This is a genomic window from uncultured Shewanella sp. (assembly GCF_947497935.1).
Taxonomy (GTDB): domain Bacteria; phylum Pseudomonadota; class Gammaproteobacteria; order Enterobacterales; family Shewanellaceae; genus Shewanella.
This window is the reverse complement of sequence record NZ_CANMIO010000014.1, coordinates 1-115343: the sequence shown is the minus strand read 5'-3', so window position 1 is coordinate 115343 and position 115343 is coordinate 1. Positions and strand designations below refer to the sequence as shown.

Annotated in this window: 104 protein-coding genes, 1 other RNA gene and 3 pseudogenes; 49 read left to right on the top strand and 59 right to left on the bottom strand. The window is 44.5% G+C overall.

All coding sequences use genetic code 11. The features are described from left to right. Positions 1-29: 29 nt before the first annotated feature. Positions 30-1505 (top strand): sigma-54 dependent transcriptional regulator, encoded by a 1476-nt coding sequence (locus Q1A86_RS15625; RefSeq protein ID WP_299808305.1) that lies wholly within the window; start codon positions 30-32, stop codon positions 1503-1505. Positions 1506-1508: 3 nt separating this feature from the next. Beyond that, complete coding sequence (locus Q1A86_RS15620) at positions 1509-2876, top strand: ATP-binding protein (protein WP_299808302.1); 1368 nt, start codon at positions 1509-1511, stop codon at positions 2874-2876. A gap of 82 nt (positions 2877-2958) precedes the next feature. Here the strand turns inward: Q1A86_RS15620 and Q1A86_RS21210 are convergent, their stop codons facing one another. From Q1A86_RS21210 to Q1A86_RS15610, 3 genes are all read right to left on the bottom strand, one after another. After that, positions 2959-3180 carry a DUF1272 domain-containing protein gene (locus Q1A86_RS21210; protein ID WP_367277925.1) on the bottom strand — a complete coding sequence of 74 codons (222 nt, stop codon included), beginning with the start codon at positions 3178-3180 and terminating at the stop codon, positions 2959-2961. A gap of 87 nt (positions 3181-3267) precedes the next feature. Continuing rightward, positions 3268-3840 (bottom strand): TetR/AcrR family transcriptional regulator, encoded by a 573-nt coding sequence (locus tag Q1A86_RS15615; protein WP_299808299.1) that lies wholly within the window; start codon positions 3838-3840, stop codon positions 3268-3270. A 21-nt stretch (positions 3841-3861) separates the two neighbouring features. Next, positions 3862-5289, bottom strand: a complete 1428-nt coding sequence (locus Q1A86_RS15610) for a coniferyl aldehyde dehydrogenase (protein WP_299808296.1) — start codon at positions 5287-5289, stop codon at positions 3862-3864. Positions 5290-5458: 169 nt separating this feature from the next. Between Q1A86_RS15610 and Q1A86_RS15605 the strand changes: the two genes are divergently transcribed. The 3 genes from Q1A86_RS15605 to Q1A86_RS15595 all read left to right on the top strand — a co-directional run bounded on the left by Q1A86_RS15605 (position 5459) and on the right by Q1A86_RS15595 (position 6942). Then, positions 5459-5839 (top strand): STAS/SEC14 domain-containing protein, encoded by a 381-nt coding sequence (locus tag Q1A86_RS15605; protein WP_299808293.1) that lies wholly within the window; start codon positions 5459-5461, stop codon positions 5837-5839. 103 nt (positions 5840-5942) lie between these two features. After that, positions 5943-6374, top strand: coding sequence for a universal stress protein (locus Q1A86_RS15600; protein WP_299808290.1), 432 nt, complete (start codon positions 5943-5945; stop codon positions 6372-6374). Between the two features lie 124 nt (positions 6375-6498). Then, entirely contained in the window at positions 6499-6942 is a 444-nt protein-coding gene (locus tag Q1A86_RS15595; protein ID WP_299808287.1) for a universal stress protein, read from the top strand. A gap of 145 nt (positions 6943-7087) precedes the next feature. Here the strand turns inward: Q1A86_RS15595 and Q1A86_RS15590 are convergent, their stop codons facing one another. The 3 genes from Q1A86_RS15590 to Q1A86_RS15580 are packed head-to-tail and all read right to left on the bottom strand — an operon-like array spanning position 7088 to position 9823. Continuing rightward, entirely contained in the window at positions 7088-7666 is a 579-nt protein-coding gene (locus tag Q1A86_RS15590) for a DUF924 family protein (RefSeq protein WP_299808284.1), read from the bottom strand. A 2-nt stretch (positions 7667-7668) separates the two neighbouring features. Continuing rightward, positions 7669-9183 (bottom strand): PH domain-containing protein, encoded by a 1515-nt coding sequence (locus Q1A86_RS15585; protein ID WP_299808281.1) that lies wholly within the window; start codon positions 9181-9183, stop codon positions 7669-7671. Next, on the bottom strand, positions 9173-9823 hold the full coding sequence (locus Q1A86_RS15580; RefSeq protein WP_299808278.1) for a PH domain-containing protein: 651 nt from the start codon (positions 9821-9823) through the stop codon (positions 9173-9175). Before Q1A86_RS15580 ends, Q1A86_RS15585 begins: the two co-directional genes overlap by 11 nt. A 208-nt stretch (positions 9824-10031) precedes the next feature. Here Q1A86_RS15580 and Q1A86_RS15575 point away from each other — a divergent pair, with 208 nt between their 5' ends. The 4 genes from Q1A86_RS15575 to torR all read left to right on the top strand — a co-directional run bounded on the left by Q1A86_RS15575 (position 10032) and on the right by torR (position 13255). Then, entirely contained in the window at positions 10032-10328 is a 297-nt protein-coding gene (locus Q1A86_RS15575; protein ID WP_299808275.1) for a winged helix-turn-helix domain-containing protein, read from the top strand. Positions 10329-10472: 144 nt separating this feature from the next. Continuing rightward, a complete protein-coding gene (locus Q1A86_RS15570) occupies positions 10473-11297 on the top strand; it encodes an ion transporter (protein ID WP_299808272.1) in 825 nt (274 codons plus the stop codon). A gap of 250 nt (positions 11298-11547) precedes the next feature. Continuing rightward, complete coding sequence (locus tag Q1A86_RS15565) at positions 11548-12294, top strand: TorF family putative porin (RefSeq protein ID WP_299808269.1); 747 nt, start codon at positions 11548-11550, stop codon at positions 12292-12294. A gap of 250 nt (positions 12295-12544) precedes the next feature. Further along, entirely contained in the window at positions 12545-13255 is a 711-nt protein-coding gene (torR, locus tag Q1A86_RS15560; RefSeq protein ID WP_299808266.1) for a two-component system response regulator TorR, read from the top strand. A 122-nt stretch (positions 13256-13377) separates the two neighbouring features. Here the strand turns inward: torR and torT are convergent, their stop codons facing one another. After that, positions 13378-14442: a TMAO reductase system periplasmic protein TorT gene (gene torT, locus Q1A86_RS15555; RefSeq protein WP_299808263.1), complete on the bottom strand. Its 1065-nt coding sequence runs from the start codon at positions 14440-14442 to the stop codon at positions 13378-13380. Positions 14443-14514: 72 nt separating this feature from the next. Here torT and torS point away from each other — a divergent pair, with 72 nt between their 5' ends. Next, a complete protein-coding gene (gene torS / locus Q1A86_RS15550; RefSeq protein ID WP_299808327.1) occupies positions 14515-17658 on the top strand; it encodes a TMAO reductase system sensor histidine kinase/response regulator TorS in 3144 nt (1047 codons plus the stop codon). 83 nt (positions 17659-17741) lie between these two features. Here torS and torD read toward each other — a convergent pair whose 3' ends face one another. From torD to Q1A86_RS15515, 7 genes are all read right to left on the bottom strand, one after another. Beyond that, a complete protein-coding gene (gene torD, locus Q1A86_RS15545) occupies positions 17742-18407 on the bottom strand; it encodes a molecular chaperone TorD (RefSeq protein WP_299808260.1) in 666 nt (221 codons plus the stop codon). Then, positions 18404-20896, bottom strand: a complete 2493-nt coding sequence (torA, locus tag Q1A86_RS15540) for a trimethylamine-N-oxide reductase TorA (protein ID WP_299808257.1) — start codon at positions 20894-20896, stop codon at positions 18404-18406. Before torA ends, torD begins: the two co-directional genes overlap by 4 nt. Positions 20897-20910: 14 nt before the next feature. Then, positions 20911-22089, bottom strand: coding sequence for a pentaheme c-type cytochrome TorC (torC, locus tag Q1A86_RS15535; protein WP_299808254.1), 1179 nt, complete (start codon positions 22087-22089; stop codon positions 20911-20913). A 40-nt stretch (positions 22090-22129) separates the two neighbouring features. After that, positions 22130-22300, bottom strand: a complete 171-nt coding sequence (locus tag Q1A86_RS15530) for a periplasmic nitrate reductase, NapE protein (RefSeq protein WP_012156555.1) — start codon at positions 22298-22300, stop codon at positions 22130-22132. A 282-nt stretch (positions 22301-22582) separates the two neighbouring features. Beyond that, entirely contained in the window at positions 22583-22972 is a 390-nt protein-coding gene (locus Q1A86_RS15525; RefSeq protein WP_299808244.1) for a DUF2956 domain-containing protein, read from the bottom strand. Positions 22973-23173: 201 nt separating this feature from the next. Then, complete coding sequence (locus Q1A86_RS15520) at positions 23174-23668, bottom strand: YdcF family protein (protein ID WP_299808241.1); 495 nt, start codon at positions 23666-23668, stop codon at positions 23174-23176. 198 nt (positions 23669-23866) lie between these two features. Then, entirely contained in the window at positions 23867-24400 is a 534-nt protein-coding gene (locus Q1A86_RS15515; RefSeq protein ID WP_299808238.1) for a dihydrofolate reductase family protein, read from the bottom strand. A 328-nt stretch (positions 24401-24728) separates the two neighbouring features. Here Q1A86_RS15515 and Q1A86_RS15510 point away from each other — a divergent pair, with 328 nt between their 5' ends. After that, positions 24729-26591, top strand: a complete 1863-nt coding sequence (locus tag Q1A86_RS15510; RefSeq protein WP_299808325.1) for an ABC transporter transmembrane domain-containing protein — start codon at positions 24729-24731, stop codon at positions 26589-26591. Positions 26592-26612: 21 nt separating this feature from the next. Here the strand turns inward: Q1A86_RS15510 and Q1A86_RS15505 are convergent, their stop codons facing one another. After that, positions 26613-27587, bottom strand: a complete 975-nt coding sequence (locus tag Q1A86_RS15505) for a DUF4382 domain-containing protein (protein ID WP_299808235.1) — start codon at positions 27585-27587, stop codon at positions 26613-26615. Positions 27588-27821: 234 nt separating this feature from the next. On the opposite strand from Q1A86_RS15505, the gene Q1A86_RS15500 reads away from it, so the two are divergent. Continuing rightward, a complete protein-coding gene (locus Q1A86_RS15500) occupies positions 27822-28334 on the top strand; it encodes a lipocalin family protein (protein ID WP_299808232.1) in 513 nt (170 codons plus the stop codon). A 143-nt stretch (positions 28335-28477) separates the two neighbouring features. On the opposite strand, the gene Q1A86_RS15495 is transcribed toward Q1A86_RS15500, so the two are convergent. The 4 genes from Q1A86_RS15495 to Q1A86_RS15480 all read right to left on the bottom strand — a co-directional run bounded on the left by Q1A86_RS15495 (position 28478) and on the right by Q1A86_RS15480 (position 34888). Beyond that, the gene (locus tag Q1A86_RS15495; protein ID WP_299808229.1) at positions 28478-30076 is read right to left on the bottom strand and encodes an AMP-binding protein; all 1599 of its coding nucleotides are present in this window, start codon (positions 30074-30076) and stop codon (positions 28478-28480) included. 890 nt (positions 30077-30966) lie between these two features. Next, positions 30967-32433, bottom strand: coding sequence for a cytochrome c oxidase accessory protein CcoG (gene ccoG / locus Q1A86_RS15490; protein ID WP_299808226.1), 1467 nt, complete (start codon positions 32431-32433; stop codon positions 30967-30969). A 323-nt stretch (positions 32434-32756) separates the two neighbouring features. Next, a complete protein-coding gene (locus Q1A86_RS15485; protein WP_299808223.1) occupies positions 32757-34211 on the bottom strand; it encodes a sigma 54-interacting transcriptional regulator in 1455 nt (484 codons plus the stop codon). Positions 34212-34345: 134 nt separating this feature from the next. Beyond that, positions 34346-34888 carry a thioredoxin family protein gene (locus Q1A86_RS15480; protein ID WP_299808220.1) on the bottom strand — a complete coding sequence of 181 codons (543 nt, stop codon included), beginning with the start codon at positions 34886-34888 and terminating at the stop codon, positions 34346-34348. A 292-nt stretch (positions 34889-35180) separates the two neighbouring features. On the opposite strand from Q1A86_RS15480, the gene Q1A86_RS15475 reads away from it, so the two are divergent. Further along, positions 35181-35795, top strand: a complete 615-nt coding sequence (locus Q1A86_RS15475) for a LysE family translocator (RefSeq protein ID WP_299808217.1) — start codon at positions 35181-35183, stop codon at positions 35793-35795. 111 nt (positions 35796-35906) lie between these two features. Here Q1A86_RS15475 and Q1A86_RS15470 read toward each other — a convergent pair whose 3' ends face one another. From Q1A86_RS15470 to Q1A86_RS15460, 3 genes are all read right to left on the bottom strand, one after another. Next, on the bottom strand, positions 35907-36233 hold the full coding sequence (locus Q1A86_RS15470) for a DUF3144 domain-containing protein (RefSeq protein ID WP_299808214.1): 327 nt from the start codon (positions 36231-36233) through the stop codon (positions 35907-35909). A gap of 74 nt (positions 36234-36307) precedes the next feature. Further along, positions 36308-36841 carry a prepilin-type N-terminal cleavage/methylation domain-containing protein gene (locus Q1A86_RS15465; protein ID WP_299808211.1) on the bottom strand — a complete coding sequence of 178 codons (534 nt, stop codon included), beginning with the start codon at positions 36839-36841 and terminating at the stop codon, positions 36308-36310. A 43-nt stretch (positions 36842-36884) separates the two neighbouring features. Then, positions 36885-37436, bottom strand: a complete 552-nt coding sequence (locus Q1A86_RS15460) for a type II secretion system protein (protein WP_299808208.1) — start codon at positions 37434-37436, stop codon at positions 36885-36887. Positions 37437-37691: 255 nt separating this feature from the next. Between Q1A86_RS15460 and ung the strand changes: the two genes are divergently transcribed. Further along, entirely contained in the window at positions 37692-38360 is a 669-nt protein-coding gene (ung, locus tag Q1A86_RS15455; protein ID WP_299808205.1) for a uracil-DNA glycosylase, read from the top strand. 213 nt (positions 38361-38573) lie between these two features. On the opposite strand, the gene Q1A86_RS15450 is transcribed toward ung, so the two are convergent. From Q1A86_RS15450 to Q1A86_RS15430, 5 genes are all read right to left on the bottom strand, one after another. Continuing rightward, positions 38574-39245, bottom strand: coding sequence for a DUF2182 domain-containing protein (locus tag Q1A86_RS15450; RefSeq protein WP_299808202.1), 672 nt, complete (start codon positions 39243-39245; stop codon positions 38574-38576). A 110-nt stretch (positions 39246-39355) separates the two neighbouring features. Further along, positions 39356-39976 carry a DUF1326 domain-containing protein gene (locus Q1A86_RS15445; RefSeq protein WP_299808199.1) on the bottom strand — a complete coding sequence of 207 codons (621 nt, stop codon included), beginning with the start codon at positions 39974-39976 and terminating at the stop codon, positions 39356-39358. A 210-nt stretch (positions 39977-40186) separates the two neighbouring features. After that, the gene (locus Q1A86_RS15440; RefSeq protein ID WP_299808197.1) at positions 40187-40810 is read right to left on the bottom strand and encodes a 5-formyltetrahydrofolate cyclo-ligase; all 624 of its coding nucleotides are present in this window, start codon (positions 40808-40810) and stop codon (positions 40187-40189) included. A 174-nt stretch (positions 40811-40984) separates the two neighbouring features. Beyond that, positions 40985-41707: a Crp/Fnr family transcriptional regulator gene (locus Q1A86_RS15435; protein ID WP_299808194.1), complete on the bottom strand. Its 723-nt coding sequence runs from the start codon at positions 41705-41707 to the stop codon at positions 40985-40987. Between the two features lie 228 nt (positions 41708-41935). Continuing rightward, complete coding sequence (locus Q1A86_RS15430; protein WP_299808191.1) at positions 41936-42220, bottom strand: hypothetical protein; 285 nt, start codon at positions 42218-42220, stop codon at positions 41936-41938. A 342-nt stretch (positions 42221-42562) separates the two neighbouring features. Here Q1A86_RS15430 and Q1A86_RS15425 point away from each other — a divergent pair, with 342 nt between their 5' ends. From Q1A86_RS15425 to Q1A86_RS15410, 4 genes are all read left to right on the top strand, one after another. Then, entirely contained in the window at positions 42563-42892 is a 330-nt protein-coding gene (locus tag Q1A86_RS15425; RefSeq protein ID WP_299808188.1) for a hypothetical protein, read from the top strand. Between the two features lie 278 nt (positions 42893-43170). Next, positions 43171-43557, top strand: a complete 387-nt coding sequence (locus tag Q1A86_RS15420; protein ID WP_299808186.1) for a hypothetical protein — start codon at positions 43171-43173, stop codon at positions 43555-43557. 56 nt (positions 43558-43613) lie between these two features. Beyond that, on the top strand, positions 43614-44486 hold the full coding sequence (locus Q1A86_RS15415; protein ID WP_299808183.1) for a hypothetical protein: 873 nt from the start codon (positions 43614-43616) through the stop codon (positions 44484-44486). A 73-nt stretch (positions 44487-44559) separates the two neighbouring features. Then, entirely contained in the window at positions 44560-44730 is a 171-nt protein-coding gene (locus tag Q1A86_RS15410; protein WP_299808180.1) for a hypothetical protein, read from the top strand. A 106-nt stretch (positions 44731-44836) separates the two neighbouring features. Here Q1A86_RS15410 and Q1A86_RS15405 read toward each other — a convergent pair whose 3' ends face one another. The 5 genes from Q1A86_RS15405 to Q1A86_RS15385 all read right to left on the bottom strand — a co-directional run bounded on the left by Q1A86_RS15405 (position 44837) and on the right by Q1A86_RS15385 (position 52125). Continuing rightward, positions 44837-46729, bottom strand: coding sequence for a hypothetical protein (locus Q1A86_RS15405; RefSeq protein WP_299808178.1), 1893 nt, complete (start codon positions 46727-46729; stop codon positions 44837-44839). A 25-nt stretch (positions 46730-46754) separates the two neighbouring features. Then, positions 46755-49229, bottom strand: coding sequence for a hypothetical protein (locus Q1A86_RS15400; protein WP_299808176.1), 2475 nt, complete (start codon positions 49227-49229; stop codon positions 46755-46757). After that, positions 49222-50682 (bottom strand): glycerophosphodiester phosphodiesterase family protein, encoded by a 1461-nt coding sequence (locus tag Q1A86_RS15395; RefSeq protein ID WP_299808174.1) that lies wholly within the window; start codon positions 50680-50682, stop codon positions 49222-49224. Before Q1A86_RS15395 ends, Q1A86_RS15400 begins: the two co-directional genes overlap by 8 nt. 858 nt (positions 50683-51540) lie before the next feature. Then, positions 51541-51722: non-coding RNA, 6S RNA (gene ssrS / locus Q1A86_RS15390), on the bottom strand. An 82-nt stretch (positions 51723-51804) separates the two neighbouring features. After that, positions 51805-52125 (bottom strand): cell division protein ZapA, encoded by a 321-nt coding sequence (locus Q1A86_RS15385; protein ID WP_299808171.1) that lies wholly within the window; start codon positions 52123-52125, stop codon positions 51805-51807. Between the two features lie 316 nt (positions 52126-52441). Here Q1A86_RS15385 and Q1A86_RS15380 point away from each other — a divergent pair, with 316 nt between their 5' ends. The 11 genes from Q1A86_RS15380 to Q1A86_RS15330 all read left to right on the top strand — a co-directional run bounded on the left by Q1A86_RS15380 (position 52442) and on the right by Q1A86_RS15330 (position 65530). Continuing rightward, a complete protein-coding gene (locus tag Q1A86_RS15380; RefSeq protein WP_299808168.1) occupies positions 52442-53017 on the top strand; it encodes a UPF0149 family protein in 576 nt (191 codons plus the stop codon). Positions 53018-53113: 96 nt separating this feature from the next. After that, positions 53114-54391, top strand: a complete 1278-nt coding sequence (ubiH, locus tag Q1A86_RS15375; protein WP_299808165.1) for a 2-octaprenyl-6-methoxyphenyl hydroxylase — start codon at positions 53114-53116, stop codon at positions 54389-54391. Positions 54392-54512: 121 nt separating this feature from the next. Continuing rightward, the gene (locus Q1A86_RS15370; protein WP_299808162.1) at positions 54513-55733 is read left to right on the top strand and encodes an FAD-dependent monooxygenase; all 1221 of its coding nucleotides are present in this window, start codon (positions 54513-54515) and stop codon (positions 55731-55733) included. Between the two features lie 350 nt (positions 55734-56083). Continuing rightward, positions 56084-57178 carry a glycine cleavage system aminomethyltransferase GcvT gene (gene gcvT / locus Q1A86_RS15365; protein WP_299808159.1) on the top strand — a complete coding sequence of 365 codons (1095 nt, stop codon included), beginning with the start codon at positions 56084-56086 and terminating at the stop codon, positions 57176-57178. 459 nt (positions 57179-57637) lie between these two features. Further along, positions 57638-58027: a glycine cleavage system protein GcvH gene (gene gcvH, locus Q1A86_RS15360; RefSeq protein WP_202722628.1), complete on the top strand. Its 390-nt coding sequence runs from the start codon at positions 57638-57640 to the stop codon at positions 58025-58027. A gap of 246 nt (positions 58028-58273) precedes the next feature. Beyond that, the gene (gene gcvP / locus Q1A86_RS15355) at positions 58274-61162 is read left to right on the top strand and encodes an aminomethyl-transferring glycine dehydrogenase (protein WP_299808152.1); all 2889 of its coding nucleotides are present in this window, start codon (positions 58274-58276) and stop codon (positions 61160-61162) included. Positions 61163-61525: 363 nt separating this feature from the next. Next, entirely contained in the window at positions 61526-61909 is a 384-nt protein-coding gene (locus tag Q1A86_RS15350; protein ID WP_299808149.1) for a hypothetical protein, read from the top strand. 174 nt (positions 61910-62083) lie between these two features. After that, the gene (locus tag Q1A86_RS15345; RefSeq protein ID WP_299808146.1) at positions 62084-62365 is read left to right on the top strand and encodes a hypothetical protein; all 282 of its coding nucleotides are present in this window, start codon (positions 62084-62086) and stop codon (positions 62363-62365) included. 536 nt (positions 62366-62901) lie between these two features. Then, complete coding sequence (locus tag Q1A86_RS15340; RefSeq protein ID WP_299808143.1) at positions 62902-63357, top strand: hypothetical protein; 456 nt, start codon at positions 62902-62904, stop codon at positions 63355-63357. A gap of 136 nt (positions 63358-63493) precedes the next feature. After that, complete coding sequence (locus Q1A86_RS15335; RefSeq protein ID WP_299808140.1) at positions 63494-64939, top strand: AAA family ATPase; 1446 nt, start codon at positions 63494-63496, stop codon at positions 64937-64939. A 12-nt stretch (positions 64940-64951) separates the two neighbouring features. Next, entirely contained in the window at positions 64952-65530 is a 579-nt protein-coding gene (locus tag Q1A86_RS15330; protein ID WP_299808137.1) for a hypothetical protein, read from the top strand. A 486-nt stretch (positions 65531-66016) separates the two neighbouring features. On the opposite strand, the pseudogene Q1A86_RS15325 reads toward Q1A86_RS15330, so the two are convergent. Beyond that, positions 66017-66262: pseudogene (locus Q1A86_RS15325) on the bottom strand (IS110 family transposase); the annotation flags it as partial. 307 nt (positions 66263-66569) lie between these two features. Continuing rightward, positions 66570-67262: a transposase gene (locus tag Q1A86_RS15320; RefSeq protein WP_299808134.1), complete on the bottom strand. Its 693-nt coding sequence runs from the start codon at positions 67260-67262 to the stop codon at positions 66570-66572. A 211-nt stretch (positions 67263-67473) separates the two neighbouring features. Here Q1A86_RS15320 and Q1A86_RS15315 point away from each other — a divergent pair, with 211 nt between their 5' ends. Together Q1A86_RS15315 and Q1A86_RS15310 are read left to right on the top strand one after the other, a co-directional pair. Then, on the top strand, positions 67474-67962 hold the full coding sequence (locus Q1A86_RS15315) for a hypothetical protein (protein ID WP_299808131.1): 489 nt from the start codon (positions 67474-67476) through the stop codon (positions 67960-67962). A gap of 478 nt (positions 67963-68440) precedes the next feature. Next, positions 68441-68884: a hypothetical protein gene (locus Q1A86_RS15310; protein ID WP_299808128.1), complete on the top strand. Its 444-nt coding sequence runs from the start codon at positions 68441-68443 to the stop codon at positions 68882-68884. Between the two features lie 161 nt (positions 68885-69045). Here Q1A86_RS15310 and Q1A86_RS15305 read toward each other — a convergent pair whose 3' ends face one another. Further along, positions 69046-69522 (bottom strand): hypothetical protein, encoded by a 477-nt coding sequence (locus Q1A86_RS15305; RefSeq protein WP_299808125.1) that lies wholly within the window; start codon positions 69520-69522, stop codon positions 69046-69048. A 618-nt stretch (positions 69523-70140) separates the two neighbouring features. Here Q1A86_RS15305 and Q1A86_RS15300 point away from each other — a divergent pair. Continuing rightward, entirely contained in the window at positions 70141-70392 is a 252-nt protein-coding gene (locus Q1A86_RS15300; RefSeq protein WP_299808123.1) for a hypothetical protein, read from the top strand. Between the two features lie 176 nt (positions 70393-70568). On the opposite strand, the gene Q1A86_RS15295 is transcribed toward Q1A86_RS15300, so the two are convergent. After that, on the bottom strand, positions 70569-70907 hold the full coding sequence (locus tag Q1A86_RS15295; RefSeq protein ID WP_299808120.1) for a hypothetical protein: 339 nt from the start codon (positions 70905-70907) through the stop codon (positions 70569-70571). 351 nt (positions 70908-71258) lie between these two features. On the opposite strand from Q1A86_RS15295, the gene Q1A86_RS15290 reads away from it, so the two are divergent. Beyond that, complete coding sequence (locus Q1A86_RS15290) at positions 71259-71393, top strand: hypothetical protein (protein WP_299808117.1); 135 nt, start codon at positions 71259-71261, stop codon at positions 71391-71393. A 150-nt stretch (positions 71394-71543) separates the two neighbouring features. Here Q1A86_RS15290 and Q1A86_RS15285 read toward each other — a convergent pair whose 3' ends face one another. Beyond that, positions 71544-75176, bottom strand: a complete 3633-nt coding sequence (locus Q1A86_RS15285) for an Ig-like domain-containing protein (RefSeq protein WP_299808114.1) — start codon at positions 75174-75176, stop codon at positions 71544-71546. A 541-nt stretch (positions 75177-75717) separates the two neighbouring features. Beyond that, entirely contained in the window at positions 75718-76245 is a 528-nt protein-coding gene (locus tag Q1A86_RS15280; RefSeq protein ID WP_299808111.1) for a hypothetical protein, read from the bottom strand. A gap of 395 nt (positions 76246-76640) precedes the next feature. Here Q1A86_RS15280 and Q1A86_RS15275 point away from each other — a divergent pair, with 395 nt between their 5' ends. Further along, complete coding sequence (locus tag Q1A86_RS15275; RefSeq protein ID WP_299808108.1) at positions 76641-77441, top strand: hypothetical protein; 801 nt, start codon at positions 76641-76643, stop codon at positions 77439-77441. Positions 77442-77513: 72 nt separating this feature from the next. Here the strand turns inward: Q1A86_RS15275 and Q1A86_RS15270 are convergent, their stop codons facing one another. Genes Q1A86_RS15270 through Q1A86_RS15225 form a run of 10 tightly spaced genes read right to left on the bottom strand, consistent with a single transcriptional unit; the run spans position 77514 to position 85662 of the window. Beyond that, complete coding sequence (locus Q1A86_RS15270; protein WP_299808105.1) at positions 77514-79214, bottom strand: Na(+)/H(+) antiporter subunit D; 1701 nt, start codon at positions 79212-79214, stop codon at positions 77514-77516. Beyond that, entirely contained in the window at positions 79201-79572 is a 372-nt protein-coding gene (locus Q1A86_RS15265; protein WP_299808102.1) for a hypothetical protein, read from the bottom strand. Before Q1A86_RS15265 ends, Q1A86_RS15270 begins: the two co-directional genes overlap by 14 nt. Beyond that, the gene (locus Q1A86_RS15260; RefSeq protein ID WP_299808100.1) at positions 79562-81052 is read right to left on the bottom strand and encodes a monovalent cation/H+ antiporter subunit D family protein; all 1491 of its coding nucleotides are present in this window, start codon (positions 81050-81052) and stop codon (positions 79562-79564) included. Before Q1A86_RS15260 ends, Q1A86_RS15265 begins: the two co-directional genes overlap by 11 nt. After that, the gene (locus tag Q1A86_RS15255) at positions 81049-82527 is read right to left on the bottom strand and encodes a monovalent cation/H+ antiporter subunit D family protein (RefSeq protein WP_299808098.1); all 1479 of its coding nucleotides are present in this window, start codon (positions 82525-82527) and stop codon (positions 81049-81051) included. Before Q1A86_RS15255 ends, Q1A86_RS15260 begins: the two co-directional genes overlap by 4 nt. Then, positions 82521-82889 (bottom strand): cation:proton antiporter subunit C, encoded by a 369-nt coding sequence (locus tag Q1A86_RS15250; RefSeq protein WP_299808323.1) that lies wholly within the window; start codon positions 82887-82889, stop codon positions 82521-82523. The genes Q1A86_RS15255 and Q1A86_RS15250 overlap by 7 nt, the downstream gene beginning before the upstream one ends. Beyond that, a complete protein-coding gene (locus Q1A86_RS15245) occupies positions 82889-83956 on the bottom strand; it encodes a Na(+)/H(+) antiporter subunit B (RefSeq protein ID WP_299808321.1) in 1068 nt (355 codons plus the stop codon). The genes Q1A86_RS15250 and Q1A86_RS15245 overlap by 1 nt, the downstream gene beginning before the upstream one ends. A gap of 32 nt (positions 83957-83988) precedes the next feature. Beyond that, a complete protein-coding gene (gene mnhG / locus Q1A86_RS15240; protein WP_299808096.1) occupies positions 83989-84330 on the bottom strand; it encodes a monovalent cation/H(+) antiporter subunit G in 342 nt (113 codons plus the stop codon). Continuing rightward, positions 84327-84623, bottom strand: a complete 297-nt coding sequence (locus Q1A86_RS15235) for a monovalent cation/H+ antiporter complex subunit F (protein ID WP_299808094.1) — start codon at positions 84621-84623, stop codon at positions 84327-84329. The genes mnhG and Q1A86_RS15235 overlap by 4 nt, the downstream gene beginning before the upstream one ends. Then, a complete protein-coding gene (locus Q1A86_RS15230; RefSeq protein ID WP_299808092.1) occupies positions 84617-85204 on the bottom strand; it encodes a Na+/H+ antiporter subunit E in 588 nt (195 codons plus the stop codon). The genes Q1A86_RS15235 and Q1A86_RS15230 overlap by 7 nt, the downstream gene beginning before the upstream one ends. A 26-nt stretch (positions 85205-85230) precedes the next feature. Further along, entirely contained in the window at positions 85231-85662 is a 432-nt protein-coding gene (locus Q1A86_RS15225) for a hypothetical protein (RefSeq protein WP_299808090.1), read from the bottom strand. Positions 85663-86200: 538 nt separating this feature from the next. Between Q1A86_RS15225 and Q1A86_RS15220 the strand changes: the two are divergent. Continuing rightward, positions 86201-86374: pseudogene (locus tag Q1A86_RS15220) on the top strand (IS5/IS1182 family transposase); the annotation flags it as partial. Between the two features lie 175 nt (positions 86375-86549). Here the strand turns inward: Q1A86_RS15220 and Q1A86_RS15215 are convergent. Further along, positions 86550-86984 carry a dCMP deaminase family protein gene (locus Q1A86_RS15215; RefSeq protein WP_299808088.1) on the bottom strand — a complete coding sequence of 145 codons (435 nt, stop codon included), beginning with the start codon at positions 86982-86984 and terminating at the stop codon, positions 86550-86552. A gap of 228 nt (positions 86985-87212) precedes the next feature. On the opposite strand from Q1A86_RS15215, the gene Q1A86_RS15210 reads away from it, so the two are divergent. Both Q1A86_RS15210 and Q1A86_RS15205 read left to right on the top strand, forming a co-directional pair. Continuing rightward, positions 87213-88319: a M20/M25/M40 family metallo-hydrolase gene (locus Q1A86_RS15210; RefSeq protein WP_299808086.1), complete on the top strand. Its 1107-nt coding sequence runs from the start codon at positions 87213-87215 to the stop codon at positions 88317-88319. A gap of 573 nt (positions 88320-88892) precedes the next feature. Further along, complete coding sequence (locus Q1A86_RS15205) at positions 88893-90701, top strand: sulfatase-like hydrolase/transferase (RefSeq protein ID WP_299808084.1); 1809 nt, start codon at positions 88893-88895, stop codon at positions 90699-90701. Here Q1A86_RS15205 and Q1A86_RS15200 read toward each other — a convergent pair. After that, on the bottom strand, positions 90668-92080 hold the full coding sequence (locus Q1A86_RS15200; RefSeq protein WP_299808082.1) for a class I SAM-dependent methyltransferase: 1413 nt from the start codon (positions 92078-92080) through the stop codon (positions 90668-90670). The two genes, Q1A86_RS15205 and Q1A86_RS15200, sit on opposite strands and share 34 nt — an antisense overlap. A gap of 143 nt (positions 92081-92223) precedes the next feature. On the opposite strand from Q1A86_RS15200, the gene Q1A86_RS15195 reads away from it, so the two are divergent. Further along, complete coding sequence (locus tag Q1A86_RS15195) at positions 92224-92490, top strand: hypothetical protein (protein ID WP_299808080.1); 267 nt, start codon at positions 92224-92226, stop codon at positions 92488-92490. Positions 92491-92559: 69 nt separating this feature from the next. Here the strand turns inward: Q1A86_RS15195 and nhaD are convergent, their stop codons facing one another. Both nhaD and Q1A86_RS15185 read right to left on the bottom strand, forming a co-directional pair. Next, positions 92560-93987, bottom strand: a complete 1428-nt coding sequence (gene nhaD / locus Q1A86_RS15190; RefSeq protein ID WP_299808078.1) for a sodium:proton antiporter NhaD — start codon at positions 93985-93987, stop codon at positions 92560-92562. A gap of 380 nt (positions 93988-94367) precedes the next feature. After that, the gene (locus Q1A86_RS15185; protein ID WP_299808076.1) at positions 94368-95606 is read right to left on the bottom strand and encodes an NRAMP family divalent metal transporter; all 1239 of its coding nucleotides are present in this window, start codon (positions 95604-95606) and stop codon (positions 94368-94370) included. A gap of 80 nt (positions 95607-95686) precedes the next feature. On the opposite strand from Q1A86_RS15185, the gene Q1A86_RS15180 reads away from it, so the two are divergent. Beyond that, on the top strand, positions 95687-95866 hold the full coding sequence (locus Q1A86_RS15180) for a hypothetical protein (RefSeq protein WP_299808074.1): 180 nt from the start codon (positions 95687-95689) through the stop codon (positions 95864-95866). 26 nt (positions 95867-95892) lie between these two features. Here the strand turns inward: Q1A86_RS15180 and Q1A86_RS15175 are convergent, their stop codons facing one another. Next, entirely contained in the window at positions 95893-96480 is a 588-nt protein-coding gene (locus Q1A86_RS15175) for a GNAT family N-acetyltransferase (RefSeq protein ID WP_299808072.1), read from the bottom strand. A gap of 266 nt (positions 96481-96746) precedes the next feature. Between Q1A86_RS15175 and Q1A86_RS15170 the strand changes: the two genes are divergently transcribed. Both Q1A86_RS15170 and Q1A86_RS15165 read left to right on the top strand, forming a co-directional pair. Then, complete coding sequence (locus tag Q1A86_RS15170) at positions 96747-96995, top strand: DUF3297 family protein (protein ID WP_299808070.1); 249 nt, start codon at positions 96747-96749, stop codon at positions 96993-96995. A 175-nt stretch (positions 96996-97170) separates the two neighbouring features. Continuing rightward, positions 97171-98115, top strand: a complete 945-nt coding sequence (locus tag Q1A86_RS15165; RefSeq protein ID WP_299808068.1) for a glucosaminidase domain-containing protein — start codon at positions 97171-97173, stop codon at positions 98113-98115. Between the two features lie 168 nt (positions 98116-98283). Here Q1A86_RS15165 and Q1A86_RS15160 read toward each other — a convergent pair whose 3' ends face one another. Further along, positions 98284-99915 carry a methyl-accepting chemotaxis protein gene (locus tag Q1A86_RS15160; protein WP_299808066.1) on the bottom strand — a complete coding sequence of 544 codons (1632 nt, stop codon included), beginning with the start codon at positions 99913-99915 and terminating at the stop codon, positions 98284-98286. A gap of 1120 nt (positions 99916-101035) precedes the next feature. On the opposite strand from Q1A86_RS15160, the gene Q1A86_RS15155 reads away from it, so the two are divergent. Together Q1A86_RS15155 and Q1A86_RS15150 are read left to right on the top strand one after the other, a co-directional pair. Then, positions 101036-102157, top strand: a complete 1122-nt coding sequence (locus Q1A86_RS15155) for a GGDEF domain-containing protein (protein WP_367277924.1) — start codon at positions 101036-101038, stop codon at positions 102155-102157. A gap of 218 nt (positions 102158-102375) precedes the next feature. Continuing rightward, the gene (locus tag Q1A86_RS15150; protein WP_299808062.1) at positions 102376-103461 is read left to right on the top strand and encodes a DUF3083 family protein; all 1086 of its coding nucleotides are present in this window, start codon (positions 102376-102378) and stop codon (positions 103459-103461) included. A 221-nt stretch (positions 103462-103682) separates the two neighbouring features. Here the strand turns inward: Q1A86_RS15150 and Q1A86_RS15145 are convergent, their stop codons facing one another. The 3 genes from Q1A86_RS15145 to Q1A86_RS15135 form a co-directional block, all read right to left on the bottom strand. After that, positions 103683-103892, bottom strand: coding sequence for a hypothetical protein (locus tag Q1A86_RS15145; RefSeq protein ID WP_299808060.1), 210 nt, complete (start codon positions 103890-103892; stop codon positions 103683-103685). Between the two features lie 379 nt (positions 103893-104271). Continuing rightward, on the bottom strand, positions 104272-104481 hold the full coding sequence (locus Q1A86_RS15140; protein ID WP_220758631.1) for a cold-shock protein: 210 nt from the start codon (positions 104479-104481) through the stop codon (positions 104272-104274). Between the two features lie 485 nt (positions 104482-104966). Then, complete coding sequence (locus Q1A86_RS15135) at positions 104967-105155, bottom strand: hypothetical protein (RefSeq protein ID WP_299808057.1); 189 nt, start codon at positions 105153-105155, stop codon at positions 104967-104969. A gap of 537 nt (positions 105156-105692) precedes the next feature. Here Q1A86_RS15135 and Q1A86_RS15130 point away from each other — a divergent pair. After that, entirely contained in the window at positions 105693-106094 is a 402-nt protein-coding gene (locus Q1A86_RS15130; RefSeq protein WP_299808055.1) for a ribosome recycling factor family protein, read from the top strand. A 146-nt stretch (positions 106095-106240) separates the two neighbouring features. On the opposite strand, the gene Q1A86_RS15125 is transcribed toward Q1A86_RS15130, so the two are convergent. Then, positions 106241-106867, bottom strand: coding sequence for a CatB-related O-acetyltransferase (locus Q1A86_RS15125; RefSeq protein WP_299808053.1), 627 nt, complete (start codon positions 106865-106867; stop codon positions 106241-106243). A gap of 529 nt (positions 106868-107396) precedes the next feature. Between Q1A86_RS15125 and Q1A86_RS15120 the strand changes: the two genes are divergently transcribed. The 4 genes from Q1A86_RS15120 (at position 107397) to Q1A86_RS15105 (ending at position 112682) form a co-directional block, all read left to right on the top strand. Then, on the top strand, positions 107397-108572 hold the full coding sequence (locus Q1A86_RS15120; RefSeq protein WP_299808051.1) for an ankyrin repeat domain-containing protein: 1176 nt from the start codon (positions 107397-107399) through the stop codon (positions 108570-108572). Positions 108573-108740: 168 nt separating this feature from the next. Further along, a complete protein-coding gene (locus Q1A86_RS15115; protein ID WP_299808048.1) occupies positions 108741-108971 on the top strand; it encodes a hypothetical protein in 231 nt (76 codons plus the stop codon). Between the two features lie 260 nt (positions 108972-109231). After that, entirely contained in the window at positions 109232-111418 is a 2187-nt protein-coding gene (locus Q1A86_RS15110; protein ID WP_299808046.1) for an OsmC domain/YcaO domain-containing protein, read from the top strand. A 301-nt stretch (positions 111419-111719) separates the two neighbouring features. Continuing rightward, positions 111720-112682: a DMT family transporter gene (locus tag Q1A86_RS15105; protein WP_299808044.1), complete on the top strand. Its 963-nt coding sequence runs from the start codon at positions 111720-111722 to the stop codon at positions 112680-112682. A gap of 705 nt (positions 112683-113387) precedes the next feature. Here Q1A86_RS15105 and gltS read toward each other — a convergent pair. After that, positions 113388-114611, bottom strand: a complete 1224-nt coding sequence (gene gltS, locus Q1A86_RS15100) for a sodium/glutamate symporter (RefSeq protein WP_299808042.1) — start codon at positions 114609-114611, stop codon at positions 113388-113390. 361 nt (positions 114612-114972) lie between these two features. Between gltS and Q1A86_RS15095 the strand changes: the two are divergent. Next, a pseudogene (locus tag Q1A86_RS15095) lies at positions 114973-115343 on the top strand (hypothetical protein); the annotation flags it as partial.

Genomic DNA, 115343 nt, shown 5'->3' with positions numbered 1-115343 from the left:
AAAGAATGAAGAATAAATAATAAGATCTTATGGATACAATTCTAATTGTCGACGATAACCAAGCCGTATGTAACGCGCTGTCTTTAATGCTGGAATTGAATGGTTATCAGACGCTCATCTGCCTATCGCCTGATGTTGCCCTCGAATTAGTGCAACTGCATGACGTGGCGCTGGTGGTACAAGATATGAATTTCACCCAAGACACCACCTCTGGCGAAGAGGGGCGTAGTTTATTTTATGCTTTTCGACAGCTACAGCCTGAGCTACCCATCATATTACTCACAGCATGGACTCAGCTTGAGTTGGCCGTGGAGCTAGTCAAAGAGGGCGCGGCCGATTATATGGGCAAGCCTTGGGATGATGCCAAGTTACTCAACAGCATCTGCAACCTTATTTCACTGCATCGGCTTGCAAAGGATAATGCAAAGCTAAGCCGAGTTGAAAGCCAGCGTATGGTGGCCATTAAAGACGCCGACCTGTGCGGTATCGTCTTTAACAGCGGTGCCATGCAGCGCTGTGTCGACTTAGCGCTTCAGATCGCAAAATCTGATGTGTCGGTATTGATCACCGGCCCTAACGGTGCGGGTAAAGATAAATTAGCCGATATCATTCACGCTAATTCATCTTTAAAGAATCAGCCCTTTATTAAGGTCAATATTGGCGCGCTGCCGATGGACTTGCTTGAAGCCGAGCTGTTTGGCGCCGAAGCAGGCGCTTTTACTGGGGCAACTAAGGCTCGTATTGGCCGTTTCGAAGCTGCCGATGGTGGCACACTGTTTTTAGATGAAATTGGTAACCTGCCGCTTTCTGGGCAGGTCAAATTACTGCGTGTGTTGCAAACCGGTGAGTTCGAGCGCTTAGGTAGTCATCAAACCCGCAGAGTTAATGTAAGAGTGCTCAGTGCCACTAACGCCGATTTAGCACAAGATATTCAAGCGGGGCAGTTTCGTGAGGATCTCTTCTATCGCCTTAATGTGATTGAGCTACCTTTGCCTGCGTTAAATGAACGTAAAGACGATGTCTTGCCGCTGGTTACGCATTTTATCGGTACCGACTTCTCTTTATCCCGTAAAACTCAGCAGGTGCTGCAGGGACATTCTTGGCCTGGTAATGTTCGGGAACTGGAAAATGCCTGTAAACGAGCGGTGATCTTAGCGGCTAATTCAGAGCTAACCGTCGAGGACTTTGGGTTAGAAGGTGCGGCTTCGCCGATTGTTGAGACTGCCATTAGCTCAGTTAAAGCCGCTATCGTTGAAGAATCTGCAGCTTCACAAGTTCAAGCTCAAATAAGCTATTCTCCTATGCAATCTTCGGCGGAGCAAGTTAACAGCGCTGGGGCGAGTAATACTGAGGAGAGGAACACTGACACCCCGCAAGCCGAAAAAGCCAATATTGAGGCGGCGCTCGACCAGCATAATGGCGTGATTGCTCGAGTCGCTAAGGCGTTAGGATTAAGTCGCCAAGCCCTATACCGACGCATGGATAAGTATGGGATTGATAAGTAACTCATGAGTGAGAGTATCGTGGTTTCTCTTAGAGTTAAACTGATTGCTAGTGCAGTTTTGGCTTGCGCAACAGGGTTGTTGTTGGCGTTTACGGGCTTACTTTGGTTTGGCTCATCAGAGGTACAACAAAGCGTTGTTACTGACTATTGGCTGTATTTGTTGCTTTTTACTTCAGCTATTTTGCTGGCGGTTGCGATAAGTTATATCGGCACTCGCAGCCTAGCCTCAAGCCTAATGGCGTTAGAGGTCGGGCTACTTAACTTTAAAGATAATGACTTTAGTGTGAGTATTCCGGTGAGCGGCGATAAACAGTTACAGGCATTAGCCAATCTATTTAATGAATCTGCACAGACGTTACGTAAAGAGCGGCAATATATTTACCAGCGTGAATTGTTGCTCGATAAGGTTATTCAAAGCTCCCCTAACGTGATGCTGCTACTCGATGATAAACAGCGAGTGATTTATGCTAATGATGCTGCAAGGCATCTGTTTCATGATGGACTTAGAATTGAGGGGATGAGTTTAAGCGAGCTGCTTGAAGGGGCATCGCAGGAGCTGGTTAGTGCATTGGAGAACCCCAAGGATGGCTTGTTTTCATTCAGTAGTGACACCGACGGCAATGATGCTGAAACTTGGCACCTGTCCCGGGGGCAATTTCTGTTAAATGGTCAGTTTCACCACTTGGTGCTACTCAAGCAGATGACCCGAGAACTAAATCGTCAAGAGGTGGCGGTATGGAAGAAGGTGATCCGTATTATCAGCCATGAGTTGAATAACTCTGTAGCACCAATAGCCTCTATGGTTAACTCTGGAAGAATGATTACCAAAGAGCTTAACGACCCTAAGCTTAAGCTGATTTTCGATACTATCGAAGATCGCACCAGTCACCTTAGCCAGTTTATCTTCAATTATGCACGCTTTGCTAAATTGCCATTGCCGCAAAAGTTACCGGTCGATTGGCAGTCATTAACTCAGCAATTAAAGCAGCACTATCAATTTGAACTATTAGGTGAACTGCCTAAAATTCAGGTTAGTTTCGACTTGATTCAGATGGAACAAGTATTTCTTAACTTACTGAAAAATGCCCATGAGTCAGGCTCTGAAAGCGATAAGATAAGTCTTGAGATCAGGGAGATAAATCAGGGCGGATCCAACCAAGGGATCTGTATTGAAGTAAAAGATGAAGGCCTAGGTATGTCTGCAGATGTTTTGCAGCAAGCTTTACTGCCTTTCTACTCCACCAAGCAGTCTGGTACAGGTTTAGGCTTGCCTCTTTGCCGCGAGATAATTGAGGCCCACGATGGACGCATTAGCTTACATAATCGGGATGATAAAGGTTTGTGTGTGAGCCTGTGGTTACCTTACGCATAAGCGTGCGCTAGTCTTTAAGCTTTTATATAGAGCTGTAGAGGTGAGTGCCTCTACTGCTCTGATAAGTTGTAGGGGTTAAACGCTAATAGGAGTTAGCTAAGGAGAGGATTTTTAATTTAGCGCTGGGCACCTTAAAGGGTTTAATAAGCCTCGGGGGTCTAAGTACTAGTGCGCCTTGGCACCTGACACAGGTATAGTTCAGTTTTTCACTACAGCTTTGACAGTAGGTGTCTTCGAATGAGCAGATATAAGCAGTATCTTTGCGTGCGAGTGGCGCATGGCAACGCTCGCACTTCGTTTTCATCCTTAACATATTCACTCCTTTGAATAAATTATCCTTAACTTAGTAGCCGCTCTATGCCTTATTCATAAACAGCTACTGGTTAACTAACTAGGCCTTCATTGCATTCCAAAACATCGCAAAACTTGACTGTTTATATGCTTCATCTTTCCATGATTCAGGGTTGTCGAGAAAATATCGTGTCGCCGCCAAATATTGGCCATGACAACTTTCTAGCATTAAGGGTAGCGGATAATCTGCGAGTTCGCCTGCTTTCTGTCCTTGCTGAATTAACTCACCCATAAAGCCTAAAATACTGTTCATTGCTTGTTGTCTCACCTCCGATGCGATCGACGGAGACATAGAGTATTGCTGGAAAAACTCCTGTTTAAGTGGATTCGTTATTGCCCAATTAATAGCGACCAACCACAGGTGTTGAGCATCTTTTTTTAACTCCCCCTTTTGACTGATTTGCGATTTTATCGCATCGGCAAACTCCTGCTTAATGGATATATACAGGTGGTTCATCAAGGCCTCTTTTGAGGCGAAGTGATGAAATAATGTGCCAGTTGCTACTCCAGCTTGTTTGGCAATTGAAGCGGTTGAGGTGGCATAAAAGCCTTGGCTGACAAAAAGCGTCAGCGCTGTGTCTAATATGGCCTGTTTTTTGTCGATACGACTCATCAAATTACTGCCTAGTTGAGGTTAACGTAAGAAAAATTTCATCAATAGGCGCTGAATAAAACCACCATAAGGAGGGTGCACCAGTTTGCCAGTATTGAGATATTTACCACGGCTGAGTACGGTTTTGGCGTGACTAAAAGTTAGGAAGCCTTCCTTACCATGATAGTGTCCCATACCCGATGGGCCTATGCCGCCAAAGGGGGCATCGTCGGCAGCCACATGAAACACGGCTTCGTTAATGCACACGCCGCCAGAATGAGTGTGCTTGAGTACATGCTGCTGAGTGTCTTTATCAAAGCTCATCAGGTAAAGCGCTAGGGGGCGAGGGCGCTGGTTAACGTAACTTATCGCCTCGTCTAGGCTGTTATAAGGGATGATTGGCAGCAGTGGGCCAAAGATTTCCTCTTGCAGCGCTAACATCTCATCACTGGCATTGCTGATAAGTTGGGTTGGCATCTTACGCTTATCGCTATTAATCGCTTCATCATTGGCGCTAATAATGTTGGCACCTTTGCTCTTAGCGTCATCGAGAACCTGCATGATACGGTCGAATTGTCGCTGGTTGATCACACTGCCGTAGTCTTTGTTGTCACTTACTTGGCCATACATGCTGGTGAACTTTTTCTTATAGGCCTGAATAAAGCTGTCGAGCTTGGCGCATGGCACGAGTACATAGTCAGGAGCTACGCAAATTTGCCCCGCGTTTAAACATTTACCGTAGATCATGCGTTCGACTGCGGTATCCATATCAATATCATCGGCCACGATAACTGGCGACTTACCACCAAGCTCCAGAGTCACAGGAGTTAGGTTATCAGCCGCTGCACGCATGACATGGCGACCAACCGTGGTTGAGCCAGTAAAGAGTAAGTGATCAAACGATAGCGCGGAAAACTCGGCAGCAACTTCGGCCTCCCCCTCAACACAAGCCACATGTTTGTCATCAAAGATGCTGCTTAGCATCGCCTTGATGACTTGATTGGTTTCGGGGGTAAATTCTGACAGCTTAATCATGGCGCGATTACCCGCTGCGAGCGCGGTGATCAATGGGCCAATCGACAGCATGATGGGGAAGTTCCACGGCACGATAATCCCAACCACGCCGAGTGGCTGGTAGTGCACTTTAATCTTGGCTGGTGACAAGAGTAGACCCGCATGACGAGAGCTAGGCTTCATCCATTTCTTGAGGTGTTTTAGGCTGTAATTGATGTTGTTAATGCAGGGCATGATATCGGAGATCACGCTGTCATCAATAGAGCGGTTTCCGTAGTCGCGGTTCAGCGCCGACACGAGTTGTTCTTGATAGGTGATTATGGCGGCTTTAAGACTCTTTAGGTGTTCAATTCTGGCGTCATAGCTGGGCGCAGGCTCATTTAAATAGCAGGTGCGCTGTTCGATTAACATTTGCGAGAGTGATTTTGCTGCCTGATGGTCTATGTGCATGTTCATTAACTTAGCTCCAGAATTGGTCTTTAAATAACCGACTGATTAGTCGGTCTGATAATAATGAACTTTTGATTAAAGATCAAATATCAAATTGATTTGTGACCGAGATCAAGTTCAGTAATCGTCAGCACCCTAAAATTAGAGTAGGTACTTAGTTAACTAAGGATTGAAAATGAGCAGCAATGTACATGGAATATCTGTGGGGATAGAGCGCAGTGGCAGCAAGTTTTATATGACCTTTGTTGCTGTTGGTAAGTTAACCCACGAAGATTATGAGTATATGGTTCCCATGCTAGAGTCCGCGATTGCTGGGGTCGAAGACCCTGAGATTAATGTGCTAGCGGATATTAGCGAGTTAGATGGTTGGGAGCTACGCGCCGCCTGGGATGATCTAAAGCTAGGCGTTGCCCATGGCAAGGCGTTTGAGAAGATTGCCATTGTTGGAGAGGGACGGCTTCAAGAGTGGGTGACAAAAATGACGGACTGGTTTACCCCGTACGATGCCAAGTTTTTTGAGAGTAAAAAAGAGGCACGTGAGTGGCTTAATGACTAACCTTATTAGTAAGGAATTAGTATTAGCTTATAGTTTAAGTCTTTGCCATAAAGCGGTATTCACCATGGTGATAGCAAGTGAATAATGTTTGGAGGAAATAGTTATGCGTAGTCGTCAAATCTTATGTCCAACGGATTTTTCAGATACGGCGTCCCATGCACTAAAGTATGCGATTGAAATGGCAAACCTATACCATGTTGGCCTACGTATCGTGCATGTTATCGAGCAGCCTGTGGGAGTGGATAATTATCAAATTCTTACGGTGACTCCTGAAGAGCTTGCCCAGAGTATGGAAGACTCAGCGGCTGAGAATATGAAGAAGCTATTAACTGAACTCAAGAGTGAACTCTCAGTTGAGTCTGTTATTCGTCACGGCAGTGCTGCCGAGCAGATCCTAAAAGAGGCCGAGGGCTCAGAGGCGGGTATGATAGTCATTGCCAGCCATGGCCGCACTGGGCTATCACATTTTTTGCACTCTAACGTTTCTGAAGCGGTCGCAAATCGCGCCGAGTGCCCAGTGCTAGTGGTCAAGTAACCGCTGCTAGTGGGAAGTTAAATGATTTAAATGGCTCAAGTGGCTCAAGTGACTCAAGTGAATGAGCCATCTAGTGAAAGCGAGACTGCAATCAGGTAGAGATAGACTTGGTTGAGGAGAAGTTATGCGTACTCGACAAATTTTATGTCCAACGGATTTTTCATTGACGGCGTCTCATGCACTGAGCTATGCCATCGAGATGGCGAATCTTTATGGTGTGAGCTTACGTTTGGTGCATGTGATGAGTGAGCCTTTTAGTGAGCATCATTACGGCATTGCAGTAGAGTCTGTGGAGCAACTTGATAGACAGATAGAGACTGCAGCAAATGAAAATCTAGAGAAAATAGAGCAGCAGATCCTGCAGGAACTCAATCATGGATTGACGGTGAAAACCGTACTGCGCAAGGGGGATGTCTTAGACGAGATCCTTGAAGAGGCTGAGGTCGGTCAAATTGGTATGATAGTTATCGCCAGTCATGGTCGCAAAGGGATTGCGCACCTACTCAACCCTAATATTGCAGAGACCTTAGCCAATAAAGCCAAGTGCCCTGTGCTAGTGGTTAAATAAGACAGAGCTAATTGGCTGCTTAACAGTATTGGTTATCACTGCACAATAGTCAGGCGAGTAAAGATGTTCGCTATGGCTGTAAAAATGCCAGCCACACTATTTGTGTGGCTGTTTTGCTTTTATATCCAAAGTATAAATGCGGCAGTTAGAAACTCGATCCTGGTTGCTGTAAAAAAGCAATCTCTTCAGCGCTAGACTCGCGGCCTAAGATGCTATTGCGGTGAGGATAACGGCCAAACTGGTCGATAATAGCCTTGTGTCTGATCTCAAAATCTAAATTGCCTTTAGCGGCTTCTCGACTGAAGAGCCTAACCGCCACTTCATGGACTAACGGCGATTCGCTGTGCATATAGGGCATAAATAAAAACGGCACTTGTTTAGCTTTTAGCTCCGCATCGCTATTAAGTGCGACAGCTTCTTGAGCAAGCACCAGTGCGATGGGATCGGCGGCAAAGGCTTTTGGAGTGTCTCGATAAATGTTGCGGGAGAATTGATCTAACACGATGATCTCGGCCAGCCTTCCCTGTGGGGTTGCTCGCCAGTGATAGAGTTCCCCCCGCACAGCTTGTGCTAATAAGCTGGCGTAATCTTGTTTAATGAGGGCATCAAACTCAAGGTCTTTTACCCACCACTGCTTAGGCTCAATTTCTTCAAACCAAAAGTGAATAATCATATCAGGGGTAATTGGCTGCTCTGATGTGTGCTCTGTGGCTAGTCTGTTCATGGCTATATCCAGTTTCGATGATCGTTATGAATAAGCGCGAGGGATCGCTCTGCAATTTTTCGCGCGGCAATGATTGAGATATAAGGCAGTTTTACTGTACCACTGGCGAGGCCAATTTCAAGGTTAGCTAAGCCACTGCGTTTTTGATTGGGTGATTGTGTTATCGAAACATGCTGAACCTTAGTCAGTGCGATAAGCTGCCAGCTGCGCCCAAGTAATCCTGAGTGAAACCAAAGGTTGTCGCCTTCGATCATGTAGCCATATTGGCGGTATCTTAAGTAAATCCCCATGCAAAATAGGCTAGCACCTATCCAGAGTAGCTCGGTAAACAGGTTTATTCCGATAAAGTAGGTGTTAATTGCCGGGACGAGTAGTGGCAGTAGCCCACGACGCCAGAACCAGCCTAGATGAATGTGTTGATATTGCTTGGGGAGCTGAGTCGAGCTAGCTTCAACGCCTTTAAGCTCGGGTAGAAGCCGAATAATATCGTCATGGCTCATGCTGGGAACCAGCATGTTTGTACTGCCTCGCTGCTCGACTTCATGTCCCTGGACCTGTTTAAAGTAGACTGTCCACAGCTTGAGTAAGCGGCCTATTAAGGGTTGGTAGAATTTAATGACCTGTATGCGCTTTATCGCCAATGCATCGTTTTGCTTAGCAATAATCCCACCTGTGCGATGCAGCGTATTGCCGCTGCGGCTAAGTCGGTAAGGAGAGTACTTCAACACGGCTGAGGTGATAGAAAGTAGCGAAAATAGCAGATAGAAACCAACCAGCGCCATAAAGGCGAACATGAGTTGCAGCATCAGGCTGACAGCAATATGGCTGTCGTACCAAGCCATAAATGCTTGCATCAATTGCAGGTTTTCCATCGACTCCCAATCGAGTTGACCGAAGATGGGACCTAAAATGACGGCTAGCCAAATAGCGTTATTTTGATAAAGCCCAAATAGCACCAGCTGTTTAAGGCTCTTACGGCTAATGGTATTAACTTGTTTAGATGTATGTTGGCCTTGTGATGGGTTACTGGAGTGCTCATTTTGCAGAGTATGGGCATCATGTTCTGCCATTAACTGCTTTTTAAGGATGAGAGCATCTTTGTAGGCTAGAGCCGACAGTTCGGCTTCATTTTCTTTAGAGCCTGCGGTTTCGACAACGAGGCGATAGAGCCCCATTGGGCGAAAGTAAAGCGGCTGCTCTAAGCGCACATTTTGAATTTTACTGAAGGGCAACTCATCGGCTTTTTTAAACACAATACCGTGTCTGATATTGAGCTTATCGGTTTCTACTCTAAAACGAAACTTTAGCCACTGCAGTACACTAAAAATAGAGATGAGGCTTACTACAGCTAGGATTGCGATGATGACCCATGGGCTGCTAAAGCCTTGTTGCCAACCAGTATAGACAACTGGAATAAGGGCATAGCCGCTACTCAATAATTGTCTTGTCGTCAGCAGGGTAAAGCTGATAATTGACCAAGCCGATAGCGAAGACCATTGTGAAAATTTATGCGTCATCGTTAGACTTTTCCGAGGTTATGGTCTTGGTGACATCATCGCGTTCTTTCTCTTGCGAAGTTATCTCTAACGGCACTTGCGGATTGGTCTTAGCCGCCTGAGCGAGCAGATGCTGACGCAAGTGTTCAGCAGTGTGCTGCTCTATACCGGGTAATTCTATTTCAGCCGAGCCGCTACCAGCACTGAAGCACTTAATGGTAGATAGATTAAAATGACGTTCAAGCGGACCATGAGACAGACTGACATGTTGTAGTCGCGAATAGGGAAGGGAGATACGTTTAACCCACCAAAAGCCTTTTTGCATGATAAGTTCATGCTCGCATGTTGCGTAAGCCAACGACCTAGCGTGTCGGTCTCTTAAGTAACTGATGGCTCCTAATAACAGCAGTAGGCCTGTCAGTATAGCTAGCAAAAGGGGGAGTTGAAGTTCTCTGGGGAGAACCAAGGCCAGAGACACCCCAATAAACGCGATAATGCCAAGTACTAGGCTTTCACATAGCACTTGGGTGTAATGGCGTTTATCGACAGGCTGGAGAGGCACCAGGTCGAAGCCTTGCCACTCACTCGGTGCAATTAGAGCATGGCAAGCTTGTTCGTTAATAGAGTCAGCATCGTTGCTGATATTTTTGCTGCTATCCATTTCAACTCTCGTCTTTATATTTAAGGCTGTTCATTCAAGGCGGTTTATTCTATTTGACTATATCAGCATGTACGCTTGTATCGCTACTGCAAGACATATTTGGCAACATTTCTGGCTATGGCGAGTCAGCTAACTGAATCACAGTTATTGCTTGTTATTTGTTGTAAATAAAGTAGTTTGTCTGAATCACTCTAAATATAAGAATGTTATGAGCCTAAACCTTACTGCCTCAAAACAGCAAAGCGCTTTTTTTCGAAAGCTCTATATTGCTTACCTAATCGATAGTGAAAGACATAACTTATTGTCACTGCATAAGCAGACTGCAATGCCCCGTCGAACCCTTCAAGATGCGATAGCCGTCTTGGGTGACTTAACGATTGAGTGCGAGTTTGTGCAAGATGGCGAACGCAATAATGCGGGTTTTTACCGGATAAACCATTGGGGGGCAATCAATCGAGATTGGGTTGAGCAGCACCTTGCTCAGATAGAATCTGTTTTGAGTTAGTCATATTTCCCTCCAGCTTTACATCACTTGCCGGGCTTGATTTAACACAAAATTAAGCCTTGTTCATTACACTTCGCGCCCCGATGCACTCACACCATTGAGTGCATGCTTATTTAATTCTCTTTTACCCTAAAGGAGCAAGGTGTGCTTGCGAACGTTTCTGGCCTGCAGTCAAAGCTTAAGTTGATTGACAATAGTAAGGTTTTTCAAGGTTTTGTTATTTTTGTCATCGTGGTGTCGGCGTTATCCATTGGCGCGCATACCTATCATCTTCCAGCGTGGATGGAGCAGAGCTTAGTCGTACTGGATATCGGTATTACGGTATTTTTCGCCATTGAGCTTGTGATCCGTTTTCTTGCCAGTGACGGCCCTAAGCGATTTTTCAGCAACGGCTGGAATGTGTTCGACACCATGATTGTTATTGGTAGCCTCATTCCTGCTGGTGGCTCGGCCATTCTATTAGCCCGTCTGCTGCGGATCTTCAGAGTGCTGCGTTTAGTGTCTATGATCCCTGAGCTAAGAATGCTGGTGAATGCGCTGTTAAAGGCTATCCCCCGAATGGGCTATATCGCTTTGCTGATGTTTGTGATTTTCTATATCTATGGCGCAGTAGGCAGTATGTTCTTTGCCAATGTAAATGACTTTCTCTGGGGAGATGTCTCAGTTGCCATGCTGACCTTGTTTAGGATCTCAACCTTCGAGTCTTGGACATCGATCATGTACGAGACCATGGCTGTATACCCTCTAAGCTGGATCTATTATCTAAGCTTTATCTTTTTAACAGCATTCGTGTTTTTAAATATGATGGTAGGGGCAGTGTTAGATGTGATGACCCAAGAAACTGCCGCCATGAGAGGTGAAGAGGCTGCCGATGATCTAACAGGCAAATCCGCTAGCGCTGCGGATGTCGCCGAGCTGAAAGTACAGATCGAGGAGCTAAAAGCGCTGCTGCTGAGAAAGGCGAGCTAGGTCGTACTTTGTCGTGTGCTATTCATATTTGTTCATAATGTTGGTTTATTAATTCATATTTACTCTCAAGGTTGTTAATAACTTGAGAGTAAGCTTTACCTAAATTTAGATACAAGCTTAGATGAAAACTTAGATTGTAAACTTAGGCGAAAATCTAGATTAGTATTAGCTGATATTGCTAAGCTTAGATTAATCAATTAACCGCCTAGGTTGAGATTTTAGATTGATAACTTAGATCGAAAATATTGGGATGATGATTATGAAATTTACACATGCGATTATGCTTGGAAGTTTAGCAATGGCGAGTATGGGTTCAGCTGTTGCCGCCGATGACAACGAGTTACTCGGTGGTCAAATTAGCGGTAATGTTAAGTTCGCTACCGATTATGTTTTCCGTGGTGAGTCAGAAACCATGGATGGCGATGTGCCAGTGGTTCAAGGCACGCTAGGCTGGGGCAATGATGATGGCTGGTACACAGGTGTATTTGCTTCAAACATCAAGTTTGCCGATCCAAACCTTGAAATCGTCACCGCACCTTATATTGGTAAGGCCGGCGCATTTGGTGACAGCGGCTTTACCTATGATGTTATGGTGTTCTCATATCTTTATCCTGGCGCTTCTTACTCAAACTACACAGAGCTTTGGGTGCGAGTCGCTAAGCAGTTTGGCCAAGCCAATGTTCAGCTTGAAGTCACCCCAACACTAGATGACTGGTTTGGTGTTGATGGTTGGCAAGGCGTGAACTACGCCATTCACCCAAGCTATGATTTCAATAATGGTGTGAAACTATCAGGTTCATTTGGTTATCAAGATCTTGATGGTGAAGGCGCAGAGGGTTGGACTCACTGGAACTTAGGTGTTGAAGCTAACTATGTTGGCCTAACATTCGATCTGCGTTACCACGGAAGTTCAGTCGATGACACTCACTTAGTCTACGGCACACAAACTGAAATCTTCGATGACCGTGTCGTGTTCGGTGTGAGCAAAAGCTTTTAATATCTTGCCTGCTTGATAAGCTGAGCATATGCATTTAAAGCCAACTTAGTATAAGTTGGCTTTTTTGTGTCTGGTTTTGTTTTTTATCTCTTTGACTTTAAATCGGTTTATTACTTGCGTCCGCAACAGCTCGCTTTACGTGCTAACTTGTGTATATTATGTGCCGCGTTTATTACCAATTACATCTTTAGTACGATTGGTAAAGGCAAACACTTTTATAGATAAAAGCGGTTTAGGGTTGAGGTGATATATGGGCTACCGAGTACTGGTTGTTGATGATGAAGCAGTTATCAGGGCTAGGTTAAAAGGGTATTTTGAGAAAGAGGGCTATGAAGTACTCGAAGCTCAAGATGGTGACCAGATGTGGCACGAATTTGATCGCCAACATATCGACTTAGTCATGCTTGATATTAACTTACCCGGCGTTGACGGTTTGAGCCTTGCACGTGAACTGCGAAGCAGAAGTCATGTGGGGATCATTCTAGTGACAGGGCGTGATGAAACCATAGATAAGATTGTTGGCCTAGAGATGGGAGCCGACGATTACGTCACCAAACCTTTCGAACTCAGAGAGTTATTGGTTAGGGTTAAGAACCTACTCTGGCGTATGTCGCTAGTGAAGAAAGCCGTTGCCGATAGTGCCGAGCAAGACGACCCGAATGACAATATCATCGCTTTTAACGACTATATATTAGAGCTCAATAGCCGCCAGCTGAGCCACAATGGCGAGTCAATCAAGCTCACTAAAGCCGAGTTTGAGTTGCTGACTGCATTTTCTTTGCATCCCCAACAGGTACTATCTCGTGAGCGTTTAATGCTGCAAACCAGTCACAGAGATCAGGACGTAAATGATAGAACTATCGACGTGATCATCCGTCGTTTACGTAATAAGTTATCTGCTGATTTGTTTGTCACCGTGCACGGCGAAGGCTACTTGTTTGCGGCTAAAGTGAAAGACTAAAGCTTACTCGTTAGAGCTGTTTTTATATTTTTGCCAACAGGTTGTCGATGTCATTTTCCTTCATTGATGTGCGCAATAAGTTATCCAGCACTTTATTTATAACCGTTAATGGTGAAGGCTACTTAATATGCAGTATTGACCCGATAAATCGGATAATAATCTGCGGGTGGCAAGCTGGTTCTTAGTACATCTTTACTGATATGTTTAGGATAAAGGGTTTTGATTTTTGGGCCTATATCGCCAAATGCTTGAGCCCCCTCTAACTCCCTCACCGTAATGTCGATAGCCAGTTTTCCCTGTAGCACTACCTGATCGTCGTTACTAAACGCCACTTTGCCACGATAGATCCCACGCAAGACTGCAGGAGAGAGATAGCTGCTGATGAGTTTCACTTTATCGGTAAGCTGATATTGCCTCAGTATGCTGACACCCGCTTCGATGGCAACGGCACTACCGAGAATATAATCGGGCGTTTGCTCACTGAGTAAGGCTTCTAGTTCATCTCGATAAAGGTTGCGGTTATTATCGGCGTGATGCACGGCGCTGATGAAGACTAAACTGTCTTTCAGTGCCGCCGACACCCCTTGCTCCACATGGTCACTTCCGCCGAGTTTGTCAGGACCCGTTAATAGCGCAAGAGTAACAGGCTCTTTGGCTTGCTGCTTGATGTACTCTCCCGCCATAAAACCCATCTGGTACCAGTTAACCCCTACGCGGGTATTGACTTTAGGGTGCTTGAGTCGATTGACGAGAGCGATCACAGGTTTAGTGATAGGCGCTTGATAAAAATCTAAAATATCTGGGCGCACACCACCGAGTAAAATGGCATCAAAGCTATGCTTCATGCAGTTATCGAGTTGAGTCAGTTGCTTTTCTTGGCCGTAATAACCACCTGCTTCGAACAGTTCCAGCTTAAGGTTTAACGCTTTAGCTTGCTGTACTAATCCGTAGTTAATACCTGTCCAGTAGGTGTCTTTTAAATGTGGTACTAAGGCGCAAATGCGCCAACTTTTCTTAGCCGAGGTGAGCGGTGTAAGTTGTAAGGGCGTAGTTTGTTGCAAGACTTTTTCGTAGGGAATTCTCTGCTCAAGCGACCAAGATGACGGCGTTGTAGCAGCACTGACAATAGGGCTTAAAAAACTTAAGCCAAAAACGAGTAATATTCGCTGCTGCAAAACTTTAACCATGGATAACGTCTCTATGAATCGAATGAGTAAAGGATTAATATTGTATCAGCTTAACAGATAACAGTGAGTGTATTGTTCTTGCCAAAATCCCCTCTGCCTAAATTATCTCTATCGAGAAAAAGTCTAATTGGTCGTCTTATGCTGGCTTTTGGCTTACTCGCTTTACTCTTGCTACTGCTGGTTAGTTTAGGCAGCGTGAGTTTGCGCTGGGTTCAAGAGGCGGATAAATACTTATACAACAGAGCATTGCCCGCCTCTGAGGCGGCAAGTCAGTTGGCTCTTTCGAGTAATGCTTTGGCTGAGAATGCCGGGCAGTTAGGCCAGACACAAGATGAGGTACAGCGGCAGTTTGTAGGGCGTAAGCTGTCTATTGAAAGTGCAACCATGCTAAGTGCGATTAAAATTCTTAAGGCGCTTGAAGTGAATTTCGACCTGAGTCTTGAGCAGAGTGCTTCTGAGATTATTGTCGACACCTCTGACTTAGGAGAGCTGGTTGGCCAACGTATTCAAGTTGCCTATAGCCTGAAGAAGCAGGGTAAAGACCTAGTTAACGCGGCAAATGAAAGTACCGAACTGTTACTCGCAGAGCTCGCAATCGTCGATTCGGGGATCTTATCTAAACTGAGTTTGGCTTACCCTGATGCGGTGGGAGCTGAGAAAACATCGCAGTTGCTCGATACCCTGATAGAGCAAGACTTAGATACTCAAGAGCGGCTTAATCGAGCACTTAAAATCGTGCATAACATCGCCCTGATGGGACAGATGTTCCAATCTCCCGAGTTAGAGTCTGGTATTTACCCGCTAATGGGCACCCTAGGTGGTCGGGTAACAGCGGCTGCAACCCCGCAAGAGAAGAAAGGGCTGACACATTCCGATCCTCTGGGAATCAATCATTTAGATAGGAGCATAGGGGACTCAGAGAGTCGATACCTTAGCTCTCTCTCGAGTCTGACTCATATTATTCGTGATCCGGATAGAGCCAATACCTTAGCTAAGCAGTTTGCGATATTGCAAACGCTACCCAGTAGCCTCGCCTTGCAGAAAGAGTACACCAAGTATCATCGAGCGCAGGAGTTACAGCTACAAACCATCACAGATAAACTGGATGTGCTCAATGAAGTGGTTGCTAATGCCATGCAGTTACAACGTTTGGAGGCTGATAATGCCAGAAGCGACTATCTCAAGCAGTTAACCTGGTCGAAATTAGGCTTATGGATGACGGGTTTGCTGATGTTTCTGGTGATTTTTGTGGTGGTCTATAAGGTCATCTATAGAGGTATTGCCCTTAAGCTCGATGCCGCGACTAAGGCATTGGCTCAGCTCAGTTTAGGTAATACTGCGGTCACCATCGATACTCAAGGTGATGATGAATTAGCGGCGATGGCCAGTGCGATTAAAGCTTTTAAGCAGAAAACGGATCATAACCAAAAGCTGCAGGCCGAACTGCGAGAAACTGCAGCAGAGCTGTATGAACATAAACAGGCTCTTGAAGCAAAGGTTGAAGCTCGAACATTGGAGCTAGCAGAAGCCAATATTCAGCTCGATAAAGAGGCTAAAGGCCATGTGCTTGCCAGAGATATGGCCGAGCAAGCTAATCAGGCTAAATCGCTTTTCTTAGCGACCATGAGTCATGAGATCCGCACGCCTCTCAATGGGCTTTTAGGCACTTTAACCTTACTTGGACACTCAAAGCTGCCAGCAGCGCAACAGCAGATGTTAGCGCTATCACAATATAGTGGCACGCTATTGCAGACCGTATTGAATGATATCTTAGACTTTTCACGTTTGGAGCAGCGAAAACTGGCCAATGAACCACGAGCGGTGGATATCAATGAGTTGCTGGAACAAGTGGTGGCCATTATGCTCGCCGGTGCAGGGCTTGCTGGTTTAACCCTGAGCTCAAAGCATACCGACTTACCTAAGTGGGTGTATATCGATGGTCCCAAGCTTAGGCAAGTGCTGCTCAATTTGCTGGGTAACGCGATTAAGTTTACTCCTCAAGGTGAGGTGGAGCTTACTGTCGAAGTTAAACATGACTCGCTACAGTTTAAAGTTCAGGATACTGGTGTAGGAATTGATCCTGAGGCGATGAAAAAGCTATTTAAGGCATACAGTAATGAGCCGAGTAAAGGCCGAGACCGTGGTACAGGCTTAGGATTAGCCATCAGTAAGCAGCTTGTTGAGCTAATGAACAGTGATACTAGCGCTTACTGCAATAATCAAAGATTGGCCTCCGATATAGTATTGAGCAATGAAGGCGTCTGGGTAAATAGTGAAGTTGGCAAGGGCAGCTGTTTTGGTTTTAGTTTGCCACTCGTTATTTGTGATAGCCCAGATGTTGAATTGCAAACACAGGCGCAAACTGTTGTATCAAAAAATGTGTTAGTGATTGAAGACAATAAGATTAACGCCATGGTGGCACAGGGCTTTTTGGCGCACTTAGGTCATAGCTCTGTGCTAGCAAAGAGCTGCGAAGCTGCAAGGAAAGCCTATACGGTACAAACTGCTAAGCAGTTCGATGCCGTCATGTTGGATATCCAACTCGGTGATGGTTCGGGTATAGAGCTACTCGCTGAGCTACAAGAGGTGAACAAGCAAGCTGGACATCAAGTCGAAATAGCGGCCTTTACCGCGCAGTTACAGGCCGATGATATGGAGAACTATAAAGAGAAAGGGTTCAACTTAGTCTTGATGAAACCCTTAGATATGCAGGCTTTATCGAGCTGGCTTGGAAACGCCGAACCACGACAAGGTATCGATAGTCAGACTGAAACAGCCTTGAGCCAGAATACTGTCATGAGCCAGAATACTGTCATGAGCCAGAATACGACCATGAGCGAGAAAACAGCCATGAGCAAACAGGCTGCTCTAGATGATAAAACCGCATTACTCGATGAAGGACAGCTAACCCAAGACTTAACGTATTTGGGTTTAGAGACGGTCATCGAGTTGGCTAAGATTTATCAACAAACCAGTGAGACGCACTTTGAAGGCTTGCTCAAAAACGATGCGGATGTTGGTCATATTTTGCATGCCCTAAAAGGCAGTAGCGCGAATATGGGGCTCGCTAGCCTATCAGAGCAATGTAAGTTGCTAGAGAAGTCAGCAATAAGCCCAAGCCAGTACCAAGAAACTGAACATGAATCTCTAAAGGCGTTGTGGCAAGCGTCATTAACTGCCTTGCAGAGTTGGATAGCTGAGCAGCCTAAAGCTTAAGTAGATAAATCTGCAGGCATAAAAAAGGGTGATGAACGTAAGTTCATCACCCTTTTTAAATCTAATTCCTAATCAATGAGGGATTAGTTCAATTCAGACTCAAGCCAGTCGGCATCAGACTTCACCCAAGAGTAGGTGAGGCGAGCCAAAGCTTGGTAGAAGTGACCCGTATCAACCTCAGTCACTTTAGCCACAAAGTTGCCAAGCCAGTTAGCTAAGTTGGCCTTGATAAAGCTGTATTGCTCGGCTTCATCACTATGGGTACAAAGGTGAGCCACATAGGCCAAGATCACTGCAATGTGATCGGCTGGCTCAGGAAACTCACTCTGTACCTGCAGCTGGCTCTGTTTTAAAAATTGAGTCATCTGCTGATGCTGTTCACCAAAGAGTAGAGGCTCTTCGCCTTTCGCTGCTGGCTTGCTATCAAGATACAAGCTGGCATAAGGCGATGCACTGTACTTAGTACCGACCAAGAACAGACCGCAATAATCGGCGGCAAGCTCCAGTAATGCCTTGTCGGTATTAAGCTTGGCAAGCTCGGCTACCAAGATATCGACATCGGCCTTGAAATCGACTTCACTGCTTAGCTGAGCCCAAAAGTGCTTGGCCTGCTCGCTGGTTAAGTCATGTAAGATCTTATGATCAATTTCTTTGGCAAACAGTGACGAAAGTAATTGATAAATAGTGCTTCTAACCTGATGAACAGGATTAACCTCTACAGACTCTGTGTTCACAGCATCTTTAATCATAATGCAATCTCAACCGGGCCGCTAAATGAACTGACTGTTGGTACTTTACCTTGATACTTCTCATAGTCAACAAGGCAGGTATAAGCCGAACAAGCCTGTGCAAGCTTAGAGGTACCAATGTCTAGCGTTAGGGTATTTGGATCACCATAACTACAGATTGCACCGATTTCTGCACCGCCTTCTTTGCTGCCGTCTTTACCTACAGGACCATACCAAGCACCCTCTTGAATACGAATAACCCCTTGTGGGAATTTATCCGATACCACTGCACCAGCGAGTAGCTGACCACGGTCGTTAAACACGCGTACCACATCGCCTGATTTAATGCCGCGTTGCTTAGCATCTTCAGGGTTTAGGTATACAGGCTCGCGTCCATTAACTGTGTAAGTTTCACGGAACTCTTGCGATTCACACATCTGTGAATGCAAACGTTTGTCTGGGTGGCAAGACTGCATCCAAATAGGGTGCTTCTTAGAACCTGGACCACCATGGCTACGTTCTGCTTTTTCCATCCAAGTTGGGTGGCCAGGGCAGTCATCGTACTCGTATTGAGCAATCTTACGGCTGAAGATCTCAATCAAACCCGATGGTGTGCCTAATGGATTGATCTCTGGATCGTCTCTAAATGCTTGATGACGAACCCAAGGCTTACCTTCACCGAAGTAAACGTAACCCGCTTTCCAGAATTCGTCGAATTCAGGCATTTCAAACTTACCAGCGTTTGCCGCTTTACAATCGTTATAAAGCTTCACTAACCAGTCGTGCTCAGTCATACCGCGAGTGTACTCTTTCTCTTTGCCAAGTAATGCGGCAAAGCGAGTGAAGATCTCGAAATCAGATAGACTTTCATATAACGGCTCAACCATCTTTTGCATTGCAAGCAAACCACGGTTTGCATATGCGCCATAAATGTCGATGTCGTTACGTTCAAACGTTGTACAAGCTGGCAACACGATGTCAGAGAAGCGACAAGTCGCTGTCCAGTTCATATCGATTGACACGATGCACTCAAGCTTGTGGAACGCTTTCTTCATACGGTTACGGTCTTGGTGATGGTTCCAAGGGTTGTTACCAGAGAACACCATCATCTTGATATCTGGGTAAGTGACCTTAGAGCCGTTCGAGTCAATGGTTTTACCTGGCTCTAGGATTGAATCAATCCAACGGGCGACAGGAATCGTGTTGCTCGCACCTTTGAAATCAGTACTATCAAAAATAGGCTTCTGGCCATCATCAAGGTTACGAGGGAACGCACCTGGTGCTGCCGCTCCTGAAGATGGTACACCAATACTTGAGTAGTGATGACCATAGCTAATACCGCCACCAGGAAGACCAATTTGACCTATCATGGTTGCCAGTACCGCCGCCATCCAGTATGGCTGCTCACCATGTTGTTGACGCTGAATACACCAGCCCATCAACATCTGAGTACGGTCTTTAGTCATTACCTTAGCAAGGTCGCGGATGATCTCAGGAGAAACGCCTGTGATCTCTGCTGCCCACTCAGGGGTTTTCTCAACGCCGTCAGTTTGGCCCTTAATATAAGGTAAGAACTTATCGAAGCCTAAACTGTAACCTTCGATAAACGCATTATCATGAAGGTTCTTGTCTACCATTTCGTGAGCAATACCTAGCATTAACGCTACGTCGGTTTGCGGATTAATGTAAAGTTGCTCACAACCTAGGTATTGCTGTGTTTTCGTGACGACAGGATCGATGCTGATCACACGAATTTCGCCTTTGGCTACTTTCTCTTTTAGCTGAGCAAGGTAAGCATAAGACTCGTGTGTTTCAGCATTCCAGCCGACTTGTAGGTTCTTGTATGGATCATTCGACCATAAAATAATGGTTTTAGAATGTTCCAGAATTAACGACCAAGAGGTACCTTGAGCGTAAACTTCGGTAGAACCTAAGATGTAAGGCAAAATGGTTTGCCCTGCACCTGTTGAATAGTCACCAATCTTCTTAACGAAGTTACCATGCATGCCTACTGCACGTTGCATGTGGCTGGTGCTTGAGTGCAACTGACCTGTTGCGCGCCAACCTGTTTGCCCTGCGTGTAGTCCTGATGGACCATACTTGGTTTGAATAAGATCAAGCGAATCTTTAAATAGACCTAATGCTTTGTCCCAAGTGACACGTACAAAACGGAAATCACCGCGTTGTGTGGTATCGCTTTGGTGGCCTTTTAATAAAAAGTCTAGGCGCACCATTGGGTAGCGAACACGTGACGGGTTGTAAACTAAGCCCTTAATACCGTTGATCATATCCGTTGGATACATATCGGTATCGAAAGGTTTAACTTCAGAGATTACACCGTTTTTACGCTTCATCTTGAACGCACCAAAGTGCGAACCTGTGGTTAGCCAGCCGTCAGACGCATCTGCACCAGCTGCCGCTAAAGCGTTTAGCGGTGCAAGTACTGATGAACCGCTAAGTACGACATAAGATGTTCCTACTAAGCCTTTTAGAAAGTCTCTTCTGTTCATTACGCTATGTCCTATTAGTGAGCTGACTTATCGAAAGTAGATGAATGCTCTTGTAAATACTTCTGTACCAAAGCTTGGGTATCTTGATCCATGTTGACGAATGCGATCATGCCTTGGAACATACCAGGCCAAGTATTGGCATCGAAATGTGCTTCAGCTGGCTGAGTGTGACATACGCTACATGCTGTGCTGTATGTGCTACGAGCGTAGTCCCAAAGAGGTTGAAGGTCTGTTAGCAAGTAGTCTGTATCAGTCCAGATATCTGCTTCAACACGTTGCCATTTAAGGCCGGTCATTGGATCTTCTTTTTCTTCGAAAGTCTTAATCACACCTTCTTCAAGCGCAGCGTCTTTAGTCAGCTGAGCCGATAAAATGTTTAAGCCAAAGTCGTAGTAGATCACGCGACCAGCACCGATTTTCTTTCTCCAGCCATCGATACCAATTTTGGCGCGATTACCTTTTACTTCTAAGATCTTAACCTTAGTTGCAATATTAAGCGTACCGGCTTCAACGTCAGTTTTGTCATTGAAGAATAGTGGCTTAGTCAATGCAGTGAAGTAAGTTTGACCCACTTGCACACCGCTGACACCGTGGCCAACTTCTGCAATCAACTCAGGAGCGCGAGCGGTACCCATTTCTGGTAGTTTGTGTGCAATACCTTTGTGGCAATCAACACAGCTTTGATCTAGCTCAGCAGCGCGCTTCATCTGCTTAACTGCAAGCTTAGACATGCTGTCCCATTTCATAGAGTCGTATTGGTGACAGTTTTTACAAGCTGCTGACTTATCACGGTCAAAACGTTTCCACTCACGGCTTGCCATTTCAAGACGTTTAGCTTCAAACTTTTCAGGTGTATTAACAGTGTTAAATAACCAGCCGTATACGTCGTGAGAGGCTTCTAGCTTACGGGCAATCTTACGGCCCCAGTCGTGTGGTACGTGACAATCTGGACAGGTTGCACGAACACCTGAATGGTTAGAAAAGTGCACTGTTTGCTGTAGTTCTTTGTATGGAGTGCTTTCCATGCTGTGGCAGCTAATACAGAACTCTTCGGTGTTAGTCGCTTCAAGCGCAGTATGGAAACCGCCCCAGAAGATAATTCCCATTAGGAATGCGGAAAGGCTAACAGCACCTAAAGTTAAGTACTTAGCTGGTTTAGTTAGTGTGCGCCAGATGTTAAGTAACCATCTCATAACGGCATCCTCGTAATAAATTTAAAATTAGTTATTGAAATTAGTGAGACGCAACGCCACTAAATGTAAGTGATATCCAGATGATCAAGCCGTATACGCTTACAAACGTGGCGGCTAATGCTGGGAATAAAATAAAGATGATAAAGCCTAAGGCCTTAAGCTCATCTTTCTTGCTGCTAACCTGTTCTTTCGGGGGACATTGCTCAGTCATGACCGTGTGCTCCAGCTAATCCATATTTTTTGATTAGGGTAAGTATAGTTAGATAATGTGAATAGTGATGAGGGCATCAATGAATGAGATAAGACAACTTATGACAAATTATGAATAGATTTATCATCACCAGCTTAATATCAGCTTATACCAATTTATTAAATGCTAAACAATGAATTGCGAAAATAAAAAAGCACTAACAAGTGACTTGCTAGTGCTTATTCTCGTACTTTTAAACGGATTGATATTGGCTTTGAAAACTCGTCTCTGTAACGAAAAAAATTACTTGGTTAAAATAATATAGGCGATAAAGCCAATCCAGCTTATTGTTAGCAATCCCCATGGCAGATAGGGACTGGCGGCGCGATCTTCAATATTACTATGGTCCTGAGCATCTAATTTTGTTTCACGAGCCTTAGCTCTAGTCTCTTGTTTACGGGCTTTATCTCGCTCTCTAGCTTTGCCTTTCTGCAATTTTTTGTATTCGGCAATGCCTTTTTCAATTCCTTGAGCAATCAGTTTAGTTTGCTCTTTAGTTTGCCCCGGTTTTTGTGTTGATTTAGCGACTTGTAGTGCTTCTGTTTTAGTTTCATCAGAAATCACTTTTTTTGCCGCAGATGGTTTAGAACCAACTTGTTTATTAGTGGTTTTTTTATTGTTTGTTGCTGCCATAAGTCTATGAATGCCTAGCGAAGAATAAACGCACTATATCAGCTCTCCTTTGAGTTGTGCAGTGCGCTTGCGCGAGTGGAGGTACTCTCGCCCTAGAATTGTATTTAGAGTGGGGCTCAGATAGGGGAGTTAGAAAGAGGGAGTTAGAAGAGGGTCTTGTGTAGCAACGGCGTATATCAAGAGCCAGAATAAGAGCAATAATTAAATCTTAGCCAGATTCTCTCGCTCTCTATCCATTACTGAGAGTTCATGCTGGATAAGCTGTTGTAATTGGCTCTCAGAGACCGGGGTTTTTGTGGCTACATAGTGAAAGCTTAAATTGGGGAAAAGGCCACTAAAAATAAGCTTGGCGCGGGGAAGGTGAAACTCCGATGTGACAAGGCAAAGCTCGTCAAATCCATGCTCTTCAATGATGGGCTTTGACAGAGTGGCATCTTCAAATGTAAAGCGGCTAAGGGCAATATTGGTAAATGCGCTTTTAGATATGCCACGGTCAATAAGATACGCTTGGCAATAAAGCGCGTGAGCGGTATTGGTTTGGTTAAAATGCTCGCCAAATCCGCCGGTAAGTAACAGCTTGCTATCAGGCCATTGCTGATATTGCTCGAAAGCGGCTTGGCAGCGAGATAGAGCAATATCAGATAGGTTACCTAGGTTATCATTTGGTGAGCCTAAAACGATGATGACACGATTCATTATTATGCTCGTCTTTGATGAGGTTATTTTGTCTTAAAAACGGCTTAGTGCAAAGCTAGTTAGTATAAGGCTGTTTTACATAAGGTCATCAATCCAGCATCCAGCATCCAGCTTTAACAGGATTAACCTTAAGCGTGATGCTGATTAGCGAAACAACAATATACCAGCAAGCCATTATTATGCTCGTCTTTGATGAGGTTATCTTTGTCTTACAAAGCTGTTTTGCACTAGGCAATCGATTAAGCGCTGTGCTTTGACATGCTTAAATTTAAGTGGCGAAGCGAGCTTACCAAATAGCGGAATACCGTCACCAAGTAATACAGGTATGGTGGTGATAATAACTTCATCAATTAAGTCTTCTTGCAAGAAGCCTTGAATGGTCTTGCCGCCATCGATATAGAGATTTTTGTAGCCTTGGTTATTAAGCTGTTCCACGACTTGTTTAAGTGGACCGTTTATTAAAAATACTTTACCCATCAATGCTTCTGGCAATTCTGTCAGCGTATTACTGAGAACAAAAACAGGCTTAGTGTACGGCCAGTCTATGTCAAAGCTGAGTATAATCTCTAAGGTATTTCGTCCCATAACTAATGCGTCAATTCGCGCCATAAAATCACTAAAGCCAAGATCTGAACCATCTGGATTAGGAATGTCATGTAACCAATCGACCTTACTGTCAGTGTCGGCAATAAAGCCATCAAGGCTAGTCGCAATATAAACAATATTTGCCATAGTAAACTCTCAGTAAGTGCTGTTCATGTTTGGCTATTAACGCCGACAGTGAACTGTGTTTTAGAGGTGTAGAGTGTACTCGAAGTGTTTAAAAAGCGCATTACAGAACCTGTATAAGTATTCTAATACAAATAAATATAGCCCGCCTTTGCGTGGGTTTTGTTATTCTGCTGTTGTTTCCATTTTTACTCTATGGCAATTAGTATTATTTAAGATTAGGGATATTGCATTGAATCAAAACGCTTCTTCTGTTGCCAAAAGCGATAAGAACTCATCGAGCAATCAAGCAGCGGCTAAGGCAAGTGATAGCAAAGTAACGCTTGCTCATGTGAGTCAGCGGGCGGTCTTGCCTTGGATCGGCGCATTTTTAAAACCTTATCGGGCTAAAGTTATCACCGCGATTATCTTTTTATTTATCGGTTCCTTAGCCTGGTTATCGCTTGGGCAAGGCGTGCGTTTGATGGTCGATGAGGGCTTTTTAAAAGATAACGGGTCACGCTTAAATGAGATTATCTTGTTAGTGATAGGCATTACAGCATTGAGTAGCAGTGCTATTTTTTGTCGCTTTTATTTAATGACTTGGCTGGGCGAGCGCGTTAGCGCTGATATTCGTTTAAAAGTGTATGACCATCTACTCAAGCTCTCTCCCGCTTTCTACGCCAAACTTAGAACCGGTGAGGTGATCTCTCGCTTTACTGCGGATTCCACCTTGCTGCAATCGGTTGTTGGTTCAAGCCTGTCGATGGCACTTCGCGCCAGCGTGACCGTAATTGGCGGCATCGTGATGATGGCTATCACCAGCATTAAAATGACAGGCTTAGTCTTGTTAGCCGTCCCTATGGTGCTGGGACCGATTTTCTTCTTTGGCCGTAAGGTGCGTGACTTATCGCGAAAAAGCCAAGATAAAGTGGGCGATTTAGGCGCCTATGTGGATGAAACCTTGCACGAGATCCACACAGTGCAAGCCTACTCCCATGAAGATACTGATAGAGCCCTGTTTAACAACCGCGTCGAAGCGGTAATGGACGCCGCGAAGGGGCGGATTAAGTACCGCTCGATACTCATTTCATTAGTGATGTTTTTAAGTATCTTGGCCATAGCATTAGTGACTTGGGTTGGCGCACACGATGTGATGAGCGGGGCGATTAGCGCCGGTGAACTGTCAGCCTTTATGTTTTACGCGGTCATGGTTGCAGGCTCGGTGGCAACCATCAGTGAAGTGATTGGTGAAATCCAGCGTGCAGCAGGTGCTACTGAGCGCTTAATCGAGCTGATTGAAACCCCAATCGACATCCCCGTTGTAGTAAACCCGCTCCAGTTAACTATGCCCGTTCGCGGTGAGCTAGTGCTTAAAGATGTGCGCTTTAGCTATAGCAATATGAGCGATAGCAGCCCTGAGCGAGTTGAGGGGGATAGCCTTGAGCCAATAAGCAGTCCTGAGCGTGTTGAAAGCAGCCTTGAGCGTTCAGAAGTTAGCCCTGAGCGAGCTTCTAATCACAGCGAAGTTATTCGTGGCCTCAATATTCATATCCAGCCCGGTGAACGTGTCGCTCTCGTTGGCGCTAGCGGCGCAGGTAAGAGTACACTGTTTGAATTGCTACAACGCTTTTATGTGCTTAATAGTGGCTCAATTGAGCTTGATGGCGTCGATATCGCCAAATTGAGCCCGCAAACCTTGCGTCAGCAATATGCTCTGGTGCCGCAAGAGTCGGTGATATTTGCCACTAGCGTATTAGAGAACGTGCGTTATGGTCGTATCGATGCTACTGAGGAAGAGGTGAGGCAGGCCTGCATTGCCGCCAAAGCTGATGAATTTATCTGTGAGTTTACTGACGGGTATCACACCTATTTAGGTGAGCGCGGCGTGCGTTTATCTGGCGGACAAAAGCAGCGTATCGCCATTGCGCGCGCCATTCTTGCCGACAGGCCTATTCTGTTACTCGATGAGGCTACCAGCGCACTCGATGCCGTGAGCGAGCATAAGGTCAAGCAAGCGCTTGATAGTTTAATGGTGGCTAAAACCACGTTAATTATCGCGCACCGCCTCGCTACGGTGATCAATGTAGATCGTATCTTAGTGTTGGATAAGGGGCTGGTAGTGGCAAGCGGCACCCATCAACAACTTATGCAAAGCAGCGAACTCTACCGTGAGTTTGCCAGCTTACAGCTGCTAAGCGACGATGGTGGGTAAGCTATTTCAGGGCGGGTATGTTTACCCATGTCCGCCATGCCCGCCATGTCCATTACCACATTGGTGATTCGTTTGCCGACCACCATCGACAATGCTCACTAAACCTGCTTCTGTAAATAGGCTAAATTGCCCCTGATTTATATCATCTGTGGCGGGATCATCTAAATGTGCTAAACAGCTGTAGCCAATACGATAATCGCCAGCTGGGAGGTATCCCGCAGAGAAAGACCAATTTCCCTGATGGTCTTGATGAATAGGGCTGACAGCAAATGGAGAATGTCTATTATCTGTTCGGGTAGGACTGATGTCTGCCATCTGCTCTAGTTGGTTAACATCGGAGGAATACAGGTAAGCCATATGAGTGAACTGGCTTCCGAGTGGAGCTTTATCCATATGCTTGGTCTCGCAATCGGCAATCCATTGAGGGTCGACCTCTCCTATAAGGTGCCCCATCTCTCGATTATCAATAGAGTAAATTCCTCGATGGTCTAGGTGATATTCACCAGAGGTTAAATGCATAGATTGGTAGAGATTGATCTCCATGGTTATCGACATGGCTTGGTTGTGCTCAATCACAAAGTCATGCAAAGGCAAACGATTTTCTTCTATGTTTAGAGGATGTCGTCCACTATTGTTCTCGATACTACAGCCTGAACTATCAGCTTTATCGGCTAAGATAAAATGAACATCTTTATAATGACCGGCGGCAATAGGTAGGCCATCGACAACCAGATGACTTTCCATCCCTTGGTAGTTGAGTAAGTCGAGATGGTGATTGTTTAGATTGTATTGATGTTGCTTCCCCGAGGGATCTGTCATCACCAGCTTATTGAGCACGAGTTCGACTTTATCAATATGTGCCATAGGGGCATCTGAAATGGCGATATTGAGTGTACCTAGTAAGGGGGCTTCTGGAGGCGATGAAGAGTCAGAACCTCCGCAGCCTAATACAAGTAGTGATATGGCAGTAATGGGCAGAGTAAAGAGGATACGCATGACGATCACCTTATTCTTACAATATGCATTTATACGAATAGTATTGTCTGTTTTTTGTTCAGACGTATTGATCTGACTCAGGTCTAGCGTCTTAATTTCTCTTTTGTGAGAGAACAGGAAATTTTAAATGAATAACTTGGATAATGCCGTTCTCTTTGTTAGGTGAGTATAAGATGAGGTGATCTTTGCTTGTATTTCAAACGTAAATGAAGAGAAATACGCTAGGGAGGCACTATGAAAAAATTACTTTTGCTCTGTTATTTCTTGCTTAGTGGCTGCACGAGTTTGCCAAGTGGCATCGAGCCAGTAACGCAATTTGAGCTACCGCGTTACTTAGGCACTTGGTATGAAATAGCGCGCCTCGATCACAGCTTTGAACGTGGGCTTAGTCAAGTCACTGCGACATACTCGATGAAAGATGATGGCGGCGTTAAGGTGATTAATCGCGGCTTTTCTGAATCGGAGCAAAGCTGGGATGAAGCTGAGGGCAAAGCCTACTTCGTCGATAGCCCAGATATCGGCCATTTGAAAGTGTCATTCTTTGGGCCGTTTTATGGTGCGTATGTGGTGTATGAGTTAGATAAACAAGATTATCAATACGCCTTTATCACCAGTTATAACCGTGATTATCTGTGGCTTTTATCGCGTACCCCCGAGGTGAATGACGCGCTTAAGATGCAGTTTATTGAGCAGGCTAATAAGCTCGGCTTTGCTACTGAGCAGATCATCTGGGTAAAGCAGAGTTAGAGTGAAATATGGAATTAAAAAAGGAGCCTAAGGCTAATGCTGGTAAGTTAAGCTCGGCCTGCTTAGTAAACAAAAGATAAAAACCCAGCATAAACTGGGTTCTTTGCTTTAAAAGTGATAAACCACGAAGCGCTCATTTTCAGCTAGTTGCGTAGCTCGCGCCTTAATATTTTACCGACGGTAGACTTAGGCAAAACATCGACAAACTCGATGATTTTAGGCACTTTATAGGCGGTAAGTTGCTCACGACAATAGCTATCTATTATCGCGATGGCTTGGTCTTTGTCTGCATGACTATCATTGAGCACGACCACGGCTTTCACCGCTTCACCGCTGCGTTCATCGTTAACACCAACCACCGCACATTCTAAAATAGCCTCATGGCTAGATAAGATATCTTCAACCTCATTTGGGTAAACATTAAAGCCGGAGACGATAATCATATCTTTCTTACGGTCGACAATTTTATGGAAACCATCTTCAGTGGCCACCGCAATGTCGCCGGTCTTAAAGAAGCCGGATTTTGTCATCACTTTGTCGGTTTCAGCTTGGTTGTTCCAGTAACCTAACATCACCTGGGGACCAAATACGGCAAGTTCGCCCGTTTCACCAATGGCCACTTCGTTGTCGTCCATATCTAAGATTTTCACTTGGGTAGCAATAACAGGCTTACCGATAGTGCCGAGTTGCTCAAGCCCCGGTGAGTTGAGTGAAACAACGGGGGAAGTTTCCGATAAACCGTAGCCCTCTGAGATAGTACAACCTGTGGTTTGCTGCCAAATCGAAGCCGCAGCTTGAGTTAGTGCGGTACCGCCTGAGATAGTCACTTTTAGGTGACTAAAGTCGAGCGCCTTAAATTCTGGCTGGTGGCACAGGCCAACAAATAGGGTGTTGAGTCCGGCAAAACCGGTAAAGGGATACTTCGAAAGGGTCGAGATAAGCCCTGAGATATCTCTTGGATTAGGAATAAGCACCGAGCAACCACCACGCTCGTAATAGAGTACCAGATTCACCATAAAGGCGTAGATATGGTACACAGGTAGCGGCGCAACGAAGATCTCTTCGCCTTCGACGATACGGCTACCAAGGCGTGACTTAATCTGCATTGCATTGGCAATTAAGTTACCGTGGGTGAGCATAGCGCCTTTCGATAACCCTGTGGTGCCGCCGGTATATTGCAACGCAGCAATTTGGCCGAGCACGCTGATCACCGGCGCGTAGGTCAGCTCTTCTCCTTTTGCTAACACCTCACAAAAAGGCACGGTTGCAAATGGCACTTCTGGTTGCGGTTGCGGTGCAATTAAATCCATCGCATGGGTTGAGATCACCGTCTCAATCTCAGTGCTAGCCACCACTTCGGTTAAGCTCGGCAATAAATCAGACAATACTACTAAGGCCTTGGCACTCGAATCATTGAACTGGTGGATTAGTTCGCGCTGGGTATAGAGTGGATTGGTATTAACCAGCACTAGACCGGCTTTAATCGCGCCATAAGCGGCGATAACAAATTGGGTAATGTTGGGCAGCTGAATCGCAATTCTATCACCTTGAACTAGATTGGTTTCCTGCTGAAGATAAGCGGCAAATTGGCGAGAATAGCGGTTAATTTCATTAAAGCTAGTTTCTTTACCAAGGCATGAATAAGCAGCCTTTTCACCGTAGCGGGCACTGGCAAGTTCAATCAAATCGATGAGTGATGCGTAGCGTGAGAGGTCGAGTGTTGAGTCTGAATCGTATGCCATTGAATTGCCCTTTGATGGTTTACTATTTTTGTGGTGATGCTTACTTTTAAATCAAACAGGCGTTTAGATTAGTGCGATTTTAGCCGAAAGGTCAATGGCCGAAGTTGAAACAAGTTGAAATAAATTGTTTCCAGCTAATTGTATTGAATCGGTGTGTATCAGCTTGTAAGGGTTAGACTTTTTACTCTAAATATCGGAGGCAGAAAGCTGAGATGATTAAAGCTAAGACGGAAAAGCAAAGACGGAAAAGCAAAGAGGAGTCGAACGGCCTGCGGCCTAGGGAACGTGACTGCATCACTCACAGAACGCTGCGCTTACGGAATAGATGGGAAAGCTAAGAAAGGCCCTAGGAAGGGCAAAGAAAGGTCCTAGGTTCTAGGGAAGGCTAAGAAAGGTTCTAGGAAAAGATTAAAGTAAAGACGATTAAAACAGAGACGGTTAAAACAAAGACGATAAAAGCTGAGACGACTTTAGAGCAGTCGAACGGCCTGCGGCCTAGCGAACGTGACTGCGTCACTACAGAACGCTGCGCTTACGGAATAGATGGGAAAGCAAAGAAAGGTCCTAGGAAAAAATTAAAGTAAAGACGGTTAAAACAAAGACGGTTAAAACAAAGACGATAAAAGCTGAGACGATTTTAGAGCAATCGAACAGCCTGCGGCCTAGGGAACGTGACTGCGTCACTACAGAACGCTGCGCTTACGGTACGAGCAAGGGCCTAGGTTCTAGGAAAGGCTGAGACGATACAAGCAAAGACGGAAAAGCAGCTTAAACCGCATTTTTGTAGGTCGGGCTTTAGCCCGTCATTCTTTTGCTTTTCCTAGCAGGGCGGAGCCCGCCCTAGAAGCGCAGCGCTCTCGAAGCGTAGCGCCCTAGAACCTAAAAGAACCCTAAATCGGTGCGAAGAAGCTCGACTCTTGGGAGACTTGTGCATAGTTATGCTGCTCGGCAATGGTAAAGGTGATCTCATTGCGGGCACTAGCGAGTAACTCAGGCGTGGCAGTTACTGTAACGGGGTAATCTAATTGTTCGCCGGGTTTTATTTTTAAGCTCACCTGCCCAACGAGTCGATAACCACTATTGCCCGAGACATAGACCCGATAAAGCCTAGTCTGTTGAGTCTTGTTACGGATCTTAAGAGTGTAACTGTTCTCGATTTTTTCATCATGGGTTTCTCTGTATAGGCTCTGTCTATCTCGGATCACGTTTAGCTCTATATTATTGCGGGTATAGATATCGGCCACTATCACCGTCAACATCAGTAAGGCCGCAACCCCGTAGCCGATAAATTTGTAAGACTCATAAAAGGGTTCTGACTTACCTGATAAAGCGTTTTCACTTGTGTAACCGATAAGATTGCGCTGATAGCCAAACTTGTCCATGGTCTGATTACAGGCATCGACACAGGCGCCACAATCTATACATTCATACTGCAGGCCGTTGCGGATATCGATTCCGGTAGGGCAGACCTCCACACACAAGTTACAGTCGACACAATCTCCCAAGATGGCATTTTCTGTACTTGAGTCCCCAAGGTTTGCACCTAATAAGCTTGCGCTATTGAGAGCTCGGTTACGCTTACGTGGCCCGCGGTTTTCTCCTCGCTTGGCATTATAGGTAACAGTCTTGGTATTGGAGTCGAACATCACAGACTGAAAGCGAGCGTAGGGACAGCAATGAAGGCACATCTGCTCGCGCATCCAGCCGGCGTTTAAGTAGGTGCAGATAGCGAAGAACCACACCCAAGTCGTCACCCAAAAGCTGGCGCTAAAGCTAAAAATATCGATATAGAGTTCACGCGCTGGTATGAAATATGCGATGAAGCCACAACCCGTCAACAGAGCAATCGCGCCCCAGGCGTAGTGCTTTAAGAGTCGTTTCTTGAGTTTGTTAGTATTCCAAGGAGCCTTATCTAAGGCGACACGTTTATTACGGTTACCTTCGATGCGAGTTTCAATCCAGACATAGATAAAGGTCCAGGCGGTCTGAGGACAAAGGTAGCCACACCAGACTCTTCCCCAGAAAACAGTGACAAAGAAGAGTAGAAATGCGGCGGCAATAAATATCCAGGCTAAAATGGTAAAGTCTTGTGGCCAAAGGCTGGTACCAAAGAAGAAAAACTGCTGCTCATTAAGATCAAATAGAATGGCTTGACGCCCCTCATAAGAGATAAATGGCAGCAGAAAGAATAGTGCAACCAGTAGGCTATTCATCCCAGTTCTTATCTTCTGGAAATCCCCTTTCTGCTCACGAATATGGATTTTATGGCTTTGAGGCTGACTTGGCAGAAGGGTTATAGGGATCCGCTGCTCTCTTGCAGGGCTATCTATCGTGTTATTCAGGTTATTTTTTTGCATAAGACTTCTCTACTGGACGCACTCTGTGTTCGCAGTAACTCTGAGCACTGCGTGACGATATCGTTACTCTGGGTCTTTGCAAGCCTTAGGCCAAAAGGTTTGTGTTGTTACTTGTTGATTTTAAATGAGAATGTATAATTGTGGAATTGTGTGGCTCACGACATATCGTGCCTTGGTGATATATCGTGAGCCCTAGACTTGAGCTCTAGGCTAGAGCCCTAGAATCAAGTGCTGGAATCGAGAAGCAGATACGAAAGTCAGACTGTAAGCTTACTCGTTAGGCTAGGCTTTAGTGGAGGCGTCGCTAACCTAGGCCCCAAGCTTTAGACGGGGCGAGATATGACCAATTTATTCATCCGTGAACGTAAGGTACTTGGTGGAAGGCCGAGCAATGCGGCGGCACCGCTTGCTCCAGATATCCGCCATTGGGTCTGCTTGAGTACGTGCAGAATATGTTGGCGTTCCACCTCTTGTAAGGTTTGACTGGTCGCAATGAGTTGATTTTCAACTTGATCGGTAAACTGTAGCTGTGAAAACCCCAGTATTGGCCCCTGGGATAAAATCATCTCCCGCTCCAATACATTCTGCAGCTCACGTACGTTACCCGGCCAATTATGCTGCATAAGTTTGGTCATGCCTTTGTGGCTAACTTGAGTAACCTTCTTACCTAGTTTACGGTTTAAGTCTTGAATTAAGTGGCTGACGAGTTCTGGGATATCGCTTAATCGTAGCCTTAATGGCGGAACCACGATGGGAAACACATTGAGGCGATAATAGAGATCCATACGGAACAGGCCTTGCTCCACTCGCTTAAGCAGATCATGGTGAGTTGCAGTAATGAGTCGAATGTCGACCTTGATGGTTTGGCTACTGCCTACGCGCTCAAATTCTTGCTCTTGGATCACTCGTAGCAGTTTAGACTGGGCTTCTAGGCTGAGCTCTGCGACTTCATCTAGAAACAGCGTACCTTGATGGGCGAGTTCAAAACGACCCTTGCGGCGGCTGGTAGCGCCGGTATAAGCGCCTTTTTCATGGCCAAACAGTTCACTCTCTAATAGTGCACTGGAAAATGCAGCACAGTTTACGCTGATTAAAGGTTTATCGGCACGGTTGCTAAGGCGGTGAAGATTGCGAGCGACTAACTCTTTGCCTGTACCATTTTCACCACTGATCAATACGGTGCTTTCAGTGTTCGATACGAGTTTAATTTGTTGAATAAGCTGATTAATAGGCTGACTGCTGCCCGATATCTCCACATCACCAGCGCGGTCAGCAAGTTCGAGTTGCAGGTATTGATTCTCGAACGAGAGCTTCTCAGATAAGGCTTGAACTTGCTCAAGCGCTTGCCTTAACGAGCGTTCAGTTTGTTTTTGAATACTAATGTCACGAAATATCGCTACTACGCCAATTAATACACCATCTTTGTAAACTGGGGTAGAGGTGTAATGTACAGGAAAACTGGTGCCGTCTTTGCGCCAGAACACTTCATGACTGATCTCGCGGGCGATGCCGTCTTTGAGCGTGTTGTAGATGGGGCAATCATCTTTATGGTAATGGCTACCATCGCTGTGGCTATGGTGATGACAATCATGGATATTCTTGCCAAGTAACTCATGGGATTGCCAGCCTGTCATTCGCTCGGCGGCGGGATTAATAAAAACGGCATTACCTGCTAAATCGAAACCATAAATCCCTTCGCTAACTGCGTTTAGGATCAGTTGGTTCTCGGGCAGAAAATCGTCGTGACTGGTTTTCTTTTCAAGGTTAATGGCAGACATTTTGCGCCCTGTTTATGTAGCAGTTTATCGCTACAGTATACGCAAAATTGATGGGTAAAAAAATAAGGTCACGAAATAACGTGACCTTACTTTTGTGGCGTAATTCGACCATAGGAGGTCTGAATGGTTGGCCTTTAACCTTTAGCTTTTTGTAGTCCTTGTAATACCGACTCCATGGTCAGCTGGGTGGGCAGTATGATGCCATCAGGCGCACCAGGGCCGTAGACTTTATTATAAGGCGTGCCGCCGCGACCTTGAGTTTGCATATAGCCCTCGACAACGGCATTAGGCTCAGTCCAATCCCCTAACATCAAAATGATATTGTCTGCCGCTAAGGCGTTGACGATTTTCTCTCTATGGGTCACGCCAACCTTATTGGCATAACAGATATTGCACCAGTCAGCGGTGACATCAACAAACACTGTGTAACCTTCATCGACAAGCGGCTGGATCTGACTCGGTGTTAAGGTTTGCCAATGCAATTTTTTGTAAGCGTCGTAATCTTCGCCGTAGTTAATAAAGGCAAATACGCTACCGACACATATAGCCATAAAACCAAGTACCACAATCACGCCATTGGGGACGAGCCTACCTTTGATTTTTAGTCCTATAAGCGAGGCAATACTTAAGCAAAGTAGGCCGAAAAAAATCGCAATGCTGATTGAAATCGTGTCCATCAAAACTCCAAAGGGTTATCTAAAGGCTGCTATGTATGTTGCCAACGACGTTCAGTTTTGGCGAGAGCTTACGGCCCACTTTATGTGTGCATTGTCCCAAACTAACACTATTGTGCCCGAGTTAAATGAAAATAACCTGAGTAACGCTTAGCAACTTGAGGACATCATGCCATCGCTTAGCGGCAATTTTTGTTTGCCAGTGATAAAGCGAGTTGGTCAGTATGGGTTTAGATCATGTATATTGTGGCCAATTTCTCCCTAGCCGCAGGCTAGAGTATAAGTAAGGATTATTATGACTTTTAGCGCTTGGCTAGGCTTGCTAGCGATCTGCTGTTTAGGTGCCATGTCTCCAGGGCCGAGTTTGGCAATGGTGGTACGGCACACCCTAGGTGGCGGCAGAGGTAAAGGTATCGTCTGTGCCTGGGCACACTCAATCGGGATTGGGGTTTATGCCTTAGTGACTCTGTTGGGCTTAGCCGTATTATTAAAGCAGGCACCTATGGTGTTTAACGGTATTGCGATTATTGGTGCGCTTTATCTTGCGTATATGGGTGTACAAGCGCTGCGCTCGAAAGGTGGCATGGCAGATAAACTAGCGGCAGGGGAGTCGACAGATGTGATAACTGCGGCTCGAGATGGCTTAGCCATTTCACTGTTCAATCCGAAAATAATGCTATTTTTCTTGGCACTGTTTAGCCAGTTTGTGATGGTAGCTGACAACATGACGGGCAAAGCGCTTATTGTGCTAACGCCTTTGGTTATCGATGGTCTCTGGTACACCCTTATAGCACTGTTGTTGTCTCACTCAGCCGTATTACCCAAATTAAGAGAAAAAGCAGCACTAATTGATAAACTGTCGGGTGTGGTGCTTATTCTGTTGGCAGTGCGAGTACTGGTAACGCTCTAAGTTTGTGGGAATTGGCTCATTACTGACATAAAAAACGCCATCAATAATGATGGCGTTTTTTATGGTATCAGCTTTGTTCAAGCATTAACTTACAGCTTAGTCTCTTAAAGCTTAAGAGTTGAATACCTGTACGGCATCATCTTTAACAGCTTCTGGTTCTGGCTCACGAGATTGCACAGGGTTCTTGATATGGTCTTCAAGGTTGTCATTTAGCATGGCTTTATATTCATCAGTAAACCATTCAAGTGCATTATCTTTTTCGGCTGCAAGATCTGATGACTTCAATGCGGCTTCAAATGCATTGAAGCGAGAGGCTGCGAAACGCATAGCCGTGCCGACCTTGCCGACATCTTGCTCTTTACCCGCGAGTTCGTTTGCCAATGCAATGAATTGATCGGCTAGTTCAAAAATGGTGGTTTCTTTTTTAGCTTCTGACATCTTGCTTCTGCTCTTATTTACCTAGGATAGTGTCTCGATTCTATCTTAAATGAGACATTAATGGATCATTGTTATTAACTATTGGGATCTGAATCGGTAATAACGCTGCCGTTACGGGAGTCATAATAGATAGACATAGTCTGCTCTGGAAGATAAAAGTAACGGCACTGATCTGGGCTAATATAAGTGGCAAAGTACTCAGCACCATCGGTATTTGGATTGCTGGTAACGACTGGAGGCTCTTGCATAACCGTTCGCCATACCGACATACAATCAGCGACGTTATTCAGCCTCGGGCTAGATTCAAAGGGCGGGTAGCTTTGTGATGGAAAGCCCCATTGATTGATATCGAGTTGACCGTTACTGCCATCACCAAACACCGGCATGTTATCGACCGGGCCTGAGGCGCCAAGAGAGGCCCATTTTACATTAGCTAAAGTGATGCCACCTTTAAATGCTGCGCCAGTGGCTTGTACGCTGGCAATTTCGGCATCTTGGCCTAGGTTAATGAACTTAGGTAACGCGATTACGGCTAAGATGGCTAAAACGATGATCACCACAACTATTTCAATGAGGGTAAAACCTGCAGATGTTGTGTTTCTAGTCATTAATTAGTCCGTTATTTAAAATTAGAATCCAAGCTGAACTATTCTAGCTACTTGGATCTGAGTCCACGATAACGCTGCCGTTATTCGAGTTATAGGTAATCGACAGCTTGGTATTGTCGCTGTAATCATAGGTACATACGCCTAGCGCTACATAACGGGCCTTGTAGTCAGTTTCTTCCGTACTGTCGGACTTAGAAATGGTTGGCTCATTATTTTGAAAAAGCACTTCCCACACCGATATGCAGTCTTCAACATTATCAAGCTTAGGCGAGTCTTCATTATCAGTATAGTAATGTTGGGCAGGCCAGCCGTTAGCATTAAAGTCGACGTGAGTATCCGATGAATCGCCGAAAACAGGCAAATTTTCTGCGGGACCATCACCGGCTTTAACTGCCCATACGGCTCTCGCTAAATCGATACCAGACTTAAATGCGCCGCCAGTGGCCTTAACATGAGACACTTGTGCATCTTCAGACAGGCTTAGAAACTTAGGGGCAGCAACAACCGCGAGAATACCTAAAATAATAATCACAACAACGAGTTCGATAAGAGTAAAACCTGATTGCTGTTTAGGTGAGTGGGCTGGAAAGTACATCTATTGCCGTCCAAAGGGGAAAGAGGCGTTATATTAACACTGACAATTTTTAATACCAATTACAAAAAGTTGATATTTGTCGCAGATAATCGCGCCTTGGATGGCGAACTTGTTAGTATTTAGCTCTAAATTGTCGGGTGAGGCGTGGTAGTTCTATAGTAATGCTGATTTTGCTGGTGATTCGTAAACGAGGCGATTGCAAGTGATGTCTCGACCTTTTAAGCTTAGGCAAATTTTATCTCTTCAGGTCATAGCATGACGGCCCATTCTAGCTGGGGTTCTTTTATTAAAGAGCAGCAACAGCAAAGCTATTTTCAATCAGTACAAGAGTTTGTGGCGAGCGAACGTGCCGCTGGCAAAGTGATTTTTCCGCCGGAAAACGAAGTGCTGGCCGCATTTGACTCGACACCACTGAATCAGGTGCGCGTGGTGCTGATAGGGCAAGATCCATATCATGGCTTAGGGCAGGCTCATGGGTTATGTTTCTCGGTTAAACCTGGGGTCAAGACGCCACCATCGCTGGTAAACATGTACAAAGAGCTGGCAACAGATATCGATGGTTTTACTATTCCACAACATGGCAACCTAAGCCGCTGGGCTGAGCAGGGAGTATTGATGCTCAATACCGTGTTAACCGTCGAGCAGGGCAAGGCGCACTCTCATGCTAAAACGGGCTGGGAAACCTTTACTGCCAATGTTCTTGAGTTACTGAATCGACAGACTCAACCGATTATCTTTGTGCTTTGGGGCGCTCACGCCATTAAAAAGGGCAAAGGTATTAATGCGCCGCAGCATCAGATAATCTCAGGGCCACATCCGTCGCCGCTATCGGCTTATCGTGGTTTTTTCGGTTGCCAGCATTTCTCTAAAATTAATGAGAGTTTGCAAGCAAGGGGTGAAGCGCCCATCGACTGGCAGGTATAAGCGGTATCTTATCCAATATAAAAGAGCGCATTGCGCTGATACTGGTAAGTTAAGTCCAAACCTAATTACAAAACTAAGAACCCAGCACAAACTGGGTTCTTTGCTTTAAAAGCGATAAACCACGAAGCGTTAACTTCATACTCTTCATGTTCTTTGTGGTTCATTCTTATCTTTCGACGTTATCGAATTTTATCTGAGTCAGTCCATCCAGAATTAGCCCACCAAGAAGTAGACTCCAAATCCGAGACACGCTAAGCAAATACCCAGGTTTATGGCTTCGGGCCAGCTCACTACCTTCTCCAGCAATACGAGAATGGATAGAGCGAGGATCCAACCTATATGCATCACACCGACGACAAGCAGTAGCGTCATCAATAGCCAGCAGCACCCCACACAATATAATCCATGTTTGAGCCCCATCTTGACTGCACCTAATTTGCCTTCCTGCCATTGGGTCATAAGAAAGTTAAGCGGAGTGCGGCAGTAATTTAAACACTGCTGCTTCAAGGGAGAGATCTGATAGATGCCGATAACAATCAATAAAATACCACTGGCGATATTATTGCTGCTCTTCATCATAGGTGTCATTAACGCCAGTTCATGTAACTGCCACTGAACTAGGGTGATAACTAAACTGAAAAGACTCCATAGCAGTAGATAACCTAATATAAACAGGTTGGATGAGACAAATTCGGCAGATCTCTGCTGGCGTGTACGGTTTATTTTGGCGAACAGCAAAATCATAGGTGTCGCAGAGGGCATCATCATGCCGACCATCATCACGGCCCACATAATAAACACCATAGTTATTTCATAAAGATGCCAGTGAGGCGACATGACCATGGTCATATCAAATAGCATGTAATACCAGCTAAGTCCGGTCAACAACAGGATGCTCAGCCAGGTAACTGGAGAGTGGAGGTTATGAGTAATTTGCGAGAGATTAACCATTGGCTAATCACTTCGCTCACGATAAGCAGATCTGTTATAGGCTACTATCCGTTTGGCCACTGCACATTTGCCTTAGCGGCAAACTTGCCAGCATGGTTAAAGCTTAAGGCATCATGCTTGAGCCACATGGTTTCGGTTGTGCCGATTCGACCATCATTCCAGATAAAGCCGCCGTCAGGAAAACTAATATGCACGTGTTGATTTTCGCCGGTTACCGGGTTCAGTAGCGGCTTTTGCTGGACTTTCATTACCTCATCAACATCGAAAGATGCACTGTCTTCAGTGGTATCCATATTGATATCGACAATAACTGGACCAACGACTGTGGTAAAGGTTGTGGAAAGGGCTTCCAATGGCATGCCGCCTGCGGCGCCTGAAAATATGGTGGCTAAGGCTGTGACCTGCTCCTCACTAGCACTCGAGTCGATAAACAAGATGCACGTTCCGTTACCTTCATGGATGGCGCCGGGCCACTTTAAGGCCAGAACCACTTTTAAACCGTCGAGTTTGATCTGATTTAAATGGCCATGGTTGATCATAAAGCCAAGTAAGGCTTCACAAGAGCCGAAGTCGGGAAAGCCTGCAAATTGACAGCCGCAACCGTGATTACAGTTGCAGGTTTCTATCTGGTGCATATTCAGCGACCAGTTATTATCTGCACTCATGATGCATATCCAAAAGTGGAAGGGTGCTGTTAAGTATAGTCTGGCACGATTGTGGAAGTAGGGCGGGATGCAAGCTAAGTCCAAAACAAGATCCGAGGTGACTTAGATAATTTATAACTTGTTGTTTTTAGGTGGGAGCAGCGCAAAGTATATAGCTGAAAGGCTTAAACAGCAGTCATTTAGTGATAATCAGTCTAATAACGATTAATGCTAAAATTTATAGCAGTGGCTAGGGGTGAAAATAAACGGCAATGGCACATCCCAATGCTCGCAGGGGAGACTATCAACTTGCTGACAATCATGAGCATAGCCTATGGGTAAAGGCTTGCCCTTGTGGTGCCAGTTAGCGAGTGTCCTATCATAGAAACCGCCGCCCATGCCCATGCGATTACCTTGTTTATCGAAGGCCACAAGCGGTGTGATCACCACATCGATCTGATAGGGGAGCAGCATCTGGGTGATATCCAGTTTAGGCTCCCAAATCCCCAAGTGACTCTTCACCAGTTTAGTGCCTCTGTCGTAGCGTAAAAACAGTAAGTTCCCTGCACTGAATGGGTGCAGCCTAGGCAGGTAAATATCAATGCCATTTTGCCAAAGCCCTTCGATTAAAGGCTGGGTATCGAGCTCGCCGTCGTTACTGAGATATAAGGCGACACACTTAACCTTGCGAGAGAGCAGAGTCTTTAGTGTGTGCTTGGCTGCCAATTGCGAGAAAGCGACCTGCTGCTCTTCAGATAACGCTCGTCGTGCTTGGCGAACCTGCAGACGGAGTGCTTTGCGCGTCGCCTGAGTATCTGCTGTAGAAGAAAATGTAGACGGCAGCTGTAGTGGCATAACAAAGACTCTCTTATCAATGATCTAAGCAGTTTAACATATAAAAGAAGTACCTAGGAAAAGCAGGTACTAGATTTTAGGAAGAGCTGAGACGGATAAGCATAGATGAAAGAGCGATATTTATTCTTCTGAGGTTGGGTTTCAGCCCATCAGTCTAAATTATTGAAGCGAGTATTAGTGACCGATGAGTAACCTTGGATCTCGGATACTTAAATCTACGCTATCGAGTTTATGTCCAAGACCTGTGAGATCGGTAAGGTAGATGCAGTTACGCTTTATTTCTACTAACTTTTCCACTTCCAGTTGCTTAATCGCTTCATTGACTCTTTGGCGGGCTATTCCAGTGATTTTGCTTATCTGCTGCTGTGAAATTTTAATTTGAGGGATCTCGCCTAACAGCTTTGGAATATGTGCAGCAAGTTCGATCAGTAGATAGACAATGCGCTTGTCCTTTACCTCGCTCATCATCAGCTGAGATTGCAACCATTTTGCTTTAGCTTCAAAAGATAAAATATGAAACCACTTATAAATTTCGACATTTTCTTGCGCTATACGATGGAGATCGAAATTGCTAAAATGAATTAACTTTACGCTATCGACCTCGGTAATAAAAAACGGTGTGCAGCCAGTATTCTGATTGTCATAATTACCAAACCAATCGCCTTTACCCATCACTATGTTATTGACGGTTTTAAGACTCGGTGTCTGCATACCGATAACCACAGTGCCCTCAAGTATAAAACTCGCGCCTTGATGAGCGATAGCAGAGCCATCCATTTCGCTAGGCTTTAATTGAGTTTTTAGCTGAGCAACAGACATTAATTTGTTAACTAAAGCTGGTGAAAGCTCCGTATCCCAACGCATTACGTCTTTAAGCTTCGAGTCAATCAATGTCATACCTTAGAGTGGTGATTAAGAGGGGAAAGATCAGATTATGACATAGTTAGCCGCAACAAAGTGTCCGCTAGCGGACAAATTTAAAACCGAGAAGGGCGTCAATCTATAGAGCAAAATCGCTATCATAGAGCGATTAGGCCAATATAAGTACAGCCTTATTGTCTATCTACTCCGTCGCAACGTTTGATAAAAAATGAAAGTATTACAGCTATTTATCGTTTAGTTAAATTAGAGCCTATCGGCGAATTTTTTGCATTTTCTCAAAGGTAGAGTCCAGGCCTTTTTCTTCTCTTTCACAAAGGCCTTAATGTAATCGGCACTGACCTTATCTTTGCCAATTTTATCGGCTTTGATTTTGAGTCCCAAGGCTTTCAGTTTATAACTCTTTGTATCTTTGAGTTTTAACGCACAGACCTCATATTTTGCCGCAAATGACGCTGCAATCTTTTCATCTAACTCAGCCGACGTATTAAACGATACGCCAGCAATTAATATTATTACTAATTTTCTCATCTATTTCTCTGCTATCGAGGCCGGTACTGTGGCGGCAGCATGTGATTCGTTACCGTAAAGCTTAAGGAGTATTTAAAGAGAGTTCTGTCCGTTACAGGACAGAAGTCACTATAGAGGAGATGTTTAAATATCGGGGTGAGTGTGAGTCGGGTCAAAATAAACTGAACCCAATTATACTTATGAGTACGCATATGTACATTTTATGTAAACGGTCATGTGCTACTAGATTTGTTGAATGACGTTATCAAAAAAATGGCAGCAGAGGGTTATTCACTAGTTTAGCGGTGAGTTTCACTGAGCCCATTAAGAGTGTTGAGTAGTAATAGTAGGTAGGAATTTAAAATGAAAAAAATGAGTATTATGTTTTTACTTGTTTATGGCTTTAGCTTTTTCTCATTGGCGAATGAGTCTGAATTGATGCAAGGTTACGATTGCGACAGGCTGAATGAGCATCTAGATGATCAGCTCGTTAGCACTCCAGAGTGGAAAATTAGAGTGAGTGTTAGCAACTGGGAAGATCATAAGGGCGTAATGCCGGAAGTAGAGGCGGCAATACCCAATTTTGTTTATCTGCTATGTGAAGAGGAGAGAAACTCTGATCGACTAGTGAAAGATATCGTTTTTGATATTTTAGACCAAGCCGCATATGAAGCACAGATCGTCTCAAATTAAAGATATAAATTGAGTCGATGGAAACAAATACGATTTAACCAAAGTCGAACGGGCTAGGAAAGGCAAAGAAAGCTCCTAGGTTCTTGGAAGAGCAAAGACGGTAAAGCGGCTTTAATCATACTTTTGTAGGTCGGGCTTTAGCCCGTCAAGCTTTTGCTTTTCCTAGCAGGACGAAGTCCGTCCTCGAAGCGAAGCGTCCTAGGTTCTACAACCTTTCATTGAACACTAGTGTGTGCAGTTGTATACTTTGGTGGTTAATTCAGAGTCTAGGGTGAAAAATGATAAATCTATCTAATCAGTTTGCGGGGCGCGTTGGCCTGTTTGAAAACGGCTCTTTTGTTGGCAATGGCATGGTCAATCCGTTAGGAAACAGTATTTCATTTACCGATGCTCACGGCGCTTTTGCTGGGCAAGATATTGATAACGTATTTGGTGGAGTGAATCATTACGACGCCCACGGACAATTTGATGGCTTTACTCGCCCAAACGCTTTTGGTGGTGTCGATAGATACAATGCTAACGGTCAGTTTTCCGGCCACAGCGCTGATACCGCATTGGGTGCCAATAGCTATGATGCCCAAGGTGGCCTAGAGACTGCTTATGTAGGTGATCTCGATGCGGGTGACAACTTGACGGACTCCATTTTGAATTACATCAATAACTAGGCTCCCTCGTCTTTAGCAACTCTCGTCTTTAGCAACTTAGGAAGGAAGGGGCGTTTATGGATCCCATTCAGCAATTAGAAGCCCAAGCATTTACCCTGCTAGATCTACACCTTAAAAATGCGTTAACTCTGTCAGAGTCAGACAATATTAGCCAAATCGTGATTGGCCCACAGTGTTTATGTCAGGCGGTGTGTGAAGCGCTTGGGACTGACATTCACCAATTTATTATGCTTAACGATGAGCAGTTTGAGCAGGGCTATACCTTTGTTGCAGGCATCATAGAAAAAGACCGCAGTTCATTGATTGGTGATGTGAGTGGTATCGTCGGCTCAGTTATCAACCCCATGGGCAAGTTCGTTAGAGATTCAGTCGGCGCGCAATTGGCTGATGATCCTATCTATGTTGACCTGCGCAATATGTACCAAACCTTTGGCATGGATATCGTGCTGGGGATCTTTGCTGAATTACTTAATCGAGGTTACGAGCCGCAACTGTTGATAGCGGCGATGACGACATGGCGTGAGGAGTTAGGCTATGGCGAGGGCTTTGATGCTGAAGTTGAGCGTAACTTGTTAGCGGGAATTGTCTCAGGTAAAAACAACAGTGCAGAGGCGAAGAAAGCTGAAGTAGCAGGCTCTGTGGGAGGCGCATTGGTTGGCGCAAAAGTGGGCGCTGTGATGGGCTCAATCGTTCCGGGGGCCGGCACGATTGTAGGCGCTGCAGCAGGTGCAAGTCTAGGTAAGCATTTTGGCGGCAAGGGGCTGAATAAATGCGGCCAACATGAAGCCGTTAGCGATAAAATCAATGAGGTTAGCGATGCAATCAATGGGGTGAGCGATAGGATTAGTGATGCCACAAGTGATGTGAGCAATGCGGCTAACGCAGCTGTGACGAGTATGAAGGGGAAATTCAATAAGCTTTGGGCATAACTGCAACGAAAACAGTCAAAATAATAGTCACAAAAATAGTGATGTCGATTGATTCAGGTTTTAGAGGTCAACTATGTTAGCAGCAGCACTTTCTCCACTCATTTTAGTGTTCGTACTCTGGTGTAACTTAGGCTATGAACTGCTAACAGGGCAGACTATAGTCTGGTACGAGTGGGTTATCGTTGGCGTAGCCACTGTCGGTTACGCTGGTTATTATCTTTATTTGTTTTTCGCTAAAGACTAATACCATATCGCAGAAATGAAAAAGCAGGCCCAAGTTAACATTGTGCCTGCTTTTTTGTTTTTAGTGCGGGATTAGCACTGACGGTATCTTGTTATGAATTTAGCGCTTAACGCTCCATATTCATCGATTTAAGCAATACAGGGCTATTGTAGTCAGCAACCAAGGTCTTAGCGTTAAGCCAGAAACGTCGGCGGGTTAAGAAATAGCTACACAGCACTGATAGCAAAATAATTTCGACAACATTGTACTGCGTATACATAATTGCTGGCTGCATTATGTCGCTAATCCCTCTCGCGTAGTTCTCTTCTACTGGCACAATACCTAGTGGGCCATTAAGCATAGCAATCACAAACTGAAGACCGACATATAACGCTGCTCCGGCAATTAAACCTATTGGCTTTAAATACCATTTTTTCGGTAATTTAACGCCCATCACCAATAGATATAAGCCTAGAATAATTGCGCCGCCAGCTAAGCCCTCTGCGAAATCGGGACCATAGTACATTGCGGCTTGAGTATTGTAATATAAGCTTAGGAAAATATGAGGCACTAGCAAAGTGATGCCTAATGCCAGAGCGTAGGTTTTGGCTTTACCGATATTTTTCCAATAGAATTTTTTAACCAGTTGATAGCTCACAAAAAAGAAACTTAACGCGAACACGTAATTGGCAAAAGGATGAATGCCAAATAATGCAAATTCGGCACTTAATAGCGCAATAATCCATTGTGGATATTCCATGATCCCCATTCTCATCGTGGCTTCTTCGGCAAAGTGCGGGAATAACAGCGCGATCATTACCGTTAAGGTAAAGAACAGCCAGGTATATTTAACCAGCGAAGCCAGCATTTTAGGAACGATGCCTTTAATACTCTGCTTTTTAAGTTGGCCAATTAAGCTGTCGTAATTGGCACCGACAGCGTCTTTGATATCGGTTGAAACCCAGTTTTCTTCAAGTAATGCAATCTTACTCTTAGTCTCTTTAGCTTCAATAATATCCTTAATCGCAGGTGTCGCCAGTGCGTTGATATCATCACTCTTACTGCCAGCCCCTAGTTGCTGGGCAACTTGCCAAACCGCAGGATCGTAGACTCCGCCAGCATCGTGGGTAAGATTTTGCTTACCTGCAAAGCACATTTTTGTGTCGACTTTATCAATGCTTGCGGTAAATTGCAGCGTTGGCAATACCGCGGTAAAGCCATATATAAAGGTACAACCGTCAAGCTCATCCTTCACATCGATTTCAGTGATATCGTTAACACAGTGAACAACGTTCAGCCCTGTACGTTTAACAAAGTCGTTAGTCCATTCATGGTAATCGCTGCTGGTGTAGAACCACTTGGTACTGCGCTTGGCTTCGCCATCAATGGTGTAGCTATAGTATAAATAACCGCTACCATCACAGGTACCGCAAGTGACATCACCGCTACCACCGCAGCTAGTACAAGTGCGGTTACCGCTGCCATAACAGGTTGAGCAAGTTTCAGTGGTGTAAACCGTACGCTCATTGTAACTGTCGTAGCGACTTACGCTGACTCGGCCGCTGCCACTACAGGATAAACAGTTCAATTTTCCGCTGCCACGACAGCTTCTGCATCTTACACAGCCAGAACCATTACAGGTATTACAAAGATCTTCGCCTACATAGACATCTGGCGCTGAATTTAGATTGGTATTTTTGATTAAGAAGTTTTTTGATACATCCGGTCCGAGGATCTTTAAAAAACGTTCGTTAAACAGTGGATTTCGACCACTAACATATTCTTGAGCGGCTTTATTGGCCTCTTGGCTTGCTCTTGAAGAGCTACCACTGGCAATACCCGATGGGCGTCGACCACCGTGTTTATGGCGGCTTACACCAATTTCGACTCGCCAACCAAAGTTGAACTTTAATTGGGCATCTTTAGGCTGTTCATCGCTGAGGACTACTGGGACATTAACCCCAGTGATTTTTTCACCATTGCTTCGAATAAAGTTTTGAAACTCTTGTAACTTACTCACGTGATACTTCCTATAAAGTCACTGATTAAAACTTAAGGTTAAACTGAGTTTGGTCAGCTTTGAGGTACACCCATTGGCGTACGTCTTGGTAGCCCTGAGCACTGATTTTGATGTCATAGCCACCGGGCGGAAGTTGCATTCCTGACTGATATTTCGGCTTAATATTCATCACCGAAATTCTGGCATTTTCCACGTTGGTATTAATGGTTAATGGCAGGGTTAAGCTAGGTTTAGCAGCGGCGCTTTGTGTGATGACCACTTCATCATGCTCTGGCAGCACCGCTAAATCGAAACGGTTTAATGGCTCACTAATTGCGTGGAAACCTTGAGTCATTTTAAGGGCGTTATCTAGTGATGTACCAATAGGTTGCACAAGTGGTTGGGTGACAAGAAGCCACTTTAATGCGTAGGAAACACTGGCCGAATCGTTCTTCTCCATTTGCTCAAAGAAGTAATTCATCGCCGAGTCATCCATGGTGTATTTATTACCACCAATAGATAAAGGCACCACAAAAATACAGGCTAATAAGGCGATGGTGACAGCCGGTTTGATATAGGGTTTAGTTGCCTTATCTGCGTCATCATCAGCTTTACATTTTGCCTGTTTAGCTTGCACTAACTCCACCAGTTTCATTGGCAATTTAAGTACCGTAAGCAGTACTAATGCCAAGCTTATCGACATTGAAATAGGTGGAATAATGGTTGCTCGTAGCGCCGACTTACCCGTTGCGGCAAAGTTACCGCCATCGGCAAACTCTGCTTGCTGGGCTTCTAATACATTGATGTATTCAGTGGTCTTACGCTGAATATTGGGCTCAATGATCTGCTGCTTAAACTGACGGTTGTTCCAGTCGGCTAAGGTTGGCTTGACGTATAACTCGCCCATACGCTGTTCAATGCGCTGCTGAATTTCATGATGACGTTGGAATTGCTGCCAACTGAGGTTTGGCGACATCTCAGTATTTTTAGCGCGCATATTTTTGCGCCATTCAATATCGGCCTGTTGACGCACTTTGCTAGCAACGGCTTTATCAAAGGTTAAACGGTCGGTAATAGACCAAGTTGTCGGTAAATTTAAGCCCTTTTGTTTAAGCTTTTTATTCACTTTAACGCTAGTAAGTTCGTGCACTCTAAAGGTGTGCAGTGAGTTAATACCTAACGGGTAACCGCCAGACTCTTTTATAAAGTCGGGCTCCATTTTCACCATCAACACGTTCTTATAGTGGTTTACATCATTGGTATATACCATACGGTGATCTTTCAAGCCCGCGTCGCCACCAGTAGCAGCGTCTACCGCTTGCATTGCGGTAAATAGACCAAAGGTCATCACACCCGCAATGATTGAGTTACCGACATTTTCAGAGGTAGAGATCTCTTCACGAATAAGCCAGTCGTCTGCAGGAATATAGGGGATACTTAACTTTTCGATTTCACGGTCATAGTTTGCTTGTAAACGCTCATAACAGCTATTACGACTGTTGCCTTTTCTTTCACGACACTCTTGACGACGTTCGAAATAGTCATACATTTTAGGTGCGATTTTCTGTGCTCTAGATTCAACACGAGCTTCATAGGCGGTTACGCCTTTTTGATACTTCTCCCAACCTTGCTTCACTTGGTTTTGAGTGTCTAGCCAATACTCATCTGAGCGCTCTGGTGCGCTGGCAACAGCTCGGTTGTACTTAGCAGAGCCATCAGCATACTCTTGGTACTTACCGCGCAGGGTTTGGCGGAAGTCGTCGTAATCTTGATAGTGAGTATCAAAGTTAGACATGGCTCTATCACGGACAAATTTTTCCATGATCATGCGTTTTTTCTGCGATAGATCATCAACCAGTTTATCGTCGGCATACACTAAGCCACCAAACACAGATAAAAAGGCTTTTTCGGTGCTGCTATGAGCTGTGTCTGGGTCGTAGTTTATGCCTTCAAACTGAATCGACTTTTCGATTAACGCGCTACGTAACACCTGTGAAATATACGCTTGCTGGCGCTCTGCAGGCGTCGATGCATCAATGATAAATTTATCCACTAACCACTTTTGGCCAAAAAATACAGTAGGCCACACAAGTACCGCAATTAGGCTGAAATAGCCTAAAGCGTGGCCAACCCGTGCCACACGTTTGCCGCTAAGTAGCATATCTGCCAGTAGTAAGGTAACGCCAATACCACTAATGGTTCGGCCAAAGAGTTCTACTGCGCGTAAGTCATCATGGCTAGCGTTACGACCGCCAGCGACATCGGTTAAAGCTGCGTTAAAAATCGCCTCAGGAAACAGGTAAACCACAGAGCAGATGAACATGGTCATCAACCACCAAAATGGTTTTCCGGTAATCGCGATCTGCTGCTCTACTTTTTGCTGTTTTTGTTGTTTGGCAGTGATTGACTGCTGCTTTTTTTGTACTTTTTGCAGCTGTTTTTCTGCTTCCGCCATTTTAGTTTGCGTTGGCGCCGATTTTAATAAACCGGTGGCAAATGGGCTGTGTTTTTTATCAGTCATTGTTGCTACTTGGTAGGGTTAAAATAATGGTTTTGCTATTAGTGGTTTCAATCTGTTCATCAATAATGGTTGGGAAACCATGTGGATTACTTGCGTGAGTCTGCTTGTTTACCTTTTTAGGTTTGGCTTTAGCGCTGGCAATGGCTTTAAGGCCTGAATTTAACGAGATGTAATAGCCTTCTTGTTGATAGCCTAGCATTTCATTAAAGCGGTCAAAGTCAGCATCGCTTGGCAGCGAAGCGATATACCTACCCGAAGCGGTTAGCGGCTGATAGCGCTTTTTAGGCACCGCAGCATTAAACAGCTTTTGGCAGATTTTATAAGGTGTGGTGTCGACAATAACGCCATCCGGTAGCTTGGATTTTGCCAAACGCTTTAGTTGCGACTGATGATAATCGGTGCCGTTAATCGTGTAGGTATACACTTTCATGCCATAACGGTGCGCACTGTTTAGAACGCTAGTGTTTTGCATAAAGCTGCGAATATCTAAGTGCAAGCCAGAGTTTGCGCCAAGCTTATCGTTGAGCATTTTAATGCCTGAAGATGAGGCATAGTTTTTATAGCGCGAGCGATAACGTTTGGTGCCATATTTGCCAGCAAACTCGATACTATTTTGGTTATCTAAGTAGTAGTCATCGTTTTGTGCGCCGCGGCGCAGATCCGCAGTGACTTTATCAACACTGGTTGGGTGGGCTCCTTGAACAAAGCCTAGGTAGACGCGTGGATTGATACCGCGGAGCTTTTCTAGCATTTCAAGATCAGATGCCGAGTAGTAAAAGCCACCCTGACCAATGGTTTGGCGCAACATATTGTCGAGCTCAACTAACTCATGGCCATTAGCTTCAGACTTAATCTCTACGTTTAGCAGTTGATCATAAGAGCGATAAGCGGCAAAGGTGGTAAAGGCCTCATAAGCAGTAATGGGTCGTCTATCCAGCAGTTCATTCGAGCCTTTTTGGCGTAGCTTTAGCTTGGCATATTGCTTAAGGTTCATGCGCTCAAGTTTGTAGCGCTCGCCGGTGTAATAAACCGTTGCGCGGCCGGTCTGGCTATCATGATGGTTAACCCAAGTGCCATCACCTAATTGCATCACGTCGATTTCGACACTGTTGTAGTTATCAAATAGTGCAGATGCGATGGCAAGGTCGCTACTTTCTGGCAAGCGAAAGTCACCACGGTGCGCTGAGATATCCAGCGGACACTGGGCAATAGATACCATTTTGATATGGCCATTATCGCTTAGGTATAAGTTGCGATCGCCCAAGGCTAGCTGAATATCCACCATATCGACCCCATCAACTTTTACATCGAAAGGCAGGTGGCTTAACGCTTGAGGAATAACCTTCGCTGGTGCAGGTGGTGCATCGGGGGTAGATTGACAACCAATAAGAGCGAAAAGAGCAATGAGCAGTACCGCGTAGTAACGGCGAGGGGCTTTTATGTAACTTGCCATAGTCCCGGAATTGTAAGTTATTAATTATGCGAGCTTTATACTCGAAAAGCGTGTTGAAAACAATAATGAACAAAAGCCGTTTTTAGCTAAGCTATTGATTTCGATTAACTTGTAAAAAATTGTAAAACCGTAAATTTTACAGATTGTGATATATGTTTAACAAAAGCCAGCTATTAGGGTCAATAAGGTATAAATACCAATGGCTTAAAAAGTAAACAATATGTTAGCAAGGGCTTAAGAAGAGCAAAGAAGGTAAGAATCGAACGGCCTGCGGCCTAGCGAACGTGACTGCGTCACTACAGAACGCTGCGCTTACGGTATGAGCAAGGGCCTAGGAAGGGCGAAGAAAGGTTCTAGGTACTAGGAAAAGCAAGCTGCAAAGACGATGAAAGCAAAGACGACACAAGCAAAGATGGGGAAGCGGTTTTAATCTTACTTTGAAGGTCGGGCTTTAGCCCGTAAGTCTTTTGATTTTCCTAGCAGGACGAAGTCCGTCCTCGAAGCGCAGCGCCCTAGAATCTTTTTTTAAAGCAGAGACGGTATAGAGTCGAACGGCCTGCGGCCTAGCGAACGTGACTGCGTTACTACAGAACGCTTCGCTTACGGTATGAGCAAGGGCCTAGGAAGGGCAAAGAAAGGTTCTAGGTACTAGGAAAAGCAAGCTGCAAAGACGATGAAAGCAAAGACGGGTAAAGCTGAGACAGGAAAGCCGGAAAAGCAAAGAAAAGACAAAAGTCGTGATTTGTGCTGTTGCTTTTCCTAGCAGGGCTTTAGCCCGTCCTCGAAGCGAAGCGTCCTAGAACCTTCTTTTAAACAAAAAAGCCACCTCTGTCGAGATGGCTTATTGCAAAGATTTAGATGCTCCCCAGAATACCGACCGCTGGTGTAGCCCTTGAACCGTAGGTTCAAGGCGGGTAAATGAATACCTCCTAAGGCTTCTCGGTACGAGCCGAGCTTGCGCAATGTCAGTAAAACATTCACCCTGGGTTTGTAAGTATCGGCACAGGGACATTACCAGCTAGCGAATATCCCAGGGAGCAAAACTTGTGTTCGTAAACCAGTCGGGTGACTTAAATGGGCTTACGATAAAATTGTTAATAGCTGCTTATTAAGCAGGTTCTATTATAACGATGTTTCGTCGGGTTTTGTAGCGCGTTCAACCAACGCATCTTCAAGTGTCGACTGCAGCAAACCGATTTTATTATCCATCTGCCTAATATAATCTTGATTCTTCTGCTGTTCTTCTAACAGCTCATAACCCGTATTTAATGCCGCCATAATGGCAATTTCTTCACGGCTAATGTTATTGGTACGCGCTTTTAGCGAGGTTAACTGCTTTTCGAGGTTATTTGCCACATGCCTAAGCGCAGCTTCTTGTCCTTGAGGACAAGCAATAGAGTAGGTACGACCCATAAGGGTAATTTCAATCGCCTTGCTACTCATCCCGAGAAGAGTCCTTTAACCGTGTACTTGAGCGGACTATATCGGTCTCAATAGCAAAGTGCAACACGATCGGCTCGCAAACTGGCGCAGTTTAGATTAATTGTTGTTTAGATCGCCATTGGCGTATAAACATAAACCAGTTTGTACTAATTAATGTTATTAAGTACTTACTTAACGGATAGTGTACTTTAAACGCGATTGCTGCTTTTGTGGCTAACCCCGCAAACTTTTGCCGACTTTATCGAGCACACTATTGGTCGACACCCCCACTTCTGCTAGCATGAACACAGTATATTTTGTGATTGGATAACACCTTATGGCGAGCCTACCTACATTGAGCATAGATAAGTTACTTGCAGCACTCAACGCCGCTGAAATTGGTCAGCACCCTGTCGAAGTTCACGGCGCACTCGTTGGGCTTATTTGTGGCGGGGTAGAGCAAAGTGCCTCAGGTTGGACTAAACCTCTACTCGAATTAATGAACGACGGCCAACCACTACCGAGTGAGCTGCAAGCGTTAATCGAAGACTTGTATCAAGATGCGGTTACTCGTCTGTCTGACACCGACTTTGGCTTTAGCCCTATGTTGCCCCAAGAGGAAGAGTCACTCTCTAATCGCGTCGAGGCCCTATCACTATGGGTGCAAAGCTTCCTAACGGGCATCGCGATTATCCAGCCTAAGCTCAATCAAGCGTCGATAGATGTGCGTGAAGTCATTCAAGACTTGTCTGAAATAGCCCAAGTGGAGTTTGATGTCGCCGAGGACGAAGAGTCAGAAGCGGCGCTCATTGAGCTAATGGAGTTTACCCGTATGGCTGCACTGATGTGCTACGCCGAGTTCGGTCCAGCGGTTGATGACGACGAGCCCATCGATGTGGGTGTGCTTCACTAAAACTCATACCTAAATACCGCCATCGCAGTCATTCGCAATGGCGGTTTTTGTATCGGCAACACTACCAAGTATTTTTGTTATTGGGTCTATAAACTCATGGCTAATCCTAACGAGCTGGCTGAACAAGCCAGTACCACACAGATTCATGAAGTCGATATCGCGATTGTCGGCGGCGCGATGGCGGGGGCGACCTTAGCCTTAGGCCTAGCAGAGCTTGCAAGACAGCAAGCGAGCATTGGTGACAATGCACCAATTAAAATCGCCCTTATTGAGGCACATAAGCCAAGCTGCGAGCACCCCGGGTTCGATGCCCGCTCAATCGCTATCTCCCATGGCTCTATTTTTGAGTTAAAACAGCTCGGCCTATGGCAGCATCTTGAATCTTTAGCGACGCCAATTAGCAATATTCATGTATCCGATCGCGGCCACTTTGGCATGACCGAGCTTAATAGCGAGTCACTTCATCTACCCTACCTAGGTCAAGTGGTCGAGCTTGAAGCCGTGGGTAACAAGCTGTTTAGTCTGTTAGAAAAAAGCGATATAGCGCTGTACTGCCCGAATAAACTGCAAAGCGTCGAGGCGCGTATAGACTCACAACTGTTGACTCTAGACGATGGTCAGCAGATCTCGGCAAAACTGGTTGTCGCCGCCGACGGGGTTAACTCCAAGGTGCGTCAAGCCTTTAAGCAACCATTAGAACAAGTTGAGTTTGGCCAGAGCGCAATTATCGCCAATATTCACACCGAGCAGCCCCATGACGGTTGGGCCTATGAGCGCTTTACCGAAACAGGCCCATTAGCCTTATTGCCGATGGCTGATAGCAAAGGCGAGTCACGTTTATCTTTAGTGTGGGCGCTAGCCCCCGATGAAGCTGAGCAGTTATTAACGGCGTCCAAGCGTGAATTTATCGACAAACTGCAACAGGCCTTTGGCTACCGAGCGGGGCGATTTGTCGATGTCGGCAATCGCTTTAGCTACCCATTGACCCTGTCCTATATGCCAAGACCTATTTACCATCGCACTGTTTTCCTCGGCAATGCAGCCCAGACGCTGCACCCTATTGCAGGCCAAGGTTTTAACTTAGGCCTAAGGGATGTGGTGTGCCTGATTGAGGCGCTTGAGCAAGTGCTTGCTAACTCAGAGGTGCAGGCTAGTAAGGATGTTGGCTGTAGCGCATTGCTCCATACCTATCTTGAACGTCGCAAGGCCGACAGACAAGGCACCATGAACAATATCGAGTTTTTAGTGCGCGGTTTTTCTAACGAGTATTGGCCGCTGGTGGTCGGGCGTAATCTTGGGCTACGATTACTGTCTTGGTTTCCACCGTTAAAAGCCCCTGTTGCACGCCGCGCAATGGGTTGGAAAAAAGGCTAGCACTACCGCTAGTACAATGGAAAGTACAACCGTAACAGTCACCATTAGCATAGAGCCAGTTAAGGTAAACTAATGGCCGCGTAATTCACGCTATGAGCAGTATTTTGAGTAAGGGTAAAAGATGTTAAGCACACAAACTTATGATGTCGCAATTGTTGGTGGAGGCATGGTTGGCCTCGCAACGGCTATTGGTTTAGCGATGGAAGGCATTAAAGTCGTGGTGATTGATGCGGGTCAGACTCAAGCTGTATCGGGCGCACCTAAGCTTAGGGTTAGCGCCATCAATAAGGCGAGTCAGCAGCTTATTACTAACTTAGGTGCTTGGCCTTACTTGGCTGCAGCAAGAGTGAGTCCTTACCAAAAAATGCAGGTGTGGGACAAAGACAGCCTAGGCAAGATTGATTTCGACGCCCACTCACTGAGCGAAACCCACCTAGGCTCGATTATTGAAAACGATGCCATCGCCTTTGCACTTGCCGAGCGCGCCAGCGAGTTTAGCGAGCTGACTTATATCGAAAATCAGCGCCTTGAGCGTATCGCCTTTGGTGAACGTGAAGCCTGGCTAACCTTAGACAATGGCGACAACTTAAGCGCAGCCTTAGTGGTTGCTGCCGACGGCGCCAACTCTTGGGTACGCGAGCAGTGTAAGATCCCAATGACCTTCTGGGATTATAACCACCACGCGATTGTGGCGACCATTCGCACTGAGCTGCCCCATGGCGATACAGCCAGACAAGTCTTCGATAACGAAGGTCCATTAGCCTTCCTGCCTTTATATGAAAAAAACCTGTGCTCAATTGTCTGGTCAGTATCACCGGAGAAAGCGACCGAGCTACTCGCATTAGATAAGGTGGACTTTGAGCGCGCATTAACCGCCGCCTTCGATGGCCGTTTAGGCATGTGCACCCTAGAGAGTGAGCGTCAGTCCTTCCCACTGCGTATGCGTTACGCCCGCCACTTTGCACGGCCGCGTCTGGTGTTGGCTGGTGACGCGGCGCACACCATTCATCCGCTTGCAGGCCAGGGAGTTAACTTAGGTTTCCTCGATGCCGCCAGCATAGTTGAGGTGGTGAGTGAGCTTAAACAGCAAGGTAAAGACATTGGCGATTATAAATACCTACGGGATCTTGAACGTTGGCGTAAGGCCGAGGCATTAGAGATGATCACTGCGATGGAAGGCTTTAAACGACTCTTCCAAGGCACAAACCCGCTTAAGAAAGCCATCCGCGATCTGGGGCTAAATATCGTCGACAATTTTGCGCCATTGAAAACACTGTTTATTCAACAGGCGCTAGGTAACAAGAGTAATCTGCCTAAGCTGTGTAAACGCAAAGATGATTAACAAATTTCACTCATTAGTTGAATCTAAATAAGCCTTTAATTTCATGGGTTTGTTTTTGTGATTGGTTGGTTTGATGTTTTTGTGTGAAAATTTCACATATTGATAATGAGAAAAACTAATGACAAAACTGTTCGGATTAGAAAATTCTTTTGTATACAAAGTCGTGTCTCAAGGTATAATTTCGCCGCATTTTAATACGACTACATTGATCTGTTGCTAGTCGCTTTACATTCGCAGCTTATATCGGCACCTGTGTGAGTACCCTACAAAGTACGCGATATAAGTACGCTTACACAGTGTAAAGTGATAGTGGCAGTTACAGACTAGAAGACCCCAAAGAAGGGATAGAAATGGCTAACAAAACTGTACTTTTTAACAAGCATCTAGAATCGAACGGCAAAATGGTAGATTTCCATGGTTGGGATATGCCACTTAACTACGGTTCACAAATCGAAGAGCATCACGCGGTTCGTCAAGACGCCGGCATGTTCGACGTTTCTCACATGACAGTAGTCGATGTGATTGGTGATGACGCTTGTGCCTTTTTACGCAAACTGCTAGCCAACGATGTCGCTAAGCTTAAAGTGCCAGGTAAGGCGCTTTATGGCGGTATGCTTGACCACAACGGCGGCGTTATCGACGACCTTATCACTTATTACCTATCAGATACCGAGTACCGTATTGTTGTTAACTCAGCAACACGCGAAAAAGACTTAGCCTGGATCAGCGAGCAAGTTAAAGGTTTCAGCGTCGAAGTGACCGAGCGCCCAGAGCTGGCGATGATCGCCGTTCAAGGCCCTAACGCTAAGGCAAAGGCTGCGACTGTATTTAACGATGCACAAAACGCCGCGATTGAAGGTATGAAGCCATTCTTTGGTGTACAAGCAGACTCACTGTTTATCGCAACCACTGGCTACACAGGCGAAACCGGCTACGAAGTTATCGTGCCTGAAAGTGAAGCCGAAGCCCTATGGCAAGCATTTTTAGATGCAGGCATTCGCCCATGTGGCTTAGGCGCACGTGACACCCTACGTTTAGAAGCGGGTATGAACCTTTACGGCCTAGATATGGACGAAAGCGTTAACCCACTAGCCGCCAACATGGGCTGGACTGTGGCATGGGAGCCAGCGGATCGTGACTTTAACGGTCGCCAAGCGCTAGAGAAGATCAAAGCCGAAGGTACCGACAAGCTAGTGGGCCTCATCATGGACGCTAAAGGCGTAATTCGTCACGGCATGTCAGTATTCTTTACCGACAGCGATGGTGTTGAGCAGCAAGGTACCATCACAAGTGGCACATTCTCGCCTACACTAGGTTACTCAATTGCAATGGCTCGCGTACCACGCAGCATTGGCGAAGTAGCTGAAGTGGAAATGCGTAAGAAGCGTGTACCAGTAAAAGTTATTGCACCGTCGTTTGTACGCAATGGTAAACAAGCATTCTAATTATATTGGTGGGTTTATAGCTATTTGCATCGGCTTCGTTGTCGAAAGTGCTCATTGATACTTATCAACTGCGCGCTTTCTCCTAGAATCCAAAGCAACTATCGGCTAACCCCACCATATAATGGCTAATGAGTTTGAATAGTCAGAAAAAGGTTTGGCGAATATAAAGCTTATTCGCCTTATCAAGATTGCGTTATCTATTGGCCCAGTTGCTGCTCTTAGTTGAGGGATTCGGCCAATAGGGTTAAATTTGTGATTTCAGTTAGCTCTTTATAGAGGCTAAAAGTGGTAGATTTGTGTTGTTGAACAAAATCAATGCTGCAAACGCTAAAAAGTAGATGAAATCGCTGCACTTATGATGTAAAACAGGTGCAAAAATTGATATTAGCCTTATATAGGCAAGTCAGTGTAACGTCTTATTAAATACAGAATTAGAACATCGAATAAGGATTAAGACCAATGAGCAATATCCCAGCTGAACTTAAATATGCTTCTTCTCACGAGTGGATCCGTAAAGAAGAAGACGGTAGCTACACAGTCGGTATCAGTGAGCACGCTCAAGAGCTTTTGGGTGACATGGTGTTCGTTGAGCTTCCAGAAGTGGGCGACGACGTTAGCGCCGGTGAAGACTGCGCAGTAGCAGAGTCTGTAAAAGCAGCATCAGACATCTACGCACCACTATCAGGCGAAGTGATTGCCGTTAACGAAGCATTGGAAGATTCTCCAGAGCTAGTTAACAGCGACGCATTCGGTGACGGTTGGTTCTTCCGCGTAATGCCAACAGACCTTGCTGAACTAGACAACTTGCTTGATGCCGAAGGTTATCAAGCAGTTATCGACGACGAATAAGCGTCGATGACTCACAAAGCCCCAACTCATCGCTGATTGGGGCTTTGTTCGTTATATGGCTTTAAAGCAAAATTAACAGGCAGTTAAGTGAGAATATTTTGGTAAGCGATGTGAACTAAAGTAACCAAACTAACGTAAATAAGCCTGGGCACAAAAGCCAAACAACACAAGCATTCTAAAACTAAAGAGACCGGTAGCACCGCCCCCTACAGGCAGGATACTGGCAAATATGGAACTAGGTTACCCATGACCACAGAAACCCTTACGCAGTTAGAGCAGCACGAATTATTTCTACGCCGCCACATAGGCCCAGGTGCAGACCAGCAGCAAGAGATGCTTAATTTTGTTGGCGCTGAATCGTTAGAAGATTTGACCGCACAAATCGTACCTGGTGCTATTTTATTGAACCGTGATTTAGCGGTTGGCGACTCATGTGGTGAAGCGGAAGGCCTAGCCTATATCCGTAAAATTGCAGACAAAAATAAGGTCTTCAAAAGCTATATAGGTATGGGCTACCACGGTACAGAAGTCCCAAGCGTTATTCAGCGCAACGTACTTGAAAATCCAGGTTGGTACACAGCGTACACGCCATACCAGCCAGAAATTGCTCAAGGTCGTCTTGAAGCCATTCTTAACTTCCAGCAACTGTCTATGGACTTAACCGGTCTTGACCTAGCGTCTTCATCGCTGCTTGATGAAGCAACCGCAGCTGCTGAGGCGATGGCGCTATCTAAGCGTGTTTCTAAAGCTAAAAAAGCCAACATCTACTTTGTGGCAGACGATGTGTTCCCACAAACTATCGACGTGATTAAAACGCGCGCCGAGTGTTTTGGTTTTGAAGTTGTAGTTGGCCCAGCAGAAGAAGCGGTTAACTACGAGCTATTTGGCGCACTGTTTCAGTACACCAATCGCCTGGGTCAAATCGTTGATCACACTGAACTGTTTGCTAAGCTACATGAGAAAAAGGCACTAGTATCCGTTGCAGCCGACATCATGTCGCTCGTGATCCTTAAGTCGCCAGGTTCTATGGGCGCCGACGTCGTATTGGGTAACTCACAGCGCTTTGGTGTTCCGATGGGCTTTGGTGGTCCACACGCAGCGTTCTTTGTGACACGTGACGAGTACAAGCGCTCACTTCCAGGCCGTATTATCGGTGTATCACAAGATACCCGTGGTAACCGCGCACTGCGTATGGCAATGCAAACGCGTGAGCAGCATATCCGCCGCGAAAAAGCTAACTCAAACATCTGTACTGCACAGGTGTTGCTTGCCAACATGGCCTCGTTCTACGCAGTATTTCATGGCCCACAAGGGCTTAAAACTATCGCTGAGCGCATTCACCGTCTAACTGACATCGTGGCTGCGGCACTCACAGCAAAAGGCGTTGAGCTAGTCAATAACACTTGGTTCGACACCCTATCAATTAAAGGCCTTGATGTTGCAGCGGTACAAGCGCGCGCAGTTGCTGCAGGCATAAACCTACGCATCGACAGCGATGGCATTGTCGGTTTAAGTTTGTCTGAAACCACCACTCGCAGCGACGTTGCCGAGCTAATTGACGTTCTTTTAGGTAAAGAGAACGGTTTAGATGTAACGAAACTAGATGAGCAGATCATTGCCAACGGCAGCGTATCAATTCCAGCGGAGCTAGTACGTACCGACGCCATCTTGACTCATCCAACGTTCAATAGTTACCAAAGCGAAACCGAGATGATGCGTTACATGAAGCGTCTCGAGAACAAAGATTTAGCCTTGAACCACTCAATGATTTCACTCGGTTCATGCACCATGAAACTAAACGCAGCCACTGAGATGATGCCAATCACATGGCCTGAGTTTGGTAACATGCACCCATTCTGCCCGCAAGATCAGGCACAAGGTTACGCACAGTTACTGACTGAGCTATCTGAATGGTTAGTGGATATCACCGGCTATGACGCCGTATCACTACAGCCAAACTCTGGCGCACAAGGTGAATACGCGGGTCTGCTAGCGATTAAGCAGTACCATGAGTCTCGTGGCGACGCACACCGAAATATCTGTCTAATTCCGCAGTCGGCGCACGGTACTAACCCTGCATCTGCGCAGCTTGCAGGTATGAAGATAGTGGTTACTGCGTGTGATAAAGCCGGTAACATCGATATGGATGACCTTCGAGCCAAAGCGGCAGAAGTGGCCGACAACCTATCTTGCATCATGGTGACTTACCCGTCGACGCACGGCGTGTATGAAGAAACCATTGGTGAGATCTGTGAAGTCATTCACCAGCACGGCGGTCAGGTTTACCTCGATGGCGCTAACATGAACGCACAGGTAGGCCTAACTTCACCTGGCTTTATCGGCGCAGACGTATCGCACCTTAACCTACACAAGACCTTCGCTATTCCACATGGCGGCGGTGGTCCAGGTATGGGCCCAATCGGTGTTAAAAAGCACCTTGCGCCGTTCCTATCTGGCCACAGCGTGATGAAGCATGGTCTAGAGTCTGACAACAATGGCGCAGTATCATCGGCACCATTTGGCAGCGCTGGTATCCTGCCTATCACTTGGATGTACATCAAGTTACTGGGTAAGAAAGGCCTGCGTCAGTCAACACAAGTGGCACTGCTTAACGCTAACTACATCATGAAGAAGCTGTCTGAGCATTATCCTGTGCTTTATACAGGTCGAAATGACCGTGTGGCGCACGAGTGCATCATCGATCTACGTCCACTTAAAGAGTCATCGGGCGTTACCGAGATGGATATTGCTAAGCGCCTAAACGACTACGGTTTCCATTCGCCAACCATGAGCTTCCCAGTTGCGGGTACCTTGATGATTGAGCCTACAGAATCTGAGTCTAAAGTTGAGCTAGACAGATTCATCGAGGCGATGGCCTCTATCCGCGCAGAAATTGCCAAGGTAGAAGCAGGCGAGTGGCCAGCAGACAACAACCCACTGCACAACGCGCCGCATACCCTCGCCGACATCATGGATCCAGCGTTTGATTCACGTCCTTACAGCCGTGAACAAGCCGTGTTCCCAACTAAAGCGGTTAAGGCGAATAAGTTCTGGCCAACGGTTAATCGTATTGATGATGTGTTTGGTGACCGTAACTTAATGTGTAGTTGCGTACCTGTTAGTGACTACGAGTAATTGCTGCTTGGGCTTGCTACTGCGGCGTTGAATCTCGGCTCCAGTCCTCATTGACTGGAGTCAACTCCGGGCTAGAGCCTTCGGTTCGCCTTGCATTAGCTGCGCCAGCGACGCAATTATGTAAAACGCACCCTCAGTGGTGCGTTTTTTATTGGGATTTTTATGACCTACGGCCACTAAAGTCGTGGCGCTTCGCCCACACCCGACCAAAAGGGGAAAAGCGCTTGTTCCCCTTTTGGCTTCTTTATAAACCATAGCCCCAGCGCCCCGACGAAATTTTCTGAGAAGCGAAAGATTCCGAGGGGAAGTTGGTGTGATCTTTTGGTAAAGTGGCACCCAGTTAATTATGGATGAGTATGCAATATGGATATTTTAGAGCAAAAAATAAAGCCGTTAGATGAGAGTGAGGATCTAGAGGTTATAAAGCAGCAGTTTCAGGTGGATATAAAGCCTGAAAAGAAGATTCATAGATTTCAAGGTGACTTAGATTCAGCGCAAAACGCAGTGAAAATAGGCTCATCTCTTAGCTCTGCAAGCTCAATATTGCACGGATTTTTGTTGATAGTATTGGCGCTGTTTTCAATAAAACTTGGAAAGGAAGGTGCTGACTTTTATGCGGTTATACCGTTGCTTATTGGAGCTGTCGGTATATTGATTTCATGGGCTATCATTTATGCCCTGTTAAGTATCGTGGTAACTAATGCGTTAACAGCAAAACATACTATTTTTCAATCGACAAAGAACTAAACAAACTGAGACATAATTACCCTCAGTTTCAACAGAAGAAATAGAGCTGAAATGACTAAAGCTACAGTGGCTATGCAAGAACAACTTCCGATTACGATTGGCGCCGATAGCGGCTTTTCGAGTTCGCTTAAACCGTTATTGATTGAGCTGGAAATGTGGCTCAACTTTTAAGCCTTGAAAGCCGATTGGTATGGCGATGAAGCCTGTATCTTATCCTTTGATTTTACCTTGGTTAGAACGCTAGAAGAGAAAGGGCTAGATTCTAAGAATCAGAGCTGGATCGTGGAGGAGGGTTACGCTTATTGTTATGACAGCGCGAGCTTAAAGACCACGGCTTTTATTGCCGTTGCTGACTTGCTTGAGGCTGGTGTTGGGATAGAGCAGGCGATTAAGAGGCGGTTGGTGGTGGTTGTTAACTCTATAGGTAAACTGCATGGATTGGTGTGTTTGGCGTGAGTGGTTTTGGTGGTTTGGAATTGAAAAAGCGACCTTTGGGGTCGCTTTTTTGTTGAGACTGGAAAGTTTACTCTGACCCCACTTATTTTGCAGCCGTGAACAAGCCGTGTTCCCAACTAAAGCGGTTAAGGCGAATAAGTTCTGGCCAACGGTTAACCGTATTGATGATGTGTTTGGTGACCGTAACTTAATGTGTAGTTGCGTACCTGTTAGCGACTACGAGTAATTGCTGCTTGGGCTTGCTACTGCGGCGTTGAATCTCGGCTCCAGTCCTCATTGACTGGAGTCAACTCCGGGCTAGAGCCTTCGGTTCGCCTTGCATTAGCTGCGCCAGCGACGTAATTATGGAAACTGTGAGTTTGGTGGTTTCTGGTAGTTAAAGAATTGAAAAAGCGAACCGATTGGTTCGCTTTTTTATTGGGTGCATTTTAAAGACAAATCTAACATCAGGCTGTTGTAAGCTATGGCATTAGCCCGCAGAATCAGCTTAATAGCGCTTAATTTAAACCACTCGATTTAAAGTGACGGAAATACCGATGACCAAGATTGAAAAGCAAGAACAACTCCCGATTACGATTGGTGCCGATAGCGGCTTTTCTAGTTCGCTTAAACCGTTATTGCTTGAGTTGGAAATGTGGATCAACTTTCAGGCGTTAAAGGCAGATTGGTATGGTGATGAAGCCTGTATCTTGGCTTTCGACTTTACCTTGGTTAGGAGCTTGGAAGATAAAGGGCTGGACTCTAGTGAAGAGTGCGCTGCGGCTTCTTGTGATGAGATAAGTGGAAGCGCTGCGGCGTCTAGTAATGAAAAGTGGATAGTCGAGGATGGTTACGCCTATTGTTACGACAGCACTAGCTTAAACACCACGGCTTTTATTGCAGTTGCTGACTTGCTTGAGGCCGGTGTGGGGATAGATCAGGCGATAAAGGGGCGGTTGGTTGGGGTTGTTAACTCTATAGGTAAACTGCATGGATTGGTGTGTTTGGGGTGAGTGTTTTTGTTAGGGAAAAAGTTTACTTTGGCACAATTTGTTCTTGAAGTGCTTTGCTTACCGTCTTGAGCCTTTTATTCTTGAAAAAATTATCATTTTCATTACTATAGCTATACACTGGTAGTAAAGATAATGCATGGAAATTGCTAAAAGTATGAACAATATCGATGTAATAATTAAAAACTTTGGGAAGGTTCAGCATGCTGAATTCAAAGTGAAGCCTTTTACTGTGATCGCAGGAAAGAATGCATCAGGAAAAAGCTATATAACTCGTTCATTATATACTTTTTTTAGCTCCTTCAATAAAGACCATTTGTCTATTGAGGTTGACGCTTCTGTTTTTACTATTAATCGGATTGTATCTAGAATGTATTTCTATTCAGATAATCCAAGTCAAAAAGTTTATGACCATATTAACTTTGTCAAAGATACATTTTCACAATTAGAAAAAAGTGTAGACCTTATTTTTCACCAAAGTACATTGATTTTACAGTTGTCTCAAAAAGATGACCTATATGATGATATTAATAGAGTCAAAAGTGCATGTAATAGCTTGATTGAAGTTATTCAAACATATAAAAAGTATGATGATTTACTTCAATTGTCAAAAAGGATTTTACTTGCCGTTAATAAACTAGAGAAGCTTATGGATAAACCCCATGAATCCCTGGCTTTTGGTTTAGCAAAGCAACTTGAGCAATCGTTGGTAAACAACTTTTTGGTTAGCTCTGTTAGCAAATTGAAAAATAGAGGTGCAAAAGAGACTGATAATGTGAGTTTCTCTTTTGGCAAGGATATTGGTAATGTTTATTTAAAATCAAACTCAATATCGGTTGATTTGAAAGAAAAAGGTGTCGATGAATTTCAAAAAATTGATAATGTTGTATACCTTGAATCTCCAGTATATTGGAAAATTAAAGATGTTTTGGGGAGTTGGGTTGAATCTAGAAATAACCCTTTTCTTAGAAGGCAGTTAAAGCATCAACAAAAAGAACTTAAAAAGATTCCTGATTATATTCTAGATACATTTGCTTTAGCTGATAGTGAAATTGTAGTTGATGAGGTGCATGATTCTCTCGCTTTACTAAAGTCTAAGATTATCCACAGTATTGGGGGCCATGTCCAAATTTCAGATAGCGGAGACATTCAATTTGTTGAGTATGGTGAATCCAATGAGCAACACGTTATTGATTTACACCATACTGCGACAGGAGCTGTTTCTTTAGGAGTAATTGCATTATTGCTTGAGAAAAATGTCATTGTACCTAATAGCGTCTTAATTTTTGATGAGCCAGAAGTGAATCTGCACCCTGCTTGGCAACAGATTATGATAAAAGTGTTATATGAATTAAGTGTTGCTGGAGTCCGGATTGTGTTTGCTAGTCATAGTTTTGATATGATGGAAAGCATTGAAAAGTTGATGGATAGTCATGAAAGAAAAGATATGGATGTTGAAGAGCATTTCTCAATTATTCAACTCGAAGCAGGACAAACCATTAATACAACTGCCCCAGTTTTTAAAAAAATTGATGCTGTTAAGGCTGATTTAGGTAAGCCGTTGTTTGATTTATTTATGGATTAAGGGATTCGGTAAATGGGAGTTGAGCTATCTATTCATCTTGAGGCAATGAATCATGAAATATGTAATAATTCATCAATAATAGAATGTCAAGGTTATCGAGTAGACGGTGATAGAGGTATTAAGGTTGTAGTAGGTTTAGCGGCTAGAAAATCAGTTGATTATTTTTTTGAGCTTAATGGCAGTTGTACTTTTGTTGAGTTCAGTGATTTAGCAAGAGGGCAGGAAGATTTGCTAGGTTTGAAAGAAAAGCTAGATACTATTGAGCCTGCATTTCATCGTAGTAAACTTCAGAAACTTTTAAAAACTGACTCTCGTAGAGAATTAATTGAAAAGTTTAAAGACTCAAAAGATATTTATGCAAAAATACCTACATTTTATAATGAGCCACCTGCTTACTTTATTTGTCCGAAACCTAAGGTTTTCTATATCGTACACGCCCCAATTAGCGAAAAACTATCCGATAGTGAAAAAGCTGAAATAGCAAGGTTTTTAACTACTTTAAAAAGCACGGTTTCTGCTTCTTTAGAAGATGATATTTGTAGCAGAGTCAAACTATTGCTTTTAGAACAGTTTATTGAAGAGATTAAGTAAACAATGGTAACAACCAACCATAGAAACCAACCATAGATACCCATTGTTAATTGCATGTTTGTAAACCAACCATAGACATATATGGACGCTCCCGGTTAGTCAAGACAGTACTTCGCTAACCGAGGCTTTTTGCCTTAGTTTCTGGTTTTCTCTTGGCTCCAGTTTGGTGCTTATTGATTGACTCTTTTCGCTTTAAGCAACGCTTTTAAAAGCGATAGTGCTGACATATATACGGGCTTAACAAGCTCTTGCTTGCGCCCCTGATGAATTTCGTACCTACACACCCAAAAATAGTGAACACCCAGTCGGGTTATTTACCCTTGTCTCACGCGGGTTTATGCAGGATGAGCAGAGTCTTTTCTCATCAATTTGACACTTACCTAGAGGGTGACTATCAAGCGCTCACAACACCCACTCGGGCTCCGTAGTAGCCCTTGTCTAGAACGAGCTTTACTTGATAGTCGATAACATTAAATACCGTTAGTTTCATGCTACAACCTTTGTTTCTAGCCCTTGCTGAGCCTGATACATAGCTTGTTTCCTGAGTAACACCCACATCAACCTTGCGAGCTTATGTGCAGTGGCCACAACCGCTTTGTTAAAGCCTACTCGTTCTTTAAGCTGGTTTATCCATCGGTTAAGCGCATCGTCTTTTTTGTGGGAATGGCAAACAACCGTTCTAGCACCATGTATTAACTGCTTTCGTAAATAGCTGTCACCGCGCTTGGTGATCCCATAAATAAGTGGGGTCAGAGTAAACTTTATGCTGTTGGTTTTGTTGGCCGCCCCATTTTCTGTGGTCTCATGTTTGTGTTTGTTATTTTTTCAATTTCATCTTTAAATATATCATTTCCGATTGCCATGCCTTTGTGGGTTGCTTGTCGAATATCCTCAATCATTTTTGTGTCTAGGTGATGTTTAAACAGCGCTCGATAACTTGTTTGTCGGGCTGTTTTGTTAGAGTTGATAGCGAGGTAGGCTGAAGATAAGTGGGGTCAGAGTAAACTTTATTCTTGGATAAGTGGGGTCAGAGTAAACTTTATTCTGGTTGCTTAGGAGGCCGCCCCATTTTCTGTGGTCTCATGTTTGTGTTTGTTAATTTTTCAATTTCATCTTTAAATTTATCATTTCCGATTGCCATGCCTTTGTGGGTTGCTTGTCGAATATCCTCAATCATTTTTGTGTCTAGGTGATGTTTAAACAGCGCTCGATAACTTGTTTGTCGGGCTGTTTTGTTAGAATTGATAGCGAGGTAGGCTGGGTGAGGTGTGCATAAAGTGGAAGCTTTACCTAGGGCGTTTACTTGGTAACTAGACCATTGATATTTACAAGGATCATCGACCATATTTGCTCTAACTGGATTGAGCTCTATATACCGATATAGTTGCAGTAGATAGTCTTCAGCTTGTACTAAGCAAGACTTATATCGTCCCTCCCATAATGTTCCTGAGCGCTTATAAGTGTAATTAAAGTATCTTACGTACTGTCGCCCAAGGGACTGCATCATTTGGCTAATAGCATTAGTCTCTCGTGGTGTGCAAAGTAGGTGGACATGATTTGTCATAAATACCCAAGCATGGATTTCCACCTGAAATTTCCTGGCGTAGTCCTTTAGCCAGCCAGTATAGGCAATAAAGTCTTGTTCTGAAGTAAAGCAGGCTTGGCGGTTGTTGCCGCGTTGAATGATATGTTGAGGTATGCCTATCGGATTGGCTCTCGGTTTTCTAGGCATGTGCAAGTTCCCTTTGCAATATTCACTATGTTAATGAGTATAGATGATTAGTTTTAGTTTACTCTGACCCCACTTTTACACTGACCCCATGACCCCACTTTTAACTCACCTTTCGTTTTGTTTTCTATAATAAAAATTCTTTTTTTGCGCTTTAACTGCACATTAATGTGAAAATATTTCAAATATAATCTTCACCTTTTACGAGTCAATTATGAAAACAACAAAAATCACGTGGAAACAAGGTGAAGATTTTCTTGAAGGTACAGCAGGGCTGACTGCTTGGCATGATTTTCAAGCCTACGGCAGTGTTGAATTTCTCACCCAAGAAGATCTGGCTATTGCTGATAACATGCAGCAGTGGTTCATCGATAATGAAAAACGCATTTATGCGCTAGTCTGCGATTATGTGAATGATAACTATCAAGAACTGCTTGAAGATTCAGAGTTTCTCGATGTGTTTGACGAAGATTCGGAATCTTATGAAACCCGTGTAGGCGAGATGAGTGAAGCCGATATGCAGGCTGGGGATATCTTTAAGTTAATGCAGCTGTCCGGATTTATTTTACATCACCCAGACAAAAATGCAGTTGGGATGATTTTTGAATGCGCTTGGGACGAAGAACATGGCTTTGGCATTGTGATCCAAGGTGACGAGGTTATCTTGCAAGACGGTGCCCAAGTCGCGTATAGAAGGCTATAGTCCTTCTCAGACAATTCATCTACACACAGTTAATAGACACACAGTTAATAGCAATCGTTAATGACTATAGAGAGCTCTGATTTTTGGTATCTTTATGTCTTCCTTGAGCAGCGTTGATCAGAATTTTTCGCTACGTTTGGCGTACTAGGTAAAAACTGAAATACCCATCGCTACTGCTACCTTATCCTGTGTTGATGCGGTTGAGGCCTTCGGTTTCAGGGACGAAACCGCAGAGCGGTCATATATGACAAAAAGCGAGCCTCAAAAGCATCTACAGATTCGGTTGTTCAGTCACCCCCATGTGATCACGACATTGGACCTCCTATCCAGCAGCTTTCTAGGCATTGAAACCGAAATTGTCTGAGAAGCGAAATATTCTCAACAGAAGTGCTCTTGAGACTGAGTATCCAGCGTCACTTGTTATGGTTGCATTGATAAGGCCTAGCTAGCAAAATCAGTGTTATAACGATAAAGACTGATGACCAAGATATTTATGCAAGAACAACTTCCTATTACAGTTACGGCGGATCGCCGTTTTTCGAGTTCCCTTAAGCCGTTATTGATTGAGCTGGAAATGTGGATCAACTTTCAGGCGCTAAAAGCAGATTGGTATGGCGATGAAGCCTGTATCTTGTCTTTCGATTTTACCTTGGTTAGGAGCTTAGAAGATAAAGGGCCGCAAGAGTGCGCTGCGGCTGCTAAAACGAGAGTTGGAAACGCTGCGGCCGCTAGTAGTAACAAGTGGGAAGTCGAAGAGGGTTATGCCTATTGCTACGACAGCAGTAGCTTAAAGACTCGCGCCTTTATTGCGGTCGCTGACTTGCTGGAAAGCGGAGTAGGTATTGAGCAAGCGATAAAGGCTAGGTTGGTCTGCGTGGCTAATGCTGTTGGGCAAGAGCATGGTCTGTTGCAGCTGAAGTAAAAAGTCTGCCTCGGCATATCTTCTTAAATCAGTTGCTTAACAATATGTCGGCCATTGTTGAATCTAACTAATTTAATGTTTTTGGGTATGCGTCTTTGTCACCATTTAGAATAACATGGCCGCCTAGAGTTAAATCTCTGGGGGATATACACAGCTCAATTTTACTCTGTACTTGACGGATCGAGTGCTATGACAAACAAGCAATCAAAGGTTAATTGACCTATCTCAATATTTGACATGTCGACCATTCCAGAAAGTCGCACTGTTCCAGTTCGGCCCTCAAAACGGCCTGTACCCTGTAAAATTGCATTTTCGTTGCTGGCGGCTCCAGTTATGTGACTTATGGGCTGGCCATCAGGAGTCACTATAGCCTCTGTGACGGGCTGAACGCTTGTGTTCCCTCTGGTGACGAGTGTGCCTTGGGGTAAAGTGAAGTATGTAGTACCAACCAATGAAAGTCCGTCGCCAACGCTGGAGATCATCGACAAGCAGTCGACGGCTTTGCCAATCAAATGACCGTTTTTGCCATTGAGTAGGTCGACTTCGAAACAGGTAGCGTCATCTTCAATACCATCACCGTCAATATCCGGAACCTTAAGTAGCTCCCCATTGCCAGTACCAACCAAGTTTAGGACCATTACATTTCCTCCACCTTGATTTTCAGCTATAGCAGCCGATGAAACACTGATAAAAAAAAATGAAACCAGGGCAATTAAAAATTTTGTATTCATCGTTGTATCCTTAATGAAATAGATTAGATGTGCGATAAAAGCAGCATAAATCGTGCCCTGTTTTAATTAGCTGGTTTTATTCGTTTTACTTTTTATTAATTGAAAAGCCCGCCGAGGGTGAACACATTATCTGTTCAATGTGGACACTTTTGGAGGTAAGTGCGAGAAGTCTGATTAAGAAAAAAACTAAGCAAAGAGGTACATGGACGCTTAGGGGGAGTGAAAACAGGACTTGGCTAACCGAGCATTCTTCGCCTTGATTTTTTAGTTAATCCGACCTCCTTGCCAAAGCAAGAGGCGTGCTTTATAAGCCCTTGAAGGTGCCGTTCAATTTAGAACAAGAGGCTGGCATTTATTAGCCAATCAAATATGAATTTCTCGAATTCCTGCGGTAGCGTAAACAAAAGGCTTATCATCTCACTGCTGATAAAAAGTCAATTGAGATACCTCAATGGCGTTTTTGATTCAGCACTAAATAATCAATTTTGTAATCGCTATTTTACTCATGGGTACTAAGACTAAATAATGCCGTTCAGCAGCTTACACAATGCTTTTTTATCCCAAGTATCGCCAATATTTGTCGTCCTCCTAGGGATGAGCGCGCACTTAGGGCTGATTGATATTGCGCTCGCTTACGTAGGCAAGGTTGTATTGATCATTGCACATTGGTATCTAATTACGTTTGCGGAGTTACAAGCTCGAACTGCCAATCCACAAGGTCTTGGTTCTCGAGTCAATGCCGCCACTGAGGATAAAACTAATGTCATTACCTACTAGTGTCCTTTTTGGCTTGGAGTGGATTGCGATGGTCGCTTTTTACCTTGCCTTAATTTGGACTATGAGCGAATAAATCACTACGGCACTCACGCAACAATCAATACACCCTGAATGGTGCATTGATTTGAGTGGTGCGCTTTAGCGCGGCATGGTTAACTTTAAGAGTGAGCCAGAGCTTAATAGCTCTGGCGAGAAAACATCTGTTTGAGTTGGGCTTCTTCTGCATCGCTAAGCATAGGCTCAGGTGCGACCTGAATGTTAGTTGGGCAGGCTTGTTCATTGTCTAACACTTTATCAAACACCTGAAAATGACTCGCTGAGATTGTCTGATATTGGCAGATAAGCAAGTTCTCATCCGTTTGAGACTTAACCAAATTTGCTGTTACTGCAGTATGTGAGGAGGCGTGAGCGCTGCCGATAGAGATAAACAGGGCCAGCGCGATTGAGGTTACTGTTTTCGCCGATGTTGCTAACAAATTTACTGCGGTTGCTAGCATTGTAGTTAATTGCTTCATCTGTCGCCTCTGCTTAATCATCCTAACTTGATGATTAATATAGCGGCAGTATGCTGTACGGAAACTTAATGGTTTATTATCTAGCCTTACCATCAGCGGACTCTACACTCATGACATTTCCAATTCCATCGTCCAATCAGAAACGTTGACCTGTGTTGCGTACGAGGGGGGCTTAATCGCTATAATCGCGTCAATAACAGACTGATGGAAAAAAACGATGATTGATTCAAATGATGGTTTGAACACCAGTTTATTTCCTAAAGGAACGTTATTTAGCGCTTCGAAGTTAAAACCTATCTGTTCATCGAGAATATTGATGATGTTGTAGAGATCCAGCTTTCTGTTGTTGATATGGAAACGGGTAAAGAAGTAAGAAGCACTATCTATAAAGCTAAGAGCCGTGTCATCCAGTTCTTTGCTGGCACTAGCCCTGAAGACATATTAGAAAGACCAACTCGTGAAGCGGTAGCGTCTTTATACCTATAGTATTTATCAGAGGTGGTTGTGATTTTCTTTTATGAAGTCGCTATTTTCTGCTTGATATAAACGAGCATTGTACTTAAAAGTGGAATGCAGAAAAACCAGTCAGCTTGTACTGACTGGTTTTATTTTTAACTAAAAATGAGTTTTTTAGGCTTATTGCGGAGACAAACCGAGTTGTTCTAGCACTAACTTAAAGTTCTCACGGCGCTCTTTAACGTTATGCACATCACCGGTTGAACAGGTTAAGTCAGGACAACCACGGTTAACGATACCTGACACATCATCAATAAATTGAGTGCCTTTCATGCCACCTTCAACATACTTTTTCAGTTCGTTGTGGTAGTTCCAGTTACCGTATTGGCCGCTTTCATCCGGGTAGGCTTGTACTGACGTTACCCAGTAGAACAGGCCTGCAATCCACTTGATTTCGCGGTTCTCTTCAGAGCTACAAATTAAGCCAGGGTTTGAACAGAAATCGAGTTCGGCATATAGCGGGTTCGCTGGTGGGGCTTCAACCGTTACACCATCAATAGTTTGGCCAACAGTTGCTGGGTCAACGTGTGAACGACCTAAGTAGTGGTTTAGGGTACCGAAGTTTTGGCGACCAGTGGTTTGAATCACCCCACGGCCCCACCAACCACAACCTTCAACGCTTTCTTGGCTGCTGCCGTCCCAGATAAACTTACCTGCTTTTTGGTCGACGTAAGTTTTACACTCGTCACGTTCCCATACTTGCTTAGAGGTATCGACAGAAGTCGGCACATCGTTACAGTGACCGTTGTTGGTCCAGCGACCAACACTGCCGTTAACCAGCAGACCACGTTCTTCAAGTACTGCGTTTGGCGCTGCGAATACAGGCGCTGGCGCACCGTACCACTTGGCATGGGTTAACGCGCTCACTTCCATCTTGTTATCACGCGGACAAGAGTAAGCATGATCTAGACCTGAGTCTGGGTTAACACCGTAATCAGCATATTTTTGCCCAAGCTGACCACAACTCGCTGTCATTGGGTAATCGGCTGGTGCACCGTATTTGATTTCAGACCAGTTATTCTCATCACAAGCATTGTAGCGAATAGTCTCTTGCATACTTTGTGCTAAGAAGGCGGCAATCGCGACTTTTGCGTATTTGATGTTGGTTGCATCATCTGCATTTTCATCAAGTAACCAGAACTTATTACCCGCCACGCCGATGTTATGCATGGCATTTAGGCCATCCATAAAGTCAGCCCACTTATAAACCGTTGACGGTACCCACTGTGATTGTGGTGTTTCGTACAAGAATGCAGTGTTGTTCATGGCATCTTCTGCATTAGCCAGCTCTTGGTTTAATGCTTCGATAATTGTTAGATCGCCGCTATCAGTTGTTTCACCCACATAGTACAAAGGCATTTTTGCCGCTTGATATTGCTCAATTTTGCTGCTCAATTGCTCAGAATCTTGATTAAACAAAATCGCAAATACGTTACTGAATGCGGCTTTACGAAGCTGCGGCTTACTTGTGTGGTTGCCCATAAAGTAGTTTGCCGCTTGCGCTGTTGGGATCTGCGCTAGCATCGCTGGCGTGTTAACAAAGTCAGTGACTTGCTTAACGTACTCTAGCGCGTTATGCCATTGCTCACTTGATAGCGCCAGTGTTGCGGCTGATTTTGTAAAGGCGACAAAGTCGGCTTTGTTTGCTGCGTCAGCTTGGTATAACTCAAGTTTATTGAGTAAGTCTGCAGTAAATACCGACGCTTCATCCCAAACTGATTGACGACCAGAGTGAGTATCGAAAGCAAAATCACCAATGGTTAACGACCAGCCGTAGCTGGCTTGTGGCGCTAGGGTGGCAATAATCAACTGATGCGCTTGCGCCCAACCTTTTAGATCGTTGCTCAGTGCGTTGATATCATCAAGATCAATGCTATTGCCTGTGATATCCATCGCCTTGATTAGCGCATCTTTCACCGCAATAGTGCTAGTTATTAGCGCGTTATCTTGAGTGGTCTTATCAAGCACATCACTGCTGATAATGATTGATGCAGATTCTACCTGTGCAGCTTGCTCCATGATTGCCACAAAGCTGGCTGTTAGCTTGTTAACATCATTCAGATCTGCGCTGTTGCTGGTCTCCATTGTCAATGTTACTGGTGCAACGGTCGATGGGCTTGCTACCACTAAGGTGTTTGGCCAACCTGCCACTTCAAGGCGTACTGGATCCATTGGGTTTGGTAGTGACAATAATGGTGCCGTGCCTGGCTCTGTGCCATCACAATTTAAATGTAGTGCCCATGAGGCATCGCTGCCTGGAAGTGTTTGAGTCCAGTAGATAGCCGAGTAGGCGATATTGTTATGCACCATAATGTCGCCACCTGTTGCATGGTCGCCACGGGTCCAGTCTGGATAAACATTAAATTCAGCACACAGTCCACCCGGTGGGGTCACCGGTGGATCAATTATCTCTTCTTCAATGGTGATGTTTACATTGCTTGTTGCAGTAAGGCCTTCAGCATCAGTAGCGATAGCTTTTAGGATTACGCCGCCTACTTGTGTAGGCTTCCAATCACAGCTAAACACTTGGCTGGTGGCTGCATCGAATGCACAGATTTGCTGGTTATTGGCCTTAACAACCAGTTGGGTTAGGTCATCATCAACATCTGTCGCATTGACTGAAATAGCAACGCTTTCATTGTCAAAGAAGCTTGCACCATTACTTGGGCTAATGAAGTTAACCACAGGCGCAGTGAACTCTTCTTCCGCTTCAACAGTAATGCTGACACTTACGGTTGAAGACAGGCCTTCGGCATCGGTAGCGATGGCTTTTAATGTAACGCTGCCTGCTTGAGTTGGCTGCCAATTACAGGCATAAGTTGCCGCATTGGTTGCATTGAATGAACAAATTTGCGCGTTATTGGCTTTAATGACCAGTTTAGTTAAATCATCATCAACATCGGTGGCATTAACCGAAATCGCTACAGTGTCTATTTCATTAAAGATTGCGCCATTGTTAGGGGCAATGAATCTCACTACTGGCGCAGTAAAATCTTCTTCTGCATTATCTTTTACAGTAACCGCAACAGACTGTTGTTCGATTTTTTGGTTATTTTTATCGAATACAAAGACCTTAACCGTAGCGCTACCCGCTGCAGTAGGTGTCCAGCTTTGTGAATACAAGGTCTGGCTTGGATTAACGGCTTTTTGCGATAGCTTTTGGTTGTTAGCCCAAAACTCGACCTTGGCTGCTAACTCACCATCAACTTTGGCTTGGATCGTTGTTGCAGAATCTTGGCTTAGCACTTGGCCAGCCACTGGCGACAGAATAGCGAGCTCGGTAGGCTCTGGCTCACCCGGCTCGCTTGAACATTCGGTTAATGTCCAAAACCATGAGTCTGCGCTTGGGGTTTCCCATACGCCTGGGTTGTTTTTGGCAATAAAGCATTGGTTAGCATAAGAGACGATATCGCCATTGTTAACCTTGGTTTGACCTGGGATAAAAGCAATGATGTCACCTGGTTCTGGTTCTGGCTCAGGTTCTGGCTCTGGCTCAGGTTCTGGCTCAGGTTCGCCCGAACATACTGCTGTATCCCAAAACCAAGAACCTGCATTTGGCGATTCCCAAACACCTGGGCTGTTTTTGGCGATAAAGCATTCGCCATTAAAAGCAACCATATCGCCATTTTGCACTTTTGTTTCTCCCGGAACAAAAGTGATAACACTCGATGTTAGCGTTGCGTCAGCGGCATATAGGTAGCCACTGAACATCATACTGGTCAATGCGACAGTTATTTTATTTATTTTTATCAAGGTTTAGATCTTCTTTTATTCATTTATCTGTGTAGATAAACGCATTAATTATTCAAGAGATGAGTTATAGATGGGCTGTAAATTGATGAGCTCATAACCAACACACTCTGTTATCGATTAAAAATGAGTTGCCTATAGCGCTAAAAACATGATTAAGGACGCTGGATAAATAGCCATGTGAATAGCTAATATAGGAAACGCATTCCCGGCGAAGATATCAGCTAGATAGCCGTAACACACTCAGTTTTTAACGGCTTAAAGCCCAATAGAATAAATATGCATCAATTACTGGTGGTTCCGTTAAGTTATTGACTTAAGTCGGAAAATTGACTTTTATTTTGGCGTGGAAATGTTGGATGTTATGACTAAACTTGAGCTGGTGTGTTTACTCATGGCTGTATGAAAGGTAGATGTTTATAAAATGCTTAATTAGCTGTGTGGAATTTATAAGCTGTATATATAAACACTTTTTTTGAAAACGCTAATTTAATAAATCATTATGTATTTGAACAAATGAATCACTCTGCGAGCAGGTTTATCGCTAGGACATTTCCTTTTCTATTGTCCAATCTGAGACGTTAATGGCTTTGGCGTAAACAGGAGGTTTAATCGTTTCAATAGCGTTAATAACAGATTGATGAAATAAAACGATGATTGATTCAAATGATGGTTTGAACACCAGTCTATTTCCTAAAGGAACGTTATTTAGCGCTTCGAAGTTAAAACCTATCTGTTCATCGAGAATATTGATGATGTTGTAGCAGTGAAGATAAAGATAATCCTTATCAACTATCTTAGCGGGTACCAGCGAGGTTTGATATAAATTAAGGTCAACTAAAGGCTTGGCGTAGTCCATATCAAATAGCAGTTTAGTGCTTACAGAGATATCAAATACAGCCGCTATGGGCTTAAAGGTTTTCAGGCTTTTGCATTCAAAACTGGCGGGTATGTTTGTTGATATCGCTTGGTCTCTTAGGGTGCCTAACCTGCGACTGTCGTTCATATTGACCACAAAATTGACTTTGGCGTAGTCATTTGAAAAAACATAGTACTCATCTTTCATTGGCATCGTAGATTTATCCAGTGTTCTTATATGCGTCATGGTAAACAAGCGAGAAATCTCTTCTAAGCCTGTATTGCAGAATTTAAACCCTTGATCATTGTTATTACAAGACTTTCCTTCAAATTTGGCACATTCATTAACCCGTCATAGGCATACATCAAAAATGGCAAGACTGTCAGCCTCCCTTGTTCAAAGTAGCAGCGCACCACTCATTTCAGTATCCATATGTGATAGAAGTACAACGGATTAGCAAATTTTGCGATTTAGCTTGCCTATGTTAGTCATGTTCAACATATAATTCGCGTGATTTTCCCTATAAATTTAATTGCTTATGCCTTCTTTGTTGTTTTAGTGGGAAAAGTTCTATGTATTTTTTGGCTACACTTTGGAATTGTGAAAAAATGAAGTATTTACTCCCTTTTATGTTAGGTACAGTCGTGCTAGTTGGTTGTGGTGGCAGTGATAGTAGTGATAATCATGAGTCAGACTCAATCATTGCTGAAACGGTAAAGTGTACTAACTTGGCCGAAGCTGGCTTATGTACTCAAAATATTTATGGGGCTTGGGGGCAGATAGATCTGACATGGGCTACTTGTAATAGCGTGTATTGTTTTGAGGATGGTACAGCGCCTGCAGAAAGCCCTAGTTTGACACGTTGGCGTGAGGGGGAGCTTATCCCTGTTTATTTCCTCAACGCTGAAGACACCCGTTTTACTTACGCAATGAATAAAGCGGAAAGCTTAGTTGGCTATCAGCTATTTGATAGAAAAGGCGTGATCAAGCTGGATATCAGCGACACGAATAACATTGATTACTCAAGCGTCCCTACAGACTGGGGCTTCATTTGGAGCCAAGGTACCACTGCAGGTAATTGCGGTTCGGGCACCGTATCTGTAGGCCCTATGACGACTAACATTGTCAACCATAGTGTTGGACTTGATTACGGTATCATTCAGCCTATAGGCAATACATTTACCTGGATCAATATCGATAGCGGAAGCTTGGACCCAGACCCAAGCTGTACAACCGTTGCTGATAATGAAGTTACCCTTCATGAGCTAGGCCATGCTCTTGGCATGAACAACCACTTCGATGGCTTTGGTAATGGCGGTGCATTTAATCAAAATGCACAGAGGGTATTGCGTACTATCTATAGTAACCCTCCTGGACAGCCTTTTGATGCGTTAAGTATCGCGCAATAAGGTTAAGTGGTCGAATTAGTTAATAGTACTAATTCGACCAAGGTTAACATCTAATTCAGCTCTCAACCTTCCCTAACCAAGAAAGCCAATAAACAGGTATGACGCTAAGATCACAGCGACCCATAACACCATATTGCCAGAAGGGTACGAGCCAGAGAGTAAGCCCCCCAAGCCTTTATGTTTGTTGGCAATAATAGACTGACATAGGCTTAGTTTGCCTTTAATCGCTTGGCGAAGTGCGCCATCAGCCTTCCATATTACCGCAAACACTTTTTGCAGCGTGGCGGGGATCGCGCGGCGATAGAACCAGTCCACATCCAGGTTTGTCGAGGGCAACTCGGGCGGATACATGCCTCTGAGGTTTAACCAAACAAACGCTAGGGCTGAGAACAGCAGTAACTGAGTTTGCGCCAGTACGTGGGTCGCATCGTAAGGGTTGTAACCCGTATCATATGGTAGCAGTGAATAGAGCGCTGCTGGATAGATACCGATAGCAATACACAGGCTTGCGGCGATAAACATGGCGAACAACATATTGCGAGGCGGGTCGCTGGCGCGCAGGCCTGAGTCGTGGGCGAAGAAGGCAAAATAGGGGATCTTGATCCCTGCATGATGAAATACACCTGCAGAGGCGAAGAGTAACATCAACCAGACCCAGTCATGACCCGTTTCAAGCGCGGCAGCCATTACCATCGATTTACTGACAAAGCCGCTAAACAGTGGGAAGGCTGAAATAGAGGCGGCGCCGATAATACACAGTATCGTGGTCTTGGGCATGGATTTATACAAGCCGCCCAGTTCAGAGCCATTGATTCTGCCTGTCATATGTAGCACAGCGCCCATGCTCATAAACAGCAAGCCTTTAAAGATCACATCGTTGAAGGCGTGGGCAATTGCGCCGTTGATTGCCAGTGCGGTACCAATCCCGATCCCAACTACCATAAAGCCCACCTGGTTGATTAGGCTGTAGGCCAGTACTCTGCGAAGATCATTCTCAATCACCGCAAAGAAAATCGGGAAGCAGGTCATGGCGGCGCCAATGTATATCAACAGCTCGGTGCCTGGATAGGCGCGCGCCAGAGCATAAACGGCGACCTTAGTGGTAAATGCACTGAGAATAACGGTACCGGTTGGTGTGGCTTCAGGATAGGCATCGGTAAGCCAAGTGTGGGCGACGGGAAAAGCAGATTTAATGCCAAAGGCGATAAATATTAGCCAGCCTGCAACACCTTCTAGGCCGATATTGTCAAAGGCCAGAGAGCCAGTTTCAGCGGCATAAAATAGTGCGCCTACCAGCAAAATAACCCCAGATAGAACCTGAATGATCAGATAGCGCATGCCTGCATGATAAGCGCGGGTTGTTCTGCGCGCCCAGATTAAAAATACCGAGGTAAAGGCGAGTAGCTCCCAAAATACAAATAGGGTCAGCAGATCGCCGGCAAATACCGCGCCCAGCGCACTACCCGCATAGAGCATCGCTGCTACTTGCTGTACGGTATCTTTGACATGCAGCGAGTAGATAATCGAGATGAATGCGGCGATATGAAATACGTAACCAAACATCAGGCTCAGCTTATCTGCGCGGTAGGGCACTAACTCATAATCTAAAAATGCCAGTTGTAGATGAATGCCTTCAGGTACAGTCCACAGGTGAATGGCACTAATAACAGGAATGGCGACCATTATGGCACCGCGCAGCTTGCCGCGGGTCATTGCCGCAATAAGCCCGCCTATAAAGAACAGAGTAAAGGGCGGTAACTCAAGCATCCACATTGTGATCACCTATATTGTTGTTTTTTGCCTGTTCGGTTTCACCCTTGTGTGGGGGCTCATCTGCAGCATTTTCTATAGTGTTGTCGTCATATCCACGGTCATATTCGCAGTCATAATAGTCTTCTGGGCGCATCAAAAAAGTTCGCATCCACTTTGCAACGAATACCAAGATGACACAGCCAACAAAACCATAGAGGGGGTAAAAAAGTGGCAGGTTTTCCCAGCTATGGTAGACATGGCGATGAATGACAAAATCTAGCGCCACAAGCAGTGCGCAGCAAGCATACAAAATATACAAAACTCTTTTGATATTTTTGGGGTTATCAAACAGGTACTGCTTGTTATTTTTATTGCCCATGGCTGACTCCCGGCACAGTTAAGATAGTCTTTGCCAATTCATAGAGAGGTTGCGGATAAAGAAATAGAATCAAGCAACCTAAGGTGGTGATGGATAGTGCGATTAATGACATAAAAGGTGCTTCGTTGATGGCCTCCTTAGCGGCTGGGTGGCCCTTGCCTGGAAAAAAGGCGTGGTATGGAATAGGCAGCAGATAGGCGATATTGAGTAGTGAACTCACCATCAGCACCATCATAATGACCCAATGTTCAGTTTCCATCGTGCCCATTAACAGGAACCACTTACTCCAAGTTCCACCAGCGGGCGGTACACCAATAATGCTTAGGCTAGCGATAAAAAAGGCCGCCATGGTCACTGGCATAGTAAAGCCGAGGCCGCGCATTTCACTGACTTTCGATTTATGGGTTGCCACCAAAATGGCACCAGCGCAGAAGAATAGAGTGATCTTGCCAAAAGCATGGGTAGCAATGTGCATGGAGCTACCGATAACGCCAGATGAGTTGGCCAGCAGTGCGCCTATGGTGATATAGCCCAGTTGGCTTACCGTCGAGTAAGCGAGTCGCGCTTTTAAGTTATCCTGACGCATCGCCACAATAGAGGCGAGCAGTACCGATGCCGCAGCTAAATAGAGCAGAAATTCAGTCGTTGGTAGAGTTGGTAGTAGTTCGATACCAAAGATAAACACACAGATCTTTAATATGGTAAATACCCCCGCCTTAACCACCGCTACGGCATGTAGCAGGGCGCTCACTGGTGTAGGAGCAACCATCGCGGCAGGTAACCAGCGGTGGAATGGCATGATGGCGGCTTTACCAATACCAAATACAAACAGTACCAGTATGGCGCCGAGCAAGCTGGTATCAACATCTGTGTGAAATACGCCGCCCGGTTTGAAGTCCAAGGTGCCAGCCACAAACCAAGTCAAGACAATCGCCAGTAGGAAGAAGGCGATGGAGGTTCCAAGCAAGATCCCTAAGTATACGCGTCCTCCTTGCTTGGCCTTTTCTGTACCAGCGTGGGTGACTAAAGGGTAGGTTGACAGGGTTAACACTTCATAGAAGATAAACAGGGTAAACAGGTTGGCCGAAAATGCCAGCCCCATCACTGCACTGATGGCTAACGCGAAGCAGAGGTAAAAGCGGGTTTGATTTTCCTCGTGGTGACCACGCATATAGCCGATAGCATAAAGGGTGGTTATGAACCACAGAAAGCTGGCAATTAGGGCAAACAGCATGCCTAAGGGCTCAACCACAAACTCGACGGCTAAGCCAGGTAGAAGCTGCCACCAAAACACCTCAATAGATGCGCCTGCACTAAGCCCTTGATATAGGTTTATCACACAATACATAACGACAAGGCTGATGCTAATCGTTACAGCCTCACGAAGGTTAGGGTGTTTTCCCGTTGCCAAGATTGCCAATGTGGCAAGCAGAGGCAATATAATGGTTAGCTGTAACAACAGCTCCAAAGAGTGATTCATGGGTTAATTCCAAACAAGCTTTGAGAAGCCGCCTGTGCCACTTGCACACTAAGGCGGGTATCGATGCCGAAATAGATATTGGCCAGTACCAGTATCCAAATAGGAGCGAGGAAGGTCCAAGGTGCTTCCTGCACCGCTTCACGACCCGGCAGAGGGGGCTTGAAATAGGCTGTTTCTACGATTCGCCATACATACAGGACTGCCAGTAGTGAGCCGAGCAGTAGCAACACCGCCACTGGCCACATGTCTGCCTCAATCGCGGCAAGTAACAAATACCACTTACTGATAAATCCAACTGTCAGCGGCACACCAATCAAGCTTAATCCGCCAATGACAATGGCTGCCATTGTTAGTGGCATCTGTCGTCCTAGCCCTTGGAACTGACTAAGCTGAACGCTGCCGATGCGGTACATCACCGCACCTAAGGCTAAAAACAGTGCGCTCTTCATTAAGGCGTGATTAAACATGTGCAGCAAGGTGGCCATAAGCCCGGTGCTGGTGTTGATGGCGTAGCCAATAATCATGTAGCCAACCTGAGCGATACTCGAGTAGGCGAAAATATGTTTAACATTGGTTTTATATATTGCCGCGGTAGAAGCGGCGAATATGCCAACCAGTCCGAGCACAATAAATAAGTTCTGTAGCGGCAGGATAGAGAAGGAAAGCTCGATGCCAAATACCGTATAAGTGAAGCGGATCAGTAGGTAAACTGCAACTTTAGTGGCTGTAGCTGCGAGAAAAGCGGTCACTATTGAAGGTGCGTAGCCGTAAGCGTTAGGTAACCACAGGTGCAGTGGAAATAGGGCTAATTTTAAACAGATCCCCACCACCAAAAAGGCAAATGCAGCAAATACGGTGCGTGTTTGGTTGACCTCTGCAAGCCGATTGGCAAGATCCGCCATATTCAGCGTTCCTGTCATCTGGTATAGCAGGCCGATACCGATCAGAATAAAGGTCGCGCCGATAGTTCCCATGATCAGATATTGATAAGCGGCCCAAAGGGCGCGTCTATCTTTACCCAAAGCAATCAGTGCGTAGCCTGACAGCGAGGAGATCTCTAAAAATACGAATACATTAAACACATCCCCTGTGGCGACAATACCGAACATTCCCGTTAATGACAGCAGGTAAAGGCTATAAAACAGGGTGTGACGCTCTCTAGGGAGTTCTTTTTGAATACTGGTTTGCGCTGCAAACAGGACGACCGTGCCTATGGCTGAGATGATCAGCAATAGCAGCGCGTTGAGCTCATCGATACGATATTCGATCCCCCAAGGCGCATCCCAACCCCCAAGTTGATAAGTAATGGTGCCGGCGCTCATTACTTGTTGTAGTAGGAATATGCTGTTTACGAAGGCGAAACCGCTCACCAATAGGGCAAATAGCCACACCAGTTTTGACCGGTTCAGGAACCAGCACAAAGGCGCAGCCATTAGTGGCACAATAACTTGTAAAATAGGCAGATGTGCTAGCACTTTGAACTGTCCTCTGTAAGCTGATCTTGAATTTGGATCTCATCTTCTTCTATAGATCCGTATGACTCTTTGATTCTGATGGCTAATGCGAGTCCTAGCGCGGTCGTTGCGATACCGACCACAATCGCGGTGAGAATAAGCACATGGGGCAGCGGGTTAGAGTAGCGGCTCACCCCTTCGGCCAAGATTGGCGCGCTACCACTATCGACATTGCCCATGCTGATGTAAAAGATAAAAACCGAGGTCTGAAAAATCGTTAAGCCAACCAATTTCTTGATCAGGTTGCCATGGGCGATAACGATATAAAAACCGATCATCATCAGCAAGACTACGATCCAGTAGTTATAGAGTCCGAGTACCATCATGCCCCCTCGCCGTTGTTGTGTTTAATACCGTTAGATTCAGTACTTTTTAGTTCATGACTTTTTTGCTCAGGGCTGTTTAGCTCTGGGCTGTTCTGATTATTGGGGTGTTGTTGTGCTTCTCTGCGGCCGGCAAAGTTGAAAAATATAACGATCATCACCGAGGCGACAGTGCAGCCCACTCCGAGTTCGATAAGCAAAATACCTAGGTGCTGACCGCCAATCGGGTCCTCAGCTAATACGTTGTAATCTAAAAAGTTACCGCCATTAAATAGCGAGAGCACGCCAACACTGGCGTATAGTAAGAGTCCGGTAGCAGCGATCAGTTGGATCAGTGATTGACTAAAGATGTGCCTAGCAGTCTCTAGCCCATATAACATTGCATAGAGGATGATTGCGGCGGCAAAAATTACCCCAGCCTGAAACCCACCTCCAGGGCCAAAATCGCCGTGGAACTGCACGTAGAATGCAAACAATAGGATGATAGGGATCAATGCCTTGCTAACAATTCGCAGTACGATGTGTTCCTCATACATTTGTTCTTTGCTGCTCTCTGCTAAGCTGTTCTCATCTATTTGATATGACTTACGACGTGGCGGCAGTGATAAGAGAGACAAGACTCCAATGCCGGCAGTAAAGATCACAGCAACTTCACCTAAGGTGTCAAATGCTCGGTAGCTCGCCAGCACAGAGGTGACAATATTGGGTACACCGACCTCCTGCATCGAGTCGTTAATGTAACGAGGGGCGACATGTTGATGAATCGGTGCATCGAAACTGCCAAAATAAGGCATATCCATAGTGCCGTAGATCAGCATGCCACCTGTGATCATTACCACCAGTAAAGCTAACAAAGGTTTATGACGCTTAGGCGCCTCGGTGCGGCCTGTCATGGTGATGGCTGCCAGCATCAGTAAACCTGATATGCCTGCGCCTACAGAGGCTTCGGTAAAGGCCACATCGACCGCATCTAGTACAACAAAGAAGCTCGCAGACAGTAAGCCATAGATCCCCGTTAACATCACTACGGCCAACAGATCTTTTGTCCGAACAATGGCGATAGCAATTACGACGAGAAAGCTTAATAGGACGACATCAACTATGGTTTCGATGGCTTGTCCCCTCCCTTATTAGTTGACTCATAAAGCACAGGGTGCAAGTTATTACGTAGAGCCGTTTTGGCCAGAGCATGACTTGCAACAGGGTTGATCAATAGTGTGAACAGTAAAATCATCATCAACTTAAGCAGTACCAGCCCATGTGGATTTTGTAGCATCAGGCCAATGAGGATCATTCCTGCACCTAAGGTGTCGGTAACCCCTACGGCGTGCATACGAGTATAAAAATCAGGGAAGCGTAAGATGCCAATACCGCCGGATAGGCAGAGAAAGCTGCCGAGTAGTAAGCAAAATCCACTCGCGATGTCGAGTAAGAGACTCATTGTTTCCCCTCCTTGGTTGACGCTTGTTCTTGGGGCTGGTGATTGAATTCAACAGAGTCAGAAAATCGCAGTACACCGATAACACTGATAAAGTTGATCAGGGCATACACTAGGGCGATATCCAAAAACTCGGGTCGCCCCATTAAAAAGCCCAGTACCGAGATAAGTAGGACGGTTTTGGTGCCAAACATATTGAACGCTAGGATCCGATCATATAGCGTTGGCCCCACGATGCAGCGAATGATCGCGAGGAGCATGACTACGAGAATTGCGACTGTGGCTGCAGTTAACATCTGTTTTCCAATTCAGTTACCCGGCGATCCATCTTTCCGGCTTTTAAGATATCGATATTTTCCTTGCTCAAGGCATGGATGATGACGCGATCATCGTCTAAGCCCACCGCTACTGTGCCAGGTGTCAAAGTAATGGAGTTGGCATAGATAACCTTGGTGAGATCTGTGCGCTGAGTGGCGTCTATCGTGGCGAGGGTTGGGGAGATACTGCTATTGCCAAGCCAAATGTGTTTGACCACTGAGATATTGGCGATAATGATCTCTTTAGCGAGCCATAACATGTAGCCGGGCATTTTGGTTGAGAGGTGTATTGGTTGAGACTCATGGTCGATTACATTCATCCTGTTTGCAATATATAGCACTAGCAGGATAGAAGCGGCCCCCAGTGACAGCAGGAGTGGGTTGCTGTAATTTGAGTTTATCCACCAAAAGAGCGACAGGGTTAAGCAGAGACTAAGTGCATGGCTCGGCAAAAACCTGTTTTTTTCTTCGGGCGTTAATTTATCGTCATTTAGTCTCATTTTCTCACCGTTACCAATAAGCTTATTGAGTCGGTTAAGGGATGGTTCATGCTGTGCCATTACATTTCACCTGTGGGTTTGGTTGCTTACGAACATGAAGATTCTGCTTCGATGGCATAGAAAATTTGAGTGTGTAGTAATTGCATCGTTTCGATAGGATATGAAAAATGTTCAATGAGGCGCTCTGCTAAGTGCTCAATATTTTCATCCTTAGGCAGGCATAATTGGATCGGTTGCTTCTTTGATGTCAGATTTCCTACTCGAGTTCGATAGGCTCTATCCAGAAATACGCCCGATGCTTCACGCAAGACATAATTTGATTCTGTGGTTAAGGAACCGGCTAAAAAACCCTGAATATAGTAAACACAGGAGTTTGCAGAGAGCTCTTCAGAGGTATTCTTAAGAGACATACAAGATTCAAGCAGCGCTTTCTCCTCATCTGTAGGGGCTGCTGGGCCTGCAAATAACGAAAATGATAAGGTTAATGTTAATAATATTGATAACTGGCTGCACTTCATTAAAACCTCTTATTTTTATGTTGTTTTATTCGAGAGTCATAAATGCATAGCAAGCAAAAATAGTTATAACCCATCGAAAGGTTTTACATGTTAATAACTACTCTACACTGAAACGCAACAGAATGTTCGCCTGCTTGTTCTACTTACTTCTTATCTATCTATACGCTTGATTGCTATCTGCTTATATAGAGGTAATTTATTGAATTACCTCTACTTAGAACTCATATCTTAATGTTAGATATCATCATTTTTTTGTTACTTACAGTTAAGATTAAATGACTAGCTAGTGTAAACTCGGAAATTGCTGCTTAATTGAACGTAAATAGCGAAGTGTTTTTGTATTGCCTTGTTTTTATTGGGTTATTAGCTTGTTGTTAATGGGTGGATGGGGCTGGTGGCGAGATAATTAAGTTTTGATTTATGTTAAGTTAAGCTTGTTTATGGTTTATTTTAAGTTTATTTTAAGCTTTTATTTGGTCTAATTTATAACTCAGGACGGCGTTGTGGCCTAAATCGAAGGAAGCATTTGCTTGAATGGAACTGCCATCAAGGATCGCTATCTGAGGTCGCGATTTATCGGTATAGGCAACTCATCAACCCTAAGTTGAGCTTGGGTGATTATTTTGCACAAATCGGTGAAGTTTTGGCTGTTGTTAAAGCGATGAGCAAAGCCATAGGGCTAGGTTTACCTGCTAGACAGGCAACGGCTTAAACTAGAAAAACCTAGGCATAACGGTATCTCTGTTAGCCATTTATTTTTTAAGGTTGTTTAAACAGCGTGCTAGAAATTAAAAAATTAGCCTGACATAGAACCTTTAACTTCCGCTGAAAGATACTAAAAAGGACGCTATTCAGCGTCCCTTTTAGTATCTTCAATCATCGCCCTATTAGTCGGCTTTCATCCAGTCAACCTTAACCCCGGCTTGGTCGAACATATCTTGGCTTATTTTAATCTTCTCTGCCCAGCGTGATAAAAAATCTGCGCTTGGTTGTGGGCTATGCACTGTGCTCAAACCTGTTTGGATTATCTTGGCGGCGCAGTTAGGGCAGGGAAAGTGAGTCACCCAGATCTCACAGCCGCTAAGATCGCGTTTGGCATAGAGAATAGCGTTCTCTTCGGCATGAAGGGTTTTTAGCAGCTTCATCTCTCGGTTGTCGGTTTCGGCACTATCAGAGATCCCGTGGGGATAGCCATTGAAACCTAATGAGACAATTCGGTTATCTTCGGTGATCACCGCGCCCACTTGTGTGGAGGGGTCTTTACTCCAAGATGCAACGAGCTCGGCCATCTGTAAAAAACGTGTCGCCCATTTTGTCATCATCTCACTGAAACTCCTAAATCGATATTATTGAACAAACTGCTCTAACTAGTAGTTATTCTCTATGCAGAACAATGATAAATCAACATATAACCTATCAACAGGGAATTAAATGGCTCTGAATCAGTGATCACATATTCTTTCTAGCATTTCTTTGATGTAATCCAGAGATGCAGCGGGCTACTAAGGTTTATGATTATTGTTCGTTTCGCAAAAAGAAGTCGCACACAGATGGCAAATATCAATCAAGAAAGGCTCGTTGAACATTTTATCTCGCTAGTGAAAATCGACAGTGAATCAGGCAATGAAAAAGCGGTGGCTGAGGCGCTAACTGAGCAGCTTGGCCAACTGGGCTTTGACGTCACCAAACTAGCTGTACCTGGCGCCATTACCAATGGCTTTAATATATACGGCAAGCTACAAGGTGAGCTTGAAGGCAGCATCGTTTTCAGTAGCCATATGGACACAGTGACGCCTGGGATTGGTATCGAGCCGATCATCGAAGATGGCATCATTCGCTCTAAAGGCGACACCATTCTAGGCGGCGATGATAAATCGGGTATTGCGGCTGTGATGGAGGCGGTTCGCTGCATTCAAGAGCGTGGCCAAGCCCATAAAACCATTGAAGTGGCGTTTACCGTTTTTGAAGAGCGCGGCATGCATGGCGCGAAGAGTTTTGATATCAGCAAGATTGAATCTAAACAGGCGATCGTGCTCGATTCTGGCGGCCCTATCGGCACCATTATAACTACTGCGCCGGGTCAGCAAAGCTTGAAAGTGACGATTAAAGGTAAACCAGCCCACGCAGGGCTTGAGCCTGAAGCTGGCATCAACGCGTTAACGGTGGCTGCAGATGCGATTAGCAAGATGCAGTTAAGCCGAATCGATGATGAAACCACGGCCAATATTGGTGTGGTGCAAGGTGGTCAGGCAACTAATATAGTGATGCCAGAGCTGTATATTGAAGCTGAAGCCCGCTCACTCAATGATGACAAACTAGCAAAGCAAGTGGCGCATATGGTGTCGACTTTTGAGACTGCGGCGCAGCAACACGGTGCTAGCGTTGAGATTGACTCAACTCGCTCTTATAACGCTTATCATATCGCCGATGATGACGCGCACGTGTTAGAGATTAAAGATACTTTTGCTGCAATCGGTATTGATGCTATGACCAAGCCTACGGGCGGTGGGTCAGACGCAAATATCTTTAATGCGAATGGCTTAAAGACGGTTAACTTGTCGACGGGCATGTCGAAAGTGCACACCACCGATGAGTTTATTGCGGTTGCCGATATGCTGGCTATCACTGAGTTCGTTCACTGCTACCTAACGCGCTGATAATTAACAATGGCCAGCTATAGTGGTTGGCCTTTTTTCACTCCAGTCGTATTGATCTATAACGGCTAGCGCCTTCATTTTAGTGTGCTTCCTTGTTTCCTTTGTGCTTAAGGTTTTGTTTTGAGGTGTCAGAATAAACGGGGCTGAGCTTGCCAAGATTCTGTTCAGCATAAATTACTTGGGCATATACCCTTTGTATTCTTGTGTCACTCGCTCTGGGAGGGAAGGGCTGCTTTATGTCGCGGTCTAAATGAAGAGGGGGAGCAATTTTATAACCTTTAGTGACTGAGTTAATTGCCTGTACTGATATAAGCCCGTTTAAATTTAGATGTCCAACTATACTTATTACGGCAGTTTAAATGCTAATACTGATTGCTATAAAAGAGCGCTAGCAAAGAGTCAATCTTGCTGAACCTCTATCACTGCGCGGGAAGGTTGTTCACATTAAGGGATTAAATGATGCAAGGCTATACTAGCAACTTCAGGCTATTGGGTAGCTTGTTAGTGTTAACTGGGTTGAGTTGTTATTTTTATTACTTTATGGAGTGGTTATTCTTCCTCTCTAGACCCTCAATGTTTAGCTATTTGACGTTCACAGAAAACCTCGCTTTACTCTTCACGGCTCCTTTACCACTAATTGCAATGGTTCTACCTGCTGTCAGTGTATTGGGTTTATTATCAGTTTTCTTTAGTGGCATAAAAGGAGTGCCTAAGGTTGTCTCTAACTTGGCTCGCTATGCTATTCCTGCAATGGTTCTGACCTGTACTGCATTTTTAATGTTAGATAATTTCTCCTATACCATGTTTGGTATCGCCTCTCACTCAGCTGCATCATTAGCCTCTCAAGCTTACTATTGGATTATTATTAGCCTCTTTTTTATCTATTTCATGGGAAAACTCGCCCATGCTAGTTTGAATGATGGAGTTATCGGTAAACATTATGGGGCACTGCTTAAATTGATGTTGGTATTGCTCGGCCTTTCATCTTTATGCCTCGCAGTATCTTACAATCAACCTATTTCCACAGTGCTCGGGGTGAGCGCAACAGCAGAGAGAGACAAGCTACCCAATATTATTTTCTTTGGTGCCGATGGGGTGAATAGCAGCAATATGTCTATCTATGGTTATCAGCGGATAACCACACCATTTCTGGACAGTATCGCCCATGAAAGCCTTGTTTATAGAAATCATTGGACTAACTCAGCTAAAACAACGGGCTCTATTGGCTCGCTATTAACGGGTAAGTATCCCACTCGAACTAAGGTTATTTTCAGGCCGGATACCTTTAAAGGGGAAGATATGTTTCAGCATCTTCCTGGGATCTTGAGGGAGCTTGGATATTATAATATTGATATCAGTCTGAGGCATTACATCGACTCGGAAGATCTGAAAATGCGTAATTCATTCGATTACGCTAATCATAGGCAGTTGGATCAGCAAGGCTCAGATCTTAAAAATTTCTTTCTATTGCGCTGGCCTAGCTCGGTGCAGTTTATTGAAGAAAACTGGCAGCGGTTGTTTCAACGTCTGGCACACTTGAGTGGTTATATTTCTATGGTTTATCCACATAAACTCGTTAACCAAGGTGCTAAGGTTCCGCCGCACCTTTCAGATATTGGTCGCATCAATCAATTGAAAGCTCAAATCTTACAGGCTCCAAAACCATTTTTCGCTAACGTACATTTGCTCGGGCCGCACGGGAGCCGATTTGATTATCAAGAGCCTATTTTCACCAAGACGAAGGAACAACCCGAACATTGGATGATTGATCATTATGACAATGCAATCTATCAATGGGATGCATATAGCCGAGAAATATACACACTGTTAGAAGAGTTAGGAGAGCTAGATAACACCCTGCTGATATTCAGCAGCGATCATGGCAAAGGTCATACTGTAAATGAAACTCTGCCCTTGATCATACGTTATCCAAATAAAGAGTATACGGGATCAATAACTCAGGCATCTCAGAGAATGGATATAGCGCCAACCGTTTTATCATACTTAGGAGTCACACCGCCGCAATGGATGGACGGCCATAGCCTGCTATCTCGAGAAGAAGATTCCTATCCAATATTTATCGTTACCTCTTCGAAGCAACAGTTAACCAATGCGGGAGAGTGGAAGGTTGCAGCGAATTTAAAGCCGCCTTTTTACTCTTTGGGGACTATCTCTATGGCCTATTGTGGCATTCTATATTCCATGGATATTAACGATATTCAGCACCCTTTGCTTTCCCAACAAAGAGTGCACTCTAAAGCCGCCACATGTCCTGATGTCGAACTAGAACCTATGCTGGCGTATGGGATGATTGTCACCCACCTCAAAGAGATGGGGTACAATACCGATCAGCTTAATGTAGAGTCTCGCTTAAGGCAGTAAAGAGTTCGAACGCTCTGAGGTACAATGTCCTTACTCATAATAGTAAAACATCCCTGTAAAGCCTGTTCAAAGCCTTCTTCATGATAGTCAGGGAATATATCTTCTCTTGTTGCCAGTAGGTGTTCCACCTGTGAATCACTTTTGGGAACAAACTCGATAATTAAATAATCGGTGACTAGGTTGTGTAGTAAGTGAATAATCTTCTTCAGTGGTACATTGTTGCTTATTGCCAGATGGTGTATCAATGCTAAGGCAATAATCACTTCAAATTTCTCCCTGTCTACAAATGAACTTCGCTCCTCATTACCCCAACCTATCGATGGGGAGGGGTTAAACAGATCCAACACGACAGGTAATACGTTCTTGTCTCCTTCAGCTCTGACTTTAAGGTAGTTTTGCTCAACAGCTAATTCGTCAAAGTCAAAAGAAACGACTCTACGTGAATACTTACTCGCTAAACGGCTAAAGTGACCATTGTTGGCTCCAAGGTCTGCTAAAAGTGAGACGGGCTTGGCGAAACTTTTCAAGTAACCTTCAATAAGCTCTTGTTTACCTAGCATTGAAGCTTGCGTGTAGTTGGTATTTTCATAGTAGTCACTCCACTCAGTATTAGTCGATGGGCATCGTAGTCCTTCAACGTAAGCCTTTAAGCTTTCGATTAGTGCACCAAGTTTGCTGATATCCATTTTCGAGCTCATTTTCTCAACTTGTTGACTACCATTCCCCCCGCTGGCGCTATAACGAGATTGCATTTTCGCATGCAGGTGAATGTGTGACAGGGCATTGAAGCTAAACCAAGTGCGGACTGGCAATAAGCGGCTGGTTAGATCGAGCGGTATACCGTCGATATAGAGTTCTGCCATACGCCCTAAGCGATGATCGCAGTACTTCTTTAGCAGCAATGGAGCTAAAAAGTGTTGGCAAAACTGACGATAAGCGACCCAAGGGCCTTGTCTGTATGGGGCAAATGAGAGAGTGTCGATAAGCACTGGCCTACCTTCGTAAAACTGAATATTAAATGCACTGGCATCTTTGAGGGTAAAGCCAAAATCTAAGGCTAATAGTTGAATGTCTAATGTCAGCTTCGCAGCATCTTGCAGCTGACTGAAACTCCATTCGTATGGATAGGTCAGATAGGGAATAAGCACTGGTTTAATGACTTTATGTACATTATCCCTGCAATGCTCATCGAGGCTCATCTCTTCATGGTCGACGATATAACCTTTTTTAACCAGAGCTTGGTGTAGACCACTTTCAACATAAGCATCAAATTCCTCTTTGTATGAGGAGTTAACCTGTCGATACAAGCTACCTTGCTTACTGAAGATAAAGCCACTGTTATCACGAAAAGAAGCCCTATGTACCTCAATATCATCCATAGAAATAATCCATTAATTAACGAGTTAAAAAATACATAATCTAAGATATCACTATAGCTCATTTACAATTTGCCCAATGGTAAATGCCTAACTATATTCAATAAACCCCCATTCAATCGACTTTCAGAACTGGAGAGTGCGAAATGAAACGCAACCAAATTGGGAAAACGATTATCATCTCAGCCACCTTGGCTATGCTCAGTATGCCTGCCTATGCTTATTTGGACCCGGGAACTGGGAGTATCATTCTTCAGGCTATCATAGCCTCTGTTGTCGTGGGTTTTGCCAGTATCAGACTCTGGTGGGATAAATTTATCGGCCTCTTCAGTTCACGTAAAAATGACAAGAAATTTAACCAGCAAAATAGTGAAAGCGATGAGGTAATAACAGATAAAGAAGGGGAGAGCTAAGTATTCGAAACTTATAAAAAAGCTCGGCCTAGGCCGAGCTTTTTATTGATCTAGACAGTAGGCTAAACCTTAAAATAGCTCACCGTTAAGCAATAGGTGGCAGGCAATACTGGCTGCATAGCCTAAGGCTATCACTGGCATCCACTTTAGGTGACCAAAGAAGGTGTATTTGCCGTGGGCTGCACCCATTAGCGCCACACCAGCGGCTGAGCCGATTGATAACATGCTACCGCCCACACCTGCGGTTAAGGTGACTAATAACCAGTTGCCTAGGCTGAGTTCTGGTTGCATGGTGAGTACCGCAAACATTACCGGAATATTATCCACAATTGCCGATAGCACGCCGACCATGATATTGGCCCAGATTGGATCCCACTGGTTGTACATCACATCTGAAACCATGCCGAGATAACCTAATAAGCTTAGGCCACCCACGCACATTACAACGCCGTAGAAGAACAGTAAGGTGTCCCACTCTGCATGAGAAACACGCTTAAATACGTCAAATGGTACCACAGAGCCTAGGCGCTTCAGGGCAGCTTCATCTTTATTGGCCATTGCAACAGCTTTCTTTTTCTCTAGTGAGCGAGGTAGGGTTTTGCGTAGGAAAAAGCCAAAGAACTGTAGATAGCCTAAACCCATCATCATGCCGATAACTGGTGGGAAGTGGACCAAGGCGTGGAAGCTAACCGCTGTTGCGATAGTCAGAATAAATAGCGCCACAATACGTTTAGCACCACGTTTTAGCTCGACCTTTTCATTGGCACAATTGGGTTTAGTCTTAGGCACGAAGAACGACATTATGATTGCTGGGATAATGTAGTTAACTAGTGATGGAATAAACAGATCGGTAAACTCAACAAAGCTGACTAAACCTGCTTGCCAAACCATCAAGGTAGTGATGTCGCCAAATGGACTAAATGCCCCGCCAGCGTTGGCAGCGACGACAATATTGATACAGGCAATATTGATGAACTTTAAGTTGTCACCCCCCACTTTCATGACTACGGCACACATTAATAGGGCGGTCGTTAGGTTGTCGGCGATAGGTGAAATAACAAAAGAGAGAAAGCCTGTTAGCCAAAATAAGGTGCGGAAATTAAAGCCTTTGCTTACCATCCATGCTTGCAAACCATCAAACAGACGCCTTTCTTCCATGGCGCTGATATAGGTCATTGCCACAAGTAAAAACAGCAATAGCTCAGAGTATTCCAGTAAATTATGCTCTAAGGCCTGTTTAGCCACTTCAATTTGGCCTTGTTGCTGATAAGCAAAACCTATCATTAGCCAGATGATCCCAGCGGCTAATAGTACAGGCTTTGATTTACGTAGCTGTAGGTATTCTTCACCCATCACCAAGCAATATGCTAGAGCAAATATAATTAATGCTGCATAACCTACACCCGATTGTGTTAGATCTAATCCTGCGTCGCTGGCGAAGGCAGGCATTGCGATTCCCCAGGATACTAAAGCTAAGATTAAGTGGCTGACTTTCATGGTATTTCTCGACTCCTTGAGGCGCTAATAGGTGTTTGAGCTATTCATCATTACTTCTAAAAAGATTGGTAATGCGCTGTGTTAATGTTAAGTGTTATTTTTGTTGCGTATTTTAACGTGATTGCAACTAACAATACAGGTGTAATACTTGGTTTCTTGCTAGTACTTTAGTTTAAGAACTAACTAAGTATGCTGGTGGGTAGCGTTTTATGCTAAAGCTTGTATTTAGAGGGTTATATTGACTGGTATTGCTTTGAAATGAAGATTTTAAAAGTGGTGTTGTAGCGAATAAATAGATAGAGGCGCGGTTTAGATTGTCCCGCGCCAGAATTAATCAACTCTTGAAAACTACGCTGTCACTGAGCTGAGCAGTTAAAAGCTTAGCTGCCAATAAACTTAGTGATAAAGTTACCGACGTTACTGAAGCTTGCTATACCCATTCCCATTACAATCACAATACCCATGATCGAAAGGTAAAGCGGGTGCTTGTAATCACCGACAATATCTTTGCGGCGAGTGGCCATAAGCATGAATGCCAGTACTATAGGCAGGATGAGACTATTGATTAAGCCTGCCAACATTAACAATAGGATTGGCATGTCCATCATTACGGTGCCGATGCTGGTGAGGGCGATAAATCCGATGCAGCAGTTTTTCTCGTTGCGCTCAATCACTGGAAATAGCGTCTTGATCAGCGATGTTGCCATATAGGAGTTACCGACAACAGAGGTTATTGATGCAACGAACAGTACCAACCCAAAGATAAAGTAACCAAGGTCGCCTGCGCCTTGTTTAAATGCATCGGCAGCTGGATTATTGCTATCTAAAACACCGCCAGCAGCAATCACGCCAAATACTGCAAGGAAAAGTAAAATGCGGATAACGACAGCAATCGATATTCCCGCCCAAGCAGCAGACTTAATCGCACCAATCTGCTCTTTTCCTTGTAGGCCAATATCCACCAACCTTTGTGCGCCAGTGTAATATCCACCCACTGCGCCGCCTACGATCGTCAAGGTTGGCAGCAGCAAGTTTTCTACGTTCATTGGCATAACCGCAGCGGTTAGGGTTTCACCCATAGGCGGTAGGCTGGTCATGGCGACGTAAGCGATTAAGATAATCATAAACAGGCCCAGGTAGCGCGCCATTTGATCCATTCGCTTTGATGCATTGTGCACCACAAATAGTAAGCACCCGACAACACCTGTGAATAAGGCGCCCCATGTGGTATCCACGCCGGTGAGTACGTTTAAACCTAGTGCCGAACCACTGACGTTACCGAAGTTAAATGCGACGGCTCCCAGTGCCAGCAAAATACCGATAAAGTAACCCGCGCCAGGTGCAATTTTGTTGGCAATGTCTTGAATGCGCAGACCCGATACACCGACTATGCGCCATAGGTTCATCACAATAGCAAAAGTGATAAACATGGAGGCAAAAACGGGGAATGCCATATCTATCTTGTAAATGTTGGTAAAAACAGCTGTTTGCGTTAAAAACCCTGGCCCAACAGATGTTGTCGCCATTAAAAATGCGACACTTAATACCGCTTTGTTTTTCCAAGCGGGAAGGACTGATGTTGTGCTTGATTGGTTTGCAGTTGTGGTTTGCGTGGTCATGCTGTTCTCAAAATGGTTGTCTCTCAATTTATAAAAATAGAGAAACAACTGACCGAGATCAGTTGACGCAAAGCAAAAAGATGAAGATAGGAGGTGCCACGGCGGGCCGCTTTTTGCTGGGGGCGGATATTAATGATTCACTAAAAACAAGTCAACTATTTAGTCATCAAATTCAGATGTTTGTTGAACAGAGTCAAATGGCATACTCAGTTAAGTTGAGCAGCCACCCACTTAGACGCGCAGGTGATGCAGTTGCTTAATGATTTTAAGCAACTGCTCAGTAGCATTACTGCTCATTCAATGCGTTAAAGATTTCAGCTGTCATAAAAATATAATGCTGGGGGATCTCTAAGGGCCCTTTTTGAGTCGGGGATAAGCGCTGTTTGTTGGTGTCAATTTGAAAGCCAAACGCGAGTAGACTTTTAATTGATGGCTGATTGTCTTCAGTCACATAACAGTAAATTTCATCTAGCTGCAAGATGTTAAATCCGACTGTTAATACCTGCTGCTTAATATAACGATTAAGCTTTTTACCTTGATACTCACCAGTGAGCCAGGTGCCGATCTCTGCACGTTTTTCCGCTAAATCAATATTTTTTAGTCGAGTAAAGCCAATGACGTTATGTGTTGAACCGCACCTTATTGTGAATAGTAAGCTATTGGGTTCGCTCAGTACTCTTTTGAGATAACCGTCAAAAGCATCGGTTGTCCCTTTAGGGAATCGTGCAAATCGCCAAATATCAGGGTGCATGCCAATCGCTTTTAGTGCTGCGATATCTTCAGTTATGAGAGGTGATATATAGGCATTCTCATGTTTAAATGAGCTGCACAGAGTTTGAGTTGCAGAAGTGTATTGTTTAAGGTTATTTGCCATAGGAAACGACAGCTGAATTGTGGGTTGAATATTGTTAATTAAGAGGTCCTGATTATAGCAATCGGAAGTGCTTTTTAGCTAATAAACTAGGGCTTGTATTTGAAGATTGATAGATGACACATATTGAACTGAGAATGTCGCTATTAGTCGTCGATAGCTGGCGTATTTAATCTTGCTATGAGAGTTTCTTCACTTGAGCATATGCCGTGTATTGCCTACAATAGCGCACTTTTTATTTACTGCAATTTTTACTATAGGCCAGGATTATGTCAGACACGACAGCACAACCAGCTCTACCAGATCGTCTTTCAGTTAACCCACGTAGCCCACACCACGTGGCTGCAATCTTTGAATTCGATATCGGAATCAAGGTTAACGGCAATGAGCGTTTTGATGTTGAAGAGTACTGCATCAGCGAAGGTTGGGTAAAAGTGCCTTCACACAAGGCATTAGACCGTCGTGGTCAACCGCTGATGATAACTGTAAAAGGTACTGTTGAAGCGTTTTATAAGTAAGAGTTTCCTCTTAGTTAGCTTCTCAACCAAGAGAAAGGTCGCTATATAGCGGCCTTTTTTGTTTTAATAGCCACATAAGCGCTGTCTCAGTCACTTGCCGCAAGCCAGTGTTTACTGTTTGCCTGCTATATATTGTGGCGGTCGCTAGACCCTATCCTTTAATTGGAGAGCTTGAATGTCTTTTACCAAAATAATCCTTAGTATGGTTTTGCTGGTATCTTCCCTTGCCTCGGCTAACCCCACTTCAAGTTTTAACTCAAGCGCAAATGAAACTCAGAGCCTGCCTTTGCCGCTATTGCAGAGCAAGCAAGCTTATCCGCCTGTTGCCGTTAACACCCTGCATTCAGCCAAAGATCTTATCGTTGCATTTGATAAGCAGGGCTACCAGCTTGAAGCTGTTAAAAAGAGCCATATGCTGCCAAGCTACTATGTTGAAAACTTACCTCATGATTTAAATGAGTTGCCTGTTTCGCAAAAAACGTCGGGTTTCATTCGCCTGTTATTGCCGACAATCAAGGCTGTGAATCAGCATATTTTGCTGATTCGAGAGGAATTACAGACACTGTCAGTTAAACCTAAATCCCAGTGGACCGAGGCTGAGAGTCTTTGGCTGCAGCGCTTAGCTGACACTTATTCGGTTAAGTCGGGTACGATAGCTGAGTTACTTTTGCACATAGATATTATTCCTGCGGGGATGGTGCTTGCTCAGGGGATCGATGAGAGTGGCTGGGGCACCAGTTATTTCGCCATAGCGGGTAATAACCTCTATGGAGAACATCTGCCCCATGATGGCGGTAAGTTTTTAACGACGCCAGGCGGTCATGTCAAGGTGGCGGCATTTAATAATCTGTATCAGAGTACCGCCAGCTATATGCATAATCTCAATACAACCTTAGCTTATAAAGAGCTGAGACAATTACGCCAACAATTACGCGAGCAAAAAAAGTTAACTGGCTATGAGCTGGTGCAATCCTTACTGCATTACTCTAGCCGTGGTCAGGCTTATGTAGATAACTTGCGAGCGCTGATTAAGCATCATCACTTAGATGATTTCGATTCTGCGAAATTAAGCAAGGTTGACAGTGCTCGCTACCGCTTTGCCGACGCTGGCAATGACTAGTTTGGTTTAACGGCAATTGCCATAGCCTTGTTTGAGACGGCTAACAAACAAGGCTAAGTCAGCCTCAACTTTTAAGCTGCGACTTTTTGCAGACTGTAACTGTTATACCGGACTCGTTAGTTAATAATCGAGTCCGGATAGCTAAGATTAGTGACTAATCTTGCTAACTTACACCGTGCGGAAACGACGGATAATTTCAGCTAGATTTATGGCCAACTGACTTAATTCGTTGCTTGATTGAGAGACTTGAACGGTTCCCTCACTAACTCGGCAGGCAGCATCGTTAATATTAATAATATTTTGGCTAAGCTCCTCCGTTACCGCTGTTTGCTGTTCGGTGGCACTGGCTACTTGAATTGCCATATCATTTATTTGAGTGATTGCCGCGTTGATATCACCAATGGCATCGCTGGCACATTTTGCCTGCTCAACACTTTGCTTCATCTTATCCCTACTTGAACTCATTACGTTTACGGCTGTTTGTGACCTTTTTTGCAACCGTTCAATGGTTGTTTTAATCTCATGGGCTGAATCTTGAGTGCGGCTGGCTAAGCTTCGCACTTCATCTGCAACGACCGCAAAGCCTCGCCCTTGTTCTCCCGCACGAGCGGCTTCAATCGCGGCATTCAGGGCCAGTAAGTTAGTCTGGTCTGTAATATTGCTGATCACCTCAACGATAACCGATATGGCATCTGTGTCCTGTTGAAGTTGGGTGATCACCTCACTTACCGCAGTGATTTCAGATTCTGACTCATTAATCGCTACCATGGTATCGGCAACGACGTGGCTACCACTATCGGCTGCATTAACGGCCAGTAAGGCCTGCTCTGCGGTTTGGTTTGTATTACGGGCAATTTCTGTAATTGAACTTTGTAACTCAGTCATTGCGGTGGCAACCTGATCCACCTCATGTTGCTGATGTCTCACTCCACTGGCAGATTCCTCTGCAATAGTGCTAACTTCTTCCACCGCAGCGGCTAATTGAATGGAGGCGGCTCCAATTTGAGAAATGATATCCTGCAACTGATTGCGCATCAGCAGTAAAACACCTGCTAATTCGCTAAACTCAAGGCTGTTAAATTTGCTGATATCAATATCGATAGTTAAATCACCATCAGCAATCGCAGATAGGACTGATTTAGTGGCATGCAGAGGTGACAAAATGCGTTTTAATAGGAATACCGCTGAGCTAGACAGTGCAAACATAAAGAGGATGGCAACAATAATCGTACTGCGATTTAGGGCTGTCATTGCATCATCGGCCGCACTTTTAGCGGCTTTAACTTTTGCTGCCTGCTTCTCCATTAATAGGAAAATACCTTGCTCTACATTGTTATAAATATGCCAGGCATCCATTGAACTTAGCATTTGACCCGCAGCGGCAGCACCTTGAGAGGTGTCACTTTGTAAAAAGTTATGATGTAAACGGCTAAACTCGGCTAGTGGTGTCTTGAGTTGATTTATCTGGGTTAGGGTATCAGCGCTAACGATCTCATTAGATCTGACCACAATATCATTAATATCGACAACCTGTTGATTCAAGTACTCCCTTGACTCTTCACTAATAGGAGAGGCCTGTACTCGACGCAAGCTATATCCTAGCTGTTCTCGACGTAATCCCGAAACTTTATTAAGTAATTGGGAAATTAGTTCACTAGTTTGGTTTTCATGTTCAAGAGTATATATTTGCGCTTCCAATTGCTTGCTGTGGTATTTGATAAGACCAAGAGATAGAGCAAATATCAATAATAGGCTACTAAAAAGAGTGATAAATAGTTGCTTGATGGAAAGTTTAGACATAGTGAAATCGTTATTGCCAGTGCTTAGGTATTAAATTGGTGGAAATATTATCAGTTTGTTGGATATAAACTGTGACCAACTGATGATTATTACTTTGTGAAAATTTTTTTTGGTTAATTAAGCTTGTCGTAAACTAGTTTTTAACTTGGTTGTAAGCTGTGAGCTTTAAGGTTTTTTAATGTTTATGTTTTGAAACTAATATGTTTAAGCTTTGCACTTGGTTTTTATGTATTGATTTTTGTGTTTGCTGTTATTTTTGGTGTAGTGTGTTTTTATTGCTGGGAAGTGGCTTTTTGCTTGGCGTACAATGTGCGCGTTGGTTTAAGTTGTTGTAGTCAGCTGTGTTTTTCTTGGTTGGTATTCTTTTGTCTACCTATTGTATATGGTGGCTTTATCTATGTTTCAGCCGGTATATAGCAAGGGAGATTGCTAGTGCAGAATGTTGATTGAATATTGGGACGAACATAGATGGGGTAATATTTGTGAATATTCAAATTGATTAGGAAGAAGAACTGTTCCGATAATGAGATAATGACCCTTATGTTTGGATAGTTTTTTAGAATGACTTTAATCCTGTATCTATATTTAATCCCATTCTTAATGTTAGTGAATTATCCTTTATATTAATGGTGAAGCTTAGTAAGGAAAAGATACATGTAGTTGTTTTGGTAAAAACGGTAACGCTAATTTACTACTACTTGTATTTGTAATTAAACCTTAATTGTTGGACTCTATTTAACAGGTGTCATCGCAAAAAAAAGTCTGGTTTAGCCTGTTCTTGTGCCGTTGGCGTCCATTATATATAGAAAGATTTTTGTCTGGAGTCGAAACGCCTTCTCGCTTAGAGATGATTACAATGCTGTCATTGCTAAAAAAGGCCATAGCTTTAAGTGATATTGCTGGTTGTCGGCTTTATCTTATGGAAATATTGTCGACTTACTAAGTCTGAGTATTGCCTGTATGAAGTTATCACCCTTTAACTTTCCCTATGGCTCACTCGCTCTGCTGTTGCAGAGTTAAGTGTTTCATTAGATTCATATTGAGGTTTGTTTTGTCCGTTTTTTACCATAGTTGTCGGTTTTTCTTTATTCCTCTTTTTCTCACCGCTCTTGCTGTAGCTTTGCGTCACGTATACCAAACAAGTTTACAAGACTGGCAGGGGATTATTGAGCAACTTCCCTTTTGGTTGCTGCCCGCAGGAATTGCGATTTCGTTGCAATTTAATCGCAGTCGATTGGCGTATCTAGCGCTATTGATGTTGGCCTATTACCTTAGCTCAAGAGGGTTGTTATTTGACGTAACAGAGTCTAATTCCTATTCAAACCAGCTCTTACTTGGCGGAACGTTTACTCTTGCCGGATTCGCGTTTATTAAAGATAGGGGGCTGCTGTCTCCCCATAGCATAGTGAGAGTCGTTGGTGTCTTACTGAGCTTTGCGGCCGCATTTGCTTGGGTCTGGGCGAATAATCAATTTAAGTTTCAGCTCGATGGCTACCTTGGAGATGCATTGAGTATGGAGCTGCGGATCACTGCGCCTATCTATCTCTGTTCGGTGCTTGTGTTGATACGCGGCGCCTGGCAGGCGAATTTAGTTAATACTTCCATCTTTATTACCTTAGCGTTTTGGCTAGCGCACTTTGTTTATCCGGGCTCAGTGCCGCTGTCTATTTCAATGACGATACTCGCTACAATTTATATTTTAACGGTGCTGACCGATTCTTATTTTTTAGCTTATCGTGATGAGCTGACAGGTTTGGCTTCACGTCGCGCCCTGTTTAACTTAGTGCTTTCTTTAGGCCGCAAATACAGTGTGGCGATGCTGGATATCGACCATTTTAAGAAGTTTAACGACACCTATGGACATGATGTTGGCGATCAGGTGCTGAAATTAGTCGCCAGTAAAATCGGAGGCGTTCGCGGTGGTGGTAAAGCCTTCCGTTATGGTGGTGAGGAGTTCACCATTATCTTTCCCCGCAAAGATATACCATCGACGTTGGATTACCTTGAAGAGGTGCGTCAGGCGATTGAGGAATACGATATCGTGCTGAGAAATGATAAGCGCAAGAGTCAGTCCAAAGCGACCCGTGGTAAGACTCAACATAAAGCTAAAACTGTGAGTGTCACCATCTCTATTGGTGTTGCTGAGCACCAAAGTAGCGAAACCTTTGAACAAACTATGAAGCGTTCCGATCAAGCGTTATATAAAGCGAAGAAGAAGGGCCGTAATCAAGTTTGCAGCTAATAAGAGGCTAAATTGGTAGTCTTATTTGAGATTGTCGATAGATTGCTTTTACTCCTAAATAGTGCGCTTTGTGTATCGATTTTAAGTAATAAATCAGATTCGAAGCGTACTATGTTTCTAATTGGTAAAAAATGTGGTCTATCGTAGTATTTTCGTCAGAATTTATCGCTACTATTGGCAGCAAGCTACATATGGTTAACTAATTACAAGGAGTACTTATGTCTATTAGCCATCAGCAAAAAGTGTACATTCCCAAGAGCGTTCGAGCCAATCAGTACATCACGGCGGAAATTAAAGTAACGGATGCTTTATTGGCCCATTACCCTGATTACAAAACCTGTTACGAGGCACTTAGCCGCGCTATCTTTACATTAGGTGAGCAAGAAGAGTTATTTAACCTGCATGTGATCACCAACGATAAGTTACCTGTGGTTCGTTTTCACTCCGAGGCATACTGCTTTCCGACCGAAGAGCAGATCATATTCTTTTATAACCCTGAGTACCATGAAGCGCAAAGCCTTCATAGTAAAGATGATTACCGAGCAAGAAAAATCAGAATTGCATTCTTAGCGACGGGCGATGAAATTCGCAGTAACTCGGCTAGTTTCCACTTGAAAGTGCAATCTTTCCTCGCCAAGCTGACTCCGCAATTGCCAGAGAAAAACTTAACGATCAAAATCCGTGATCACCAACATCTCTCTTATGATCTATTTGCTAAAGCTAAGGGAAATAAAGAGAGTTATGGCTACAAGCTGCGATCCATTAGCGACAGATATAGAGCAAGGCAGTGTCCGCTCCCTGAAGCTCACGGTTCACTCTGTTATGTCACCGTAAAGCTTCCCTTAAGTCGTAAGCTTAAGCAGGCTATGTTGCCAGAACATGCCAATGACTTTACACCACTATATCAAAAGCTTGAGGATGCATTTATTCAAGCAACGTCAGCTAAACAGCTTAAGCAGATTGCTATGGTTGCTAATGGCTTAACTCCGCTTGTGCGTAACAGTAAATATGATCAAGTCGATGGAACCGATGAAGTACAAATGCTTGGTTTCGACCCAAATATTGAAGAGCAGCAATTTATTCGCCATTGGGACGGCAATAAGCTCGTCGAAATGGTTAGCTTTACTATCGCCGCAGGCGTTAATGACTGTAAAGATGGCGCGCTTGGGCGTTATTTGAATCGAGTCGAAGATGCGCTAAGAAGTATGACATCAGAATTAGCGTTAGATAAGTCACGCGATGAGCTTATCGTGCGGTTCCATCAGCATATTAGTTATCAAGCCCCTGAGCAGCTGTTGAGCTGATATTATTGATAAGCTTCACTATGTAGCCCTTCAATCCTAGCGGGATTAGAGTCTTGTGTGACCTAATGATGTTTCTATGGTCGGCAAGGCTCTTTATATAGGGCTGTTCATTGCTGAGATACAGATTGCTGGGTTGAATTTTTCGTCAAACCCTTTGGCTTTTGTTAAATATCAGACTCAAGAGTGACGTTGAGTGCTTGCAGCGCGCACCAGTTAGTTTACTAGTGGGAGGTGGAAAAATTACCGATAAGCTGATTGTCACCATTAATGATTTTACCTTGGCAGGTTTCGTCACAGTAGATAAAGTCGATATTTCTATCTACGACATTTCCCTTCACTAAAACATGTCGTAATAGTACATCACCATTTAGCTGGTGGATAAGAGAGTCCCAAGAGATGTTGTCTTTAAAAATATTAAAATTTACTTTCATTTATTACCTTTTCGTGTGGTTTTAGTTTGTATGGTTTTCTTTTTTGATTGGTGAAACCAAAATCGTTTTGGACCCGATGAGCGAGACATAGTTAGCCTGATGTGTTGAAGATATTGAAGATAAAGTTAGAAAATCTAAGGTTTGTCTTAATTATTAAATGTTTAATTTGTATTTATAGGAATATAACGAAGTCGATCAGAAACGTAATGACATATACAAGAAGCAGATGGTAGAAATGTTAATGTTTTCGCAGATACGGTATAAATTTTTTATTAAAGCTAATTATTTTAAGTTAGTTTTTAAGATTCATTCTTAACGTTAGTTTAAATGACGTAAATGACGTAAATGGCCATTAAGCCATTTACGTCAACTTACAAAGTTACAGCGCGACTACGTTAGCTGCTTGAAGGCCTTTTTGACCTTGCTCTACTTCGAAAGATACTTTTTGGCCTTCAGCCAAAGTTTTGAAGCCGTCTGAAGTGATTGCACGGAAGTGAACGAATACGTCAGCGCCGCCGTTGTCTTGAGTAATGAAACCAAAACCTTTCTCTTCGTTAAACCATTTTACGATACCAGTTGTATTAGACATGATGTGTCCCTTATATATAAATTCATAAAAAATTCGCATTATGCGATGCACTGAAAAATTGAATTAACTGTGATGATGAAGATAAGGGCAAACTGAGGATAACAACAATAACGAAGGAATTCTGAGATTTTACTTTTTACTTATGTTTCATTAATCACTCTCAATAGCAGAGCGTGATAAATAGTACCCGATAATTGAGTATTGTCCATATTTATTTTTCGTTTTTAATTCAATCAAGCAATTTCTTTGGTCAAAATAGCTCATTTGAACCATGGAACTAAAGTGCCACTTTTAACGCTATTTTGATGTTTCATAAAGCTAATCATGTTTGGTGACTCAGCGATGTCGTGTAATCGATACGGGATACGTTCAATTTTTTCCTCGTTCTTGGCGGAGTAGCCCAATTCAACTTTTCCAAAGCCAAGTTGAAATAGGCCTAGAAGACCTATTTTTTACCAGCTCCCCACTTTTCCTTAGATTGCTATCTAAATCAGTTCGTTGGCAATAGCCATTAAATGCAGCTCTAATTCATCTTCTGTTTTGGGTAACGAATCTAATTCAAAGGTTAGTGGCTTACTGCCATTGAGCATGAATACAGAGTTGGCTCCATGATCGTAGTGAAACCATTTCCCATTTACGCATAGATCGGTGTAACAATTTGGTAGTAATTCCATAAGGTACCTCTACATTCTAGGTTTCATTATAAAAATTAGGTGCTTAAAGCCATGACACTGCAATTGTGTGATGTTTGCCAAGTAGGCTTTGGCTTGGTTTGTGAGCCAGTTCACCTTTATATGGCCTGAAAAGGCGTAGGCACTCATTGATCTAAATCAAACCTGAGAGAATTAGCCTATTTCAGAATGAGTGGTGGCGACATAAATGACTATTTTTAAAGCTGAATTCAATCTATGTGAGTGTAAAGTATGGCTAAATTCATTTGATGGTGTGATTTACTTTGTTTTTGAAGTTTTCCGGTGATAATCCTCACACCTGTCAGTAGGTTAGAGTATCGGTAGTCGCAGCGAAGGCGATATGCTGTCGACTTCGCTGAGTGGCCATCTCTCGGGATCTTTGTTTTGCTGTTTCAGTCCTAATGGTTTTGACTATGGCTGTTGTTCATTAGTTGGGTTTTTAGCGTTAGACTAGAAAAACTCGCATCAGATTTACACTAGTGCCTAAAATCGAATGAAACCATATCCATAACCATAATCATGAAACAAGAGATCACCATCTCGCTTCCCTCGCTTATTCATCGAATTGGCCGTGAAGCGGTTAAACAGGCTCAAGTCATTGCTAAGCAATTCGATTGTGAGCTTAAGCGCGTGCGCCGTTCACGCAATTGGGGGATTACGGGGGGGGCGGTAAATATTCAAGCCATGCTCCAGCATATTAAAACGCAGCAATTAACCGCTGGCGATTGTAATTATAACCACCTGATTAAAAAGATCGACACAGGCCTACTTGGCCATGCCGACAAACTTGAGCCATTAGAGGCTAAACTAGTACGGCTTATTCAGCAAAATCCTAGCATTACTCTAGCAGAGCTTATCCACCTTACTGACTGTACGCTGTCTGAAGCCAGAACGGCTCGCTTCGATGCAGAGACTTGGTAATGAACTATCTTGCTAAAAGTTGTTAATCCTTTACTTGGTTAAGACAAGGGGCGTGGCTTTGGTTGTAGATAATAAAGGGGCTGGGTTGATGCCCCTTTATATGTGGCAACTATAGGGTTGAGCCTAGCCTTGAAGGCTGTAACTTTTTAATCACTGTTTAAATCTAAAATAGCCTGGGTTAGCTGCTCTAAATCGTCATTACATAGTGAGGGTAGTAGCGTGTTTATTTCCGCTTCACTACGCTCATAAATCTTAAGCGCTAGCAGGGCCTCAATCGTTGCTGCGTCAAAGCGATACTTTATGATCTTGGCAGGGCTTCCAGCGACAACCGCATAGGCGGGGATATCTTTGGTGACAACGGTATTAGCCGCCACAATAGCGCCTTCACCAATTCGCACTCCAGGCATGAGCATTGCGCGCATGCCTATCCAGCAGTTGTCCTCTAGGTGAGTATCGCCTCTGCCTTGGTAAGCATCGACTATGGTTTCCATAAATGGATATAGGCAAAACCAGTCTGCTCTATGGGTATGGTTGCCACCCATCAAAATCACTGCCTCTGCAGCAATACAAACGTAGTTACCAATATATAACTGGTCTATTGGCCATGGTGGCATAGCATCGCGAGTTTGCTCATCGCCATGTAAATAGCGAACGACGCTGCGCTCGAATCCTTGATCCCAGTAATCACTGTAATAGGAGTGTGACCCCTTAATGTGGATATTCGGATTGGTGACAGTGAGATGAAGTTTCTCTGTTTTAGTCCAATGTTTCATTGGGGATGCTCTTGTTAGTATGACTTGAGCCAAAATGGTTCAAGTCAAAACGGCTGAGGTCAGCCAGAAAAATAGAAAGTATGTAAAGCTTGGTTACAGCTTGTCAGTAGATTTCTGGTTGCTTGAGTCGTTTAACTATTGGCATAAATATATCTTGAGTTTTGATAAGGTAAGGCTACGAGCCATAACTAAGCTCAGTGTTAACTGAACTGTTTTTGAGCCCCGCCATGGTACTCAGTTCAGTAATGAAAATCTATGTGGATAACCAGACTAATGACCTGACAACAGACATTCTATCGATAGTGAAGCTTCCTTTGATGGAGCTCTGTTTGTGAGTTTTTTTAGGATTTTATTTCGAAAAATTGATCGCGAAGACACTTCTTCAAGTTAACTATCTTCATTAAAAATAACGGCTTGTTTCTATTGTCGCTAAGGCATAACCTATCCAGCAGAACAGGGCGTACAGTGCTTACTTTTCTTTCGAGTCTTCGTTTTCCAGCCCTTAACATGAATCAAAAATGAGGTTTACATGCTTAGCCGTAATATTTTCGATGGGTTGGAACTAGAAGATGTTTTACGTGAACATCTTGATGAGTTAGATAGTTATGATGAGCCTTACTTTATCTGTATCAAGCTAAATACCACGAGTGATAACGCGATAAAAATGCTGATCCCAGAGCTAGATCATCTGGATGACGATATCTATGCCTTTAGACTTGAAAAACACTTGCTATTACTCAGCCTTGAGTGTGAAGTCGATGAAATTAAATCGCTTGCAAAGATGTTACTTAACGCCTTTGCAGCGAATAATGTCACGGCGCAAATAGCTGTTTTCCATCATAACTGCCTAGGCACGCCGATTGAGACCTTAAAGTGGTCTACCCAATTATTAGAGACCCTGATTGATAAGTCACCTAACGAGTCAATTGTCGAGTTCAACGACTTTTGCGACCGTGGTAATTGGCTAGGGCTGAGCGCCTATATTGAAGGGCGTGAACCGGGTAACGGCGCTGATTTCGGCTATGACTATGACGATGATGAAGACGACGATGACGATGACGACGAAAACGATGATCGTTTTGATGAAGATGGCTTTGACGAGAACGGCCTAGATGCCAGTGGTTTTACCGCGCTTATTCGGGCTATTTTAGATGAAGATGCGAAAGCTGTTAACGCCTTGATTGCCGCTGGTGCTGATGTAAATAAGGGGGATTGGTACAAGAACACGCCGCTTAATCATGCGGTTAAAAGTAGTACGCCAGAGATTGTCAGCTTACTACTTGAGGCGGGTGCTAACCCAAATCAAGCGGGGAGTTACGGAACGCTAGCGCTCCATATCGCCAGCTTTAACGGTATGCTGTCAAAGATGCAACTGCTGTTGTCAAAGGGCGCAGACATAAACGGCAAAGATGAAGAAGGTGAGAGCGCACTCATGGCTGCTGCCGGTAATAGCACTGCTGAAGTGGTCGCGTTATTACTAAAAGCAGGCGCCGATAGTAATGCGCTCAGTGACGATGGCAATACAGCATTAATTAAGGCTGTTATTGGTAATTATAATGAACGTACTGCGATTGTAGAGTTACTGCTTGCTAATGGTGCAACCAAGATTATTCATCAAGCCAATATTCATGACTCAAGCGCCATGGATTTAGCGCTAGACCGTGAGCATCAAGACATTATCGAGCTGTTTAAACAGGCGATATAAGTAAAACTGTATTAGAAACCGTTACACAGGTAGGCCAGAGGTTTTCTGTCAACAGCGCGGAAGTTTAGACTTACGTCTTGATCTCAATCAAGGCGTAAGGCTGAAGAATTGCTCACTATATTAGTCTAAGCTTATGCATTCTGGATGCAGATAAGGAGAGAGGCTATAGTGACAGATCAAAAGTTAATCTTGCTCCTCAAGACCTGCATCACCATTGGCATTTGCCTTATTGTTACTGGTATCTATCTGCATAATTTTAACGAGACCGTGGAAGCTATGGGGGTTACTGGCATAGTGATAAGTGCCATGTGCGTGGCCTTTGGTATGGTGTTGTCATTGCCGACTAAAATGTACCTGACCTTTATATTAGTAAAGCATGAAGCTAATAATAACCAATAAGTTAGCCTTTGTTTTGAATCTATACTTAAGTGACGAGCAGTCAATGCCTGCAGCTAATTAAGCGCTAATCAGCGCTTTTAGTTAATTAACCCAAGACTAATGCGCCAAAAACACCGATAATTCCCCCCAATACGTTTATTTAGCCTAAAGACTTATATTTAGTCTCTGGACTCATGCTTGAGTAAAATGCTCATACTCGATCGCAAGACTCATCTTTGCGCTAAAGGGCAACGCTCGCAACAAAGTGGAAATTATATTCAATGGAAATCAAAGTTAACTTTCTCGATAATCTGAGATTAGAAGCCAAATTCGACGACTTTACCGTCACCGCCGACCAGCCAATCCGTTATAAAGGCGATGGCTCAGCACCGAGTCCATTTGATTATTTCTTAGCATCATCAGCTTTGTGTGCGGCCTACTTCATTAAGGTCTACTGTAAGGCTCGCGATATTCCTACTGAAAACATCAGACTGTCGCAGAACAATATTGTCGATCCTGAAGATCGCTATAACCAAATTTTCCAAATTCAGGTTGAACTACCAGACGATATCTCAGACAAAGATCGCCAAGGCATCTTGCGCTCGATTGAGCGTTGTACCGTTAAAAAAGTGGTGCAAACTGGCCCTGAATTTAAGATTGAAACCGTTGAAAACCTAGATGCCGACGCGAATGCCATGCTAATGGGGCAAGATGATAGCGATGCTAGCACCTATATCTTAGGTAAAGACCTGCCGCTTGAGCAAACCATTGCCAATATGACCGGCATGCTTGCTGGTTTAGGCATGAAGATTGAGATCTCATCGTGGCGCAATATCGTGCCAAACGTTTGGTCACTGCATATCCGTGATGCCGCATCACCTATGTGCTTTACCAATGGTAAAGGTGCGACCAAAGAGAGCGCACTTTGCTCGGCATTAGGTGAGTTTATCGAACGTCTAAACTGCAACTTCTTCTACAATGATCAGTTCTTTGGTGAAGAGATTGCAAATAGTGAATTTGTGCATTACCCGAACGAGAAATGGTTCGAGCTGGAAGATGATGACTCATTGCCTGCTGGCATGCTCGATGACTACTGCCTAGCTATTTATAACCCTGAAGGGGAGCTAGGTGGGTCGAACCTCATCGATACCAACTCGGGTAATATCGAGCGCGGTATCTGTACCATTCCATACACGCGTCACTCAGATGGCGAAACTGTGTATTTCCCATCGAATCTAATCGAAAACTTGTTCCTAAGTAACGGCATGAGCGCGGGTAACAACCTGCAAGAAGCTCAGGTTCAGTGTCTGTCTGAAATTTTTGAGCGTGCGGTTAAGCGCCAAATCATCGAGCAAGAGATTGTACTGCCAGATGTACCTATGGCAGTGCTAGAGAAGTACCCAAGCATTTTAGCGGGCATTAATGGCCTAGAAGAGCAGGGCTTCCCTGTCGTAGTGAAAGACGCATCACTCGGTGGTCAGTTCCCAGTGATGTGCGTCACCTTGATGAACCCGAAAACCGGTGGTGTATTTGCCTCGTTTGGTGCCCACCCAAGCTTTGAAGTCGCGCTTGAGCGTAGCTTAACAGAGCTACTACAGGGCCGTAGTTTCGAAGGCTTAAATGATGTACCTAAGCCGACGTTTAACAGCATGGCAGTGACTGAACCTGAAAACTTCGTAGAGCACTTTATTGACTCTACGGGCGTGATCTCATGGCGTTTCTTCAGCAGCAAACATGACTATGAGTTCTGTGAGTGGGACTTCTCAGGTACTAACCAAGAGGAAGCCGATGGCTTATTCGGTATCTTAAAAACCTTAGGCAAAGAGGTGTATACAGCTGAGTTTGACCAGTTGGGCGCATCGGCTTGCCGTATGTTGGTACCGGGTTTCTCTGAAGTGTATCTAGTGGATGACTTGATTTGGGATAATACCAACAAGGCGCTAGATTATCGCGAAGATATCTTAAACCTACACTCACTGTCTGATGATGAACTGGTTGATTTGGTTAATCGTTTAGAAGAGAGCCAGCTAGATAACTACACTGACATTCGCACCATGATCGGTATCGTCTTCGATGAAAATACCGTTTGGGGCCAGTTAACCATTATCGAGCTTAAGATCTTAATCTATCTAGCACTTGGCGCAGCTGAAGAAGCGATGGAGCTGGTCGGTGATTTCCTTCAGTATAACGACAACACGGTTGAGCGCGGCCTGTTCTATCAAGCGATTAACGCAGTACTCGAAGTGGAAATGGACGAAGAGCTAGAACTTGAGCATTTCATCCATAGCTTCAATCGTATGTTCGGCGAAGAAGTGATGAATAGCGTTATCGGTTCAGTTAGCGGCGAAGTGCGCTTCTATGGTCTAACCAAGACCAGTATGGCGCTTGAAGGCATCGAGCCGCATCTGCGCTTGATTGAAAGCTACAAGAAGCTACACAGCGCACGCGCAAAAGCGGCAGCTAAGTAACAGGCTTGTCTATCCTGCTAAGCGATAAGCTAGCGATAAAATAGCCATAAAAAGCGAACTCTTTGGCATTACCGCGAAGGTTCGCTTTTTTGTTTTTGCCTCGCAAGGTTTTACGGATTAGTGAGTATTGTCTGTAGCTTTAGAGTGGCTATCTACATTAAAATTAGTTGTTAGATCATGAATAGCAATCCCATTGATACGGGGTTGCTATTTTGTTTTTAGCGCAGCGTATTTCACTAAATGACGCGGCGTAGAGATTCCATTTCAATTGGCTATAAGCCCTTATTTAAGAGTGCAAGTAATGCGCGGTGTTTTGTATCTATTTATCGCCACCCTGTTGGCTGCGGTGGGCTGGGTTGCCTCTAAAATGGTGGTGCAATCTATGCCAGGAGAGCTCTTTATAGGCTCTCGTTTTTTATTGGCCAGCCTAGTTTTAGTGCCATTTTGTTATAAAAGCTTACTCAAATTGAACTTAAAACAGCTGCTATCTGCCTGTGGGGTAGGGGTCTTTCTTGGTGTAGCTTTGCAGGTTTGGGTCTATGCGGTCGCGATGAGTGACAGCTTGTCTGAGGGCGCGTTTATCATGAGCCTGGCGATGATTATCGCGCCATTGACCGCTTGGTTACTGTTTCAAGTAAAACCGAATCGTGCCTTTTGGATTGCACTGCCGGTGAGTACGACGGGAATGATGTTACTGAGTTTAACTAACGGCTGGAAGATGGAGTTGAGTCAGTTGCTGTTCTTGCTGGCTGCTGCATTACTCTCAGTTCACTTTGTGATGAACAAGCGAATCAGTGGCAACCTTAAGCCACTAGTCTCTATCTGCTTGCAGCTTTTTGTGGTCGGGTTAGTGGGCTTGATGTACTCACTTTACACTCAGCCTCATACCATAGCGTTTTCCAGTAACCTGATTATTTGGTTTGCTATTTCGACCTTAATCGCCACCTCTGTGCGCTATTTATTACAGACGATGGGGCAGTATAAGGTGAGCATGGAAACCGCGGCGCTACTGATGATCTTAGAACCTGTTTGGACGCTACTGCTGAGTGTGACTATGTTGGGAGAGACGCTACAGCCGCAAAAGCTGATTGGCGGTGGAGTGATTTTCTTGTCACTGATTCTATATATTAAGCTGTCTCGACGCTTTGCTAAGGCTGAGCAAGCTAAAGCGATACAAGCTGAGACGGTTAAAGCCGCACGGCCTGTGGCCTGTGGCCTAGGGAATACGGAACGCTGCGCTTACGGTACAAGCAAAGACGATTAAAGCTGAGATAAGAAAAGCAGGTTTAGTGTTGTTTGGTGTAGGTCGGGCTTTTGATTTCCCTAGAAGGGCGAAGCCCGTCCTCGCAGCGAAGCGCCCTAGAGTCTAGGTTCTTCTTTAAAGCAAAGACGGTAACAGCCGAACGGCCTGGGGCTAGGGAACATGGCTGCGTCACTCACAAAACGCTGCGCTTACGGAAAAGCAGGAAAGCAGAGACGGGAAGGCTAAGGCGTAAAGTAGATTAGCGGTGTTTGGTGTAGGTCGGGCTTTAGCCCGTCAAGCTTGTGCTTTTCCTAGCAGGGCGAAGCCCACTCTCGTAGCGAAGCGTCCTAGAGTCTAGGTCCTTCTTTAAAGGAAAGACGGTAACAGTCGAACGGCTTGGGGCCTAGGGAACATGGCTGCGTCACTCACAGAACGCTGCACTTACGGTACAAGCAAGGGCCTAGGGAAGGCAAAGAAAGGTGCTAGGTGCTAGGAAAGGCTAAGACGGTACAAGCAAAGACGATTAAAGCTGAGATAAGAAAAGCAGGTTTAGTGTTGTTTGGTGTAGGTCGGGCTTTAGTCCGTCAAGCTTGTGCTTTTCCTAGCAGGGCGAAGCCCGTTCTCGCAGCGAAGCGCCCTAGAGACTAGTCCCTTCTTTAATAAAGCAAAGACTAAAAAGCCAGCGAATCGCTGGCTTTTTTCGGATAATGAATGTTGGTTTCTAAGCTAGCCTACAAAAATCATAAAGCCTTTTAGGATCACCGCGTTGACGATATCGACAAAGAAGGCGCCTACAATCGGTACCACCATAAAGGCTTGTGGTGATGGGCCCGTTCTCGATACAAGGGCGCCCATGTTCATCACGGCCGTAGGCGTCGCCCCAAGACCAAAACCACAGTGGCCGCCCGCCATAACGGCAGCGTCATAGTTGCTACCCATCATTTTGAATGTCACAAAGTAAGCGAACAGTGCCAGTACGGCTGTTTGCACCACCAAGATGATCAGTAGCGGAATGGCTAGGTCAAAAATCTCCCATAGCTTTAGATTCATTAGCGCCATGGATAGGAATAACGCTAGCGACACAGAGCCCAGCACATCGACACATTCGCTGTTGATCTTATAGCCGCGAGAGATCTCTGTGAGGTTGGTGATGATCACGCCGATAAACAGTGCATAGACAAACTCAGGCATTTTCAGCCAGCTTGCACCGACAGCTTCAATAAGTGCGCTGGTCCATTTTGCCCCCGCAACACAGAGCAGCATGATAAACAAGACTTCCAGTACACTCTTGGCTGTTACTCTATCTTCCTCAAGCTGATCATAGGTCACTAAGTCTGGATGGTCGGTATGATGATTTCCGCCGATACCGTAACTTGATACTAGGTTATTTTTATTGATAAGGCGTTGGGCCACTGGGCCACCGATAATGCCACCCATCACCAAACCAAATGTCGCCGCAGCCATGGCGAACTCAAGGGTGCTTATGCCATATTCTGTTTGAAAGGTATCGGCCCAAGCTGCGCCTGTACCGTGTCCACCCGACAAAGTAATAGAACCTGCAATTAAGCCCATAAAGGACTCTAGCCCTAATAGACTCGCTAAGCTGACGCCCACAATGTTTTGGATAATGATGAACAGTGAGGCAACACCTAAGAAGATGAAAACTTTGCTACCACCTTTTAGTAATAGCTTATAGTTTGCCGCTAACCCGACAGTACTGAAAAACATCAGCATCAGGGTGTTTTGCATCGATAAACTAAAGGCTACCGTAATATTGTTAAAATGCAGAGCCGTAATTGCAGCGGCTACGATCAAGCCGCCCACAATGGGTTCAGGGATATTATATTTTTTTAAAATTGGAATATAACGATTGACCATGTGGCCAATAAAGAGCACTAAAATCGCTACTAGAAACGATTCCAGTTCGCCAATTGTAAATACTGTATTCATATGACTCCTAGAATATAGAGTAAAGCGTTACTTTTTAACTATCAATTTGTTGCTAAGTTTTTATTTTTATTGAGCTATTTTGGTTTTTATTATGCCTTTGTCGGCGGCATATACTGCCACACTTATTTAGCTCTGGGATATCCTTGGCAGAGTGAAAAATAAGCAATTTAGATTAATATTTATTTAGATATCTCGAAATCGTATCTTTGGAAGCATAAAAACCGAGCGAAATTCTTATTTTGCCCTAAGCAATTCCCATTTTTTTTGCTTAGCTATAATGAAATAGAACTGATTTTTAATATTGAAAAACGCAAGGCAAACCGTTTTGGATGAATTTGTTAAGCAATAAAGGAGTTTTAATATGCGAGTAGCTGAGCTGATAAAGGCACTAGTTGTATCTATGTTTTTCACAGCATTATCGACGAGTGCGATGGCCGAGCCCCCAGAAAAAGCTGAGAAGCAAGCTCAAAAAGAAGCAAAGAAAGAGGCGCGAGAAGCGAGAAAGGAAGCCGAAAAATATGACCGCGAGGCTCGTAAGGCAGCGGAAAAAGATATGAAAGAAGCCAAGAAGGATGCGCATGAAGCGCGTAAAGAGGCTGACAAGTATGACCGCGAGGCTCGTAAGGCTGCGGACAAAGATATGAAAGAAGCTAAAAAGGATGCGCATGAAGCGCGTAAAGAGGCTGACAAGTATGACCGCGAGGCTCGTAAGGCTGCGGACAAAGATATGAA

Coding starts and splice junctions, on each gene's coding strand:
- Q1A86_RS15470 (WP_299808214.1), bottom strand. CDS start 36,233: ATGTCAGAAGCTAAAAAAGAAACCACCATTTTTGAACTAGCCGATCAA.
- torT (WP_299808263.1), bottom strand. CDS start 14,442: ATGGTTAAAGTTTTGCAGCAGCGAATATTACTCGTTTTTGGCTTAAGT.
- Q1A86_RS15530 (WP_012156555.1), bottom strand. CDS start 22,300: ATGACTGAGCAATGTCCCCCGAAAGAACAGGTTAGCAGCAAGAAAGAT.
- Q1A86_RS15310 (WP_299808128.1), top strand. CDS start 68,441: ATGACCAAGATATTTATGCAAGAACAACTTCCTATTACAGTTACGGCG.
- Q1A86_RS15320 (WP_299808134.1), bottom strand. CDS start 67,262: ATGCCTAGAAAACCGAGAGCCAATCCGATAGGCATACCTCAACATATC.
- Q1A86_RS15145 (WP_299808060.1), bottom strand. CDS start 103,892: ATGAAAGTAAATTTTAATATTTTTAAAGACAACATCTCTTGGGACTCT.
- Q1A86_RS15445 (WP_299808199.1), bottom strand. CDS start 39,976: ATGAGTGCAGATAATAACTGGTCGCTGAATATGCACCAGATAGAAACC.
- Q1A86_RS15150 (WP_299808062.1), top strand. CDS start 102,376: ATGTCTATTAGCCATCAGCAAAAAGTGTACATTCCCAAGAGCGTTCGA.
- Q1A86_RS15400 (WP_299808176.1), bottom strand. CDS start 49,229: ATGACTGATAAAAAACACAGCCCATTTGCCACCGGTTTATTAAAATCG.
- gcvP (WP_299808152.1), top strand. CDS start 58,274: ATGACCACAGAAACCCTTACGCAGTTAGAGCAGCACGAATTATTTCTA.
- Q1A86_RS15340 (WP_299808143.1), top strand. CDS start 62,902: ATGACCAAGATTGAAAAGCAAGAACAACTCCCGATTACGATTGGTGCC.
- Q1A86_RS15235 (WP_299808094.1), bottom strand. CDS start 84,623: ATGTTAACTGCAGCCACAGTCGCAATTCTCGTAGTCATGCTCCTCGCG.
- Q1A86_RS15130 (WP_299808055.1), top strand. CDS start 105,693: ATGAAACAAGAGATCACCATCTCGCTTCCCTCGCTTATTCATCGAATT.
- Q1A86_RS15265 (WP_299808102.1), bottom strand. CDS start 79,572: ATGGGCAATAAAAATAACAAGCAGTACCTGTTTGATAACCCCAAAAAT.
- Q1A86_RS15430 (WP_299808191.1), bottom strand. CDS start 42,220: ATGAGAAAATTAGTAATAATATTAATTGCTGGCGTATCGTTTAATACG.
- Q1A86_RS15600 (WP_299808290.1), top strand. CDS start 5,943: ATGCGTAGTCGTCAAATCTTATGTCCAACGGATTTTTCAGATACGGCG.
- Q1A86_RS15575 (WP_299808275.1), top strand. CDS start 10,032: ATGAGCCTAAACCTTACTGCCTCAAAACAGCAAAGCGCTTTTTTTCGA.
- torA (WP_299808257.1), bottom strand. CDS start 20,896: ATGAACAGAAGAGACTTTCTAAAAGGCTTAGTAGGAACATCTTATGTC.
- Q1A86_RS15480 (WP_299808220.1), bottom strand. CDS start 34,888: ATGGACACGATTTCAATCAGCATTGCGATTTTTTTCGGCCTACTTTGC.
- torC (WP_299808254.1), bottom strand. CDS start 22,089: ATGAGATGGTTACTTAACATCTGGCGCACACTAACTAAACCAGCTAAG.
- ung (WP_299808205.1), top strand. CDS start 37,692: ATGACGGCCCATTCTAGCTGGGGTTCTTTTATTAAAGAGCAGCAACAG.
- Q1A86_RS15300 (WP_299808123.1), top strand. CDS start 70,141: ATGCCGTTCAGCAGCTTACACAATGCTTTTTTATCCCAAGTATCGCCA.
- torD (WP_299808260.1), bottom strand. CDS start 18,407: ATGATTAAAGATGCTGTGAACACAGAGTCTGTAGAGGTTAATCCTGTT.
- Q1A86_RS21210 (WP_367277925.1), bottom strand. CDS start 3,180: ATGAAAACGAAGTGCGAGCGTTGCCATGCGCCACTCGCACGCAAAGAT.
- Q1A86_RS15585 (WP_299808281.1), bottom strand. CDS start 9,183: ATGACGCATAAATTTTCACAATGGTCTTCGCTATCGGCTTGGTCAATT.
- ccoG (WP_299808226.1), bottom strand. CDS start 32,433: ATGCAAAAAAATAACCTGAATAACACGATAGATAGCCCTGCAAGAGAG.
- Q1A86_RS15120 (WP_299808051.1), top strand. CDS start 107,397: ATGCTTAGCCGTAATATTTTCGATGGGTTGGAACTAGAAGATGTTTTA.
- mnhG (WP_299808096.1), bottom strand. CDS start 84,330: ATGAGTCTCTTACTCGACATCGCGAGTGGATTTTGCTTACTACTCGGC.
- Q1A86_RS15210 (WP_299808086.1), top strand. CDS start 87,213: ATGGCAAATATCAATCAAGAAAGGCTCGTTGAACATTTTATCTCGCTA.
- Q1A86_RS15565 (WP_299808269.1), top strand. CDS start 11,548: ATGATGATTATGAAATTTACACATGCGATTATGCTTGGAAGTTTAGCA.
- Q1A86_RS15225 (WP_299808090.1), bottom strand. CDS start 85,662: ATGAAGTGCAGCCAGTTATCAATATTATTAACATTAACCTTATCATTT.
- Q1A86_RS15475 (WP_299808217.1), top strand. CDS start 35,181: ATGACTTTTAGCGCTTGGCTAGGCTTGCTAGCGATCTGCTGTTTAGGT.
- gltS (WP_299808042.1), bottom strand. CDS start 114,611: ATGAATACAGTATTTACAATTGGCGAACTGGAATCGTTTCTAGTAGCG.
- Q1A86_RS15125 (WP_299808053.1), bottom strand. CDS start 106,867: ATGAAACATTGGACTAAAACAGAGAAACTTCATCTCACTGTCACCAAT.
- Q1A86_RS15370 (WP_299808162.1), top strand. CDS start 54,513: ATGTTAAGCACACAAACTTATGATGTCGCAATTGTTGGTGGAGGCATG.
- Q1A86_RS15110 (WP_299808046.1), top strand. CDS start 109,232: ATGGAAATCAAAGTTAACTTTCTCGATAATCTGAGATTAGAAGCCAAA.
- Q1A86_RS15305 (WP_299808125.1), bottom strand. CDS start 69,522: ATGGTCCTAAACTTGGTTGGTACTGGCAATGGGGAGCTACTTAAGGTT.
- Q1A86_RS15605 (WP_299808293.1), top strand. CDS start 5,459: ATGAGCAGCAATGTACATGGAATATCTGTGGGGATAGAGCGCAGTGGC.
- Q1A86_RS15280 (WP_299808111.1), bottom strand. CDS start 76,245: ATGCCAATGAAAGATGAGTACTATGTTTTTTCAAATGACTACGCCAAA.
- Q1A86_RS15515 (WP_299808238.1), bottom strand. CDS start 24,400: ATGGCAAATATTGTTTATATTGCGACTAGCCTTGATGGCTTTATTGCC.
- Q1A86_RS15170 (WP_299808070.1), top strand. CDS start 96,747: ATGTCAGACACGACAGCACAACCAGCTCTACCAGATCGTCTTTCAGTT.
- Q1A86_RS15140 (WP_220758631.1), bottom strand. CDS start 104,481: ATGTCTAATACAACTGGTATCGTAAAATGGTTTAACGAAGAGAAAGGT.
- Q1A86_RS15395 (WP_299808174.1), bottom strand. CDS start 50,682: ATGGCAAGTTACATAAAAGCCCCTCGCCGTTACTACGCGGTACTGCTC.
- Q1A86_RS15175 (WP_299808072.1), bottom strand. CDS start 96,480: ATGGCAAATAACCTTAAACAATACACTTCTGCAACTCAAACTCTGTGC.
- ubiH (WP_299808165.1), top strand. CDS start 53,114: ATGGCTAATCCTAACGAGCTGGCTGAACAAGCCAGTACCACACAGATT.
- Q1A86_RS15230 (WP_299808092.1), bottom strand. CDS start 85,204: ATGGCACAGCATGAACCATCCCTTAACCGACTCAATAAGCTTATTGGT.
- Q1A86_RS15615 (WP_299808299.1), bottom strand. CDS start 3,840: ATGAGTCGTATCGACAAAAAACAGGCCATATTAGACACAGCGCTGACG.
- Q1A86_RS15620 (WP_299808302.1), top strand. CDS start 1,509: ATGAGTGAGAGTATCGTGGTTTCTCTTAGAGTTAAACTGATTGCTAGT.
- Q1A86_RS15195 (WP_299808080.1), top strand. CDS start 92,224: ATGAAACGCAACCAAATTGGGAAAACGATTATCATCTCAGCCACCTTG.
- Q1A86_RS15350 (WP_299808149.1), top strand. CDS start 61,526: ATGGATATTTTAGAGCAAAAAATAAAGCCGTTAGATGAGAGTGAGGAT.
- Q1A86_RS15590 (WP_299808284.1), bottom strand. CDS start 7,666: ATGAACAGACTAGCCACAGAGCACACATCAGAGCAGCCAATTACCCCT.
- Q1A86_RS15290 (WP_299808117.1), top strand. CDS start 71,259: ATGGAAACGGGTAAAGAAGTAAGAAGCACTATCTATAAAGCTAAGAGC.
- Q1A86_RS15595 (WP_299808287.1), top strand. CDS start 6,499: ATGCGTACTCGACAAATTTTATGTCCAACGGATTTTTCATTGACGGCG.
- Q1A86_RS15420 (WP_299808186.1), top strand. CDS start 43,171: ATGATAAATCTATCTAATCAGTTTGCGGGGCGCGTTGGCCTGTTTGAA.
- Q1A86_RS15380 (WP_299808168.1), top strand. CDS start 52,442: ATGGCGAGCCTACCTACATTGAGCATAGATAAGTTACTTGCAGCACTC.
- Q1A86_RS15425 (WP_299808188.1), top strand. CDS start 42,563: ATGAAAAAAATGAGTATTATGTTTTTACTTGTTTATGGCTTTAGCTTT.
- Q1A86_RS15200 (WP_299808082.1), bottom strand. CDS start 92,080: ATGGATGATATTGAGGTACATAGGGCTTCTTTTCGTGATAACAGTGGC.
- Q1A86_RS15165 (WP_299808068.1), top strand. CDS start 97,171: ATGTCTTTTACCAAAATAATCCTTAGTATGGTTTTGCTGGTATCTTCC.
- Q1A86_RS15270 (WP_299808105.1), bottom strand. CDS start 79,214: ATGTGGATGCTTGAGTTACCGCCCTTTACTCTGTTCTTTATAGGCGGG.
- Q1A86_RS15215 (WP_299808088.1), bottom strand. CDS start 86,984: ATGATGACAAAATGGGCGACACGTTTTTTACAGATGGCCGAGCTCGTT.
- Q1A86_RS15505 (WP_299808235.1), bottom strand. CDS start 27,587: ATGCGTATCCTCTTTACTCTGCCCATTACTGCCATATCACTACTTGTA.
- torR (WP_299808266.1), top strand. CDS start 12,545: ATGGGCTACCGAGTACTGGTTGTTGATGATGAAGCAGTTATCAGGGCT.
- Q1A86_RS15415 (WP_299808183.1), top strand. CDS start 43,614: ATGGATCCCATTCAGCAATTAGAAGCCCAAGCATTTACCCTGCTAGAT.
- Q1A86_RS15440 (WP_299808197.1), bottom strand. CDS start 40,810: ATGCCACTACAGCTGCCGTCTACATTTTCTTCTACAGCAGATACTCAG.
- Q1A86_RS15465 (WP_299808211.1), bottom strand. CDS start 36,841: ATGACTAGAAACACAACATCTGCAGGTTTTACCCTCATTGAAATAGTT.
- Q1A86_RS15520 (WP_299808241.1), bottom strand. CDS start 23,668: ATGAATCGTGTCATCATCGTTTTAGGCTCACCAAATGATAACCTAGGT.
- Q1A86_RS15460 (WP_299808208.1), bottom strand. CDS start 37,436: ATGTACTTTCCAGCCCACTCACCTAAACAGCAATCAGGTTTTACTCTT.
- Q1A86_RS15250 (WP_299808323.1), bottom strand. CDS start 82,889: ATGGTACTCGGACTCTATAACTACTGGATCGTAGTCTTGCTGATGATG.
- Q1A86_RS15485 (WP_299808223.1), bottom strand. CDS start 34,211: ATGTCTGCCATTAACCTTGAAAAGAAAACCAGTCACGACGATTTTCTG.
- Q1A86_RS15105 (WP_299808044.1), top strand. CDS start 111,720: ATGCGCGGTGTTTTGTATCTATTTATCGCCACCCTGTTGGCTGCGGTG.
- Q1A86_RS15610 (WP_299808296.1), bottom strand. CDS start 5,289: ATGAACATGCACATAGACCATCAGGCAGCAAAATCACTCTCGCAAATG.
- nhaD (WP_299808078.1), bottom strand. CDS start 93,987: ATGAAAGTCAGCCACTTAATCTTAGCTTTAGTATCCTGGGGAATCGCA.
- Q1A86_RS15135 (WP_299808057.1), bottom strand. CDS start 105,155: ATGGAATTACTACCAAATTGTTACACCGATCTATGCGTAAATGGGAAA.
- Q1A86_RS15410 (WP_299808180.1), top strand. CDS start 44,560: ATGTTAGCAGCAGCACTTTCTCCACTCATTTTAGTGTTCGTACTCTGG.
- Q1A86_RS15580 (WP_299808278.1), bottom strand. CDS start 9,823: ATGGATAGCAGCAAAAATATCAGCAACGATGCTGACTCTATTAACGAA.
- Q1A86_RS15495 (WP_299808229.1), bottom strand. CDS start 30,076: ATGGCATACGATTCAGACTCAACACTCGACCTCTCACGCTACGCATCA.
- gcvH (WP_202722628.1), top strand. CDS start 57,638: ATGAGCAATATCCCAGCTGAACTTAAATATGCTTCTTCTCACGAGTGG.
- Q1A86_RS15500 (WP_299808232.1), top strand. CDS start 27,822: ATGAAAAAATTACTTTTGCTCTGTTATTTCTTGCTTAGTGGCTGCACG.
- Q1A86_RS15205 (WP_299808084.1), top strand. CDS start 88,893: ATGTTTAGCTATTTGACGTTCACAGAAAACCTCGCTTTACTCTTCACG.
- Q1A86_RS15525 (WP_299808244.1), bottom strand. CDS start 22,972: ATGGCAGCAACAAACAATAAAAAAACCACTAATAAACAAGTTGGTTCT.
- Q1A86_RS15275 (WP_299808108.1), top strand. CDS start 76,641: ATGAAGTATTTACTCCCTTTTATGTTAGGTACAGTCGTGCTAGTTGGT.
- Q1A86_RS15335 (WP_299808140.1), top strand. CDS start 63,494: ATGGAAATTGCTAAAAGTATGAACAATATCGATGTAATAATTAAAAAC.
- Q1A86_RS15295 (WP_299808120.1), bottom strand. CDS start 70,907: ATGAAGCAATTAACTACAATGCTAGCAACCGCAGTAAATTTGTTAGCA.
- Q1A86_RS15260 (WP_299808100.1), bottom strand. CDS start 81,052: ATGAATCACTCTTTGGAGCTGTTGTTACAGCTAACCATTATATTGCCT.
- Q1A86_RS15160 (WP_299808066.1), bottom strand. CDS start 99,915: ATGTCTAAACTTTCCATCAAGCAACTATTTATCACTCTTTTTAGTAGC.
- Q1A86_RS15330 (WP_299808137.1), top strand. CDS start 64,952: ATGGGAGTTGAGCTATCTATTCATCTTGAGGCAATGAATCATGAAATA.
- Q1A86_RS15435 (WP_299808194.1), bottom strand. CDS start 41,707: ATGACATTGATTGACTCGAAGCTTAAAGACGTAATGCGTTGGGATACG.
- Q1A86_RS15315 (WP_299808131.1), top strand. CDS start 67,474: ATGAAAACAACAAAAATCACGTGGAAACAAGGTGAAGATTTTCTTGAA.
- gcvT (WP_299808159.1), top strand. CDS start 56,084: ATGGCTAACAAAACTGTACTTTTTAACAAGCATCTAGAATCGAACGGC.
- Q1A86_RS15385 (WP_299808171.1), bottom strand. CDS start 52,125: ATGAGTAGCAAGGCGATTGAAATTACCCTTATGGGTCGTACCTACTCT.
- Q1A86_RS15180 (WP_299808074.1), top strand. CDS start 95,687: ATGAAGATAGGAGGTGCCACGGCGGGCCGCTTTTTGCTGGGGGCGGAT.
- Q1A86_RS15185 (WP_299808076.1), bottom strand. CDS start 95,606: ATGACCACGCAAACCACAACTGCAAACCAATCAAGCACAACATCAGTC.
- Q1A86_RS15625 (WP_299808305.1), top strand. CDS start 30: ATGGATACAATTCTAATTGTCGACGATAACCAAGCCGTATGTAACGCG.